Raw genomic sequence first — 106,626 nt, 5'->3', positions numbered from 1 at the left:
TCGGTCTCTTGTTTGCCATTCGTGGTCCTCCGTTTCCTAAACATAACGGTGGACCAGTTCAGTGGGGGAGGCTCAGAGTCGTCAGGCTGTGTTTGGCAACAAACTTGTCGTGCTTGGCAACACTATCCCGCGAGATGCCAAAAACTTGAGCCCCCGCATCACCAAAGGCCTGAAGTTGTTCCGAGAAACCGATGGATTCCTTGGTGCAGCCCGGCGTATCATCGCGGGGGTAGAAAAACAGAACGACGGCACCGCCGCGCAGGTCCGATAGGGTCACTTCGCCGCCGCCGTCGCGGGGTAATGTGAAATCAGGGGCGATGTCTGTTACGTCGGGCATTGGAAACTCCGCTAAAGGATTTTAAGTGCTGCCCGGCATAATAGGGCGACGCGAGCGGGTTGAAAGACTTGGATAAAAAATTGGCTCAGCACGAAGACGCAAGTGGCGACCGGCCCGAGACGCCTGTCCGCCGCCGGTCACGCCGTCGTATCGCCGCGCGCTGGAGCATCGGAACCTTGTTTTTAATGTGCCTGCTGGTCGGAGCGGGCTGGTTCTTTTTGATCGGAAAACAGCTGCACGCGCCGGAATGGGTCACACAGAAAGTAGAAGCGCGTCTGGAACGCAGCCTTGGCGGTCTTAAATTCACCTTTGGGGACGCCAGCTTTATCGTAAACGAAAAGTGGCGCCCGCGTATCCGATTGACGGATGTGACCATCAGCGATGCGGCGGGGCGTCAGATCGTTCAGATTTCGGATTTGCGGACACGCCTGTCGATGCGTGAATTGCTGCGCGGCAAGATCAGACCGCGGCGGATCACTATGCTGGGTGCGCAGATTGCTTTGACCCGTGGTGAGGACGGTGCGCTGTCGCTGACAGTGGGGTCGGGCAGTGCCCCGGTGCAAAAGGCCCCGACGCTGGCACAGCTTATCGAGGAATCGGATGATGTGTTCCTGTCCCCGTTTCTGTCAGGTTTGCGGGCGGTCGATCTGGAATCGTTGACGCTGGACTATCAGGATCTGCGGCTGGGGCGGGCCTGGGTGTTTGACGGCGGGCATATCTCGATCATCCGGGACGGGAATGAAATGCGGCTGGCGACCGGGTTTTCGGTTCTGACCGGGCGCGATTACGCCAGCACGATCGAGGCGAACTATACCAGCGTGCTTGGTACCCCTCAGGCGAGTTTTGGGGTTTCGATCACCGATCTTCCCTCGGAAGACATTGCCACCCAGAGCGTTGCACTGGCATGGTTGCAGGTGCTCAATGCTCCGATTTCTGGCGCGTTAAGGGGCAGTGTAGATGGGCAGGCCGCGCTGGGTCCGCTTTTTGCGACATTGAACCTGGGCGAGGGCGTCCTGCAACCCAGGCCCGAGACGCGCCCGATCGGATTCGAATCCGCGCGCGCCTATTTTACCTATGATCCCGGGCGTCATGTTCTGGAATTCAACGAGGCTTCGGTCGTGTCCGATGTGGGTGCCGTGCAGGCCGAAGGCAAAGCCTATTTGAGCGGGGTCGAAAATGGTGTTCTTGAAAGCCTGACGTCACAGCTGACGCTGAACAGTATCGATATCTACCCCGGTGGTCTGTTCCCGGAATCGCTGGAAACGGCGCGGGCGGACTTGGATTTTCAACTCAAGCTTGCTCCGTTCGAACTGCAGCTGGGGCAGTTGACTATCACCGATGCCCTACACGAGTTGCACGCAACGGGCAGTTTGATCGGCCAGCCGGACGGTTGGGATGCCGCGTTTGATGCGCAATTGGACAAGATGGGGTCCGAGAACCTGTTGCGATACTGGCCCGAAAGACTGGCGCCGAACCCACGGAAATGGGTGTCGGAAAACCTGTACGAGGGGCAGTTTTCGGATGTGGAATTTTCACTGCGCTTGCATCCTGGAAGTAAGCCGGACCTCTATCTGGGCCTTGGGTTCGATGAGGCCAAGATCAGGTTTGCCAAGACCTTGCCGCTGATCCAGGACGGGCAGGGCCGGCTTAGCCTGTTGAAAGACCGCTTTACCGTCACGGCTGAAAAAGGGGTTGTCATCGCCGATCAAGGTGGCGCGGTGGATGCCTCGGGAACCTCGTTCATTATCCCGGATACAACTGCCAAGGGCGGAACGCCTGCGATTGCACGGATCGAGGCGCGCGGCAGCGTCGAGGCCGCCCTGTCGCTGCTGGACCGACCACCACTAAGCCTGATGAGCAAAGCCAACTTGCCGGTCGATCTGGCGGCTGGTGACGTAAGCTTGTCAGGCACCTTGTCATTGCCGCTGAAAAAGGGGCTTAAATTTCAGGACACCGAGTTCCATTACACCGGCGAAATCGACAATGTGCAAAGCGACAAGCTTGTACCTGGCTATTCGGTCAGCACCGATCGATTAAACCTGTCCGGCAATCAGACAGAGGTAGAGATCGACGGCTATGGCTTGTTCGGCCAGGTGCCGATGCAGGTTGCGTGGCGTCAGCCCATTGGCGGGGATGGGCCGCAACGCAGCGAACTGACGGGCCAGATCGAACTCTCGCCGTCGCTGATGAACGAGCTGAAGGTGCCGCTGCCGCCGGGCATGCTGACTGGAAAAGGCACAGCGGATATCACCGTTGGAATTGGCGCGGATGAACCGGTCACACTCTCTGCGACCTCGGACCTCGCCGGGGTCGGAATGGCGATTCCTGAACTTGGCTGGCGCAAAGGGACGGGGGCGACCGGAAAGATGACACTGGACGCCACGCTGGGTGAAAAGCCCAAAGTGGATGATCTGACGCTTGATGTCGCGGGGCTGCGCACTAAAGCCTCGATCTTCTTCCGGGACGGGGGTGCCTTTGACCGGATACGGTTCAGTTCGTTTGATCTGGGCAACTGGCTGGCGGTGCCGGCCGAACTGATCAACACCGGCGGTCCGGTTCCCAATATCGTCGTTCAGGGCGGTGTCATGAATCTGGGTCGCGCAACCTTCGGCGAGGGCGGTGGCGGAGGAGGGTCAGGCCCCGGTCCAAGGATCGATGTTCTGTTGGACCGCCTGCAGGTGACCGAAGACATTGCACTGACCGGGTTCCGGGGCGCGTTTCAAACCACAGGCGGGGTGAACGGCACCTTTACGGCCAATGTTAACGGCGGCACGGCGGTCAGCGGTCAGATGAGCCCGCGCGACAGCGGTAGCGCCGTGAACATAAAGTCGAAGGACGCAGGGGCCGTCCTACGGTCAGCTGGTGTTATCACCCAGGCGCGTGGCGGCAGTTTGGACTTGCAATTGGAACCGGTCAGCGCGCCGGGGAATTATGATGTGATCCTCAAGATACTAAACACACGCATTACCGATGCACCGGCAATGGCCGCACTGTTAGACGCGATCAGTCTTGTTGGTCTTTTGGACGAGATGACCGGGCAGGGAATTTTTTTCGCGACCATCGATAGCCGCATGCGGATCACTCCGACCGAAATCAAAGTCCTCAGTGGAAGCGCCGTTGGCCCGTCCATCGGCTTGTCCTTTGACGGCACGATCGACACGGTTGCGGGCATGCTAAACCTGCGTGGCGCAATTTCTCCGATCTATCTGGTGAACGCGATCGGAAGTGTGTTTACGAAAAAAGGCGAGGGGGTCATCGGGTTCAACTACAGCCTGACCGGGCCGCTTACGAAGCCAAAAGTTTCCGTAAACCCGCTGTCTGGCCTTGCGCCACTGTTCCTACGAAATTTACTGCGCGCACCGGCCCCGACTGTATCAGATGGCCCCAATGCGCTGCCGAGAAAGCCGGATGAACCCAAAAAGACCTTTGGTTCTCCGCCCCGGGACAATTGACCCGGATGGGCTGTTGCTGATTCCGATGCGGAATTGTATGGCGCGGCTATGAAACTCAGCGATTTTGACTTCCATCTGCCCGAAGACCGGATTGCCACACGTCCTGCCAGCCCGCGCTCATCCGCGCGCCTGTTGGTGGCCGATGGTGACGTGATCTCGGATGCGCATGTCTTTGATCTGCCCGACTGGCTGCAGCCCGGCGACCGTTTGGTGCTGAACGACACGCGCGTCATCCCTGCGCGCCTGAACGGACGGCGCCATCGCAACAGTGCACAAGGACCGGTGTCTGCCGCAATCGAGGCGACTTTGCTGGACCCGCAGGCTGATGGCACATGGGCGGCCCTGATCAAACCGCTGAAGAAAGTGAAGCTGGGCGAAGACATTCAGTTCTCGGATCATCTGAGCGCCACGCTGGAGCGGGTTGAGGACGGGCAAGCCTATCTGCGGTTCAATCTGTCGGGCGATGATTTTGATGCTGCGTTGGAACAGGCCGGTGCAATGCCTCTGCCGCCCTACATCGCCGCCAAGCGGCCTGCGGATGAGCAGGACAAGACGGATTACCAGACAATCTGGGCCCGCAATTCCGGTGCAGTTGCCGCCCCGACGGCGTCGCTGCATTTTGATGAGGCGTTGATGCGGGAGCTGGGCGCGCGCGGTGTCGCAGTCACTCATGTCACGCTGCATGTGGGCGCGGGAACGTTTCTGCCGGTCAAGGTTGAGGACGTGACGACCCACAAGATGCACGCTGAATGGGGCAATGTCAGCGCCGCCGCCGCGCAAGAAATCCGCGAGACCAAAGCCGCAGGGTGCAGGGTCATCCCGGTGGGCACAACGGCGTTACGGCTGATCGAAAGCGCCAGCCGGTCAGGCCAGATCGAACCATGGGAAGGTGAGACCGATATCTTCATTTACCCCGGCTTTCAGTTCCACGTGACCGACGCGTTGATGACCAATTTCCACCTGCCGAAATCCACCTTGTTGATGCTGGTGTCGGCCCTGATGGGGCAGGAGCGAATGCGGAAGGTGTACGCGCATGCGATTGAACAGAAATACCGGTTCTTCTCTTACGGCGATGCGTCGCTTTTGATCCCGTAAGGGACGTGTTGTCGGGATCGAATCTTTTCAATGTCGTAGACAAGCATGACCAAAGCCGTTTTTGATTGCAAAACGGTGTCACAGTCTAGGTCGGAATTTTTCGGAGGCCCCAATGATACAGGTCCTTTCCAGCGCATGGGCGCTATTGCTTGGTATGGGCCTGTTAATGGTCGGAAACGGCCTTCAGGGGACAATTCTGGGTGTCCGGGGCGAGATCGAGGGGTTTTCGACCCTTCAGATGTCATTCGTCATGTCGGCCTATTTCGTCGGTTTCCTTGGTGGATCACGCCTTGCACCCGAAATGATCCGGCGTGTCGGACATGTGCGTGTCTTCGCAGCGCTGGCATCGTTCATTTCTGCCGTGATGATCATGTACCCGTTGATGACCGACCCGGTTATCTGGATTCTGGGCCGTGTCGTGATCGGGTTCTGTTTCTCCGGAGTGTACGTCACTGCGGAAAGCTGGCTCAACAATGCTGCCAGCAACGAAAATCGCGGCCAGGCGCTGTCTCTTTACATGATCTTCCAGATGACAGGCATCATCAGCGCACAAGGATTGGTTCTGTTGGGCGACCCGGCCGGGTTCGACACCTTTGTAATCGCCTCCATTCTGGTTTCGGTCTCTTTTGCGCCCATTCTCTTGTCGATCTCACCGACACCTGCGTTTGACACAACCAAACCGATGACTTTGCGCGAATTGTTCGGATATTCGCCATTGGGCTGTGTTGGCATGTTTCTTCTGGGTGGCGTTTTCTCTGCACAGTTCGGGATGGCGTCGGTATACGGTGCCCGCGCGGGCCTGACACTGGTTGAGATTTCGACTTTTATTGCCGCATTCTATATCGGTGCCCTGGTCTTGCAGTATCCATTGGGATGGATGTCCGACCGCATGGATCGCCGTTTCCTAATCATGCTTGTTGCAGGGGTCGGCAGCTGCGCGGCAGTTGTGGGCTTGGTGTTCGGGGTGACGTTTCCGATCCTGCTGGGCGCGGCCTTTGTGATCGGCGGTATGTCGAACCCGCTTTACTCATTGCTGATCGCGCACGCGAATGACTTTCTGGAACACGAAGACATGGCCGCAGCGTCAGGGGGTCTCTTGTTTATCAACGGCATGGGGGCCATCGCGGGCCCGTTGATCACCGGTTGGCTCATGGGGGATGCGGTCTTTGGTCCTCCGGGCTTTTTCCTTTTCATCGCTATCCTGCTGGTCGTTATGGCCGGCTATGCGCTCTACCGTATGACCCAGCGCGCGGCGATCCCGGTCGACGAAACGGGCACCATGTCGCCGCTCTATCCAACGGCGTCTCCGGTTGTGATGGAATTGGCGCAGGAAGTGGCCATCGAGGCCGCAGAAGCCGAGCAGGAAACGCAAGATGTTGCCTAGAACACGAATTTATGTCGCAAGTGTTGCAATAATTTACTGTTACAATTCTGTAAAACACACTTAAATGAATTTAAGTCCCTTGGGGGGGAAACACGACGGAGTTAAGGGCATGGCAAGTCCTGAAGATGTACTGAGTTTTTGGTTAGATGAGGTTGGTCCCAAGGGTTGGTATCTGCAGGATGACGCATTGGATGCAGAAATCCGCGACAGGTTCCTGACCACATGGGAGGCTGCGAATGAAGGCAAGTTCTCTCTTTGGCTGACCTATCCCAGCGGTGCATTGGCGTACATCATCCTGATGGATCAGTTCCCACGCAACATGTTCCGAGGAAGCGCTGAGGCCTTCGCCTCAGACCGTGCAGCGTTGTCAGCAGCGAAATGCGCGGTGGACAAAGGGTGGGATATGAAGATCGACGAACCGGCCCGCCAGTTCTTCTATCTTCCATTGATGCATTCGGAAAACCTGTGTGACCAGGAACGCTGTGTGCGCCTGATGTGTCAAAACATGACCGATGGCGACGACGGCAATCTGTTGCACGCAAGGGCACATCGCGAAGTGATCCGCAAGTTCGGTCGGTTCCCATACCGCAACGACGCTCTCTCGCGGCCCATGACCGAGCACGAGGCCGCCTATGTCGACATGGGCGGATATGGCGCGACTGTGCGCGAGCTGCAGACAGCCGGCTAGGACGCCGGCACGCAGCCTCGGATTGCAATGATCCGGTCGGCAACAATGTCGGCCGAGTTTTCAATTGCAGTGTTGATTAACTGGTCCGGGGCCTCGGTCAACTCGGCTATTCTCGCCTGCGCAGCTTGCAGGTTATTCTCCAAACCATTTAGCTTTTCCAAAGCCTCAGACAGTTTTCGGGCGGTCGCGCTGTCGGCTGCCGTTCCGCTAAGCTGAAGGGATGACAGGTCGCTGCGTAATGCCGTCAGTTCACCGCGTATCCCTTGTACGTCTTCCTTCAGCGGCGCTACGATCTGGACCTTCTCAGCAAACTTGACGGTAATGTCGTCAACTGTAGAAGCCAGCTTCCACCCCAGAAACAGGCATAGTGCAATCAGGATAAGCGTCGCATTCAACAGTGCAAGCAACAGATCTTTAAGCGTTTTGGCCATGGTAAGCCTTTCGAATGACTTGGGTTTCACAAAGTCCGGGCAGGTCAGGTGCGTATCTTCTAGCCATAGGTTCGCGCGCGGTATAGGCTGAAAATTGCGCATTCCGCGCCGGTTTACCCTGCGTCCGTTTTGTCGCGGGAGCAATATGTTGATGCGTTCTTAAAATTAGTTTAATGGTAAACTAATTTCTGAATCGACCTGCGCCGAGAGGGAAACATGGCAGCACAATCTTTTGATCTGATCGTAATTGGCGCCGGTCCCGGTGGCTATGTGGCCGCTATCCGTGCCGCGCAACTGGGCCTGAAAACCGCCGTGGTCGAACGCGAGCATTTGGGCGGTATCTGCCTGAACTGGGGCTGTATCCCGACCAAGGCGCTGCTGCGAACCTCCGAAGTGTTCCATCTGATGGAGCGGGCCAAGGATTTCGGCCTGAGCGCTGACAAGATCGGTTTTGATCTGGATGCGGTCGTCAAGCGTTCGCGCGGCGTTGCGGCGCAGCTGTCGGGTGGCATTGGCCATCTGTTGAAAAAGAACAAAGTGACCGTTTTCATGGGTGCGGCCACGATCCCTGCTAAAGGCAAGGTCACCGTTAAAACCGACAAGGGCACCGAGGAACTGACCGCCAAGAACATCGTTCTGGCCACCGGTGCACGGGCGCGGGAACTGCCCGGATTGGAAGCGGATGGCGATCTGGTATGGACCTACAAGCACGCACTCCAGCCGCCGCGGATGCCAAAAAAGCTGTTGGTGATCGGGTCTGGCGCAATCGGAATCGAATTCGCCAGCTTCTATAATACGTTGGGCGCAGACACGACCGTGGTCGAGGTTATGGACCGGGTTCTGCCGGTCGAGGACGCAGAAATCAGCGCGCTGGCCAAGAAGGCCTTTACCAAACAGGGCATGACCATCATGGAAAAGGCGATGGTCAAGCAACTGGACCGCGCCAAGGGTAAGGTCACCGCGCATATTGAGGTTAAGGGCAAGGTTGAAAAGCACGACTTTGACACAGTGATCTCTGCCGTGGGGATTGTCGGTAACGTCGAAAATCTTGGGCTCGAGGCCTTGGGCGTTAAGATTGACCGTACCCATGTCGTCACGGATGAATTCTGCCGCACAGGTGTTGATGGCCTTTTTGCCATTGGTGACATCGCAGGCGCGCCCTGGCTGGCGCACAAAGCCAGCCATGAAGGTGTTATGGTCGCTGAATTGATTGCCGGTAAACACGCTCATCCAGTGAAACCCGAAAGCATCGCCGGCTGCACCTATTGTCAGCCTCAGGTCGCATCGGTGGGGTACACCGAAGCCAAGGCGAAAGAGCTTGGCTATGACATCAAGGTCGGCAAGTTCCCGTTCATTGGCAACGGCAAAGCCATCGCGCTGGGTGAACCCGAGGGCCTGATCAAAACGATTTTCGACGCCAAGACAGGTGAACTACTGGGCGCACACATGATCGGCGCGGAAGTTACTGAGTTGATTCAAGGCTACGTAGTGGGACGGCAATTGGAGACTACTGAGGAAGACCTGATGAACACTGTCTTCCCACACCCGACTCTGTCGGAAATGATGCACGAAAGCGTGTTGGATGCCTACGGGCGCGTGATCCACATGTAAGAATGGGGGCTCGGCCCCCGTCGCCCGTACCGGGCGAATCCCCCGGGATATATTTGGCCAGATGAAGCAAGGATCCTTCATTCATCTGGCCTTTAAATATCCCGGAGCGCGAGGCAGAGCCTCGTAAGTATCTTATGTATTCAATGCGTCCAGTATGCGCGCCCACGAGCGAATGCCCTTGTGGAAACTTTTCACGTCATACTTTTCGTTCGGTGAGTGGATGGCGTCGTCGTCATTGGCGTAGCCAACCAGCATCGAATCCAATCCCAGAACCGAATCAAAATAGCCAACCACCGGGATCGAACCGCCCATGCCGGTAAAGACAGCTTCGCGGTTCCATTCATCTGATAGTGCGCCGCGCGCGGCCTCGAATTCGGGGCGATCAAGGTTCATCACCGATGCCGGAGCCCCTTCGAGGTCGCTGTCCCAGACGACTTTTGCGTCGGGTGAAAGGCGGTCTTCGACGTGTTTGCGGATTTTGTCGCGCAGGCTGTCAGGGTTCATATCCCCAACCAAGCGGCAGGTGATCTTGCAGTGCGCTTCGGACGGGATCACGGTTTTCGATCCTGCACCGTTATAGCCGCCCCACAAACCGTTCACTTCCAGCGTTGGACGTGCCCATTGCTGTTCCAGTGTGGAATAGCCCTTTTCTCCATGCGGTTGCGAGTAACCGACAGAGTTCAGGTATTCCGCCTCATCAAACCCGCAATTTTCCCACTGGCGGAGCTGCTCAGCGGGCACTTCGTGTACACCTTCGTAAAACCCGTCAACGGCCACGCGGCCGGTTTCGTCGTCATAGAACGAGGCGACGATCTTCGACAGCTCACGCAGCGGATTCAGACCAGGGCCACCGTAATGACCGGAATGCAGATCGATGCGCGGACCGACGATGGTGAACTCATCCTTAAGCATGCCGCGCAGTTGCGAGGCGATGGATGGCACGCCGCGCGAAACCATTGAGGTGTCACAAACCAGCGCAAGATCGGCCTTCAATTCGTCCCTATTGGCTTCGAGGAACGGTACCAATGAAGGTGATCCGGATTCCTCTTCTCCTTCGAAGAAGAACGTGATGCGGCAGGGCAGGGTGCCGTGGATCGCCTTCCATGCGCGGCAGGCCTCAACAAAGGTCATCAACTGGCCCTTGTCATCCGACGAGCCGCGACCGCGGATCACCTGTCCGTTTTCGGTTTCTTCCAAGGCTGGGTCAAACGGGTCGCGGTTCCAAAGCTCCAGCGGATCAACGGGTTGCACGTCATAGTGACCGTAAAACAGAACGTGAGGGCCGTCGTTGTTCTCGCCCACATGGCCAACGACCATCGGGTGGCCGGGGGTTTCGCGTTTTTCGGCCGCAATGCCTATGCTTTGCAGGTCGGCGACCAGCCAGTCGGCGGCCTGATCGACCTGCTCTTTATAGGCTGGGTCGGTTGAGATCGACGGGATGCGCAGAAATTCCATCAATCGGTCGATGGACGTGGACAGATCGGTGTCGATCCTGCTCAGAACAGCGTCTAGCGACATGAGCTTCTCCTGAATGGCGTGAACTGCTGCGGAACCTAACAGCACCGGCGGCGCCGTCCAGTGCGTATCGGCAGGATTTGGGGTATACTATCGGAAACGGGACATGTGACTTTGGAACGCCTGCGTCGTTTCCTCGCGTCTGATGGCCGTAACTTTACTTGTCCCGTGGCAAGATCAGGGATAATTGATGCAAATCAATGTCGCGACTCCGACAATGCCGCTACTCAAGGCATTCAAGGGGAAGCAAACCGCAGAGACAGAATGTATGGTCATCTGGGGGAGTAACGGGTTCGGCAACCAGCAGGTCAATGCCGGGCACAGAAGGAGAAACCGGTGGACTATACTGCTCAGCTCGATTCAGCGATTGCCAGGCTGCATGACGAAGGTCGTTACCGGACCTTTATTGATATCGAACGCCAGAACGGTCATTTCCCGCATGCTGTACGGACGCGTCCGGACGGCTCGCAGCAGAATATCACGGTGTGGTGTGGAAACGACTATCTGGGTATGGGCCAGAACCCGGTTGTTCTGAATGCTATGCATGATGCCGTTGATGCTGCCGGTGCAGGTTCCGGCGGAACGCGCAACATTTCGGGCACCACTGTCTATCACAAGCAACTTGAAGCTGAGTTGGCGGATTTGCACGGCAAAGAAGCGGCGTTGCTGTTCACCAGCGCGTATATCGCCAATGACGCGACGCTCAGCACGTTGCCCAAGCTGTTCCCCGGCCTGATCATTTATTCTGACGCGCTGAACCATGCCTCGATGATTGAAGGCGTGCGCCGCAATGGCGGCGACAAGCGAATCTTCCGTCACAACGACGTCGCGCATCTGCGCGAGCTGCTTGAGGCCGACGATCCTGCGACACCCAAACTGATCGCTTTCGAGTCGGTCTATTCGATGGACGGCGATTTTGGCCCGATCGAAGAGATCTGCGACCTGGCCGAAGAATTTGGCGCGCTGACCTATATCGACGAGGTGCACGCGGTTGGCATGTACGGTCCCCGTGGTGGTGGCGTGACCGAACGTGATCGCTTGGCGCATCGTATCGACATCATCAACGGAACATTGGCCAAGGCCTATGGTGTGATGGGGGGCTATATCGCCGCCAGTGAGAAAATGTGTGACGCTGTGCGTTCTTACGCGCCGGGTTTCATCTTCACGACATCGTTGCCGCCGGCCGTTGCCGCAGGTGCTGCCGCATCTGTCGCCTATCTGAAGGGTGCGTCGGAATTGCGCGAGCAGCACCAGACTCAGGCCAAGGTGCTCAAGCTGCGACTGAAAGGGATGGGTCTGCCGCTGATTGATCACGGCAGCCACATTGTACCGGTGATCGTTGGCAATCCGGTGCACACCAAGATCCTTAGCGATAAGCTGTTGGATGACCATGGGATCTACGTCCAGCCCATCAACTTCCCGACTGTGCCGCGTGGTACGGAACGCCTGCGTTTTACCCCGTCACCGGTCCACGGACCGGGTGAAATGAACCGACTGATCCATGCGATGGACGAACTTTGGTCACATTGTGCGCTAAATCGCGCCGAACTTGCAGGATAACCTCACGCCAAAGTGTGCAATGCGTTTGTCGCGTGTTAAGCTTACGCTAACAAAAGAGACGCACGAATCGTTAGGTAGGCGATTCGCCGTTGGCGTGTAACACGCGCAAGGCAGAATGGGGCAGCAGGAATGATTGGGCGCAGATCGCAGCGCGATTCCGAAGAAGACACAGACGTCCGGCCAAAGGGCTTTGACGACTATGAGGTGCGGCTTGGCGACAGGATGCGCGGCGAACGCGCGACGATGGGCAAGTCTCTTCTGGATGTTCAGCGCGAACTGCGGATCAAGGCCAACTACATAGCTGCCATTGAAGACGCTGATCCTGATGCGTTTGACACACCCGGCTTCATCGCCGGGTATGTGCGTTCTTATGCGCGCTATCTGGGCATGAACCCGGATGATACTTTTGCCACCTTCTGCGCCGAGAGCGGCTTCGAAGTTGCCCATGGTATGTCAGCCGAGGCTTCGGTTGTGCGCAAACCATCTGGCGGGTTGCCCGCGCGGGGCCCGATGGGGCGCGATCCGTTCATTTCGCCAAATACCCCTTACATTCCAGGCAGGGAATCTCTGGTCAGCCAGATCGAACCCCGCGCCATTGGCTCGTCTCTGGTTCTGCTGGCGGTGATTGGCGGCATTGGCTATGGCGGCTGGGCGGTTCTGAACAAAATCCAACAGGTTCAGGTGAGCCCGGTTGAACAGGCTCCGGTGGTTCTGTCCGATCTCGACCCGTTGGATGCAGCCCGCGAACCGGTAGAAATTGCCGAAGCCGCAGATACCACCGCACCGACCCCTGAGGCGCTGGATCGCCTTTATCGCCCACAGGCGCTGGATGTTCCGGTTCTTGTGGCACGTGACGCTCCGATTGCTACGCTGGACCCGCGTACCGTGGGTACATTCCGTCCACCAGAGGCACCCCGGATTGAAGTGGCCGAGGTGCACACAGTTGAACGCCTCGCATTGCCGCAGGTGGTCGAGCAGGTTGATACCACGCTGAAAATTGTTGCCGTTGCACCATCTTGGATGCGTATTCGCGCCGCAGATGGAAGCGTCCTGTTCGAGGGTACGCTAGGAACAGTCGAGCAGGGCAACACATTCGAGATACCTCTGACCGAAGAACCGCCGCAGCTGCGCGCAGGGGCTTCGGGGTCCGTTTATTTCTCGATGAACGGTGAGCATTTCGGGCCTGTTGGCGCGCCGGGCACAGTGACCAAAGGTGTTCTGCTGTCCAAAGACGCGGTTGCCGAACGCTATGAGGTTGCCGATCTGGAAGCCGAACAGAATAGCGCCCTCAAACAATTGGTGGCCGAACTTCAGGCGGAAGTACCTGAAACGTCTGCTGAGTGATCTGGCCATTGCGGTGGCCGGGTAGGCGGACTATTTAAAGACGCAACTCAGGCAGCTCTGGACCCGTCCTCATGTCCCTTAATCATGTCCGCCCGTGGCGAAACATTTATCGCCGCAAATCCCGCCAGATCATGGTCGGGAATGTTCCGGTCGGGGGCGACACGCCCATTGCTGTTCAGACCATGACCAACACGCTGACAACAGACGTTGCTGGGACCGTTGCGCAGGTTCAAGCCGCCGCCGAAGCGGGCGCTGATATTGTGCGCGTGTCCGTCCCAGATGAGGCGTCATCGAAGGCGTTGAAAGAGATTGTGCGCGAAAGCCCGGTTCCCATCGTGGCCGACATCCACTTTCACTACCGTCGGGGCATCGAAGCTGCCGAAGCGGGGGCTGCATGTCTGCGCATCAATCCAGGCAATATCGGCGATGAAAAGCGTGTGAAGGAAGTCATCAACGCCGCGCGCGACCACAATTGCTCGATCCGGATCGGGGTAAACGCGGGCAGTCTGGAAAAGCACCTGCTTGAGAAATATGGCGAACCATGTCCCGAGGCGATGGTCGAAAGCGGGTTGGAGCATATTCGCATCCTGCAGGACAACGACTTTCACGAATTCAAGATCAGCGTGAAGGCCAGCGACGTCTTTCTGTCCGCAGCGGCCTATCAGGGCATTGCCGAGGCTACGGACGCGCCGATCCACCTAGGCATCACCGAGGCGGGCGGGCTGGTGTCTGGCACCATCAAATCGGCCATCGGGCTGGGTAATCTGCTGTGGATGGGTATTGGCGACACGATCCGTGTCAGCCTGTCCGCTGACCCGGTCGAAGAAGTAAAGGTGGGCTTCGAGATTCTGAAATCTCTGGGCCTGCGCCATCGCGGCGTGAACATCATCTCGTGCCCCTCCTGCGCGCGGCAGGGGTTCGACGTGATCAAAACAGTCGAGGCATTGGAACAGCGTTTGGAACACATCAAAACGCCGATGAGCCTGTCGATCATCGGCTGCGTAGTGAACGGCCCGGGTGAGGCGCTGATGACCGATGTAGGCTTCACCGGCGGCGGGGCCGGATCCGGTATGGTTTATCTGGCAGGTAAAGCCAGCCACAAGATGTCGAACGACCAGATGATTGATCACATCGTCGAAGAGGTCGAGAAGAAGGCGGCGGAACTGGACGCCGTGGCTGAGGCGGCGGAATAGTTGATGTCACTGACCCTTGGGTCACTTCAGGCGGCGGGCATTTGTTGCGTTGCGCAGTGAATACCGCCACCAAATTCGCCTAAAATATCGACGTTCAGTGCCACAACTTCGCGCCCCGGGTAATGTCGGGACAGGGCGTCGCGCGCGATGGTGTCGGTTTCTTTGTCACCGAATTGGGCCATGATGACCGCGCCATTGCAAACATAGTAGTTTGCATAGGACGCCACGAACTCTGGATCTTTGACCCGCCTTCTGACTGGTTCCGGAATAACCTCTACTTGTAAACCTTCCGCAACCAATCGGTCATGCGTGTCCAATGCCGCAAGGTGGAAGGGGTCCTGAAAATCAGGTTCGTCTGGAAGGTTGACCAGAACACGACCCGGTCCGGTAAGGCGTGCCAGACTGTCGATATGGTAGTCGGTAATGTCTTCGCCCCAAACACCCTCGGACCAAATCATGCGGTTTGCTCCGTAGGCGGCCAAAAGTTTGGCTTCGATCTCGTTACGGGACTGGCCAGGGTTGCGATTGTCATTCACCCATGAGCTTTCATGCGCAATGAGCAGGCCGTGCCCGTCTTGCTCAACACCTCCACCTTCACCGTTCAGGCCGGACGGAAGGAGCGGCAGGCCCAGTCGTTCAGCAACGCGACCAGCGACACGAGCGTCCTGTTTGTGTGCTTGCTTCTCACCCCAGCCATTGAACTGGATTTTGCGGATCGCCATGTCACCGGTGTCTGAAATCACAAAGATCGGTCCGGAATCCCGGCACCAAAGGTCCTCGGTTGGGACGTCCCACAATTCAACATCCGTTGAAAGTTTTTCACGCGCTGCCGAATGGTATTCGGCAGCGGCCAGCATCGTCACCGGTTCAAATGGCGATATCGCATTGGCAATATCGGCGATTGCTTGCTGCACCAGATCACGCAAGTGGGCATCTGGATACACATTGCTGCTTACCGGCCACTGCATGAAAGTGCGTTGGTGTGGTGTTTCTTCCGCGGGGACAAAATAGCCCAAGCCAGCTTGGGCAAAAGGTTGCTGTGTGACACTCATTAACCCAATCGCCCCGCCGGACAGCAGAACTTCCCTACGCTTCATTGTGAAAACCCCAATAGGCCGTTGGGTGAAGAGCACCTCAGCGAGAGATACTCTTTGTTCATCAACCCTGTTCTGCGCGCACACCGTCCGCAATCTGCTTCATCTGCTCCGCTGGCAGGAACCCACGCAGCATTTCGGTGCCCAGAACAAATGAAGGTGTTCCTGAAATCTGCATACGCTGCGCCAGCGCACGGGTCTTACCGATTTCATCCGTAACTTGTTCGCTGTCCATGGCCGCAATGATCGCATCGCTGTCCAGGCCGAGGCCATCCGAGATCCGGCGCAGGGAGACTTCGGAAGGCTCTCCACCGAATTCCATCAGCGCGTCATGGACCTGTTTGTAGGCGTCAGCGCCAGCCACATGTTTGGTTGCGACCGCAAAACGCGAAGACAGGACCGAGGCGTCGCCCAGGATCGGGAATTCCTTGATTACAAGGCGGATGTTGCCATCTTCGGCCAACAGGCTCGCGACCTCGGGCACGGCGCGGCGGCAATAGCCACAACGGTAATCCATGAACTCGACCAGAGTGATGTCGCCATCAGGGTTGCCGCCGACCCAGCTATAGCCGTCGTTGAACAACTCGTCTGCGTTGGCCGCGACCAGATCCTTATCTGCGGCGGCTTCGGCAACGGCGTTGCGCTGTTCAAGGATGTTGATCGCTTCGATGATCACTTCGGGGTTTTCCAGAAGGTACTGGCGCACCTGCTCACCGAACTGCTCGCGTTCAGCATCGCTCATGGTGCTCAGGTCCAGGGCCTGCGCGGGGCCGGTGATCAGGGAAAGCCCCAGAAGGGCGGGTGCAGCATGTCTGAGGATCATTTCCGGTTCCTTTTCTTTTTCTTAGCTCGTTCCGAGGCAATCAACACATCCTGTGCTCGTTGCCAACCAGGTGAACCTTCGGGCAATTGCCCGACGGCGCGTTTTGCGTGAATGCCTGCATCGACCAAGCGGCCTTGCAGGGCATAGCGTTCTGCGGTCACAGCCGAGGCCATGCCGTTATTTCCGACCTTGGCATAAGCCATTCCAAGATCCTGCATTAGTCGTGCATTGCGATAGTCCCGCGCGCGCGCCTTTTCAAGCACCTTCAGGGCGTCGGTCGTCTGCCCATCTGCCAGCAAGGCGCGCCCGTACCCCGCTAGAAGCAATGGATCATTCGGAGACATCTCAACAGCCTGTCCATAAGCTTTAATTGCATCGGTCAACTTCCTGTTTTCCAATAGAATCTGCCCTTTTAACTCATAAAAGAACGGATCATCGGGCCGGATTTCCAGCGCGCCGTCGATCGCTGTCCTTGCGCGGGCCAGATCGCGGTTTTGATGATGGGCGGCAGCTTCGCGCATCAGGCGTATGTCCTGCGCGCTTTCCTCTTTCAACCGGCGCAAGGTCCAGCCCGGCGAACGCAGGAAGGCCGATAGCTTGCCCTTGACCCGCGCGAACCAGTAGTCGGCGTTGGGGTTGGATGACGCATGATCGCTGAACTCGCCCACAAACGCTTCAGCGGCGCGCAGCCGTTCGCGGCTGGTGGGATGGGATCGCATATAGGGGTCTTGGTTGGCGGTGTTCAGCAACTCCTGACCTGCAAACTTTTGGTGAAGGGCAACCATCCCGCTGGGTGAGATCCCCGCCGCGCGCAGGTAGCTGGCAGAACTGCGGTCGGCCGATGCCTCTTCTGCGCGTGTGTGCCCGAGGAAACTGCGCAGGGCAGACGCGGATGTGCCGGCGGCGATTCCCGCTGCGGCCTCGCCACCACCTGCGGCTGCGGCAATCAGGGCCAGCGCAGTACCCAGCTGGGCTTTGCGTTGTGCGGCGCGCATGTTTTCAACCCGTCTGGCCAGATGGCCGTTGGCGATATGGGCCGCCTCATGCGCGATCACGGCCTGCAGCATCTCAGGGCTTTCGACGGTCAGGATTAGTCCGTAGTTTACGTATATCGCGTTGTAATCAATGACAAACGCGTTGAAGGTGCTGTCGTTGACGACCAGAATTTTCACCCGGTTTGTGTTTAGCCCAGCGGCCCGCAGAATGGGAAAGGCCAGTTCGCGCAACCCGTGCTCGATATCGGGGTCGCGGATCAGGCTTTGAGCGCTGGACTGAAACGCACTGCCCATCCATGTCACTGCAATCAGCAACAGGGCCGGGATTGACGCCAGCCTGGATAAGCGTTCAAAAGCCATGGCTGCAACATGGGAGATGGGCATGAGAAACTCAACCCGATCCGGGGTCGATCCCTTTATCGTGATGGATGTGATGGAGGCCGCGCGCCGCGCTGAAGAGGCCGGGCGGCACATCATCCATATGGAGGTCGGCCAGCCGGGGACGGGCGCGCCCAAGGGGGCCGTTCAGGCCTTGGCCAGAGAAATGGATCAAGGCCCGCTGGGCTACACCGTGGCTTTGGGTCTACCCGCGCTGCGGCAACGGATCGCAAGCCTGTACGGTGAGTGGTACAACGTCGATCTCAACCCCGACCGCGTCGTGGTTACACCAGGGTCGTCCGGCGGGTTTCTGCTGGCTTTCACTGCCCTGTTCGATAGCGGTGACCGCGTGGGTATCGGCGCGCCGGGCTATCCGTCTTACCGGCAGATTCTGAAAGCGTTAGGTCTGGTCCCTGTCGATCTGCCCACTGCACCTGAGAACCGGCTGCAACCCGTGCCATCCGATTTCGCAGGGCTCGACCTGCAGGGCCTGATGGTTGCGTCGCCTGCGAACCCCACGGGCACGATGCTGGATCACAGAGCCATGGGTTCGCTAATAGACGCCGCACAGGGGCAGGGCGCTTCGTTCATCAGCGATGAGATTTACCATGGGCTGGAATATGAGGCCAAGGCCGTCACCGCGCTGGAGCTGACTGATGACTGCTATGTGATCAACTCGTTTTCCAAGTATTTCTCGATGACTGGGTGGCGCGTTGGCTGGATGGTGGTTCCCGAAGATCAGGTGAGGGTGGTTGAACGGATTGCCCAGAACATGTTCATCTGTGCGCCGCACGCCAGCCAAGTGGCTGCGCTGGCGGCAATGGATTGCAACGATGAATTGCAGGCTAATCTGGATGTCTATCGCCGCAACCGCCAATTGATGCTGGAAGGGCTGCCCAAGGCCGGTTTCACCAATATCGCGCCGCCGGATGGGGCGTTTTATGTCTACGCCGACGTTTCGGACCTGACCGACGACAGCCGCGCCTTTGCAGCTGAAATTCTGGAAAAGGCCGGGGTAGCCGTCACGCCGGGGCTGGATTTCGACCTGCTGCGCGGTCATACGACGCTTCGGTTCTCGTACGCGCGCTCGACGGTGGACATCGAAGAGGGTCTGCAGCGACTGCACCGCTTTATGGCGGATTGCGGTGCGATTACGGAGCAGGCCTGAGCCGTTCACAACGGGCTCCGGATGCGATAGGGTGCCAGACAAACGATCTCGGGAAAACTTGAGGCCATGAGCAGGATCATTTACGCCATTGCGCTGTTTTGGGCGCTGTCGACGGCTGCAGTCGCGCATGACTTCAGCGCGCTTGCGCGCGTGTTGCCGGATGACAGTCGCATTGTGGACGAAGGTCGCGCAGGGGTGAGGGTCGATCTGGGCCTCAGCCAAGGCGTGCCTTACCGCGTGTTCACATTGCAAGATCCCTACCGCATGGTACTTGATTTTCAAGAGGTTGACTGGACCGGGCTTGACCGCGAAACACTTCTGCAGACCGATCGTATCAGCGGTGTTCAGTTCGGAGCATATGTTCCCGGCTGGTCTCGGATGGTTCTGGAGCTTGGCGCGCCTTTGGCCGTCGACCGCGCCGAGATGAAAATTGATGAAACGGCTGGAGGGGCGCAATTGTCGCTGCTTCTGCAAGGAACCGAATTCGATTCATTCGCTGCCGGTGCAGGGGCACCCCGTCAACAAGGTTGGGATCTGCCTGAACCCGCAGTAACCCCTGCCCAGCCGCGCCGCGGCGGGGCAGGCGCGTTGCGGGTCATGCTTGACCCCGGTCATGGCGGCATCGACCCGGGGGCCGAGGTCGACGGGTTGGAGGAAAAGACCCTGATGCTGACCTTCGCGCGCGAACTTCGCGAGCATTTGTTGCGGACCGGAGGGTTCGAAGTGGTGATGACGCGGGTTGATGACCAATTCGTCTCGCTCGAACGGCGCATCGCGCTGGCGCATAGAGCCGGTGCCGATGTGTTTATCTCACTGCATGCAGATATCCTGTCTGAAGGGCGGGCGCATGGTGCCGCAGTATATACTTTGTCAGACGAAGCATCAGATGTGGCCAGTGACAAGCTGGCGGAACGTCATGACCGCGGTGATCTGATCTCGGGGATTGATTTGAGCGGTGCGGATGACCAAGTGGCCGATATCCTGCTGGATATCGCTCGGCAGGAAACCAAGCCTCGAACTGATGCGTTGGCCCGTGCGCTGGCTGATGGCATGACACAGCAGGGCGGCCCGATGAACAGTAGGCCGATCCGCACGGCCTCCTTCTCGGTTCTCAAGGCAGCGGACATTCCTTCGGTTTTGGTCGAGCTTGGATTTCTCTCCAGCCCTCGGGACCTGCAGAATATCAGGAACCCGAAATGGCGCGTTGGAATGGCGCAGGGCATTGTCGATGGTCTGCAGAAGTGGCGGCAAGATGACCTGATCAAAAGATCCCTGATTGGTCAGTGACCCTGCGACGTAAACCGGCTATTATTGGCCATCGTGTTTTGACCCTGCGCCGGGCCATCACTATATAGGCGTCACCGCGAGTAAAAGGCAGTAACGTGATCCGTTTCATTCTTTCGATTTTCGGGGCGATCTTCAGCCTCGTGACATTGGGTATCTTCATGGCCGCGCTGGTCGTCGGCGCGATCTTCTGGATGTATGGGCGCGACCTGCCCAGCCATGAATCGTTGGCGCAGTACAAACCGCCCACGATCAGCCGAATCTATTCGGGCGAAGGCCAGTTGATCGACGAGTTCGCGCAGGAACGCCGTTTGTTCACGCCGTCCGAAGAGATTCCAGATCTGGTGAAGCAGGCGTTTATCTCGGCTGAGGACAAGAATTTCTACACCCACCAAGGTTACGATCCGCGCGGTATCATTGCCGCCGGTGTCGAGGCGGTGAAGTCCAAGGGCGAAACCGTTCGCGGTGCATCGACCATTACACAACAGGTGATGAAGAATTTCCTGCTGTCCGGCGACCGCCGCGCCGAGCGGAAAATCAAGGAAATCATCCTCGCCACCCGGCTTGAGGATACGCTGGACAAGGAACAGATCCTCGAACTTTACATGAACGAGATCTTTCTGGGTCAGAACTCCTATGGCGTGACCGCTGCTGCGCAGACCTATTTCAACAAGACTTTGCAGGGACTGGAGCCGCACGAGGCCGCAACTTTGGCCGCCATGCCCAAGGCACCGTCGGATTATCACCCGGTTCGGCAAAAGGACCGCCTGCTGGCGCGCCGCAACTACGTTTTGCGCGAGATGAACCAGAATGGGTATATCGATCAGGCGACCTATGAGGTCGAAGTCGAAATGCCCCTCCGATCGGTCCAGAACGGAGATTTCGAAAGCTTCCGTACGGCGTTGCCGCCGCGTGACTATTTCACCGACGAGATCCGCCGCCAACTGAGCGAGGATTTCGGCGAGGGCGAATTCTTTACTGGGGGTTTCGCGGTTCGCGCTTCGGTTGACGAGGAAATGCAGCTTGAGGCAGCCAAGGCCTTGCGCACCGCATTGCAGAAATACGACCGTTCACGTGGGAAGTGGCGTGGTACGGGCGAGGTGATCCCAGAAGAAAAACTGGCGGATGAGGCGCAATGGCGCGAAGCCTTGGCCATCATGGAAATTCCCCGCGACGTAGTGCTGCCGACCCAGTGGTATCCGGCCGTTGTACTGAATGTGGGTGAACAGCAATTGACCGTAGGGATCGAGGACGGTCCGGCAGACGGCATCGTCCCGCGTGCTGACATCAAATGGATGCAAGGTGATTTTGCGGCAAACTTCAAGCGCGGTGACGTCATTCTGGTCATGGCTGGAGAGGAAGGCCAGTGGTCCGCCCGTCAGGTACCGGAAGTGCAGGGCGGCTTTGTTGCGATGGACGTGAACTCGGGCCGTGTTCTGGCGATGCAGGGCGGGTTCTCGTATCAGGATTCGGTGTTCAACCGCGCCACACAGGCGCAGCGCCAGCCGGGTTCCAGCTTCAAACCCTTCGTCTATGCCGCCGCGCTGGACAGTGGCTATAGCCCTGCAACCATCGTTGTGGATGCCCCGATTGAGGTGAACACCCCCCAAGGTCTGTGGCGACCCAAGAACTCGTCGAACAAATTCTACGGCCCAACGCCGCTGCGCACGGGGATCGAACAGTCACGGAACCTGATGACCATTCGTCTGGCGCAAGAGGTGACCATGCCTGTTGTCGCTGGCTACGCGGAACGGTTTGGTGTCTATGACCGTATGGGCGCGTTCCTGGCGAACTCGCTGGGGTCGGAAGAAACCACGCTGTACAAGATGGTCGCCGCGTACGCGATGTTCGCAAATGGCGGGGAGCGGGTGGAACCCACTCTGGTTGACCGTATTCAGGATCGGTTCGGCAAGACGATCTATCGCCATGATGACCGTCAGTGCTTGGATTGTAACTCGGCCTGGCTTGAGCCGGACGAGTCGCCCACCATCGAGACCAATCGCTCTCAGGTCATGGATGCGATCACCGCCTATCAGTTGACGTCGATGATGAAAGGTGTGGTTGATCGCGGGACCGCGTCCAGTGTCGTCAATCTGCCGGTGCCTACTGCGGGTAAAACGGGTACGACGAACGAATCCAAGGATGCGTGGTTCATTGGCTTCACCTCGAACATCGTTGCTGGTTGCTATATCGGTTATGACCGCCCGCGTCCGATGGGGCGGGGGGCCTATGGGGGTACGTTGTGCGGGCCAGTGTTCCAGAGCTTCATGGAGAAAGCCGTCGAGAAATACGGCGGTGGTCCGTTTGATGTGCCCGAAGGCGGCCACTTCATCAAGATCGACCGCTTTAGTGGCGCGCGCCTGCCTGCCGATGCTTCCGGTGACTATGTCGTGGCCGAATATTTCCGCGATGGCGTCGACGGCTTTATCGACCGTGTCTACGACGGTGGCTTTGCGATGGGCTCCGACCTGCCTCTGTTCGAAGAGGCCAGCTCGGGCCGTCAGGTTACCACGTCGACCGGCAACACAATCACTGTTGGCCCCAACGCCAGCCAGGGTGATCTGCAGGGCGGCGGTCTTTACTGATCCGCTGCTTTCAGGAGAAGGTTCAACAGGTCTTCTTCCGGGTCATGTGTGACGGTGCCATCTGCGCGCCAGAAGATCGACAGAGCACATTTTGCGGCACCCCATTGGGCAAGTCGTCCTTTTTTTACCCGCATGGCGGTCGCGTATAGCGCCAGGCCAGTTTCAATCTGTTCAGGTCGGCGAACCCACTCTGGCATGCCTTTGGGGTGGCGCAGGGCATTGGCCAGCTCGAATGCCGGGTCGCCGATGTACCCCTTGGCGTCAAAGACCCGAGGCCCGGCAGGTGTTGCGATCACGTTGTCATGATGCAGGTCCCCGTGCAGCGGAACAACCGTATCCTGCGTGTCCAGAAGGTGACGGCCAATGCTGATCGCTTGCATCATGTCGTGCCGTAGTCGGATCGGGCAATCGTCCGAGAATTGACAGTCGAAAACTGGCGCGAAGACTTCCTGAAGCGGTTTCAGCCGGGTCGTGTCGATGGTCGACCTTTGGTGCAGTCGATCCGCTGCCGTCGCCAGACCGCGCACTGCTTCATCCGGGCGACCTGACCGTGCGATATCCCCAAGTGACGGTCCTTCAAGCCATTCCGTCAAAACGGCGTTGGGGGCCTCGGCCAGTATGTGCACAGCACCCCGGTCACGCCACAGGTGCATCAGGTGCGGGCCAGCTGTTTCATTGCCACGGTTTGGGCGGCGATAGATCTTGAGGGTGGCAGGCGTGTTGTCCAAAGTTCGGACCTTCCACACGTGTGCATGCCCGGTATTTGCGACGGGCTGTGCGTCTTCCAAATCCCATCTGGTCAGAAACTCGTTCAACGCGTTTTGCATTCCGTCTCGCCTGTCTTGTGGTGGCCCGCGCCTCTTGCTATCACGCAGGCCTGATTGAGCAAGTTGGGACAAGACCATGCGCGCCGAAACCCAGAACACCGTGGCGGAAATCGAAAAGTCGCTGGAGCTGCTGGCGCAGCGTATGGACTATGAGACCGCTCCTCATCGTCTTGAGGAATTCAATGCGCGGGTCGAAGATCCCAACCTGTGGGACAACCCTGAGAATGCGCAGAAACTGATGCGCGAGCGTCAGATGTTGGTGGACGCCATTGAAACCTATGAGTCGATCAAGACCGATCTGAGCGACAATATCGAGCTGATCGAACTTGGTGAGATGGAAGAGGATGAAGAGGTCGTCACCGACGCCGAAGACGCCATTCAGAAATTGGGGGCGAAGGCCGCCAAGAAGGAGCTTGAGGCGTTGCTGGATGGCGAGGCCGACGGCAATGACACGTTCCTTGAAATCAACTCGGGCGCCGGTGGCACCGAAAGCTGTGACTGGGCCTCGATGCTGGCGCGCATGTATGTCCGTTGGGCCGAGAAGAAGGGCTACACGGTAGAGCTGCAGTCCGAGACTGCGGGCGAAGAGGCGGGCATCAAATCCGCCGCCTACAAGATTTCGGGTCACAACGCCTATGGCTGGCTGAAATCCGAAAGCGGCGTGCATCGTCTGGTGCGCATTTCGCCATTTGACTCGGCGGCCAAGCGGCACACATCCTTCAGTTCGGTCTGGGTCTATCCGGTGGTCGACGACAATATCGAGATTGAGGTGAACCCGTCCGAAATTCGTATCGACACATATCGGTCTTCGGGCGCGGGTGGTCAGCACGTGAACACCACGGACTCGGCGGTTCGGATTACCCACATTCCGACCGGGATCGTCGTGACCAGTTCTGAGAAATCGCAACACCAGAACCGTGATATTGCCATGAAAGCCCTGAAATCGCGCCTGTACCAGCAGGAATTGGACCGTCGCAACGCGGACATTAACGCAGCACATGAGGCCAAAGGTGATGCGGGCTGGGGCAACCAGATCCGGTCTTATGTTTTGCAACCTTATCAGATGGTCAAGGATCTGCGCACCAACCATGAGACGTCTGACACCAAGGGTGTTCTGGATGGCGATCTGGATGGGTTCATGGCTGCCACCCTTGCGATGGATGTGGCGGGCAAGAGCCGCTCCGAGGCGCAAGGCGACGGCTGAGACGCCGCCAGGGGGCACTGCCCCCGTCTCCGCAGGCGGAGACTCCCCCGGGATGATTTTGGCCAGATGACGCGGATCTGTGCACTGCGGTGCGCAAGGTAAAAGATATATGTAAAACACGGGTTTAAATGGGGTTGCTGCCTCGCTAGGCTGATCGCGACTTGGTAACACTGAATGCGATGGATCCCGGATGGATTTAAGTCAGACAACCGCAACTGCCTTGTTGGCGGCGCTTTCGGCCCGGCGTCTCTTAGCCGCTGATCTGATGCGTGAAACCTTGGATCGCATTGCGGCGGTCAACCCGCCGCTGAATGCGATTGTTGCGCTGCGTGATGAAGAGGCGCTGATGGCCGAGGCGCGTGCGCTGGATGCGGGGTCAGTGACGGGCCCGTTGCATGGGTTGCCAATTGCGGTCAAAGATCTGGTGAATGTCGCCGGGGTGGTGTCGTCGCAGGGATCACCGCTGTATCGCGATCATGTACCCGAACAGGACGATCTGATAGCCGCACGAATGCGGGCGGCCGGCGCAATCCTGATCGGTAAAACAAATACGCCAGAGTTCGGTTTGGGCTCGCACACGTTCAATCCCGTTTATGGTGCCACGCGTAACCCGTATGATCACTCTAAGACATGCGGTGGATCATCGGGTGGGGCAGCGGTTGCGCTGGCCACCGGGATGGTGGCGCTGGCGGATGGCTCTGACATGATGGGCAGTCTGCGCAATCCCGCGGCCTGGAACAATGTCTATGGGTTTCGCCCAAGTTGGGGACGTGTGCCGCCTGAACCGGTGGGCGACATATTCCTTCACCAACTGTCCACGCTTGGCCCAATGGCACGAGCCCCGGAAGATCTGGGTGTGTTGTTGGACGTGATTTCAGGGCCGGACCCGCGGCATCCTGCAACCCCGCACAATGCTGCAGTGTCTCCTGTTCAGGCGGCCGATCTGGCCGGTATGCGGATTGGCTGGCTGGGCGACTGGGGTGGGGCGTTCCCGTTTGAGGATGGTATTTTGGACCTGTGCCGGGATGCGCTGTCCGTTTTCGTACAGCAGGGGGCGCAGGTTGAAGCTGTTGCGCCGCCCTTTGATGCCGAACGCATATTCGAAAGCTGGTCGACCTTACGATCCTGGAGCGTGGCGGCAAGTCTCGCCCCGCAGTCTGAACAGCGGGCGCAGTTGAAGGACACGGCGCAATGGGAGCTTGACCAGGGGCAAGCCTTGACGGCGATGCAGGTGCATCAGGCAAGTGTTGTACGATCGGATTGGTTCCGGCGCGCGGCTGAACTGTTCGAAGGATTTGATGCGTTGATCCTGCCGTCTACTCAAGTCTGGCCGTTTGAACTTGAGCTCCCGTATCCCACCGAGATTGCCGGTAAAAGCATGGATACCTATCACCGCTGGATGCAGGTCATGATTCCAGTCAGCTTGATTGGCTTGCCGTGTATGTCGGTGCCGGTAGGGTTTGGGGCAGGCGGGTTACCGATGGGCATGCAAGTCTTTGGCCCGCGCGGCGCGGATACGGATATATTGTCAATCGGAGCCGCGTATCACGACGCGACCGGGTGGCCACAAAACCGACCGGCTTGAGGAGAGCGCCGGAAACAGGAGGAGAAACAGAGCATGGAAAAACCCTTTGGGGTTCCGGATATGGGACCTGTGGATGCCGGAATGCTGCGCGAGGCGTTGCGCCATGCCTGGGCTGATTTTCGTCGGGCACCTGTTTTTGGCCTGTTGTTCGGTGGGTTCTATGTGTTGGCTGGCTTGGCCATGGCGTGGGTCACGGTGCAGACGCAGACGTCATTCTGGCTGGTGCTGGCCACCATAGGGTTCCCATTGCTCGGCCCTTTTGCGGCAGTAGGGTTGTATGAGGTGTCACACCGGTTGGAACAGGGTGAACCTTTGGATTTCAAAGAGGTTTTCGGCGTTGTCCTCCAGCAGAGCCGTCGTCAATTGCCATCCATCTGCGCGATTATCGTGGTGATTTTCCTGTTCTGGTTTTTCTTGGGTCATATGATCTTTGCGTTGTTCATGGGGCTGTCGACCATGACCAACGTCTCCAGTTCGCTAGAGGTCTTTATGACACCCAATGGCCTGACTATGCTGGCCGTCGGCAGCATCGTGGGGGCCATTTTCGCCCTTATTCTATACATGATCACCGTCCTTTCGATCCCGATGTTGCTGGATAGAGAACTGGACTTCGTGACTGCGATGATCGCCAGTTTCAGCTATGTTCGGTCGAACCCGAAGATCATGCTGGGGTGGGGTGTGTTCGTGGCTGTCGTGACATTTTTGGCCATGATCCCGTGGTTTTTGGGATTATTGATCGTCTTGCCTTTGCTGGGGCATGCCAGTTGGCACCTGTATCGTCTGATCACTCTGGCAGGAGCCGGGAAAGACGCTTGAAGAGCCTATGCAGCGCTTTGCTTGAGCCGTTTGGCAGCGCGCGCCGCAGGAAGGGCGGCCTTTGCCTGATTGCCCAAATAGTTCAGCGAAATCCGGCGCATTGTGGTCGCCTGAGCGTTGGTCTTGGACAGGCAAATTGCAATGCCACGCCATCGCTCGGAGTTTTCTTCAGCGCCGCGCGTTACAAGGTAGATACGGCTGTTTTGGGCTGCGCGGCTGGACATAAGGATAAAAATCTGCCGTCCGGCGCAAGCCGCGATGCCTTGTACTTCACGTCTGGTGGTGTCGGCCGGTATCCCCTCATTTTCGGGCTCATAGCTGCGCACCAGCGTGCATTGCGGCAAACGGCGCGTGTGGATCAGCCGGTGTCTGGTCATGGGAGATCCGTCCAGTCCCGTTTCCGTCGCATAATAAAAGCCCGCCGGCAGCAGGTTTTCGGTCAGCGTTGAGGGGCCGGATCCCAGGAATTCAGTCAGGGCCGAAGCAGCCGGATGTTCCGGTGGCGTTTCAATTTCCTCCAGAGGCCGCAACAGGATACGGGCGTCGACCTCGAAAAACCGGCACATGCGATCCAGAACATCGGGGCGGGGAAAGCTCTCACCGGCCAGATATCTGTTGAATTGGGTCCTGTTGATGCCCAGCTGGCGGCACAGCTCGGACACGGACGAATATTGCCGCGACAATTGTCGCAGATTGTCGCCGAACATCCGGCGCAATTCATCAGGACTGCGGATACTCATGGTCATTTCTGTCCCAGGTTCCAGAGTGTCATTTCAAAAAGTGCGACGCACCCGACCTTTTTGGCCGTGCATGCATTCACAATCGTACTGGTGACCCCAGCTGGCGCATCCCAACACCACGCTACGCCCCCGAAGTTAACGTTGGGGCAGGCAAACGCAATAGGCTTTACGTCAATTTGTATGATCTTTTTGGGTAACCATGCTCATAAGCAACATACAGCAGTATTGTTTGAGCATGTCCTGGGACTGCGCCTCGCCCCGGTATCAAAAGGGGGGGGCGAGGCGAAAAAGTCAGTCGCCGCGCAGCAGGGCGGCCACGCCGGTGCGTGCAATCTCGACAAGGCCCAGCGGGCGCATCAGATCGGCAAAGGCGTCGATTTTGTCAGGGGCACCGGTGAGCTCGAAGATGAACGAATTCAACGTGCTATCGACAACGCTGGCGCGAAAGATATCGGCCAGACGCAGCGCCTCGACCCGCTTGTCGCCCGCGCCGACAACCTTGATGATCGCCAGTTCCCTCTCGACCGATGGGCCTTCGACAGTCAGGTCGTGAACATCGTGCACCGGAACGATACGGCCCAATTGGGCTTTGATCTGTTCGATCACCTGAGGGGTGCCGGTGGTGACGATGGTGATGCGGCTTAGGTGGCCAGTGTGATCCACCTCGGCGACGGTCAGACTTTCGATGTTGTAACCCCGGCCCGAGAACAACCCGATCACGCGAGCTAGCACACCCGGTTCGTTTTCGACCAAGACAGCAATCGTATGGCGTTCCTGCACGTCCGAAAACGTGGGGCGTAGGTTATAGGCGGAATGGCGCGTTGCACCTTTTTTGATATGTAGGGCAGACATTTATGTCCCTTTCATAATCCTGTGATGGTCGGGTGCCGGTGCACCCGACAAAATCTGTCGAATTGTGTCAGACCAGAACCGAACCTTTGGAATCGATTACGCCCTGTGTCTCGGCCTCGCCCAACAGCATTTCGTTATGTGCCTTGCCCGACGGGATCATGGGGAAGCAGTTCTCGTGCTTTTCCACCAGACAGTCAAAGATCACCGGACCGTCATAGTTGATCATCTCCATGATGGCGTCATCCAGATCGGCCGGATCGGAACACAGGATGCCCTTGGCCCCGAAGGCCTCGGCGAGTTTGACGAAATCGGGCAGGGCCTCGGACCAGGAATGTGAGTACCGCTCGCCATGCAGCAGTTCCTGCCACTGACGGACCATGCCAAGGCGTTCATTGTTCAGAATGAACTGTTTTACTGGCAGACGGTACTGCGCTGCGGTGCCCATTTCCTGCATGTTCATCAGCCACGAGGCCTCGCCCGCGACGTTGATGACCAGCGCGTCAGGGTGCGCCATCTGCACACCGATGGAGGCCGGGAAGCCATAGCCCATCGTGCCCAATCCGCCCGACGTCATCCAGCGGTTCGGATCTTCGAAGCCCAGATACTGCGCGGCCCACATCTGGTGCTGACCGACCTCGGTGGTGATGTAACGGTCGTGCTTTTTGGTCAGATCTTCCAGCCGTTCAAGCGCGTATTGCGGTTTGATCGTCTTTTCGCTGTTGGTGTAGGCCAGACAATTGACCTTGCGCCATTCGGTGATCTGATCCTGCCACTTGGCAACCGACGCCTCATCTGTCTTGCGGCCACGCGCTTTCCAAACCTTCAGGATGTCCTCCAGCACATGTGCAACATCACCAACAATCGGGATGTCCACGCGGATCACCTTGTTGATCGAGGAAGGGTCGATGTCGATATGGGCCTTTTTCGAGTTGGGCGAGAACGCGTCAATCCGCCCGGTGATCCGGTCATCGAACCGCGCACCGATGTTAATCATCAGGTCGCAGTCATGCATCGCCAGATTGGCCTCATACAGACCATGCATGCCCAGCATGCCCAGCCAGTTTTTGCCCGACGCCGGGTATGCGCCAAGGCCCATCAGGGTCGAGGTGATCGGGAAGCCGGTTGCATCGACCAGTTCGCGCAGCAACTGGCTGGCCGCTGTGCCGGAATTAATGACGCCGCCGCCGGTGTAAAAGACGGGCTTCTTGGCGGTCTCAATTGCGGCGACCAGTTCGGTGATCTCCTCCAAATCGCCCTTCACTATCGGTTGGTAGTGCGAGGTCGAGGGCTTTGGAGCGCTATAGTCACCGGTTGCGAACTGAACGTCCTTGGGGATATCGACAAGAACCGGACCAGGGCGACCCGAGGTGGCGACATGGAATGCCTCGTGCATCGTGTCGGACAGCGAGTCCGTGTCCTTGACCAGCCAGTTATGCTTGGTGCAGGGGCGGGTGATGCCGACGGTGTCCGCTTCCTGGAACGCGTCCGAGCCAATCATGAACGTCGGAACCTGTCCGGTCAAAACCACAATCGGGACCGAATCCAGCAGCGCATCCGTCAGGCCGGTCACGGCGTTTGTCGCGCCGGGGCCAGAGGTCACAAGGGCAACGCCGGGCTTGCCGGTCGAGCGAGCATAACCTTCGGCTGCGTGAACTGCGCCTTGTTCATGCCGCACCAGAATGTGACGAATATCGTTTTGCAGAAAAATCTCATCATAAATCGGTAGCACAGCACCGCCGGGGTATCCGAATACCGTGTCCACGCCCTGATCCTTGAGGGCCTGAACTACCATCTTTGCGCCGGTCATCTCACGTGTCATCTGCTTTGCTCCGTTCGCGACATGTGTCTTGCGTTTGACAAAAAAAAGCCCCCGAGATTTTCGGAGGCGCATGGGTTCGATTATGGTTTACCGTTACCGGCCCATGCGCGTGGTTCCTACGATTACGACTAGCGTTCTCATCGCCAGAGGCTCCTTCTTTGCGTGCAGGGACATTATGAGCCGGGGCAAGGGGCGTCAACAGGCTTTTGCACCAATTTTCTAACTCTGAGGGTGAATTTTGCGACATTTTATTGCGCAGATTGACGCATGCAGGGAATATTCAGGAAAGATACCCCCTTTCACCTCCAAATTTCTGCCTTGAGGGTAGTCAAAAAGCGGCATCGCTATGTCCGAAACAAGCATGATGAGTAGTTTTGACTGCGGCACGCTGAGAGTGACCGAACAAGGAAGGGAGGCGGAGGATGATCCATGATCTCGTTGATCTGGGGCGGTATCCGATCGATTGCCCGGACTCGCGCGCACATGAACGACTGATCGGTGATCTCCGCCGCGAGTTGGATCAGGACGGCTGCGCCGTTTTACCCGGTTTTATCCACCCCGAAGGTTTGGCGCAGCTATTGAAAGAGGCGGATGCCGTGGCCGACCGGGCGCACCGCTCTTTCAACCGCACCAACGCTTATTTCTCAAAGGACGATCCCCGGTTGGACCTGAATCACCCAATACGCAGATTCTATGACCGGTCGAACGCCTTCGTTCCGGCAGACAACTTTCCCAAATCGGGTCCACTGCGCCGAATCTATGAGTTCGAGGGCTTTTTGCCGTTCATACGCGATGGGCTGGATGAGCCGGAGGATCGGTTCTTTCGCTATGACGACCCGCTGGCGGATGTGATCGTCAACGTGGTCGAAGAAGGGCAGGGCTTTCCCTGGCATTTTGATACCAACAACTACACCGTGACACTGGCCATCCAGAATGGCGAGGTGGGTGGGGCCTTTGAATACGTGCCGAACTTGCGCAGCACCGAATACGAGAATTTCTCGTCCGTGGCTTCGGTGCTGGATGGAAACCGGGCACTGGTCAGGACGTTGGAGCTGCAGCCCGGAGACTTGCAGATCTTCAAGGGCAGATACGCCTTGCACCGGGTCGCCCCGGTCCAAGGGGCGCGTAGCCGGTATGTCGGTATCTTTTCCTTTGTCGAAGCCGAAGGTATGTGTGGTGGGATTGAACGTACCAGGCAGCTGTATGGGCGGGTTCTGCCGCATCATCACCAGCGAGTGGGATTGCGCAAGGATCAGTTGTTGGATTGACCGGCTGCAGGTTACAATCGAGAGCAGAGGCTACCGTCGGAGGGGCATATGCCGGAATTGCTACAGCTTACGCCTTTTGTTCTGTGCTCGTCACTGCAAAAGCAGATTGACTTCTATTGCGACCGGTTGGGATTTACCTGCGGTTTCAGGCAGGACAATTATGCCTTTCTGTCGAGTGGTAAGGTCGCCATCCGCTTACTTGAATGCCCGCCGCGCGATGATGGGCGTGCTTTAGGGGATGATCAGTCCTTCTATATCGATGTTGCAGGGATTGATGATCTGTATGAAACCCTCAGGGCAGGGTTGGCTGATTTACCAGAGGGGCGCGTGCGTCCGCCGTTTGATCAGCCGTATCAGCAACGCGAGTTTCACGTCCTGGATGAGGATGGAACACTGGTTTTTTTTGGTGAGGACATTCGGCCAAGGCCCTGAAATCAAAAGCTCCCGCCCGTCGTCGATGCGCCATTGGCGCACCTCCTCCGGTTGGGCCGGGCAGCGCGTTCCGCGCTGCGGGATCAAAAGCCGGGGCTTGTGCCCTGCAAAACGCCATGTTCAAGCGCGTAGCGGGTCAGGCCGGCGGTGGATGAAATCCCCAGTTTGCGCTTGATGTTCTTGCGGTGCGTTTCAACGGTTCTGACTGATATATCCAGCGCCGCGGCGACTTCCTTGTTGGATTTGCCCTGCGCCAGTTCCAACAGGATTGTCTGTTCACGCGTGGTCAGCGCCTCGCGGGCGCTATCGCCTTTGGGCTGAAGCGATCCGCTGGCCCCGGTGCACAGGTACTGCTCGCCGCGCATCACCGCGTCGATGGCCTGTTTGATCTCGTCCGTGGGAACGTCCTTGAGAACGTAACCGCTGGCGCCGTGGCTGAGCGCGGTCGAGATGTATTCGCGGCTGTCGTGCATGGATAGGATCAGGATGCGCGTCTGGGGCAGTCGTTCCAGAATGATCTCGGTCGCGCTGAGCCCACCAAGACCGGGCATGTTGAGGTCCATCAGGATCACGTCCGGTGCCAGATCGGCGGCCCGATCAACGGCCTCTTGTCCGCTGCTTAGCGTACCAACCACCTCGATCTCGTCATAGCTTTCAAGGATCGACTGAATCCCTTCGGCGACCATCGGGTGGTCGTCGACGATAAGAACCCGGATTGTCTGATCGCTCATGTACCGGCCTTTCGGTTAGGCGTTGCGTCTTCTTGCGGCGGCAGCATGTGGCTGAGGGGCAGGCTGACCTCAATCACCGTTCCGCTGCGTGGGGCGCGTGATGACAGAATGCGCAACGATCCGTCAAGCTGTTCGATCCGTTCCTGCATGTTGCGCAGGCCGATACCGGGGTTGGCCGGATCAGGAGTGGTGCGTAACCCACGGCCATTGTCGGTTATCCGCATTGTTGCGCCTTTCTTGTGGCCGCGCAGGTCGATTGTAACACGGGTCGCGCCGGAGTGGCGTTCAATATTGGTTAATGCCTCTTGGGCAATACGGTAGAGGGCGATCTTGCTATCCTGATCCAGCCGATTGCGGAACACCACGGTTGAGAATTCGGTCTCGATCCCGGTGCGTTCACAGAAATCGTCGGTCAGAGCCTTGAGGGCAGGGCCAAGGCCCAGATCGTCCAGAACGCCGGGCCGTAGATCTCGGCTGATGCGGCGGACTTCGGTAATGGCGGACCCAAGCGTATCGATCCCCTTGTCCAGCGGCTCGCGCGCACCGTCGTCATCACCGCGCGACAAACGGCGGCGCGCATTATCCAGGGTATAGCGCACGCCTACGAGTATCTGGCTGATGCCGTCATGAAGTTCGCGCGCCACGCGGCCACGCTCTTCTTCTTGCGCGTCGAAAACCCGCTGTGTCAGTTCCTTGAGTTTGGCATCTGCCAGACGGCGTTCGCGGACGTTCAGCAACATGCCCGAGGCGAAGACGACCAACACCGCAGCAAGAACAATTGCGCCAATATACGAGAACGTCCGTTGCACGCGGGCCTCGACCTCAGCCCGCGCGTTGGCGACTGTTGCGACGATATCGTCGATGAAAACTCCTGTGCCGACAGCCCACCGCCAATCTTGCAGGCCGACCACATAGGCGATCATTTGCGCCTCTTCGCCTGTCGAAGGTTTTTGCCACATGAAACTGTGCCAGCCCGCACCTTGACGGGCCAGGCTGATGAATTCGTCCACAACAGGGGTGCCGTCGCTATCGGTTAGCCCCTCCCAGTTCCGGTTGATGAATTCGGTCTGGCGCGGGCTGACGAGATTGTTGCCGTCATAGTCATAGACAAAAAAGAACCCGTCCTTGCCGTAGATCATCGCTGACAGGATTTGCGTCACAAGGTTCTGCGCAACCTTATCCTCTGTGGATGCCCGTCCGTAGATATAGGCAAACCCGTTTCGAGCCTGCGTGACATAGTTCTTAAGCTCTTCTTTCTTGGCTTCAATCAGTCGCCGCTCAAGCGCTTCAATTTCGCGTTCGGCGGTTGCCCGGGATTCCTGAACCACAAAGAAAGCAATCGCGGCCACTGCGACGACCAGAGGGATCGCCGCCACAAGCGACAATTTCTGGCCATAGGTCAGCGAGATCAGGTTCCGGAATCCCCTCATAGGCGAATCGATACGCAAGCAGGCAGGAAATTGCAAAATTTTTGGTGAATTGGCGCATATGAGAGGGCCGGCGCGCAGAATTATTTTGCATTTGTCACGGTTTGCACCCGGTAAAACACCAAAAACGCGATGCCCTACGTAGTACTAGGTATTCACATTCACATCTTGGTCATTAGGCTGACGCGCACTGAAAACGACTACGCCCGGCAATCGCTCGGGTTTTGAATATGTAGGGGAGGAACACTCATATGGATCGTCGTTCATTTCTGAAAACATCTGCTCTGGGCGGCTCGGCAGCTGCAGCCACCACACTGGCGGCACCGGCATATGCGCAGGGCAAGCGCACGCTGACCATGGTAACCTCGTGGGGTCGCGGCCTGGCGGGTGTTTTCGACAGCGCACAGCGTTGCGCCGACAGCATCACTGCGATGTCGGACGGCAACCTGACCGTTGACATCAAGGCTGCCGGTGAACTGGTTGGTGCGTTTGAAGTCTTTGACGCGGTTTCGTCGGGTCAGGCCGACATGTATCACGCGGCGGACTATTACTTTGTTGGCCAGCACCCGGGCTATGCCTTCTTCACCGCTGTTCCGTTCGGCATGACCGCTCAGGAAATGGTGAACTGGTACTATCAGGACGGCGGCATGGAGCTGCATGACGAGCTGGGCCAGATCTTTGGTCTGAAGTCGTTCCTGGCAGGTAACACCGGCGCGCAGGCGGGTGGCTGGTACTCGAAAGAGATCAACGGTCCAGAAGACTTCCAAGGTCTGAAATTCCGTATGCCCGGTCTGGGTGGCCAAGCTCTGGGTAAACTGGGCGCGTCCGTGCAGAACATTCCGGGTTCGGAAGTGTATCAGGCGCTGTCGTCCGGCGCGATCGACGGTACCGAGTGGATCGGTCCGTGGGCTGACGAAAAAGCCGGTTTCCAGGAAATCACCAAGGTTTACTACACCGCCGGTTTCCACGAGCCGAACGCAGGCCTGTCGCTGGCAACCAACCGCGACGTGTTCGACAGTCTGACACCTGCTCAGCAGAAGATCATCGAGATTGCCGCTGCCGAAGCACACCAGTGGAACCTGGCACAATTCCTGGCCAACAACGGTGCCGCTCTGCAGCGCCTGCAATCAGGCGGCGTCAAGGTCATGGAATTCCCGGACAGCGTTTGGGATGCGTTTGGTGCGGCCAGCCAGGAAGTGCTGGACGAAAACATGGGCGACGAGCTGTTCAAGAAAATCCACGACAGCGCCATGGCGTCGTCGGCCTCGTCGGCTGGATGGTTGGACCTGTCGTCGGGTGTTTACACCACGCAGCGTAACCGCGTCCGCGGCTAAACGTTTTCCAAACGTTCCATTGGTTTCCCCGCCTTCGCGGGGAAACCTTTCTCTGTTGCGTATGCGCGGACCCATCAAACCGCTATAATCAGCAGTGCAACTGATACGACCTGGGGACAACATGCAGGACGAAAACGGTATCTCGTTCTTCGGCGCCCTGTGGAACGGACTTGTGTGGTTCGTTCAAAACATTGCCGAAGCCTTCTATAATTTCGGATACGCCATAACGCATCCGCAACTCTGGCTGAACTGGTCGGACAATGAAGCCATCATGCGCTTTGTCTACTATGGCGGCTCGGTCGAGTTCTTCTTTGTGGTTTTCACCCTCTTTCTGGTTCTGACGGCCATCGGGCTGTACTACCGGAATTTCATGTGGGGGATGGTGCGGGGCCTGGAAGGGTTCGCCAACACCACCGGGCGCTTCTTTGCATGGGCCGGTTTGCTGATGGTCATTCAGCAAATCGTCATCGTATTCATGCAACGCGTGTTTACCCGCCCGGATATGTCCTTTGGTCTGGGTATCCCGTTTCAAATGGATATCAGCTGGTTTGCCGAAGAGCTGAAGCTTTACAACGCGATGGTCGTCTGCCTGTGTTGCACCTACACATTTGTGCAGGGCGGCCATGTCCGTGTTGATCTGATTTATGCCGGCATCAGCCACCGCGCCAAGCGTGTGGTGGACATGTTGGGCGCGCTTTTGTTCATGATGCCGATGGCCGTGCTGACGTGGATGTATGGCTGGTATTTCATGTGGCGGCACCTGATCGTACCGAAACCGTCGGCCAGTGACACGCTGGATCGTCTGGTGATGAAATCCCGTGCGCTGCGCTGGAACATCGAAACCATCGGGTTCAGCCCAAATGGGTTCAACGGATACTTCCTGTTCAAGATCCTGCTGATTGCATTTGCCGGAATGGTGTTCCTGCACGCAATCGCATTCCTGTACCGCTCGTATCTGGAATACGTCGAAGGACCGGACAGCGTTGGAAAATACCTCGACAAGGACAGCCTTGGCGAGGGTGAAGAAGCCTACGAAGGCGCACATTAGGGACGGAGACCCAGACTATGTTATTCGGACTTGATGGCGTCGAGATAGGCCTCATTATCGTATTCTTCTGCCTCTTTGGGGGCATCCTCTCCGGGTTCCCGGTGGCTTTTGCCATCGGTGGGGCCGGTATCATCTCATTCGGGATCATCGCCGCGCTGGACAGTGCCGGTCTGCTGATCCATCAGGCCATCGACACCGGCTCTACAGCCTATCGTGATCTGGTGAATACCGGGGTCAAACCGGATTCCGTATCCATATTCCGATACCCGGATCTACCAAGGGTAGGCGAGGCGGTCTTCCCCGCTGGTTGGGAAACCGCGCTGGATCGCAACGTGTCGTTTATCGTGAACCGCATGAACGAACGCGTTCTGGCGGGTCAGTCTATTGAGACCCTGCTGGCCGTTCTGATGTTCGTTCTGATGGGCATCACGCTGGAACGCTCAAAGATCGCGAACGATCTGCTGACAACAATGGCGCGGGTCTTTGGACCGCTGCCGGGTGGTCTGGCCGTGTCGATCGTGGTCGTAGGTGCATTCCTGGCGGCCTCAACCGGTATTGTTGGTGCGACCGTGGTAACCATGGGTCTGCTGGCGCTGCCGACCATGTTGCGCAACAACTACTCGCCTGAACTGGCGACGGGTGTGATTGCGGCATCGGGCACGTTGGGGCAGATCATTCCGCCATCCATCGTGATCGTTCTGTTGGGCACCTTGGCGGGTGATCTCTATTCAACTGCGCAGGAAACGCGCGCTCAGGACGCAGGCTGTACCGATGCGTTGACCTATCTGGGCGAACCGGCTGTGGTTTCGGTCGGGACGCTGTTCCAGGCCGCTTTGTTGCCCGGGATAATGCTGGCGTTGCTCTATGCGATTTATGCATTTTGCTATGCACTGCTGAACCCTGATAAGGCACCAGCGGTGCCGATGTCCGGCGGTAGTGGTGAGCCGATCACGCGCAGTGAAGGCCTGACTTGGTTGCTTGGCGCACCTGTTGCCCTGATCGTTGGCGCAGTCCTGCTGGGCAGCTCGGGGGTCATTGGTAGCCAGAATATCAACGTCTCGGCGTTTTCAGACATCGGTGCGGGCGCGTCGCTGCGCACCAATGTGTCCGAGCAGTGCAAAGTGTCGATGATCGAACTGCACGGGCAATCCGCCTGGGATCAGGCCGTATCCGAGCAGGAAACGATTGACGCCGCAGGTGGTGTCGCCAACGCCGAACGATTGAGCGAAGAGGCGCTGGTCGAAGCGCGCGAGGCCAAGATCGCCGCTGCGGCGCCGATTGGTACTGGTGTTGCGGTGATTGTGGTTCTGCTGGGTCTGACACTGGTCATGGGCCGCGGCATTGCGCCGTCCAAACCGACGCAGCCGTTGATTTTGGGCGCTATCGGTCTGCTGTTGATGTTGCTGGTTGATGTTCTGCTGATTGCACCAACAACGTCTTCGGGATTGACCTTCGTCCTTCTGGCTTTGCCCTTTGCCTTGGCAATGTACGGCTGCAAGGAGGCGGCAGCCCGGTGTGCCACGAATGATTTGATCCGGGTGGTTTTTCCGCCATTGGTTCTGATTATCGCGGTGCTAGGATCAATTCTGGGCGGTGTGACCAACCCGACACCAGCGGCCGCGTTGGGAGCGGGCGGAGCGATCATGCTGGCAGCCTATCGCAAGCTGCAGGATCAGGAGCGTTCCGGCAAGGTGATCATCTGGGCCACTTTTGCCGTGATCATTGCGCTGCTGATGGGCGTGAACTTTGATCTGCGCATCAATCAGAGCAATGTGAACTTTGAGACCTGGGTCGCCTTCATAATTGCTTACGGTGCTTATCTGTATGCCCTATTCGGTCTGTTGTTTGGGTGCTGGGTTCTGTTCACCAGCGGTGTTCTGACGCCGGTGGTGCGTGAGACGGCCAAGGTGACCTCGATGGTGTTCACCATCCTGATCGGATCGCAACTGCTGAACCTGGTGGTGATCTCGTTCGGGGGTGAGCACTATATTCAGCAGTTCCTGCGCAGCTTTGACAACGAGTTCACGGTCTTCCTGATCGTGATGCTGGTGCTGTTCATTCTGGGCTTCGTGCTGGACTTCCTCGAGATCATCTACATCGTGATCCCCATCGTGGGACCGGTGATTTATGGTGGCTCGTTCGATCCGAAATGGGTGACGATCATGGTGGCCGTGAACCTTCAGACGTCGTTCCTGACGCCGCCGTTTGGTTTTGCGCTGTTCTACCTCAGGGGGGTTGCGCCTAAAGAGGTCACAACAGGCCACATCTATCGTGGGATCATTCCGTTCGTGATCATTCAGGTGGTCGGGATTGCGATCCTGTGGTTCTTCCCGTCGATCGTAACCATCGTTCCGGATCTGATCCCGAATTGATCTCAAGATCTGAAGACAAATTGACAAGGAGGGCCGTATGGCCCTCCTTGCGCCTGTGTACCTAAAGCAAAGTGCTTTCAGAAAAGGAATTTCGTTTGTCCAAACCCGATTTTCAGGAGCGGTTGAGGCGCCTCGAAGAAAAACAGCATAAATCAGCGCCTCAAGTTGAACGTCCACCGGCAAGTGATAAGCGCGAAAGACTACAACGCGCACTTGAAGCAACCGACGCAGCAGGAATTTCCCGGGCGGAATCCTTTCCACCTTTTCATAAGTTCCTATTCAGGCTTGGGTTTACACCGAAACCGTTTTTTTACATGAGCTTTCTTTGGCTGATGATTATAGGTGGCGGCGTCGTTTTTCTGATATTTGGTTGTGTGCTGTACAGTGAAATTGGGGCGACAATAAAACGAGGGCCCGTAGCCGGCCTGTACAGGGTAGGTTGGCAAGGCGTCTACTTGATAACTGTGATTACAGCGATCGGGTTCTCTGTTTACCATAAAGTTCGTGCGAAAAAGGCAGGCTTGCCGCGCTGGCGTGATCTGTAATTGCTCATTTGAACTGGATCAGGTCCCAGCGATTGCCGAACGGGTCGCGCCAGACGGCGACGGTGCCATAGGGCTCATTGCGCGGGTCTTCTTCGAAATGGACGCCTGCTGTGACCATTGCGTTGTGGTCACGTTGGAAATCATCTGTTTGAAGGAAAAAGCCGACGCGCCCCCCGGTTTGGTTTCCAACGGCGGCGGTCTGGCTTGGGCCATCGGCCTTTGCCAGTAGCAGGGATGCGTCACCCGAACCCGGCGGGGCAACCCGGACCCAGCGTTTGCCGCCGCCGAGGTCAATATCCTGCAGCAGGGTGAAACTGAGTGTTTGGGTATAGAAGGCGATCGCGTCGTCGTAGTCCGGCACCACGAGGGTGACAGCGAATAAACTTTGGGTCATGGAGTGTCAGCCTTTGGTGGGGTGGCGGTCGGGCAGTTGGATGCTGGCAACCTGTTCCGCGATTGGCGCGGTGGACAAAGGGTGGCGGCTGGAATCCGTCAGTTCAGATGGGTTGTTTACGCTGATCCATTCGCCCTGGTAATAGGCCTCAAGCCCCGAGAAGCGCGCTTTGTAACCCATCTTAGGGCTGCCCGGCACCCAGTATCCAAGGTAGACATATGGCAACCCGGCTTCGCGCGCGATGTCGATGTGATCGAGGATCATATACGTGCCCAGCGAGTTCTGCGGTTGCTGGGGGGTGTAGAACGAGTAGACCATGCTGAGGCCGTCATCCAGGACATCTGTCAGGCTGACGCCGATCAGATCCCCGGATTTAGGGTCGGCATATTCCACGACCCGGCTGCGGATCGGGGTTTCTTCGATCATCGCGGCGAATTCGAAAACGTCCATATCGGCCATTCCACCATCCGCGTGGCGAGTGTCCAGATAGCGGCGGAAGAGTTCGTATTGCTCGTCCGTGGCCCAGGGTGAGTTCGCCCTGCGTTGCAGGTACGCATTGCGCTTCGCCGCGCGTTTTTGGCTTTTGCTTGGGCAGAAGGCCGTCACGTCGATCCGGGCCGACAGACAGGCTGCGCAATCGGAGCAGGACGGGCGGTACAGCACGTTTTGCGATCGGCGAAACCCTTGTTGGGACAATGAGTTATTCAGCTGATCCGCACCTTCCCCCTGAAGGGCAGTGAACAATTTACGCTCCATCCTGCCCTCAAGATAAGGGCAAGGCTGTGGGGCCGTCACATAGAATTGTGGCGCGATTGGCAGCGTGTGTCGCATGAACGTTCCGTGTTTCCTTGGACCGGATGATAACAACCGATCCTAAAACCGCCAAGTGATTCACGTCGTTGAATTTTTTACGCGCGCTGGTTGATCATGACAGTTCCAAGGAACGCATCAGTAAGTCCCTGGCCACGTGCGCTGGTCAGCATCATGATGACCGAGATGATTTGTATGACCGGAAAGGCCATGCTGACAAAATAACCGGCCGTGTGGGCCACCGCTTTGCCAAAATCCATCCGGGATCCGAATGAATCGCGCAGTTCGATCCCCATAAAGCGCATGCCTAGTGTGGCCGAGCCATTGGCGATGGTAATCACGCGGTAGACGAAACTGACGACGGCATAGATCAAGGCCAGAACGAAAAAGCCCAGACCAAAGGTCAGCAGGATGGCCACCGTACACAACAGCGAGATAAAGGCGATGTCGAAAAGCCAGGCGATAAAACGCTTGGTTGCGACAGACTGGTAAAACTCCGGCTGTCGGTCTGGGTCGGGCAGGTGGGTCATATTTTGATTTCCGGCTGAGAATTTAGGACACCCTGTCCCGAATGGCGGGACAGGGCAAGGTCGGCTTAGGCGCGTTCGCCGTTTTCAGCCTCATCGTTGTTTTCACGGGCGCGTTCGTCCATGAACTGGTCAAACTCGGCCTTGTCTTTGGCGTCGCGCAGGCGGCGCAGGAAGGACTCGAATTCCTGTTGTTCGCGCTCGAGCCGGGCCAGGGTGTCGGACTTGTAGGCGTCAAACGCGCTATTGCCGGATGGCTTCATCGCACTCATGTGGCTGTGCCAGGATTTGCGACGGCTGCAGGATTTGCTGAACATGCGTTTGCTCCAGATCATATAGGCAAGAAGCGCCAGGCCAACGGGCCAGAAAAAGATGAAACCAAGGACCATGGCGGCGATCCAGGCCCCTTTGCCCTTGTCATCCATCCAGGCTTCGGCACGAGAGAGCCACCCCGGATTTTGTGGGACGGCGTGGTCGGACAATGCGGTCATTTGGGTTCTCCGGGTTTGATGTAAATTACGTTCACATTGTCTAGATGGGGACTGAAGCGGGGGTTGCAAGGGGTCGATGTAAAAATGATTTACATTTTGGATTTTGCGACGGTTGACCTTGCTGCGGAACGGGCGCACTTTCCGCCTATGCAACATGTTGAAAATACGACACCTCCGACGCTGGATGAAATTCTAAACCTGGAAAAGCAGGTTTGGACCGCCCTGATGGAAGGCAATGCGGCTGCAGACCGGGCCTTGCTGAGCCCAGATTTTCTTGGGGTTTACCCGACGGGGTTTGCGAACCGGGATGATCATGTGGGGCAGTTTGCCGACGCGCCGACGATGGCGCGCTATGAACTAAGAGACACCCGGTTGCGCGTTTTGACCTCGGACATTGTTCTGCTGTCGTACCGGGCCGACTATCAGCGACCCAAGGCCGAGGGTTGGGAGGCAATGCTAATCTCGTCGCTTTGGGAAAGGCGGCATGACGTCTGGGTCAACAGTTTCAGTCAGGATACGCCCCTGGAGGGGAAATGACTGGGCCTCTTTCCATTCAGCGCCTGCCACGTGCATTCGACCAGTCGCTTGGCGATGATGCGCGCGCGGCGGTCAGCGGCATTACATCCGAACAGGGCGAGTTGATCGCTGGGGCAGCAGGGTCCAGCCCCTATCTGAAAAACTTGATCGATCACGAAAACGATTGGTTGGCCTCAGCGCTCCAACACCCCGATGACGCGCTGGCCGACGTTTTGCAGGCTGCGCGAATGCTACCGCCGGATCAGTTGAAACCGGGGCTGCGGCTGGCCAAGCGACGGATGGCGTTGCTAACCGCTCTGGCCGATCTGGCGGGCGCGTGGCCGTTGGAAAAGGTGACCGCGGCGCTAACCGATTTTGGCGCGTTGGCGGCGGATGTGGCGGCCAAGGCCGAGATCGCCAACCTGATCCGGCGCGGCAAACTGCCGGGGATGGGCCCGGACGATATCGAGACCGCCGCAGGGATGATTATTCTGGCGATGGGCAAGATGGGCGCATACGAGTTGAATTACAGCTCGGACATCGACTTGATCGTCCTGTTCGATGAGACGCGGTTTGATCCCGATGACTTCTACGAAGCGCGGCAGGGCATGGTGCGGGCGACACGCAATTTCTGCGCCACGCTCAGCGATAAGACGGCGGATGGGTATGTGTTCCGCACCGATCTGCGGTTGCGCCCGGATCCGGCTGTGACGCCGGTCTGTATGGCGGCCGAGGCAGCCGAGCGGTACTATGAAAGCTTGGGCCGGACATGGGAGCGCGCGGCCTATATCAAGGCGCGCCCTTGCGCGGGCGATATTGCGGCCGGACAACGGTTTCTGGATACGCTGCGCCCCTTTGTCTGGCGGCGACATCTGGACTTCGCCGCGATTCAGGACGCTCACGACATGCGCCTGCGCATACGTGAAAATAAGGGAACCGGCGGTGCTCTGACTATTCCGGGTCATGACATGAAACTGGGGCAGGGCGGTATTCGCGAGATCGAATTCTTTACCCAGACCCGCCAGTTGATCGCTGGGGGTCGCGACCCTGACCTGCGTGTGCGCGGTACGGTGCCCGGATTGGCGGCGCTTGCCGAAAAGGATTGGGTCCCGCAGGACGTGGCCGACAAGCTGACCGATCACTACCGCGCCCATCGTGAGGTCGAACACCGTATCCAGATGGTCCATGACGCTCAGACCCACAAGGTGCCGCAATCGCCGGACGGGATAGAACGCGTCGCTTGCCTGATGGGGATCGACGTCGACGAACTGACCCGTGACCTGACCCACAGGCTGACCGAAGTGCACGACCTGACCGAAGGCTTTTTTGCGCCCGGTTCCTCGAGGCGCGCGCCAATTGGCGAGGTGGATTTTGACCAGAACGTTCTGGCCCGCTGGACGACATATCCCGCACTGCGATCGCAACGCGGCGCGCGGATTTTCGAACGCCTCAAGCCCGAGTTGCTATCGCGTTTGGCAAAAACGGCGCAACCGGACGAGGCGCTGCGGGCGCTGGATGGTTTTCTGTCAGGCTTGCCCGCCGGCGTTCAGCTGTTTTCACTGTTTGAGGCCAACCCCCACCTGATCGACCTGCTGATTGATATTGTCGGGACATCCCACGCGCTTGCGGCGCATCTGTCGCGCAATGCATCGGTGTTTGATGCGGTGATCGGCGGGAGTTTCTTTAGCGACTGGCCGGGGCAGGCCACGCTGCAGGCGGATCTGGATCAGGCCCTTTCGGAGGAAGCGGATTACGAGAGCCAGTTGGATCTGGCCCGCCGCTGGTGCAAGGAATGGCACTTCCGCGTTGGCGTTCATCACCTGCGCGGGCTGATCGATGGTGAACAGGCGGGGCAGCAATACGCTCAGCTTGCCAGCGCTGTGATCGCTGCGATCCTACCGCGTGTGTCCGAACAGTTTGCCCGTAAACACGGTCCGGCCCCGGGGCGCGGTGCAACCGTGCTAGGCATGGGGTCACTTGGGGCTGGGCGGATCAACTCGCAATCCGATCTGGATATGATCGTGATCTATGACCCTCTGGATCAAGATATGTCCGAGGGACCGCGTCCATTAGCGACCCGCACCTATTATGCCCGGTTCACGCAGGCGCTGATTACGGCGCTGTCCGCGCCGATGTCACAGGGGCGATTGTATGAGGTAGATATGCGCTTGCGCCCGTCGGGCAATCAGGGGCCGGTGGCGACAAGTTGGGCCAGCTTTACCAACTATCAGCAGAACGAAGCGTGGGTTTGGGAACATCTCGCCCTGACACGGGCCCACGTGATCGCCGGAGACGAAGGTCTGGCCGAAGATATCGAGACGTTCCGCACAAACCTGCTGTCGCAACCGCGTGACCAGCAGAAGGCCCTGCGCGAAGTGGCCGAGATGCGCGCCCGCTTGGCCGCAGCCAAATCACCTGCGGGGATCTGGGACGCCAAAAACGGCCCCGGCCGGATGATGGATATCGAACTGATGGCCGAAACCGGGGCGCTGTTGTCAGGCGTCGTACAGCGCGATGTGCATTCTGGTTTGGATGGCGCCGTCGCTGCTGGTTTGCTGGACGTCGCTCAGGCGCAAACGCTGAAGGACTGCTACGACCTATGCTGGTCCGTACAATGCGCGGCGCGCTTGTTGTCCGGCAAGGTCATCGAAGCTGACAAGGTCGGCGAGGGCGGATCTGCCTTCCTGTGCCGCGCGACTGGATTTGAACAGGTTGAACAGCTGCAAAGCGCGCTGCAAGACAACTACAGCACGGCCGCCGAGATTATTGGCGGCGTGATCAGGGACGAAGATGATGGCGCAGAGTAAAGATCCAAATGATCACAAGGGGTTGATCCGCGAAGCGTACCGGATCGAAGGCATCACGTTGCCTGAATGCCGCAGCATCTTTCTGGACTGGGCTCTCAGCCTGCCTGCTGAACGGGACCAATCCCAGGCGTTGATCGACCTGCATGCCGCCTATTCCCAGCAGGACGCCGATCACCCGATGACGCAGGTTCTGGCAGAGGGATTACAAACTGCCCAAGCGCCCAAGCGCCGGGGCGGTTGGCGGTCCCGCGACCGCTAGGGCTTTTCCCCCGGGGTATTCGCGACTATGAGGGCTTCATGACCCAAACTGCCGATCACCCCCGTATCCGCCTGAAACCCAAAGCCAACGCACGTGGCCTGCGCCACGGTTTTCCGTGGGTGTATGCCAATGACATCGTGACGGACCGTCGGACACGAAAGATCCCAGCAGGGGCACTGGCAGTGCTTGAGGATGACAAACGCGCGCCCATCGCGCTGGTTGCGGTGAATCCTGACTCCAAAATCATGTGCCGCGTTCTGGACCGCGATCTGGACGGGCAACTGGACGCAGCTTGGTTCGAAACCCGCCTGCGCCGCGCGCTTGAGATGCGCGAACGCCTGTTCGACGCGCCCTATTATCGCCTGATCCACGCCGAAGCGGACGGCTTTCCCGGCGTCATTATCGACCGGTTCGGCGATGCCTGTGTGATCCAGCCCAATGCCGCGTGGGCCGAGGCGCATCTGGAAACTCTGACCGAGGCTCTGGTCACTGTCACCGGCGTGACAACCGTGCTCAAAAACGCCTCGGGGCGAACCCGAGGGCTGGAAGGTCTGGACGATGTGAACCTCACCCTGCGTGGCACTGCGCCCGATGCGCCGCTGCCGGTGCCGATGAACGGCGCGACCTACATGGCCGATCTGACCGGCGGTCAGAAAACCGGTCTATTCTATGACCAACGCCCGAACCATGCCTTCGCGGCGCGACTGGTCCAACCCGGCGCGCAGGTATTGGACGTCTTCAGCCACGTGGGTGGCTTCGGACTGGCCATGCTGGCCGGTGGCGCGGGGCAGGCGCTGTCTGTGGATGGATCTGCAGCCGCGCTGGATCTCGCGACCAAAGGGGCCGAGGCCTCTGGTTTTGCGGACACATTCCAAACCCGTCAAGGCGACGCCTTCGAGGTCCTGACCCAATTGGGTGAAGAGGGCGCACAGTTCGACGTCGTCATCTGTGATCCGCCAGCCTTTGCACCTTCCAGACAAGCGCTGGACGCGGGCCTGCGCGCCTATGAACGTGTGGCCCGCTTGGCGGCAGCTCTGGTCAAACCCGGCGGCTATCTGGGCCTGTGCTCGTGCTCGCACGCGGCTGATCTGGGGCGGTTCCGTGACGCGTCGTCTCGGGGGATTGGTCGGGCGGGGCGACAGGCGCAACTGATCCATACGGGATTTGCGGGACCCGACCATCCGCAACTGCCGCAACTGGCGGAAAGCGGCTATCTCAAAGCCGTGTTCTACCGGCTGTGAAGGCGGTTCTGGATACCTGCGTCATCTACCCCACGGTGATGCGAGAGATGTTGCTCGGCGCTGCCAAACTAGGCCATTTCACCCCCGTGTGGTCGGCGCGCATCCTCGAGGAATGGGCGCGCGCGGCCCGCAAGCTGGGCCCTACAGGCGAGGCTCAGGCTCGTGCTGAAATTGCACTGGCGCAAGCCAATTGGCCGAAAGCCGAGTTTCCTGCAGCAACCAATGTCGAACAGCGGCTCTGGCTGCCGGACAGCGCGGATATCCACGTTCTGGCAACGGCCGTTGCATCGTCGGCGGACGTGATCGTTACCGTCAACGCCAAAGACTTTCCCCGAAACATCCTGTCCGAGGAAGGGCTGGACCGCCGCGATCCGGACAGTCTGCTGCACGGATTCTGGCAATCCGATCCCGGGGGCATAAGCGACACAGCCAACCGTGTCCTGGCCGAGGCCAACCGCCTGTCGGGCGACCAATGGACCTTGCGCCCGTTGATGAAAAAAGCCCGTCTCCCACGTCTGGGCAAAGCGCTCTCTACGTAATCGGGATTCAGCTTCATCCGGCTAAAAATATCCCGGAGAGCGCGAGAGGCTGGCCTCTCGCTGCCTTTAAATCAGCCACGGGTCCAACGCTGCTCTAATGCCTCCAGGGCCGCGATCCGTTCGTCTGTTTTTGGATGGCTCATCAACCAGGCGGGCACAACGCCAGCACGCTGCTGCGTCAGGTCTTCCAGCTTGTGAAACAACGACTTCTGCGGCCCGATCCCGATCCCGGCTTTGGTCAGCAATGCGGCGGCATACTCATCAGCCTCATACTCATCACTGCGCGACAGGCGCGACGCCAACAGGTGTGTCAGCATATTGGCAATCCACGCGCCGATGAACGGGATAAAGCGGTTCAGCAGCATCATCAAAGCGGCCCGCAGCGCATTCTGCCCGGAAAAATCGATCATCCGGCGGCGCGCATGCCCCAGTGCCACATGACCCAATTCATGCGCGATGACGCTGGCCATTTCCTCGGCGGAAACCTCGCCACTGCGAAATTTGCGGTAGAATCCACGCGTGATGAAAATCCGCCCGTCAGGTGCTGCCAAACCGTTCACCGGGTCAATCTCATAGATGTAGACCGGCACCCGGTCGATCTCTAACGCTGCAGCCAGCCGGTCGGTCATGCGTTTCAGGGCTGGGTCGGCCAGCTCGGTGGATTTTGCATCCAGATCCTTATGTGTGCGCCAGACGGAAATCCGGTACATCACAAGGGCATAGGCAATGGCCAGCAGGATCGGGGTCAGACGTAGCATCTTACAAATATGGTTCCGGGCCGGGGATTAGGCAACCGCGCTTGAGCTTTTGTGCCATAAAGGTGAATGGGTCCAATTCTCGCCCATTTTCCCGCATAGCACGAATTCGATGCAAGGTTTTCAACAAGGTAGATTTTGTTATGAAGAGTTTCTGTTTGCGGATGTACATATTTTGCCTGCGATCATTGGGGATGTACGGCATTCTTGTGTCTGTAGCATCGGCCGGGGCGCTGGCCGTCGGCTTTTCTAAGGGGTTCCACATTGGACCGTTGGTTTTGTCCACATCGATTGCGTTAGCTATCAGTTTGGCGATGGCCATTTCGAAGCTGACGCCAAGTTGGCTGGCTGACCCCGCTGGAATGATCAAAGCCTTTGTCATTTTTGTGGGCTCGGGGCCGCTCGTTCTTCTATTCGGGATCGTCAGTATGACCGTAGTTCTGCCCATGGAACTAGACGCTTCACTGGGTAAATCGCCTTCTATTCTGATCGCCCTTCCCGCATGGGCTTTGGGGGTTGGTTTGGGCTGGACCGCCCTAATTTATGGAATTCTGCCAGTCAAAAGCCAGCCCGGTCCTTCACCGCTGCCCAGCGCAGTACCTCCGCCGCCACCGACTACAAGCGCTGATTTGCGAAGCCTACGTCAGTCCCGTATGAGTCGATGAGTACTGAAGAAACGCGCCCATTCATATCGGCTTAGTCGTCGTCTCGGCGGCTTGCGCGGCGCATTTTTACAATCAACATATCGTCACAGTGTGAAACACAGTAGCTGCCAGACTTGTCGCAGGGCAGGTTGCGCCATAACTTTGAAATTATGTGGTCATTTGCCGATATCCGCCCGGCCTATAGCAGGGCTGAACGTGTCAGTGATGGCGTTGTTCATGTCCTTGGCGTTGCAGCGGCAATTGTTGCCGTTCCGGTGCTGATCGCGTTGACTGCCCTATACCGGACCGAGCCTGCCGCGGTTCTTGGGGTCTCGGTCTACGGCTTCACGCTCATCCTGATGCTGTCGTTTTCGGCTTTGTACAACATGGTGCAATCAGACAGATGGGGTGAGCTGCTGCGCCGCCTCGATCACTCTGGGATTTACGTCAAGATTGCAGGCACTTACACGCCGTTCATCTTGCTTTCCGGTGCCCCAATGACTGGGCTCATGATCGGTCTTTGGTCATCTGCGACCCTTGGATCAATCCTGAAAATGATCGACCCGCACCGGTTCCGTTGGTTCGGTTTGGCGCTGTATGTGTTGATGGGATGGGCGTCCGTTTGGGCAGGTCAATCACTTCTCGCCGACTTGTCGCAACCAGTTGTGGCGCTGATGATCACCGGAGGCATCGTCTATACCGCGGGCATCGCCTTTTATCTTCTGGATTGGTTGCCGTTCCACAACACAATCTGGCATGTCTTCGTTCTGACAGGCAGCGTGTTGTTTTTCCTTGCGGTTTCGTTCCGTATTGCCTGGGCGCCGGTCCTGCAGATATGACGGTCAGCGGGTCAGTTCCCGCATCCCCTGTTCCAAACCGGCCAGCGTCATCGGCACCATGCGGTCCTCGAAAACCTCGCGGATCATGCCGATGGAATGGGTGTATTCCCAGTACTTTTCCGGAACCGGATTGATCCACAGGTTTGATGTCCACTGCTCGCGCGCACGTTGCAGCCAGACTTGACCGGCTTCTTTGTTCCAGTGCTCGTTCGCGCCACCGGGATAGGCAATCTCATAAGGGCTCATCGAGGCGTCGCCGACGAAGATGCACTTGTAGTCTGAACCATAGGTGCGCAGTACTTCGTGGGTCGGGGTCTGTTGATCCCATCGGCGGTGATTGTCACGCCAGACGCCTTCATACAGGCAGTTGTGAAAGTAGTAATATTCCAGATGCTTGAACTCGGTTCTTGCAGCGGAAAATAGCTCTTCGACAACTTTGATATGTGGATCCATCGAGCCGCCCACATCCAGAAACAGCAGCACTTTGACTGCGTTGTGACGCTCGGGGCGGGTTTTGACGTCCAGATAGCCATGTTCCGCGGTGGCGCGGATGGTGCCGTCCAGATCCAGTTCCTCGGCCGCACCTTCGCGGGCCCAACGACGCAGGCGTTTCAGCGCGACCTTGATATTGCGGGTGCCCAGTTCAACCGTGTCGTCCAGGTTCTTGAATTCGCGCTTGTCCCACACTTTTACGGCGCGCTGATGACGGCTTTCCTTCTGGCCGATCCGCACACCTTCGGGGTTATAGCCATAAGCCCCGAACGGCGACGTCCCGGCGGTGCCGATCCACTTGTTGCCACCCTGGTGGCGGCCTTCTTGATCCTTGAGACGCTCACGCAACGTCTCCATCAGTTTTTCAAAGCCGCCCATGGCCTCGATCTCGGCTTTTTCTTCGTCTGACAGGTGTTTCTCGGCCATCTTGGCCAGCCATTCGGCTGGGATATCGACAGCTTCGAGCACCTGATCAAAGCTGATCTCTTCCAGACCTTTGAAGCTGGCGGCAAAAGCTTGATCGAACTTGTCGATATTGCGTTCGTCCTTCACCATCGAAACGCGAGCGAGGTAATAGAACGCCTCGACATCATAGGTCGCCAGACCCTTTTTCATGCCTTCCAGAAAAGTCAGATACTCGCGCAGTGATACGGGAATGCCAGCTTTGCGGAGGTTTTCGAAAAAGGGCAGAAACATGCGTTAACCCACCAAACGAACCAGGATCAGGGAAAGCACCAGACCTACAATGGCAAATGCGATGCCGTAACCGGCCGCATATTGGGCAATATCCGCGCCGCTGCCATTGCGTTTGCGAGCCTTCATCGCGCCAAGGATCGCCCCTAACAACGCCATTCCCAAAACTACGACCATGCGTTACCCGCCTCTGTTGTTGGTGGACGGACCTTCGGCAACTTCCTGCATCAGCGACCGGACCACGACTTCCGAGCCAAAGCCGTATCGCGCCCATGCCAGACTGTCCAGTCTGACGGTACGTGCCTGTTTCGGACGTCCGGCCTGATTGAGCGCTTCGGATTTCAACAGTAACAGAGTTGCCAATTGAGAGGCGTTTTCAGCCCGCGACATGACAGCAATTGCCTTGTCCAATTCGGGCAGGATCTCTGGTCCTTTTCCCTGCGAAAGCGCGAAGGCTGCGGTTTGCGTGGTCACGTAAGCCTGATGGATTTCTGTTCCCGGAGCTGAGCGCAGAAATTGCATGGCAATTTCGTAGTGTCGGATTGCTTCTTGCGGATTGTCGAATTGCGCCATTCGGCCAAGAATATAATGCGGATATGCTCGCCGATGGTCGGTCCAGCCCTGTTCCTGCCCGATCTGAACCGCTCTTTCTGCGGCTTTCACCCGGTTGCGGGTGTTTGGCCTTGATCCAAGCGATTTTTGGACGGCGTTGATCCATTCGCGCGGCGTGTCCGAAACGGGTTGCGCGGGCAAAGTGTCGCCGCGTGGGTTCAGCCGGCTAAGGATGCCGGGCAGGACGGCCTGGACTTGTTCGCGTGTCATGCCGCTGTGCAGTTGGGGTGAGTAAGCCGTGCGCAGGATCAGCATGTCAAAGCCGGTCAGAATGGTGTGGATATTGTCGTCGTTGAACACAGAATCCGGCAGGTGGTACAGATCATTCAGCGGCCCCAGAGCCTGCGCCAGTTCCTCGTGCAGGCAGTCGCGTTTTTCCTGCGGGCTGACGTCATAGGGAATGAAAATGCCCAGCCGTTCACGGCTGCGCAGCGCGGTCCAACTGCTTTTGCGTTTGCGCCGGTCCTGTCGGTATTCCTCAAAGCTTGAGGCGTTGGGAACCACGAAACAGGCGGCTTGGGGCAGGATGCGTTGGATCTGCTCCTGGCTGACGGCCTCAATGGTGATATTGGCCTGGCCCTCCGTTATCTGGCGAATGTCGATCCCGGCCTCGCGTTGTAGACGCGTCAACAACCGGGTCAGATCGCGCTGCATTGACGGTGTGGGTGATCCAGTAAGCCGAACGGTGACGGGGCCCTCGAACCGGGTGAATACGGGCAGGGTGGCGCCGCCTTCGAGCGCGAAGTGCAAAGAAAGGAAATCGGCTGCAATATTAGCGTTCGACCTAGCGGGTGGTCTTGGTCGGGTTGACGTGAACGCTTTGGCGGGCGGCAGGTTTGCCTCGATCGCCTTAACGCGTGTTGGCGGTTCAGGGGTGGTGACCGCGGTGCATCCGGCGACGGCAAAGCCAAACAGGACCGCAGCGACCCTGATCATGGGCGTTGATACCGGATAAAGGGCGTTTGCTTGCCGATCCGGTCATAGAGCTTGCGCGCTGTGTGATTGAACTCTTGTGTCAGCCAATAGACAGAAGGCGCGCCTTGCCGGTCGGCCTCGTCATAGACTGCCTGTATCAAGGCGCGGCCAACGCCGGTTCCGCGCGCCTCGGGCCGGGCGAACAGGTCTTGCAGATAGCAAACGCTTTCCTCTTTCCACGCATGGCGGTGAAATAGGTAATGGGTCAGGCCAACAAGATGACCATCCGCTTCGGCCACGAAACAGGAAAAATCATTGGGATCATCCCCAAGCAGCCGTGCGAAGGTGCTGTCATATGTCTGCTCTGGCACGGTCGTTTCGTAGAACGCCAGATAGTCGCGCCACATCTCGGCCCATTCGGCGCGATCTTCGGGCTGCAGCGCCCGGATATTAAGGGTGTCAGACAAGCATTGGCTCCTATGTCGTCAGGCCGGACTGCCCGACGACGCCGGACGGCCTTTTGGCCAATGCTGACACCCGGCCCCCCGCAAGGCAAGCGGGGATCCCCAAGTGTTCAATATTCTCAGCGTTTGCTGCGTGCCATGAAGGCGAGACGTTCAAACAGGTGAACGTCCTGTTCGTTTTTCAGCAGCGCGCCGTGCAACTTGGGCAACGCATTGGCCCCGTCGCGTTTGAGATCCTCGGCGGTCAGGTCTTCGGCCAGCAACAGCTTGAGCCAGTCCAGCACTTCCGAGGTTGACGGTTTTTTCTTCAACCCCTGCGTTTCACGGATTTCGTAAAACTGGGTCAGCGCTGTGGTCAGCAATGCATCCTTGATGCCCGGGTGGTGCACGTCGACGATCCGGCGCATGGTCGCCTCATCCGGAAAGCGGATATAATGGAAGAAACAGCGCCGCAGGAACGCGTCGGGCAGTTCCTTTTCGTTATTCGACGTAATGATCACAATCGGTCGGATTTTGGCTTTGATGGTGTCCCCGGTTTCGTAGACGTGGAACTCCATCTTATCGAGCTCTTGCAGCAGGTCATTGGGAAATTCGATATCGGCCTTGTCGATCTCGTCGATCAGTAGCACGACTTTCTCATCAGATTCAAAGGCCTGCCACAGTTTGCCCTTGCGGATATAGTTCGACACGTCATGCACGCGCTCGTCGCCCAACTGGCTGTCGCGCAACCGGCTGACCGCGTCATATTCGTACAGGCCCTGCTGTGCGCGGGTGGTGGACTTGACGTTCCACTCGATCATCTTCAGCCCCAGCGCACCGGCAACCTGCTTGGCCAGTTCGGTCTTGCCGGTTCCGGGTTCACCCTTGACCAGCAGGGGGCGTTCCAGCGTAACGGCGGCATTCACTGCAATTGTCAGGTCATCGGTGGCAACATATTCGGCTGTACCTTGGAAACGTGCGGTCATGGGCCCCTCATTCAATATCGCGCGGCATGTGTCCTTGGGGTTATAGCGGGGTGAAAAATTTGACAAGACAGGTCGCTGCGTCGCGCAGGGCGAAATTGACGTGCGACTCCAATGCCTTTGGTTGATTCGGATGCCAACGTAGGGCGCGACAATTTTGGGAACGCCCCAAAAATGCCTGTCAATTTTCACAGAAAAACAAGGATTTGTTGTTTAAAGTCTCATATTTAGACGACCTGAAACAGCACGCAGCCGGGCTAAGTTTCCATAGTGACATTCCCCCCGCTGTCGGATAAACGCTCCGCAGAAGGGGATTGCCGCATGTCAGGTGAAGCAAAGGTGACCGGCGTTGCAGGCCACACCGAGGGAGCAAAAATGAAGCAGGAAGTATTTCTGCCAGAGGATTATCGTCCAGCCGAAGACGAACCATTCATGAACGACAAGCAGTTAGAGTATTTTCGTCGTAAGCTGCTGGATTGGAAAACTGAACTTTTGGCAGGCAGCCGCGATACGATCGAAGGGCTGCAGGACAACACTCGCAACATCCCGGACGTCGCAGACCGCGCAAGCGAGGAAACTGATCGTGCGCTGGAACTGCGGACACGTGATCGCCAGCGCAAGCTGGTGGCCAAGATTGACTCGGCCCTGCGTCGGATCGACGAAGGCGAATACGGATATTGCGAGAAGACGGGCGACCCGATTTCGCTGAAACGTCTTGATGCGCGCCCGATTGCGACGATGACGCTAGAGGCGCAGGAACGCCACGAGCGCCGCGAAAAGGTCCACCGCGACGATTGATCGCTGGAAAAATCAGAATTCTCAAACGCCGGGGTCTTTTGCTCCGGCGTTTTTGCTTTAAGCCAGTGATATGAATATCAACGGTCTGAAATTTGGCATCATCGGTGGTGGTATCGGTGGGATCGCCGCCGCTCTGGCGTTGCGGCAACGCGGCGCTCAGGTCGTGGTTTTTGAGCAGGCAGCCGAATTGACCGAGGTCGGCGCCGGCTTGCAGATCAGCGCCAACGGAATGGTCGTACTGCGTGCTCTGAACGTTGTCGGTGAAACGCCGGAGGGGGGCCAGCGGTCCCACGGAACGGTGTTGCGCGACTATCGGGCAGGGCGATCTGTCAGTGAGATACCGGCACCGGCCGCTGGACCGACCTACTACTACCATCGTGCTGACCTGCTGGGATTGCTGCACAAAGCAGCGCTTCGGGACGGTGTCGAGTTTCGACTGGGCGCACGAGTTGCGCAGGTGCGCAAACATCCCTCCGGATCCGAGATTATTCTGGAAGATGGTACAGACCGGCACGTTGATTGTGTGATTGCCGCCGACGGTGGGCGAAGCACGATCCGCGCAGACCTGAACGGGCCCGAAGCACCAAAATTCACCCATCAGGTGGCCTGGCGCGCGACGATTCCTTGGGCGCGTCGCGATCCCAAACCGCGCGCCGTTCTGACGATGGGGCCGGGCCGGCACGTTGTCACGTATCCTCTGCGCGATCACACTTTGATGAACGTTGTCGCGATCGAGGAACGATCCGATTGGCAGGAAGAAGGCTGGCGCCGACGCGGCGACCCCGAGGAACTGCGCGCTCGATTTTCCGACTTTGGCGGCGTGGTCGGGGAAATTCTGGGGCAGGTACGGGAACCCCACATCTGGGCGTTGTTTCTGCGACCCGTCGCAGAACGCTGGCAGAACGGGCGCATTGCATTGTTAGGGGATGCGGCTCACCCGACACTCCCCTTTATGGCGCAGGGTGCCTGTCTTGCGCTTGAAGATGCGTGGGTCCTGGCCCGATCTTTTGATGATCAATCCGGGATAGAGCAGGCGCTGTCCACCTATGAAACCCGCCGTCACCGAAGGGCGCAGCGCGTGGTGGCTGCGGCTGGTGCCAATGCCCGAAATTTCCACCTGCGCGGCCCGATGCGGTTGGCCGCACAGGCGGCTCTGATGGCGGTCGGGCCACGATTGTCTCGGAAATACGACTGGATATACAGCTACGACGCGACGGCCTGAGGTTTCACAGGTCCAAGTCGACCCAGACCGGGACATGGTCCGAGGGCTTTTCATGCCCGCGAATCTCGGCATCAATCCTGCAATCGCGCAACAGATCGGCGGCCTGCGGCGTAAGAAGAAAATGGTCGATACGGATCCCGTCATTCCGGTTCCAGGCACCGGCCTGGTAGTCCCAGAACGAATAATGCTCAGGACCTTGGGTGACGGCGCGGAACGCTTCCGTGAACCCCAGATTCAGGATCTTGAGAAACGCGGCGCGGCTTTCCGGCCGGAACAGAGCATCCTCGCGCCATGCATCTGGACGTTTTGCGTCTTCGGCCTGCGGGATGATGTTGTAATCCCCAGCCATTAGCGCGGGCTCTTCGCTCGTCAGCAAATCGCGCGCGCGGTCATATAGCCGCTCCATCCAGGACAGCTTGTATTCGTATTTCGGACCCGGCACCGGGTTACCGTTCGGCAAATACAGACCGCAGATCCGAAGGGCTTTTTTGCCAATGACGGTCGCCTCAATCCAACGGGCCTGTTCGTCCTCGTCGTCACCAGGAAGGCCCCGAGTCACATCTTCAAGTGGCAGCTTGGACAGGATCGCCACGCCGTTGAAGCTCTTTTGCCCGTGGGTTTCGACGTTGTAACCGCGCTCTTCAAATAGTTCGCGGGGAAAATTCTCGTCGATCGACTTGATCTCTTGCAGCAAAACGACGTCCGGCTGCGCGTCATCCAGCCAACGGGGCAGGGCTTCGGCTCGCGCTTTGATGCCGTTGATGTTGAACGTGGCGATTTTCATGCGCGATCCTCCGGCTGGCTGCCGGTTGATCTATCCCTCAACCGCGCGGGCAGGGCAAGGTCACATTGAAAATGAAGTGCCGCAGCCGCAGGAAGAGGTAGCGTTGGGGTTCTCGATCACAAACCGCGCGCCGATCAGTTCCTGCGTAAAATCGATCACCGCGTTTTCCAAAAACGGCAACGAAATCGCGTCGACGATCACTTTCTGGCCTTTGCCTTCCAGCACAAGGTCGTCTTCTTTCGGTTCGTCCAACGCGATTTCGTATTGAAATCCGGAACATCCGCCGCCTTCCACTGCGACGCGCAGGGCTTGTCCCTGATCGGCTGCACCGATCTCGGCGAGACGTTCAAAGGCGCGTTCTGTAACTGTGGGGGGCAGATTCATGCCAAACTCCAAAGGTTTATTTCCTTTACGCCTTACAATATAGAAAGTGCAAGGACAGGCGACAAGGACAAGGCCTTTGAACATAGCGGGTTTTGCCTCGAACCCAGGCCGCGCCAGGGGGCGGCTTGTGCCAGAGGAGGAAAGCAGTTTCCGGTCATGCTTTCAACGTGACAGGGACCGGATCATTCACGCCAGCGCGTTTCGGCGGCTTAAGCACAAGACACAAGTGTTTGTAGAGCACGAGGGCGACAGCTATCGCACGCGCCTGACCCATTCTATCGAAGTTGCACAGGTCGCGCGAACAATCGCCGGAGCTTTGGGCTTGAACGGCGAGCTGACCGAGGCCGTGGCGTTGGCGCATGATCTGGGACACACACCGTTCGGACATACGGGCGAAGATGCCCTACACGCGCTCATGGAGCCTTACGGCGGATTTGACCACAACGCACAGGCCATTCGCATCGTCACGAAGCTGGAACGCCACTATGCCGAGTTTGACGGATGCAACCTGACATGGGAGTGCCTAGAGGGGATCGCCAAGCATAACGGGCCGGTCACCGGTGATTTGCCGTGGGCGCTGGCCGAGTGCAACGCGGGTTTCGATCTTGAGCTGTACACTCATGCCAGTGCCGAAGCACAAGTTGCCGCCCTTTCGGATGACATAGCCTATAACAACCATGACCTGTTGGACGGGTTGAGGGCGGGTCTGTTCACGGATGATGAAATCGGGCAATTGCCTATCGTCGGTGACTGCTATGCCGAGGTGGATCGGAGATATCCGGGTTTGGATTCTTATCGGCGCCGGCATGAGGCGCTGCGCCGTGTTTTCGGCGTCATGGTTTCCGATGTGATTGTCACGTCGCGTGGGCTGATCACGAGTTCGGGCGCGGAGACCGTCGAGGAAATTCGCAATCTTGGTTATCCGGTGATCCAGTTCTCGGGCGGTTTGTGGGCGCAACTCAGGGAAATCCGCGCCTTTTTGTTCAAGCAGATGTACCGCGCGCCCAGCGTCATGGATGTGCGCGCCGAGGTTAGCAAAGTCGTGGAAGATCTGTTCCCAATCTACATGAACGATCCGAAACAGATGCCCGCGCGCTGGCATGAGGATATTGAGGCGGCCAGCGATGAAACAGCGCTGGCGCGGATTGTCTCGGACTACATTGCAGGCATGACCGACCGATTTGCCCTGCAGGATCATGCAAGGCTGGCTGGTACCTGATCACTCGACCCCGATATAGGCGATCGCCCAGACCTGTTGGCCGGACTGTTCGGCGGCCAGGTCAGGGTCATCGGTCGGGGGGAAGACGATCATAGTGGGGCCATAGCCGCCAACACCCATCGGTGAGCCGTCGGCATGGGTCGCGACGATGGGTTGATGGGCGGTGATGCTGTCCCAAGGAATTTCAGACTGATAGCCATCCATAGCCATTGGCTTGGCGGTTTTTCCTTCGGCCCCGGCCATGATCAACAGGTCCGACAGGCGTGGCCCGGAAAAGGCGATGTCTCTCTGATTGTCTTCGGGGCCGTAAGGAATAGTGATTTCAACCTGCTCCAGCCCGTCCAACATGGCCGCATCAAAGCCGGCGGCTCCGTCGTGCTGAACCTCCAAGTATCCCAGCAGACCGCCATCGTTTTCACCGCGGGTTGGCAGGTTGGTTTCCGTGACTGCTCCGCCAAGGGTCAAAAGTACATGGCCTTGCGGTTCAGGCATGTCGGCCCAAAGCGGCAGGGCAGAGGTCAGAACAAATGCGATGGGCAGGGCAAGGCGCATAGGGGTGTCTCCGGCTTGAATTTCCACCGACGTTAGCTGAGTCTACCGCTAATCCAAGCCCAAACTGATCGCTTCCATTGACCTTGCCGCTTTGCGTGGTAAACCGCCGGGCAAGCAAAAGGACATCCGAAATGAACCTGTTTTCCGAGATCCGCGGCCTCGTGCTGGACGCGCTGGCACAGATGCAGTCCGAAGGCGTATTGCCCGAGGGGCTGAGTTTTGACAACGTAGCGGTCGAACCGCCGCGTGATGCAGCGCATGGCGATATGGCAACCAACGCCGCGATGGTGCTGGCGAAACCGGCCAAGATGAAGCCGCGCGACATCGCTGACGTGTTGGCCGGAAAGCTGGCTGCTGATGATCGGATCACCAGCGCTGAGGTGGCCGGGCCGGGGTTCTTGAACCTGCGGCTTGCGCCGTCTGTGTGGCAGAGCGTTCTGGCCGCTGTGCTGGAAAAGGGCACGGATTATGGCCGTTCCAACATGGGGCATGGCCAGAAGGTCAACGTCGAGTATGTCTCGGCCAACCCCACAGGCCCGCTGCATGTGGGCCATACGCGTGGTGCCGTGTTCGGTGACGCGCTGGCAAGCTTGCTGGCGTATTCGGGCCATGACGTGACACGTGAATACTACATCAACGACGGGGGCGCGCAGGTAGATGTACTGGCGCGGTCCGCGTATGAGCGCTATCGCGAGGCCAACGGGCTGAGCCCCGAGATCGCCGAGGGGCTGTACCCCGGTGACTATCTGATCCCGATCGGTGAGGCGCTGAAAGAGAAATACGGCGACAGCCTGATCGACAAGCCGGAAAGCGACTGGCTGGAAGAGCTGCGCGAGTTTTCGACCGACGCAATGATGGATCTGATCCGCGCCGACCTGAAGGCGCTGGGTGTTGAGATGGATGTGTTCTTCTCGGAGAAATCCCTCTATGGCACAGGCCGGATTGAGGCTGCGCTTAAGTCCCTGACCGATAAGGGCTTGATCTACGAAGGCGTACTGGAACCACCCAAAGGCAAAAAGCCCGAGGATTGGGAGCCACGCGAGCAAACCCTGTTTAAATCGACCGAGCGTGGTGATGACGTCGACCGCCCGGTCAAGAAATCGGACGGTAGCTGGACCTATTTCGCCCCGGATATCGCCTATCACTATGACAAGGTGACCCGTGGCTTTGATGCGCTGATCGACGTGTTTGGTGCGGACCATGGCGGCTATGTCAAACGGATGAAAGCAGCTGTTTCGGCCCTGTCCGATGGCAAGGTTCCGTTGGATATCAAGCTGACGCAGCTGGTAAAGCTGTGGAAGAATGGCGAGCCGTTCAAGATGTCCAAGCGGGCAGGGAACTTTGTCACTCTGCGCGATGTGGTCGATCAAGTTGGCCCGGACGTGACCCGGTTCGTAATGCTGACCCGCAAGAACGACGCGCCGCTGGACTTCGATTTCGACAAGGTGCTGGAACAAAGCCGCGAGAACCCTGTGTTCTACGTGCAATACGCCCATGCACGTGTCATGAGCGTACTGCGCCGTGCCGCCGAGGCGGAAATCGCTACGGATGACGCGACCCTCAAGGGTGCTGATCTTGGCAAGATCGACCATGCCGCAGAGCTGACGGTGGCCAAAAAGCTGGCTGAATGGCCGCGTCTGATCGAAATTGCCGCACGCACCAATGAACCGCATCGGGTTGCCTTTTACCTGTATGAGCTGGCGGGTGACTTCCACGCGCTATGGAATAAGGGCAACGATGAAACGCAACTGCGATTCATTCAGGATGGCGATGTTGCCACAAGCCAATCAAAAATCGCATTGGCCCGGGCCGTTTCTGTTGTGATTTCAGCGGGCTTGGGTATTCTTGGCGTCACTCCGGCACAGGAGATGCGGTAACTAACACCGCCCGACGCGCCGGTACGAGGTAGGCAAGAAATGACCCGCGCGCCACTTTTTAAGGCGCAATCGGGCGGTGAGGCGGACATGGCAAGTTACGATTACTCGGGGCAGATGCGCCCCGAGGAGATGCATTACACGAATCAGCCGCATCCTGAGGATGGGTATGAGTATCCCGACGACTCCTATGGCTATGAACAGGCTCCGCGAGGGGCAGGGCTGGGCCGTATCGTCAACGTCATGGGTGCAGTAGCGTCGCTGGCATTGGTCGCCGGGATTGGCGTCTGGGGCTTCAAACTGGTGATGCGCGACGTTAGTGGCGTGCCTGTTGTTCGCGCCATCGAAGGGCCAATGCGCATTCAGCCGGAAAACCCCGGCGGCACCCCGGCCGATCACCAGGGTCTGGCCGTCAATGCCGTGGCAGCCGTTGGAACGGCAGCGCCGCCAGCAGATCGCTTGATCCTTGCGCCGCGCCCGGTTTCGCTGACAGACGAAGATACGCCTGTTGAACCGCTGAAGCCGACGCAGGCCGTGCATGTCGTCGAAGAAGAGATCTCGGATCAAGAGGCTGCGCAGCTGCGCCAGAATACAGTCGATGCCCTGGTTGCCGAATTGGCCGGTGGGGCGGCGAAAGCGAATGAACCGGCAGAGCAGGGCGTACAACTCGCCTCGTTGGCACTGCCCGAGGAAGAGCCGGCCATTGATCCTGCTGATCTGGCCGCACAATTACCGGACCCGGAACTGGCGGCACTGCCCGGTGTCCGCCGGTCCCTGCGTCCGTCCACGCGCCCAGCCCGAGCGACGCCAAGCGGGATTTCATCCAACAGCAGTACCGAAGCTGCGATCAACGCCGCTGTCAAAGCCGCCGTTGGCGTGGACGTGGATCCGAATACCCTTTCCAAAGGCACGCGCATGGCCCAGCTCGGTGCGTATGAAAGCTCGGATGTGGCCCGTGCGGAATGGGATCGCATGAATGGCCACTTTGGCGAGTATATGGCTGGAAAACAACGTGTTATCCAGAAGACCTCAAGTGGCGGTCGGACATTCTATCGTCTGCGTGTTCTTGGGTTTGATGACCTGAGCGACTCGCGTCAGTTCTGTGCCGCTCTGGTCGCACAAGGTGCAGACTGTATCCCGGTTGCCGTTCGGTGACATTCGGTGCTGCGATCACCGATGCCGAAGGGCTGCGCCTGACGTCAGAGGAAAAGAGACTATTCCAGCAGATGAACCCATTCGGGTTCATTTTGTTTGCGCGCAACATTGATACAGCTGAACAAGTTCGCGCCCTATGCGATGACTTTCGTGATGCCGTAGGGCGCAATTGCCTTATCACCATCGATCAGGAAGGTGGCCGTGTGCAGCGTCTGCGCGCGCCATTGGCACGCGAATGGATGCCGCCCCTGGATCATGTGGGCCGCGCAGGGGATCAGGCGGAACGCGCCATGTACCTGCGGTATCGACTGATCGCAAAAGAGCTATTCGAGCTTGGCATTGACAGCAACTGCGCCCCGATGGTCGATTTGGCGCGCGACGATACCCATGCGTTTTTGAAGAACCGCTGTTATGGCTCTGATCCCAAACGGGTTTCAGCTCTTGGGCGCGCGGTTGCCAAAGGCCATCTGGATGGGGGTGTGTTGCCAGTTCTCAAGCACATGCCGGGGCATGGATTGGCAACGCTGGACAGCCACCATGACCTGCCGCATGTGGACCTGACACAGGACCAGCTGGAGCAAGCGGATTTCGAACCGTTTCGGGCGCTGAACGATCTGCCGATGGGGATGACGGCGCATCTGGTTTACGATCGGATTGATCCGCAACCGGCCACAATTTCGTCTGCGATGATCGGGCTGATCCGCGACAATATCGGTTTTGACGGTCTGATCATGACTGACGATATCTCGATGAAAGCGCTGAGTGGCGCGCCCGAAGACATTGCGCGTCAGTCACTGGCCGCAGGGTGCGACGTGGTTCTGCACTGTAACGGAACGTTGGACGCGCGCGCCAAGGTGCTGGAAGCCGCCGGGGAAATGACCGCGCAGGCACAAAAGCGCGCGGAAAAGGCGTTGTCGATGCGACAGAAGCCTGTGGAACTTGACATCCAAGCGACTGAGGCTGAACTATCTGCCCTAATGGGCAGGCAGGTATATGAACGATAATCTCTTTAGCGAAGACCCGGCCTCGGTCGCGGATCGTCTTGCGGCAGAGGCGTTGATTGTTGATGTCGACGGGTTCGAAGGCCCGTTGGATGTATTGTTGACCCTGTCGCGAACCCAAAAGGTCGACCTTCGGAAAATCTCGGTTCTCGCGCTTGCGCAGCAGTATCTGTCCTTTGTGGAAAAGGCCCGCGCGCTGCGGATTGAACTGGCGGCAGACTATCTGGTCATGGCCGCATGGCTGGCCTTCCTCAAATCCCGGCTTTTGTTGCCACCGGACCCGGATGATGATGGTCCTTCGGGCGAAGAACTGGCCGCGCACCTGGCGTTCCAGTTGGAACGCCTGCAAGCCATGCGCGACTCAGCCGCGCGTCTCATGGCCCGTGATCAACTGGGGCGCGATTTCTTTAAACGCGGGCAGGGTGAGGATATCACCCGTATTCGCACCGTGACCTACTCTGCCACGCTGCTGGATCTGATGCAGGGATACGCCCGTATCCGAACTCGTGACGAGTTCCGCCCCTTTGTTATGGACCGCGATTCAGTTTTCACAATGGAACAGGCGCTAGAGCGGATGCGCCCGCTGATCGGGTTTGCCGGGGCTTGGACGGATATGGAATCCTATCTGCCCGAGGGCTGGGACGCTGACCCGGTGCGTCGCCGCTCGGCCACTGCAGCGACCTTTGCTGCCTCGCTTGAACTGGTGAAAGAAGGACATATGGAGATGAAGCAAACCGAGACGTTTGCTCCGATCCATTTGCGCAAAAGGACTGACACACGTGACTGACGAACCGCAAGACGAAGGCACCGGCACTCTGTTCGAAGCGCCACCCTTGGCGGAGCAGGAGCGCATGGTCGAGGCCGTGTTGTTCGCCAGTTCCGAACCGGTAACGATCGCCGATCTTGAGGCGCGGATGCCGCATGGCAGCGACGCGGCGCAAGCGGTTGAAATTCTGCAGAAACGGTATGAAGGCCGGGGTGTCCGTGTTGTCCGCGTGGGTGAGGCTTGGGCCATTCGAACCGCCCCCGATCTGGGCTTTCTGATGCAAAAGGAAACGGTTGAAACCCGCAAGTTGAGCCGAGCTGCCATCGAAACGCTGGCCATCGTCGCCTATCATCAGCCCTGCACCCGTGCCGAGATCGAAGAGATCCGGGGCGTCTCGGTTTCGCGCGGTACAATCGATCAACTGTTGGAAATGGAGTGGATCCGTTTGGGCCGTCGCCGGATGACACCCGGCCGTCCGGTCACCTTTGTTGTGACGCCACAGTTTCTGGACCATTTCGGGTTGGAAAACGCCCGCGATCTTCCGGGGCTCAAGGAATTGCGGGCTGCTGGGTTGCTGGAAAACCGGCCCCCCCCGGGCACGATGCCATTGGGCGAAGGGCGTGATGACAGCGAAGATGAGGACCAGACCGAGCTGTTCGAGGAAGAGTGATAACTTGGCCCTTTTGTTGCCGTTGGAATCACCTATGTTGAGGCCAAGCTGAGGAGTTGAGCAATGAATATGAATCGCATCATCGACATGATCATCCGCCAGATCATGCGGCGGGTCGTCAACAAAGGAATCGACAAGGGTTTTGATGTGGCGGGCCGGATGGGAAAGCCGAAACAAAGATCGGCTGTGCCTCATGACTCGGGCACAAATGACGACAGCAATCGTCAAGCCTAGCAGGTAAGCCCGGCGCAGCGCGTGAAGCGCATATGCGCCGGTTCAAGAAGTGTTAACCAATAGCCTTGAAGTGTTTGGACAGTTTCAGCCCCTGTCCCTGATAGTTTGACGCGATACCCGCACCGTAAAGCTGCGTGGGCATTTCGGCCATCTTCTCATAGACCAGCCTCCCGACGACCTGCCCATGTTCCAGAACAAAGGGGGCTTCGTGGCAGCGTACTTCCAGCACGCCCCGTGAACCCGCTCCGCCTGCTGCCGCGTGACCGAAGCCGGGATCAAAGAATCCGGCATAGTGCACCCGGAACTCGCCGACCATTGCAAGATAGGGAGCCATTTCAGCCGCATACATGGGCGGGATGTGGACTGCTTCGCGGCTGACCAGGATGTAGAATGCGCCGGGGTCAAGGATGATGCGACCGTCGGTGGTGCGTACCTCTTCCCAGTATTCCTGCGGATCATATTCGCCAATCCGGTCCAGATCGATCACACCGGTATGCGGCTTGGCCCGAAATCCGACCAGATCAGTGTCGGGCAATTGCAGGTCGACCGAGAACCCCAGCCCATCCTGAATGACTGCCGGTCCGTCGACCAGTGGCGAGTCGTTGTGCAGCGCGGTCAGTTCCGCATCACTGAGCACTGCCTGACCCTGACGAAAGCGAATCTGGTTCAGCCGCATGCCCGGTCTCACCAGAACCGAGAATGAGCGTGGACAGATCTCGGCAAAAAGCGGCCCGGTATAGCCTGCTGGTACGCGGTCAAACTCGGTGCCACCATCGGTGATTGTACGTGTCAGAAGATCCAACCGCCCTGTCGAGCTTTTGGCATTTGCCACCGCGCTGGTATCGGCGGGCAGGGCCAGTGATTCCATCAGCGGCACCAGATAGACGCAGCCTTTTTCCAGCACTGCGCCGTCGGTAATGTCGATGCGGTGCATCTCAAACTCGGCCAAACGATCTGCGACCGTGCGTCCTTCGCCCGAAAGGAATGAGGCGCGGACCCGGTAAGCAACTGTACCTAAACGTAAATCAAGGCTAGCGGGTTGGATTTGTGCCGGGATAACCTCGGGGCTTGCGGTGATCTCTCTGCGGCCGATCATTGCCTCGATCTGTTGGTTTGGGCATACACCTGTCATTCCGATCCCCTCTGTTGCCAGAGCGGGATCTGGCCTGTCTGCCATAAACGTCGGTGTGATTTGGTCGGGCTAGCAGGACTCGAACCTGCGACCTTCCGTCCCCCAGACGGACGCGCTACCAGGCTGCGCCATAGCCCGACGTTGAGGTGTTCATAAAGACTTTCCCGGCAGGGGCAAGAGGAAATCATCGCCTTTTTTCTTATCCTGCCGACCGGTTCTCAATTCGGTTGATGACAGCGCGCAAGTCCTTGGCGATAGGCGCGATCCGACGCAGGAGGTCGTCGTCAAAATCGGTCCGTTCCCACGCTTGTGTGGCGATTCCGCCTATCAAGGGGGCTTCATCCAGATACTCGGGCGCGGGCTGAGGTGGCTCTGCTTTTGATTGCTGGGGGGGCGTCTCAGCTTGAGGGGCTTGTTCAGCCGGCGCAGTCGTCTTGGCCATCGGGGCCGGTTCGCCCAGGTCCAGATCGATCTGATTGCTGGGCGTGGCAGGCTTGGCGGAAAAGGGCACGACAACAGTGTCGTCTGCCGGGGCGCTTTCAGGCGCAGCGGGCTCATCCAGGCTGGGCGACAGCGAGGACACATAGGCCACGCCTTGTTCGCGCAGGATGCGCTGGACACCTTTGATGGTGATCCCGTCCTCGTGCAGCAGTTTCTTGATACCGCCCAAAAGGCGCATATCGTTTGGCCGGTAATACCTGCGGCCACCCGCGCGTTTGACGGGTTTTACCTGGCTGAAACGGCTTTCCCAGAAGCGCAGGACATGAGCTTGAACGCCCAACCAGTCCGCAACTTCACTTATTGTGCGAAAGGCGTCGGGGGACTTGCTCATGACCGTTTCGTCCCGAATTTACTTGCGATTCCCTGCGGCGACGCGATCCTTCATCAGGTGCGACGGGCGGAACGTCAGGACGCGGCGAGGCTGAATTGGCACCTCTTCGCCGGTTTTTGGATTACGGCCGATGCGGGCGGTTTTGTCCCGAACACTGAACGTACCAAACGATGAAATCTTGACCTGTTCACCTTGGACCAGTGCGTCCGACATGTGGTTTAAGACGCTTTCGACAAGCTGCGCACTTTCATTACGTGAAAGGCCAACCTCGCGGAAAACAGCCTCGCTCAGATCCATTCGCGTCAGTGTTTTATCGCCCATACCATTTCCCCTGTTGATATAAGAGAATATGGTGATGGCAAATTCGCTGTCAATATCAATGAATTGCACGAGGCTGTGTAAGCCGTTTTGCGCCGGTTACCAGCGCAGAACCACCGCGCCCCAGGCCAGGCCGCCACCGATAGCCTCGGTCACGATCAGATCGCCGGTCTTGATCTGGCCCCGTTGTTTGCCCACTGACAGGGCCAGAGGAATCGATGCGGCAGACGTGTTGCCATGATCCTGGACCGTTACGACGACGTTATCCATCGGCAGGCCCATTTTCTTAGCAGTGCCCTGAATGATGCGGATGTTGGCCTGATGTGGCACGATCCAATCGACGTCCGCGTTGGTCAGACCGGCACGCCCCAGGGCGGTTTCTGCAGTTTTCGCCAGCTTTTCGACCGCGTGGCGGAACACCTGATTGCCCTGCATCCGCAGATGCCCAGTCGATTGGGTCGACACACCGCCGTCGACATAGAGCAAATCCTTGTAGCGTCCGTCAGAATTCAGGTCGGTCGAAAGAATGCCGCGATCCTGCGCGGTTCCTTCGCTGTCCTGCAGCTCAAGAATCAACGCGCCGGCACCGTCGCCAAACAGCACACAGGTGGATCGATCTGTCCAATCCATGATGCGCGAAAACGTCTCGGCGCCGATGACCAGCACACGTTTGGCCTGACCGGACACGATCAAAGCGTTGGCGTTGCTGAGGGCAAAGACAAAGCCAGCACAGACGGCTTGCACGTCAAACGCGAATCCATGGGTCATGCCCAGGCGCGCCTGCACCATCGTCGCGGCAGAAGGGAAAGTCAGGTCAGCCGTTGATGTCGCCAGAATGATGGCGTCGATATCCTCGGCCTTCAGGCCAGCATCGGCCAGGGCGGCCAAGGCAGCGTTGGTCGCCAGATCGGACGTGGTTTCGCCATCAGCAGCAAAGTGGCGGCGTTCGATTCCCGAGCGAGCTTTGATCCACTCGTCCGACGTATCTAGCGTCTTTTCAAATTCAGAGTTCGGAACGATGCGCTCTGGCAAATAGTGTCCGACACCTACAACAACTGAACGGCCTGCCATTTGGGGGTACTGCCTTTATTGTTATTCGCCCGCCTTTGGCGGTACGTGCGCGGCATCTTGTGCAAGCTGGGCTGTCGATGCAACCCGTGCCGCCAATTTTTCGGCAAAACCCGACTCGGCCAGGGTAAAGGCCAGTTTGATCGCCGCCGAAACTCCGGTGGCATCTGCGCCACCATGTGATTTGACCACGGTTCCGTTGAGGCCAAGGAAGACACCGCCATTCACGCGGCGTGGGTCGATGCGTTTCTTCAACCGTTGCAGCGAGGTGATGGCCAAAACCGATGCGAGCCGGGACAGGGGGGAATATTTGAAGGCCTCGCGCAACAGATCACCGATCAGGCTGGCCGTGCCTTCGCCGGTTTTGATCGCGACGTTTCCGGTAAAGCCATCGGTAACAATGACATCCGCCTTGTCGCCGGGAATGTCGCTGCCTTCCACGAAGCCTACGAAGTCAAAATTCGCCTGCTCTGCGAATTCCGTGATCATCGCGTGGGCTTCTTTCAGTTCGGCCCGACCTTTGTGTTCTTCGGTGCCGACATTCAGCAAACCGATCCGGGGCCGATCCAGCGCCATGCCGTTGCGGGCATAAGACGCCCCCATCAGCGCATATTGCAGCAGATCTTTGGCGTCGGCCCGCACATCGGCGCCGACATCCAGCATTACGTTGAACCCTTGCGGGTTGCGCGACGGCCACAGAATCGCAATTGCCGGGCGGTTCACACCTGGCAATTTGCGCAAACGCATCATCGACAGTGCCATCAGCGCGCCGGTATTGCCGCAGGAAACTGCGCCGTGGGCTTCGCCTTTGCGCACTGATTCCAGTGTCGACCACATTGACGTCTGCTTGCCGCTGCGGACGACCTGACTGGGCTTGTCCTCCATCGTGACTACGTCAGGGCAATCACGAAAAACGACGCGTCCCTGCAGGACACGCCGTTTGGCGACAAGTTTGCGCAGCTTTTGCTCGGGCCCGTGCAGAACGAAGGCGATATCGGGGTTCTTATTTGCCGATTTGGCAATGCCCGCAACAACAGTCGCGGGCCCCGAATCTCCGCCCATAGCGTCAACCGAGATGGTAATCCGTCCGGTTTGCGTGGGCTGTTCCGTCATGCCTTGGCCTACGAGTTATGAGGCTTAGGCCGCGTCTTCGTCCAGGTCGATTTCGTCGGCCTGAGCGACGACTTCACGGTCATCATAATGGCCGCAGGACGCGCAGACGTGGTGCGGGCGCTTCAGTTCGCCACAGTTTGCGCATTCGTTCGGGTTTGCAGCAACCAGAGCGTCATGTGCGCGGCGATTGTTGCGGCGCGACTTGGAAACTTTGTTCTGTTGGACAGCCATGGTCTCAACCTTTGTCTATTAAGGGTCAGCAGATTCGCTGCTGGCCGGGTTTCATTCTTCGTTTTTCTAGTGGTTTGACGCGCGTTTAGGGGACGGGCCCCGCAATGTCCAACCCAAATTCCGTTGAGCGCGCGAAAATACTGCGATTCTCGGCATGTTCAAGCGATTTTTCTGGAGGCCTGCTATGACAGGAAAACAGACCTATGTCACTCGTCTTTTTTCAAAGCATCGCGCAAATTCGCCAGTCCGGCAAAGGGCTTTGCGTCTTCGTCCGTCATCGCCTGTTTGCCCGGCTCAGTATAGCCGGCCTGTTCCAATTCTGCGCCGTCCTTCCGTGGGTATTGGGGCAGGGCAAGCGACAGCGCCTCAATCATCACCGATGCGGGGTCGATTTCCGCGCCCAGCGCTTCGGTCTCATCGCCTTCGGGGATTTCGAATTCAGGCTCGTCGGGGTTTTGCCGGTCTTTCAGATAGACCCGTGATACAGGAATATCGATGCGCGTGGTTACGGGTTCAAGCGTCACGACACAGGGTTGAATCACCGTCGCCCCCAGTTTTCCGGCAAGAATCCAATCGCGTTTACCTTGTGCCCTTACGTCACCCACAAAGCTGAGCTTGCGCAGGCCCAACAATCCCAGTTCGGTTTTGATCGCGTCCAGGCCCTTGCTATCGGGGCGCAGATCAAACGGCGTGGGCGCGTTTTGGGGCAGGTCGGCCACCCGCAGAGATGTATTAGTCGTCATTCGTGACCCTTTCGTGTGTTGAACCGGGGCTGCGGTTTATGTAATCGGATAGGGTCCGCAAGGTCCCAAGGCAAGAGGATGTAAATGTTGAAGGTTGTGAACAGGTTGAAACCGGCGTCCAAAAGGCTTGTCTTTGCGGCCTGTTTGGTTGCGGCTGGCGCTTGCACGCCAATCTTCAAGAATCACGGATACGTCCCGCCGGCTGACCAACTGGCTGAGATCAAAGTGGGCGTCGATACCCGCGACAGCGTTGTTGAAACAATCGGAGCGCCCACCTCTGCCGGGCTGGTGAAGGATTCGGGTTTTTACTATGTCCGCTCTCGCGTGCGCCACTACGGTCCGAAGCGCCCCGAAGTGGTGTCGCGCGAACTGGTTGCGATCAGCTTTGACCAGCGTGGTGTTGTGCGGAACATAGAACGTTTTGGTCTTGAGGATGGATATGTGGTGGTACTGGACCGCCGCGTGACCGAATCCAGCGTTCAGAACCGTGGCTTCCTGCGCCAGCTGCTGGGCAATATCGGCAACTTCAACCCTGCGAACATTCCGGGCGCGAATTAAGTCTGCACTGCCTCTTGCGACGGTCACAGGACAGTCACATGTTCTGTGGTAGAACCGTTGCAACATGAAGCAGGTCAGCAACCGCGGAGGATGCGACCATGGCATTATTGCTGGGCAAGGGCAGATACCGGGCTCGTTTGGCGCAGTCCCCTCAGGATGTGGCGGCGGCGCAGAAACTGCGAACTCTGGCATTCGGGACGGATCAGATTGACCGGGATGAATTTGATCCGGTCTGCGCGCATATCCTTGTTGAAGATTCGCGCTCCGATGGACGGCTGGTGTGTTGTTTCAGAATGCTGACAATGGAGCACGGGGCCGAGGTTGACAGCAGTTATTCTGCCCAGTTCTATGATCTGTCTGCACTCAAAGGGTTCGACGGCCGCATGGTCGAAATGGGCCGTTTCTGCATTCACCCGGAATGGACAGACCCTGATATCCTGCGGGTCGCCTGGGGGGCGATGACCAATTACGTGGACGAGAACAACGTCAAGATGTTGTTCGGCTGTTCATCCTTTGCAGGAACCGAAACGGTCGAGTATCTGGACGCTTTTGCCATGTTGAAGCAACGGCATTTGGCGCCAAAGCGTTGGTTGCCGCGGGTCAAGGCCCCCGATGTATTCAAGTTTGCTTCTCGCTTGCGGCGCAGGCCTGACGTTAAAAAGGCGATGTCGCGGATGCCTCCATTGTTGCGCACCTATCTGATGATGGGCGGCTGGGTCAGTGACCATGCGGTGGTGGATCGGCATATGAATACGCTGCATGTATTCACCGGGCTTGAGATCGGAGCGATCCCCCCGGCCCGTAAACGGTTGCTGCGCGCAGTGGTCCGCTAGATTGAGTATTTTCGAAAAGGTGAAACAGGGACGTTGACGCCTTGTGCCCACCGGTTTAGCTGGCGGCATGGCGAGAATTCCTTTGTTGCAGATGTCCGGCATATCCCTGACTTTCGGGGGCGATCCGGTGTTTTCGGGGCTGGACCTGGTGGTTCAGCCGGGCGACCGCGTGGCCTTGGTTGGGAGAAACGGGTCGGGAAAGTCGACCCTGATGAAAGTCATGGCAGGTCTGGTCGAGCCTGATCAGGGTGACATCGTGGTGCCGCCCGGAAAATCTGTTGGCTACATGGAGCAGGACCCCGGCATGGAAGGGTTCGCGACATTGGGCGATTACGCGTCCAGCGGATTGGAACCGGGTGAGCTGTACAAGGTCGAACGCGCGGGCGAGGGGCTGAAGTTCGATCCCTCCCGCCCGGTTGAAACCGCTTCGGGTGGCGAGCGTCGCCGGGCGGCATTGGCCAAGCTGATGGCCGAAGCGCCAGACCTGATGCTGCTGGACGAGCCGACGAACCATCTGGATATCGAAGCAATTGCCTGGCTCGAACGCGAACTGGGATCGACCCGAGCAGCCTTTGTTCTGATTTCACATGACCGTGCGTTTTTACGCGCGTTGACCCGCGCGACGTTGTGGATCGACCGCGGCATGGTACGGCGGCAGGAGCAAGGGTTCGAGGCTTTTGAAACCTGGCGCGACAAGATTTGGGAAGAAGAGGATCAGCAGCGTCACAAGCTGAATCGTCTGATCAAGTCCGAGGCCAAATGGGCTGTCGAAGGTATCAGTGCACGGCGCAAGCGAAATCAGGGCCGGGTGCGGGCTTTGCAGGCTTTGCGCGCTGAAAAGGCTGCGCAGATCAAGCGTCAGGGATCAGCGGCAATGTCGCTGGAAGGCGGACCAAAGTCTGGGCGAAAAGTGATTGAAGCCAAAGGGTTGTCCAAGTCTTTTGGCGCGCATCAGATCGTTAGAAACTTTGATCTTCTGGCACAACGTGGGGATCGCGTGGCTTTTGTCGGGCCCAACGGTGTGGGCAAGACGACGTTGCTTAAGATGTTGCTGGGTCAGGAACAGCCCGACGAGGGAACAGTGACGCTGGGCACCAACCTTGAGATTGCGGTGTTCGATCAGGCCCGCGCGCAGTTGGACCCCGAAATGACCCTGTGGGACAGCCTGACTGGGGACCCCGAAATGCGGGTATCAGGCAAAGCGGATCAAGTGATGGTTGGGGGCCAGCCCAAGCATGTGGTCGGCTACCTCAAGGAATTCCTGTTTGATGATGCGCAGGCAAGAGCGGCGGTTAAGTCATTGTCAGGTGGGGAAAAAGCGCGTTTGCTGTTGGCGAAACTGATGGCCAAATCCTCGAACCTGTTGGTGCTGGACGAACCGACCAACGATCTGGATGTCGAAACGCTGGACCTGTTGCAGGAACTGCTCGACGACTATGACGGCACCGTCCTGCTGGTCAGCCACGATCGGGATTTTCTGGACCGCGTTGCCACCACAACGATTGCGATGGAGGGCAATGGCCGCGCGACCGTTTATGCGGGCGGTTGGTCGGACTACATCGCGCAACGGGGTGACGTAGCGGAAAAGAAAGCTGAAAAAGCAAAGACTTCGAAGTCAAAGCAAAAGCAAGAGGCGCAGCCGAAATCAGGACTATCTTTCTCGGAAAAGCATCGGCTTGAGAAATTGCCTGCCGAGATTGCCCGCCTAGAGGCCGAAATCGGCAAGCTGGAAGAGCTTATGTCAGATCCTGAGCTGTTCACCCGTGAACCAGTCAAGTTCCAGAAGGCGACCGAGGCGCTGGTCGAACGGCAAGAGAAACTGGCCGCCGCAGAAGAAGAGTGGCTGGTGCTTGAGGAAAAGGCCGAGGGCGCTTAGGGGCGCGTCAACGGTTGGGCAGGGTTGCCGACAACCGCTTCTCCGGCCGCGACGTCTTTGGTCACAACGCTGCCTGCGCCAATAATGGCGTTGTCGCCGATGGTGACGCCGGGCATCACGATGGCACCTCCGCCAACCCAGACGTTTCGGCCAATGGTCACCGGTATCCCGATTTCCAAACCTTTTGCACGCTCAACGGGGTCTTTGGCGTGCTGCGCGCAATAGATCTGTGCGTGCGGGCCGAACATCGTGTCATCTCCGATCCGAACCTGTGCGGTGTCCAGAACGACGCAGCCGGCGTTGAAATAGACCCGGGCGCCGAGGTGTATGTTAAGCCCGTAGGCGCAATGAAACGGTGCCTCAAGTAAGCAATCCTGCCCGACGCGTGCGAACAACTCCCGCAGCTCGGGTGCCATGGCACCACGGGCATCAGGCGGGCAGGTGTTATGTGTGTGGACTGCGTGCCGGGCACGGGTGCGCAGCGCCTCAAGTTCCGTGTCCAGGCAGTTATACCACTGCCCGGACTGCATCTTTTCCCGCTCTGTCATGGGACAGGCTTAACGCATACGAAGGGCGCCGTCGATGCGGATGACTTCTCCGTTCAAGTAGCCCATCTCGACAATGAAACCCGCCAACCGCCCGTATTCGTTCGGATCGCCGAGGCGGGCAGGGTTGGGGACATCTGCCGCCAGTTGTTGTTGAACTTCCTCAGGCAGGCCCGCCAGCATCGGCGTCATGAAAATCCCCGGAGCGATGGTCATCACGCGAACGCCGGTTGAGGCCAGATCGCGCGCCATCGGCAGCGTCATGCCAACGACGCCGCCCTTCGAGGCCGCATAGGCCGCTTGTCCCTTTTGCCCGTCGAATGCTGCGATTGAGGCCGTGTTGATGATTACTCCGCGCGCGCCGTCCGGTTCGGGATCATTCTTTGCCATCTCGGCTGCGGCCAGGCGCGAAACGTTGAACGTACCCACCAGATTGATGTCGATTGTGCGCTGAAATGCGTCCAAAGGGTGGGGGCCATCCTTGCCGACGGTCTTGATCCCATATGCGATCCCGGCGCAGTTCACCGCAGCCGTAATGCGGCCCATCTTGCCCTTAGCGTGCTCGATGGCCGCCGCAACCGATTCTTCATCGGTTACATCTGTTTGTACGAAATGCCCGCCGATGTCCTCGGCGACCTTGGGGCCACGCTCGGCGTCGCGATCCAGGATCGTGACCTGCGCGCCTTGTTCGGCGAAGTACCGAGCCGTCGCCTCACCCAACCCCGACGCCCCGCCGGTGATAATTGTGGCTGAATTTGAAAGTTGCATTAGGCGACCTCTCAAGATTTTGACATTTTCCCGCCTCATTAAACTTTGCGGCTTGGGTAGATGTTGTATATTCACGACAAGAGATCGTCACAACTAGTGCCGTGATCATTGTAACGAGTTGTGGCGAGCCTTCATTAACGCATCTTTAGCGGGAACTTACCTGCGCTTCATTTGCGGCTCCCACAGTGTAACCGAAGACCCTGACGCACCTGGGTATTAAGGCGCAAGGAGCTAAGTGATGCGAATTAAACTGAAATCCACTGTTTCGGCATTGGTGGCCTCTCCATTCATAGGAGCTATGATAGTAACCACTGCGTATGCTGCGACGGATGTGTGCAATGCGAGAACTGCGCGGATAGCAGCCAACGCCGGCGACTATCAGACGCTTTGTGATTGTACGCACGTGACACCCAGTTTTTTGAAGCGGCTACAAACACGGTCAGATTTCGAATCAACACTAGCTTACACTGGCGAACAATGCCCGGGTTTGGCCGTATTGTTGACGGATTTAGAGACAGCTTCAGTCCGCGGAAATTCGGCACGAGGTGGCGAAGATCGGGACAGCGATCAAATTGCACAAGCTGACCCAAGCCCGCGCGGTGAGTCTGATTCTGGCGATACCAGCAGTAGTTCGACCGGAGGTACCAACAACGGTGGCGGAAGCAACAGCCCTGGCGGTGGCGGAAGCAACAGCCCTGGCGGTGGCGGAAGCAACAGCCCTGGCGATGGCGGAAGCAACAGCCCTGGCGGCGGTGGAAGCGACAGCCCTGGCGGCGGTGGCGGAAGCAACAGCCCAGGTGGCGGCAACGATGGCGGCGGCAATGATGGCGGCGGCAACGATGGTGGCGGCAACGATGGCGGCGGCAACGATGGCGGCGGCAATGATGGCGGCGGCAAGGGCGGCGACGGTAAAGGTGGCGGCAAAGACGGCAAAGGTAAAGGTGGCGGTAAGGGCGGCAGTAAAGGGAACAACGGTGGAGGCAACGGGCCGGAAGGCAATAGCCCGGGCCAGGGTAACAATGCCCACGATGATGAAAGGTGACGCGGTTCTTGCAAGGGCATCCCTAAGCTTAGCCGATACCTAAAACAAAAAACGGCCACCGCAAAGGGTGGCCGTTTCGTTTACTTCATGGTGAATGGCTCGCTAGCCCAGCTGAACCAACGCGTGGCGCTTCTTACCTGCGCTCAGCTTGATTGGTGACGACAGAGCACCCGCGTCGATCATCAACCCGGCATCCGTCAACGGCGCATCATCCAACTTGGCGCCGTTTTCCGCGATCAGCCGTTTGGCCTCTTTACCGGACTTCGCCAGACCCGATTTCACGATGACCTGCACGATGGACATGCCGTCACCCAGCTCATCCGCGCTGAGGGTCAGGGTCGGAAGATCGTCCCCGACACCGCCCTTTTCGAACACTTCACGGGCCGTGGCCTCTGCGTTGGCTGCAGCTTCGGCACCGTGCAGTAGGGCGGTGACCTCGTTAGCAAGGCGGATTTTGGCCTCGTTGATCTCTGATCCTTGCAGCGCGCCCAGTCGGTCACACTCATCCACCGGCATTTCGGTGTAAAGCTTCAGGAACCGGCCAACATCCGCGTCGGTCGTATTGCGCCAGAACTGCCAGAATTCGTACGGCGAGCGCATCTCGGCGTTCAGCCAGACCGCACCGTCCTGAGACTTGCCCATCTTCTTGCCGTCGCTGGTGGTCAGCAGGGGCGAAGTCAGGCCGTAGATCTCGTGATCCAGCACCCGACGCGTGAGGTCGATCCCGTTGACGATGTTGCCCCACTGATCCGAGCCGCCCATCTGCAGCACGCAGCCATAGCGGCGGTTCAGTTCGAGGAAGTCATAGGCCTGCAGGATCATGTAGTTGAACTCAAGGAAGCTCAACGATTGCTCGCGGTCCAGCCGGGATTTCACCGATTCAAAGGCCAGCATTCGATTGACCGAGAAATGCCGCCCGATATCGCGCAGGAAATCAAGGTAGTTCAGGCCATCCAGCCATTCGGCATTGTTCAGCATCAGCGCCTTGTTTTCGGCATCGCTGTCATAGTCGATATAGGCCGAGAACACCTTTTTGATGCCCGCAATGTTTTCGTCGATCTGTTCGGGACCCAGCAGCGGGCGTTCATCCGCCCGGAACGACGGGTCGCCCACCTTGGTGGTGCCGCCGCCCATCAGAGTAATTGGCTGGTGACCGGTTTTCTGGAACCACCGAAGCATCATGATCTGGATCAGGCTGCCCACATGCAACGACTTGGCCGTCGCATCAAAGCCGATATAGGCCGGTTTGCACCCACTGATCAGCGCTTCGTCAAGGCCCTGATAATCGGTGCAGTCGGCGAGAAAGCCGCGCTCGATCATCGTGGCGATGAAATCCGATTTGGGGTGGTAGGTCATATCGTGCCCTTTGGGTTTATGTTGCGGGGCACTGTATAGGCGGCGCGTCAGGCAAGGAAAAGCCACCATTTCCAAGAAAACGCGGGCTGTGTCAGCTTTTGACCGGGGGCAAGCGGAAGGCATAGAGCATTGCGATAATGTTCAACACCACAAGGACAACAATCGGTGTGATCGGATCATGCAAATGTGCGACTGCGCCAAGGATCGCAGCAAAGACAATTCCAACGAGGCCAGCGCTGACATCCCCTAGTGCAACCAGGTAGGGGCGCTCTTTTCCGACGCTCATCTGAATGAGGTACAGGTAGCGCCCATAGATCACCCCATTCCCGCCCAGCGATAGCAGCAGGATCACCAGACCGTAGACCCAGACGTTCTGAGCGTAGCCGAAGAATGTAAAGCTAAGCGCCATCAGGGCCGAAATTGTGGCGATCATGCACCCCAACCACATCACAGGTTTGACCGAGACGCGATTGCTGAGCCACCCCCACAAAAGCGAGCCGATCACCATTCCAAGGCTGGCCCCTATGACAAAATAGCTGAGCGAATGCTTGGTCCCCATATGCAGGGTCGCCGCATGGATCGTGTAGAAGGGCATCGCCAGCTCGACCGATACAAAGATCAGCCGCGCCGAAAGAAACTTGCGATACCAGGGATAGGCCATGCCGGTTTTGAATCCGGTCGCCAGCTCGGCCAAGGGCTTGGGTTTTTTCTTCGGCTCCGGCAAAGGGGCGCGTTGTTCATCCTCAAGCAATCGCACCCCCGCAAAGGCAACACCCGCGGCGAACATGGCGATCACACCGCACCACAGGACGACGATATGGCGCTGCATCGGCTGATCCCCGGACAGCAGGTCCCGCGTGACCAGAACGACGATGATGGCCAAAATGCCCGAGATGGTGGCCTGCGCGAACACCATCCTGTTCCGTTTCGCTTCGGGGACAGAGATGCCGTAGATCTGGCTGGTTCCAAGGCTGGTGATCCCCTGACACAAACCCAGGACCATCGCAGTGGTCAGGAACAGCAGCACGATCATCACGCTGGGCAGTTTTGTTGAAAACAGGGCCACCGCCGCCAATACTGCGGCCGTCAACAGGTTCGGTGCGTAAACGGCCAGTTTGGCGCGGGTCGCCCGATTGATGAAGGGCGAGACAAAGATTTCGGCAATCAGGCGCGATCCGGTGACAAAAGGCAGAAGCAACCCCGCAAAGAACGTTGGCGCACCCAAAGCCAGATATAGGAACGGCAGCACCAGATTGGGGTTGATCAGCTGCCCTCCGATCGTGGCCAGAGCGCCGGACCAGAAGATCAGGAAATAGTTCCGGCTTTCGGATGGTTGTTTCTGTGAGTATGTGTCTGACATATGCACCCAAAACCGATTTGTGTTCCTTATACCAAATTGTCGGGAAAAAGCGCGACACTCGTGTGATCTGGCTTGCCTTGGCTTCAGCGGTAGGGGCAGGTTAAACGGGCTGTGCCGATCAACCATGACGGTACAAACAGAATTCGGCAGGAGAAATCAAAGTGGGGCGGGCCATCAAACGAACAGGTGCGATCAGGGTTTTGGGCGCGATGTCTGGCACCTCGATGGACGGTGTGGATGCTGCGGTCGTCGAAACGGACGGGCACCGGATTATCGACTTTGGTCCAAGTGGGTATCGTGCTTACTCCGATCACGAGCGCGCGGTATTGCGCGCCGCTTTAGGGCAGTGGCACGGGCCTGACGTGGATGCCGCGGCAGAGCTTGTTACCCTGGCCCATGCCGAGGCGCTGTCTGAATTCGATGAGGTCGATCTGATCGGTGTGCACGGCCAAACTCTTGCGCATGAACCAAGTGGGCGCGGGACGTTGCAGGTGGGCGACGGGAAAGGGCTGGCTCAGGCATTGGGGGTGCCAGTCGTCTGGGATTTTCGCAGCGACGATGTGGCGATGGGCGGCGAAGGCGCCCCGTTGGCGCCGTTCTTTCACTTTGCCTGCGCCAAGTGGATCGAGGCAACCCAACCGCTGTGCTTTCTGAACCTCGGTGGTGTCGGGAACCTGACGTATGTGGACCCCAGTTACGATGGCCCCGAAGCCCCCGGCGCGTTGCTGGCTTTCGACACTGGTCCCGCGAATGCACCGGTCGACGATCTGATGCAGGCGCGTCTGGGCCTGCCGATGGATCGCGACGGAGCCGTCGCGCGCGGCGGAACCGTCGAGATGGGCGCACTCGAGCTGTTTTTGTCCGAGCCTTACTTTATACGCATGCCGCCAAAATCACTGGACCGGAACGACTTTTCCGAGATGATCAAACTGGTGCAGGAACTCAGCGATGCGGACGCGGTGGCCACGCTGACCGGCATGTGTGCCGCGGGCGTGGTGCAGGGGATGGAACATTGCCCCAAACCACCCTCGCGCATGTTGGTCACCGGCGGCGGGCGGCACAATCCAGTATTGATGGAGATGCTGCGCGTTGCATTGGACTGCCCGGTCGAACCAGTCGAGGCCGTGGGTCTGGACGGAGATATGCTTGAGGCGCAGGCCTTCGCCTATCTCGCGGCACGCGTCGCCCGCAGGCTGCCGACGTCGTGTCCGGGGACGACAGGTGTGAAAGCGCTGGTCGGCGGTGGGGTTGTGAGTTCGGTTGCGTAATGGGGCGGTGGGTTAAAAGCTAATTGCCCGGTTTCTGCTTTCGCGGACGAAGCGGTCCTTGATGGTCACAGACTGAACGTCGGCTTCTGGCACTGTTGCGTGTGCTCTTCCTACAGGGCAATTAAAAACTGGCGGTCCGTTTCGAGCAAACTAACAATGCCGGGCGAAATACTTATTCTGTCTTCTTCTTTCCGACAAGAATTGCATGTTCCCTGTCTATAACCTTTTCCCAATCGCCTTGCGCTTTCAGACCGGTCGAAGAGTCTCCCATTAGCGAAGTAACCATCAATCTTCCACGCGCTTTCGCTTCCTCTTTCGAGAACCCGGCCTGTTCAAACATCCAGGCGGCGAATTGGAACCGTTTGCCGATGGTTCTTTGATACGATTCTTTCACCTTCTCATCAGTATTCGCCCACACTGAGACAGCGTGATCCGGCAAGGCGGCGTCCTCTTCAATGACTTTTTTCATAAGAAGAAGAATGCGGTCTTCCGGGGGGCCGCCAAATGTCTTTGCCTTTGCGATCACTTTGTCAGTCAGTTCTTGCTCCCAATATCTGAGGACCTCATCCAAAAGCTCACTGACGTTTTTGAAATGCCAGTAAAAGCTGCCGCTTGTCAGGTTCAGTCGCTTTGCCATTGGCACGACCTTTATCGCGGAAACGCCGCCCTCATTGAGTACTTTGTAGGCCAGCAATATCCAGTCTTCTTTGGTCGCGGCGTTTTTGGGTGAGTTTCGAGTTATAGATTCTGACATTCAGATTACAGCATTCTTTATTTGACATAGAGTAGTCTATGGATCTACCGTAGAGATGTCTATGGTGAACGAGAGGTTCACGAATTCGTGTTCTCTTAAGAGGCTTCGCTTTGAAAAGGGGGGATCAATGAATAACTTAATGAAAACCGCAGCCAGTACATTGATGGCCTTAGGCATGACACTGGCTGGCACAGCCACGGCGCAAAACGCCTTGCCGACGGGTCGGAGTGCCACTGAAATCGAAAACGGTGTTTATCCCGCTTCTTACTTTCCCAACACAGAAATCCTCGGAGAGGATGAGATGCGAATTACGGCACTGGGTACGGGGATGCCAAATCAAACCAAGGCTGCAGTTTCTATTTCGTTCTATGTGGAACTTGGGAATGGTGACGTCTTTCTGTTTGATGTGGGAACGGGCGCAACGGGCAACCTGTTCTCGCTGCGCCCGGACTTTGCAAAGGTCGACAAGGTCTTTTTCAGCCATTTGCATGTTGACCACGTTGGAGATTTCATGGGCCTCCACGTTGGGGGGTGGCTTTCAGGCAGATATACCCCGCTCCGCATCTTCGGCCCGTCCGGATCAGAAGATGAACTGGGCACCAAAGCCTATGTTGATGGCATGTCCAAGGCTTACGCCTGGGACTTGGCCACGCGAACGGGCGCGCTGCCGGACGATGGCGCAAAGCTTGATGTCACTGAATTCGACTACATGCAGGAAAACGAAATTGTTTATCAGGAGAACGATGTCACGATCCGGTCCTGGCCAGCGATCCACAGCCTTGATGGTTCCGTGAGCTACTCACTGGAATGGAATGGGCTAAAATACGTCTTTGGTGGCGATACTTACCCAAACAAATGGTATGTCGAATATGCCAAAGGGGCGGACATCGCTTCTCACGAGGCTTTTCTACCACCGGATGCGCTGGCCCCGTATTTTGGCTGGGACATGAAACAGGCGACCTATGTAGCTACGCGCGTTCATACCGAACCTGCGGCTTTTGGCAAAGTGATGTCCGCAGTCGAACCGCGCATGGCGCTGGGGTATCACTCTGTTCTTTCACCCGAAAACTATCAGGCGATTTTGGAAGGCGTCCGTTCGACTTACGATGGGCCTCTGACGCTGGCGCGAGATCTACAGGTGATCAACGTAACCAAGGGCCAGATCGTTGTTCGGGAAGCGAGTGTTGATGACTATGCGTTGCCACCAGCTGTAAGCGACGAGTACATCAATGCCCCGCGCTCAAAAGAAAAAGAGCCGTCCGACAAAGTCAAAGCGGGAAAATGGGAGGGTTACACACCACCGCCAATGCCGGATAATTAACGTTCAGGGGTGAACAAAATTCCGATTTGGCAGTATCTGTACCGACTATTCCTGATGCTGAGCCTGATGGCTTCAGTTGCACAGGCCGTTTCGGCGGATGTCGTTCTGACTAACGGATCAGAAGTCGCCCCCAATATCGCTGTCCTTCATGTCAATGATGATGGGGTCTACGTCGACCTTGAGATCTACGTCGAAGATATTCCGTTGTTTGCTGATATGTTGCCAATTGGTTGGTCATCAGATTTCGTCGGGGGGGAGCCGGAGGCTGAACAAGATTTCAATCAGGGTTCTACGCAGGCTGTAAGTCGGGCGCTGTCGATTGTTGGCAGGGACAAACAGCCGCTAAACGCTGAAATCAGAAAGTTAGAATACCGAACGCGCATCGACCGGGCCTCGCCGCTTGCAGGTCAGCGCGACCCATTCTCGGGTCAAATTTTTCCCAGCCCGCCAAAAGATCCGCGTGTCCTGTTCGTCGAAGTGTTCTTTCCGTTTCAAAACTCAGTTCCCAAGGAGCTGACTATAGTGCCTCCATCGTGGGATGGTGTACCACTGGCGACTATCGGGATGCAGGTTTTTGACCGAGAGGTTCCGGTCACGGATTTCAGCTTCTTGTCAAAGCAGGCAGAGTTAAAGATTTCTTGGCCTGACCCTTGGGAAACCCGATTTTCCGCAGAAAGCCTGAATCGAAAAGCCCAGGACGGAACATCAACATTTCTTTATATCGAACCTCGTGAAGTTCGGCATGAGACGCTGATCCGCTTGCGTGAACTGGCGCCTTGGATCGGTGAAACTTTCGACGTAGGGCAGACACTTTCGCCACAACTTAGCGCCTTGATCGTAAACCAGGCAGCGCCCTTCCTGGCTTCTCGTAACCCGGTGACAATTGATGGCAAATCAGTGCAACCGTCAAACGCAACAGCAAAGCTCCTGGAGCTAACATCGCAAGGTTTTCAGGTTGTCGAGCCTGGAAAGGAAGTGTCCGTGAACAATGCGTTTATCGGAGCTATCCTGTCTTTCTCATCGGCAGAACTTCCCGAACAGGTGACAGTCACATGGGATATGTTTGACGAGGAAATTACCCGCGTCGCGACCATTTCAAACGATATCGCCGGGCCGTTCTTTGGGGCTGTGACACCAGCGGACCCTCAGTTTCAGTGGCAGAACCACTTGCTCCAATACGAAAAAGCATCTGTTACTCAGATTCCAGTTGAGCCGCAGATACAGCAGAACCCGGCAATCGCTTTAATCACCGGAGTTATCAGTGCCGTCTCACTTGGTTTCTTCCTCATGTGCAGGGGCAAAGTTGCAAAGCGCGCCAGTTGCGCAACCATGATTGCCGCTGCTTCGGCGACCGTCGTTTTTTCGGGACTTTTGCCGGATTTACCTTGGAAGAAGTCTGAACCCCCTGAGCTGCAGGCTGCGGAAGATATACTGCGCTCAATGGTCGAGAACTTGAGCACGGTGACTCTGGAAATTTCGCCTACCGCAAGAAAGTCAGAGCTGGCACACATTGTAACGGAAGCGTCTCTAGGTGACATCGCAACAGAGGTTGAACGTGGTCTCGCGATCCGAACGCCAGGAGGCAGTCTTGCTACGGTTACTGATATCAGCGACCTGAAATTGGAGCGCATTAACCCAACCCACACGCCGGGAGGATTTAGTGCCCTGACCAAATGGACAGTGAAAGCACAAGGCGGTCATTGGGGGCACGCCCACATACGCGCCGTTACATTTCGGGTGCTGGCGGAGGTCATACCTGAGTCAGGGCAATGGAAGCTGGATGGATTAACTGTAATCGAGGCTCGCGATCCAAATGCATAAGTGTTCAAGGCCAAAAGTTTTTGTTTTCGGCGCTCTGTTTGTCGGTGTGTTTTTGTCACTGACGCTGTCAGCCTCGGCGCATTTTTTGCTTAACCTCAACGTTCGAATTTCGCATGTCGAGCATTCCGAAGACGGTCTGCGTGTCTACATCCGTACGCCCATGCCCTATCTGGTTGCAGACAAGGTCGGTGACCAGGATGGTGATGCCTTGCCGAAAGCTGCACCATTCACGACCAATGCCTTGAGCGACGGTCAGTTAGTCCACTTTGTCGACTTGCAGGCTGCCATGAGCGATCCCAATGGGCTGGGGCAATTCGCCGAAGTTGGATTACATCTGTTGGTCGACAATCGGCGCTTGAGAGGAACAGTTGAGACCGTTCGCTTGCATCGCGTTGGAAATGAGCCTGGATTTGCAACTTTGGCCGAAGCTCAACTGGCCGTGGAAACCGAAACCGCCTTAGCGCCACCGCTTTATGTAGGTGACACGATTGTTGATCTCGTCCTGTATTATGAAACTATCGGCCCGGTGCAATCGTACAGCATTGCTAACGTGCTAGATCCCGGATTGCCGGATCAGGACCAAACGGCCAACCTCATTCTCGACTACGCGTCGGACACACCGCAGATAATCCGGTCTCGGGGCCTGATGACTGAACCATTGGTGGTTCAGCAAGAGGGGTATGGAGGATTCCTGAGTTTTGTCTGGGAAGGTATACGACATATCCTCGAAGGATTGGATCATGTTCTTTTTGTTGTGTGTTTGGTCATTGGAGCGCAGACACTCAGGGCGCTATTGCTGCGTGCAACCGGTTTTACCATTGGGCATAGCGTGACGCTGTCTCTGGGGTTCTTCGGGTTTGTGCCATCGGGCGCGTGGTTTGTTCCTGCCGTCGAAACTGGGATCGCGCTTTCTATCATATTTGCAGCCGTCGCAGCGTTTGTGGGTTTTAAGGACAATGCGCGCTCTGAAGTCACGATGGTGCTTCTGACAACGCTGATTGGCCTCTTGCACGGGCTTGGGTTTAGCTTTGTGTTGCACAAGATTTTGCAGGTTACATCCCCAAACATCTGGCAGAGCTTGCTTGCTTTCAATCTTGGCGTCGAGCTTGGCCAGGTCGCCATTATTCTTGCGCTCTGGCCTGCCTTAATAATGTGTCGGCGCGTGAACTCCAGTTTGTGGATGTCCTTACGAGTGGGCTTAGCCGGTGGATGTGCGGCTATCGCCTGCTTTTGGACCTTTCAGCGAGTTGCCGAGGTTTATTCCACGTTGGCTTAAGGTCATTGCGATGGTGCGTGCCGTGATGGTTTCCTGAGAGAAATGCGGACATTCGGCTGTTCCACAGCATAAGACAGATTGGGCTCTCCTGACACCTTCACCGCGATCTGCACCAAGGGCCGGTTTGGTATGGATCGACATTCGCTGCGCGTCGCATGAACAGGCAAGACGCGGACAAAGCCGACATCGCGCGGGTTCTAGAAAACTTCAGGCGGTTTGGCCAGAGGCCCCCAAGTTTCCGGGTCAGGTAAGCCGACACTTGACCATGCCTCCAATAATACCTTGGAATCTGCTGACCGTGTACGAGGCAAGTCATCCAAAATGTCGAACCAAGGCATTTTGCTTTCTATCCCGGAGTGGACCGATGGAGCGAAGTTTTCTGGGTTATCGAGGCTCGAAGTGTGCATAACCAAGTAAGCCGTTTCCCTCGGCTGAACGAGTTGGTAGGTCAGGCTTGCTCCGCATTTGGCGCAGAAGCCCCGTTTGGCTATTGGCGTAGTCGCGAAATACACGGGCTCTTCATCAAGAAATCGAACAGCAGAAACGGGAAAAGCCGTCCACGCATTGACCGCTGACCCAGAGAATTTTCTACAGCAGCTGCAATGGCAATACCCTGTACTGATCGCTGGTGCATTGACTTCGTACCGGACGGCTCCACAAATGCAGCCGCCCTTTACCATAGTCTTTGCCAATTCATCCTTGTCGAAATCCAGAAACCCGCCTTCTTCACCGTGCTTTGACTGGGTCATGTAAACATGGACTGAAGTATCCGTGCTTTTCAGTTTTTTGTGCCCGCAATCCGCAAGTGGAATGTCTACCTTACCATTTATTTGCGCCATCACTTCGCCGGAGACCGCTATTCCTCCTGGCTCGGCCATTGCTTCGAGCCGAGCGGCAATATTAACACCATCTCCCAATATATCTGCCCCATGTACAACGACATCACCAAGAGAGACCCCGATACGCAAGATGAGTGCATTTTCCGTGTTCGACTGACGGGCTTCGAGCGCAGACGCTTTTTGAATGCCAATTGCACAGTTGACCGCCTCAATAACGCTTGAGAACTCAGCCAAGAATCCGTCGCCAGTAGACTTGAAAACACGGCCTCGGTTCGCCTCAACTTGCATGCGGATGATTTCACGTTCCAGACGTACCAACTCGGCCAATGTTCCGCTCTCGTCGCGCGAAACCAGCCCCGCGAAACCAACAACATCCGTGGCCAGTATGGCCGCCAATTTGCGTTCCATCTCTATTCCTTAGAACTGTTATGTCTCTGCTGGTTTCTGTAAAGCTTAACATAAATCGCCATAGCCCGAGGGATGATCATTCAGACGTTTGTTTTGACTTTCAAAAAACTGCTCTGGGCTCAAAGTGGGCCTTCGCTGCGGTGAAGCGAATGTCGGCATTCTAGCTTCAGAAACTGATTGAGATCTGATCCCCTCGGCCTAGCCTTCGCACTTAGGCAGTGTTTGGCTCAGTACACTGGTGTTTTTTGCGTAATTCCGAAACATAATTGACAATTTTGGACGCTGTTTTACAAAATCGGTCATGACGCAGCCATTAGATCGCAAGCTAGACATAGTTGTTTTGGTGAGTTCGCATTTTAATGTTTCGGCGACAACGTCTTTCGTGGATCCATTCAGAGTAGCAAATTACCTGACAGGTTCGGCTCGATTTTCTTGGACCTATGTCTCAGACCCTGGTGGTCCAATTGAAACCAGCAGCGGCTTGGTCGTTGACACTGCCCCATTGGCGGAGGTGGTGGCGCGCAAGCCTTGGATGGTTCTGGTGAGTACAAGTTGGACACCTGAGCGTCACGGGACACCTCAGTTCAAGGTAGCCCTACAGAAATGGGAATCGAGTGGAGCAATCCTCGGTGGTTTGGATACCGGCGCAATTGTTCTTGCGACGGCTGGACTACTCAAAGGAAAGACCGCAACGGTTCACTATGAACACATCGACGCCTTTGCCGAAACGGCCCATGACACCACCGTGTCGGAGAACATGATTGTTATGGATGGAAAGATTTTCACTTGTTGCGGGGGTTCTGCAGCAACAGATCTGGGATTGCGGTTTATACATTCTGTCGCTGGTGAGAGTATCGCCAATGCATCTGCTCGATACCTTTTTCATCACAATGTGCGCGGAGAAGGCCAATCACAGAACCCCAAAGACGTAGAGCCGCTGGGGTACGTCACCTCTGGAGTGGTAAGGGACGCGATCGATTTGATGGAGGCGCACTTGGAAGCCACTTTGTCGATCCCTGAAATATCAGCGAGGTTGAAGATTTCGCAACGGCAACTTAGCCGATTGTTTCAGCAATATGTCCATAAGTCACCGATCGAGTATTACCGCGACATACGCCTTGATCGCGCGCGCGGATTAGTGACGCAAACTGAGCTTAAGTTCAGCGAGATTGCGGAAGCATCAGGGTTTAATGGACAGGTTCATTTCAGCCGGGCATACCGCAAACGATTTGGATTGACCCCCAGTGCGGATCGCATTGAAGGCCGCACCCCGTTCGAGTTTCGCGCTTGGCCAATGTTCAAGCCTGACATCAAGTCCGAAGGTGTTGGGTAGCTTTTTGCATCGCCGTAAGCATCTTGTCGCGTTGCGCTGATAACTCTTCGGTACTTTGCCCCTGTGTTTGATCCTTTATGCCGTCGACCAGTTTATTGATGACATCCTCATCAAGACGAGGGTCGCCCAGGTCGTCCCACCAGCCATTGAATGTGTCTTTGAAATGGTCACAGAAGGCCTGCAGGCCACCATTGCCTGCACCCAAGTGAAAAAGCGTTGTGGGACCCATCGCGGCCCATCGGAGTCCCGGACCAGCCCACATCGCTTTATCGATGTCTTCGACACTGGCGACACCTTCGACCGCCATATGAACGGCCTCGCGCCAAACTGCGGCTTGCAAACGGTTCGCGACATGCCCTGGCATGCCTTTCTTGATCCGGATCGTGATTTTACCAATGTCTTTGTAGAAAGCTTCTGTGCGGTCCAAAACATCTGAACCGGTGGAATCGTTGACGGTCAATTCGACCAGTGGGATGAGATGCGGTGGGTTAAATGGATGACCTAGGATCAATTTGCTAGGATCGCGCCATCCCTCTTGCAAAGCTTCGAGCGTCAGGCCGGAAGTTGAGCTTGAAACTATTGCGTTAGGGTTCAACTCTGGCTCAATCCCGGCATAGGTCGAATGCTTAATTGGCAGTCTTTCTGGCACGTTCTCCTGAACGAATTGTGCGCCCTGGACAGCCGCCTCGGCGGTTGAAACGAAAGTGATAGCGTCAGGTGCGGCCCTATCTGTGAGATTCAATTCGTCCAATGCCGGCCAGGCTTTTTCGATATAAGAGCGAACGGATGCTTCGGTATTCGGATCGGGGTCAAAGACCGTCACGCTACGGCCCGAGGCGAGAAACAAAGCTGCCCAGCTTGCCCCGATGACACCGGCTCCAAGAATGGCGGTTCTTTCAATTTCTGACATCATAAGAGTCCCGGATTAAGGGGGGAGGCCGCCGTCAGGCCACCGTCCACCGTGAACAACTGGCCGGTTGCAAAAGACGAGTCGTCAGAGGCCAGCCACACAGCCATCGCTGCAATATCGGCAGGTTTGCCAAAGCGTTTGACCGCGTGGCGAGCCAGCGCGTCGGATTTAGCTTTTTCCGGGTCATGAGCGAGGTCGAACGCTGCGTCCAGCATGCCCGTTTCAATCCACCCCGGGCAGATCGCATTGCAGCGCACCGCTGGTCCGTGGTCCACTGCGATAGAGCGTGTCAGCCCATGCACAAACGCCTTTGACGCATTGTAGAGCGCCATCGATGGGTCCGCGGCATTGCCCGAGATCGACCCGATGTTGATGATCGAGCCACCTTGCGACATTTCTGGAATGAAGGCGCGACAACAGTTAAAAACGCCTCGCGCATTTACGCCCATCACTAAGTCCCAATCCGCGTCTGTGCTTTCGGTCACTGTTTTTTCGACCTGAACACCGGCGTTGTTTACAAGGATATCAGTCCCACAGACTGTCCTAGCGATCTCTGCAACCGCGTCGGCTTCGGACACATCCAGCGTGTACCAAATTACGTTTTCCGGCAGATCATCGGGTTGAGGGCCACGCCCGCAGGTAGTGACAGCGGCCCCTTCAGCCACGAACGCCTCAACGATGCCCCGCCCAATGCCCTGCTTGCCGCCTGTGACAAAGGCACATTTTCCAGCCAACCGCATCAGTGTGCCACCATAACGTGACGGACTGCGGTGTAAGCATCCAGCGCATAGACCGACATATCGCTACCCGTACCGGACCCCTTCATAGCGGCCCATGGCATCTCGGGTGTCGCGACCCCATGCGTGTTTACCCACGTAAACCCATAGCGCAGCTTGGATGTCATTTGCATCGCGCGTCCAACATCTCGTGTCCAGACCGATGAGGCCAACCCGTAAGGCCCGTTGTTGGCAATCTTCAACGCCTCTTCTGCGTCAGAAAAACGGGAGACTGTTACAACAGGTCCAAACACCTCGTTGCAAGCTATCTCCGCAGTATTGTCCACGTCAGCGATGACTGTCGGCTGGTAGAAAAAGCCGTCTTCTTCGCCAGACGCCCCACCGGAAACGATTTCAGAGCTGCAGCGTGCGCGATCAACAAAACCCGCTACTCGATCCCGCTGAACTGCAGAGACAAGCGGGCCCATTTCCGTTCCTTCAGCTTTCGGTGCACCTGTCTGGATCTGGCCTACCTGATCGGCAATCGCAGCCACAAGTTTGTCGTAAACACTGTCTGCAACCATCACGCGGCATGGCTGTACGCAGTCCTGACCGGCATTGAAGTAGCTGCCATATCGGATCGTCTCGGCCACAGCATCGAGATCAGCATCATCAAAGACAATGACCGGCGCCTTGCCGCCCAATTCCAGATGAACGTGTTTAATTTTCTGGGAAGCAGCCCGCATTGCAGCCATGCCTGTCGCCGGAGAACCCGTAACACTGATCCCTTCCATCTGTGGGCTGTTCATCAGGGTATTTCCCACGCCGAGCCCGCGACCATGGATCACGTTTAGCACGCCTTTTGGCAGAACATCTTGTAACAATTCTGCAAGTCGCAGAGTAGATAGGGGCGTTATCTCGGACGGTTTCAACACAATGGAACATCCTGCCGCAATTGGTGCGGCAATCTTCCAGGACGCCATCATCAGCGGATAGTTCCAAGGCGCTATGGCCGCTACGGGACCAATTGGATCACGCCGGATCATCGAGGTATGACCCGCAACATATTCGCCAGCAGCAGATCCCATCATGGTTCGCGCAGCACCAGCGAAAAAGCGAAAGACATCAATCGTCAGCGGCATCTCGTCATCATGAGCGGATGGCCAAGGCTTTCCCACATCCAGGCTTTCAAGTTCTGCCAACTCCTGGCTGTTCGCCTCGATAACATCAGCTATGTGAAGCAACATCGCGGCTCGTTCTGCAGGGGGCGAGGTTGAAAAAGCTTCAAATGCCTCTGTCGAGCCGCGCACGGCCGCCTCGATCTGTGCATCGCTGGCCTCTTTTACTTCGCCTATAGTCTCGCCGGTTGCAGGGTTCAGGATGTGCAAGGCTTCTCCGGTACCTTCCACCATTTCACCGTTGATCAACATTTTGGTCTGCATATGCGTCTCCTTAGAACCCAACCTGATCGCCGCCCTTGAGTGCAAGCCGCACGCGCGCCTCAGCTGGGGTCGCGACCGTTAGGCCAAGGTTTTCAATAATTGATCGGATGCGCGTGACCTGCTCCGCGTTAGATCTGGCCAACTCACCTTTGCCGATGAACAGGCTGTCTTCGAGACCCACCCGAAGGTTTCCGCCGCGCAATGCGCTTTGGGTTGCAAAAGGCATTTGGTGACGGCCAGCGGCAAGGACAGACCATTCGTAGTTCTCTGCCCCGAACAGCTTGTCCGCTGTGTTGTGCATGTGGGTTAGATGGTCTGCATCCGCGCCAACTCCACCCAAGATGCCGAACACCATCTGAATGAAAAAAGGCGGTTTGATCAGGCCTTGATCCACGAACCATTTGACGTTGTAGAGATGGCCAAGATCATAGCATTCGAACTCGAACTTGGTGCCATGATCACCACCAAGTTTTTCAATGGCGTAACGAATTGTTTTGAAGGTGTTGGGAAAGATGAAGTCCTCTGTCATCTCCAGGAATGGCTGTTCCCATTCGTGCTGAAACTCGGTGTATTTCTGCAGCATCGGAAAGATGCCAAAGTTCATAGAACCCATGTTGAGAGATGCCATCTCTGGGCTAGTCGAAGTTGCGGCCAGCAGGCGCTCATCCATCGACATACCCAAACCGCCGCCGGTAGAGACATTCATCACCACATCAGTGGACTGTTTGATCACAGGCAGGAACTGCTGAAATAGCTCGGGTCGGGGGTCGGGTTTGCCGGTCTCTGGATGCCGTGCGTGCAAGTGAATGATCGACGCGCCGGCTTGTGCCGCTTCAATACTTGCTGTCGCGATCTCGGCAGGCGTAATCGGCAGATGTGGTGACATCGACGGCGTATGGATGCCTCCTGTGGGTGCGCAGGTGATGATGACGGATTTGGGCATCAGAGCTTCATCTGCTGCACTTGTGCAGACAGCCCCCCGTCCAGAACCCACAACTGGCCAGAGGCATACCGTGCTTCGTCGGAAGCAAGCCAGTTAACCAGGTTTGCAATGTCCTGTGGCGTCCCGTAGGTGCGCGTCGGATGAACATCGCGCACGGCCTGTTGCAGCGTTTCAATATTGCCGCCGGCGCCACCAGATCCATCTCCGTTGAAGAAGCTCTGCAGCATTGGGGTATCGATATAGCCGGGGCAGATGGCGTTTACGCGGATACCTTCGGGGCCATGATCGCAAGCCATTGCGCGGGTCAAAGCGTGTACTGCACCTTTGGTTGCGCAATAGGCCGCAAGGCCCGGATCAGCGATGAACCCATCGTAGGAGCCAAAATTGATGAGGCTTGCGCTATTCCCTGTCTTCGCCGCTTCGCGCATCAATGGGATGGCGTATTTCGAGGTCAGGAACGTGCCTGTAGAATTCACGGCAAAGCTTTGGTTCCATTCCTCCAGCGTGGTCTCTTCAACGGTTTTTTCGATCTCGATCCCGGCCGCGTTTACTAGGATGTCCAACTTTCCGTGTGTGGCGCGCACATGATCCATCGCCGCAACCGAGTCTGCCTCTTGAGTCACATCCAGCTTAACAAAATGACTGCCATCTTCGTCGTGCTGGTCTAACGATCCTTCCGGTGTGAGGTCTGCGGCAAATACTGTTGCCCCTTCTTTTAGGAACCGCGCGACAATTGCACGCCCGATGCCACCGCGCGCGCCGGTCACAAGGGCAATTTTTCCGTTCAGCATCATTGGCTTCAATCCTTCAAAGGCGGATAGCGGTAGCGACTAGCGGCCACCGTCCAATCCAAGTTGTTGCGGACATACTGCTGACTTGCATCAGATGGTGGGTTGTAATCCCATGACTCGCTGGCACCTGCTTCCATCGCGGCATGTAACGCGCGGCGTGATCTCTGCGTGGCGATAATCTTTTTTCGCAATTCACTACCGTCCCACCGTTCCGCGACTTCGGCTGCAAAGCGGGCTGCCGGGTCAGCATAGTCAGGGTCTGTGGCAACATTTTTTGTTTCCAGCGGGTCGGCGTTTAGATCGTAGAGCTGCGGCGGATCGCTGTCGCAATAAATGTATTTTAAAGGGCCGCGCCGGATCATGATTACGGGATAGCCCGTCATCTCGGCACAATACTCACCGATGGCTTCATCAACTGGGTCGTATTCGCCACGGGCCAAAGGCATTAGACTGCGGCCGTCGATCGGTTCTCCGATCATTGTCTCGTTACCGCCGCCAATATCGATAAAGGTCGGCAGCAAATCGACCAGCGACACTGCATTCTGCGTTGTCCCCACTGCAACGCCCGGCCCGGCCATGACCAGTGGAACGCGCGCAGAGTGTTCAAAGAAATTCATTTTATACCACAGCCCACGTTCTCCCAGCATGTCGCCGTGATCCGCAGTTACAAACACTATGGTATTGTCCAACTCGCCCGTCTCTTCGAGGGTCTGAATCAGCTCCCCGATCTTGCTGTCGAAGTAGCTGACATTGGCCAGATAAGCATGACGCGCGCGACGGATTTCTTCATCACTGAGCGGCACATATGATGCTTCGATCCCATCCATCAATCGACGCGAGAACGGGTCCTGATCCTCTGTCGCGGGTGTAAAGGACGGCATGTCGATCTCATCGTCCAAATAGAGATTCCACCATTCGGGCCTCGCAACGTAAGGATCATGCGGGTGAATGAAGCTTACCACCATCGCAAAGGGCGCATCGTTCCCACGTGCTTTGTCTCGGGCAACATCGAAGAGCCAGCGATTGGCGGCAAAGCCAACTTCATTGTCATAGTCGATCTGGAAGGTCGCATGGGCCAAACCGCTTTCCTTGACGGTTTGCATGTTATGATACCACTTATCGATCCGCTCATCAGGCGCTTCCCAATCCGGGGTCCATGCGAAATCTGCGGGGTAGATATCGGTTGTTACCCTGTCTTCGAACCCATGCATCTGATCTGGGCCAACGAAATGCATCTTGCCTGAAAGACAGGTCCGGTAGCCTAGCGATTTAAGGTAATGCGCAAATGTTGGCACCGAGGCTCTGAACTCGGATGCATTGTCGTAAGCTGCAATGCGGCTGATGTGCTGGCCCGACATAAAGGCAAACCGTGAAGGTGCACAGAGTGGAGAATTGCAGTAAGCCGCATCAAAGCGCATGCCGCGTGCGGCTAACGCATCAAGGTGGGGTGTCTTGGCAACCTTGTGCCCGTATGCCCCAGTGAAGTGTGGTGCCAATTGGTCCGCCATGATCACAAGGATGTTTGGCCGTGTCACGCAGCACCTTTTGCGTAAGCATCCAGGACTAGGCCATGGAAGTGATGTACGGCGTGCTCGGACTTGCCGGAACCATCCGGGTCATTGACGATCCGACCTTGGGTGAACGCAGGTGTGTTCATCCCGCGCTGCACACTTTCGACAAGGCTGATATCTTCGACCTGAAGAACTTCATCCAGATAACGAATTGCGTCCAACTCCATCGCGTCGGGTTCCGGCGTCTCAAGGAAGAAGTCGTAAGTTTCAAGCGTCCGATCTGGCCCAACGGGGATGATGTTCAACACGATCATGCTTGATCGCCCCGGATACCGCATCAGGCAGGTCGTCGGATAGAGCCACCAAACCGCATGGGTTTTCACGGTGGCATTCGACACGTCATATGCGGAATTCGGACTTGTGCCCGCGTCAGCCATATGGCTGGAGTAAATGCCGTAGGTCGTAACCTTGTAGGTATCCATATCCACGAGGTCACAAAAATCTTTGTGCGCTGTAGGACAGTGATAGCACTCTAGGAAGTTGTCCACGACGTTCTTCCAGTTGGATTTGATGTCATAGGTCAGACGATGGCCAAAAGTGAGTTGATCCACATCCGGTGCCCAATGGCGCACTTCGGTTTCCAAGTTGCCGGATTGTTCTGACAAAGAAGCTGCCATCGGATCCAAATTGACGAAAACAAAGCCGCAAAATTCCTCGACCTGCACTGCATCGAGACAAATCTCGTCTTTCCTGAAATCTTCGAGGTTTTCGGTATGTGGTGCGCGGGCCAATTGCCCGTCAAGTTTATAGACCCAAGCATGATAGGGGCACATGATCCGCGTTGTATTGCCTTCGCCCGACAGCAATTCATGCGCACGGTGTTTGCAGACATTATAAAAGGCACGAAGCTTACCCTCTTTGTCACGCACAACGGCAATGGGTTGGCCGGCAATATCCACTGTTACATAAGATCCCGGCTCACGTGTTTTCTCAACATGACATACCCATTGCCAAGTTTTGGAGAAGATGGCGCAAAGGTCTGCGTCAAACCACTTGCGCTCGGTGTAGGCAGCAGCCTGCAATGAGCTGGAGCGCGATGGATCAGCATGATAGCCAAAGAAAATTGTATCTGTATCAGTCATGATTGCGTCTCCGATGTTAGGTTAAATCTATTTCAAATTGGATTCGGAGCTATGTTTAATCAGCCGCCAGTTTGATTATTTTCGCCAAGTATTCGGCATTTGGGGACACCGTAGTAATCCATCAAGCATTGCATTTAGTTGATAAGCGAATGCTGGGTCCTTGCCTGCACCTGTTCAGCGGTCATTCGTGCACATTGCAGCAATCGGCAAAATGGGCTCAAAGCAGCCAATTCGTAACCAACTAGCTGAATGATTGCCGCTTAACACTGCGTACATAATCAATCGTAAACTCCGAGTATCCGTCCGAAGTCGATCTCAGATGTTCCCGTGTCCAATGATGCAACGCGGGCAACTGATGGAACGGCACATTCGGAAATGCGTGGTGCTCTGCGTGGAAGGGCATATTCCAGGCCACAAAACGCACGATCCGGTTGGTGAACGTGGTGCGCGAGTTCTCGAGCATGTTGGCGACTGGCGGACACAGGCCGTGTTCCGCCAGTAGATAGAGGGGCAGGAATGGCTGCCCCAGCAGAACCGGTAAAATCCAAAGCCAGAAGAGCAGCGGCGACAGGAGCAGGCTTAGGGCTGCGGCCGCGTAGAGTATCAACAGCAGACGTGCCTCAGCCCGCATGGCGGTGTGTTGGCGCGCAGGTAGGTACGGGGCGTCGATGCGACCAAAGGCGTTTTGGAACAGGACAAGTGCCATGCCTTTCCAGTAAGGCCAGCCAGACAGGTAGGTCAGCAGGCTCAGCCGGTCCTGCGGTCGTGGCTTACCGCCAAGCTCGGGGTCTTTCTTAGGGTGGTTCGTCCATTTGTGGTGCGCAAGGTGAAAATACCGAAACCACGTAAAGGGCAGGGCGATCGGGACTGAAACAAGATGCCCCACAGCGTCGTTCAGCCAGCCGGTCTTGAATGGGGTCTTATGGGTGCATTCATGGCTGAGCGTGAACAGAAACACCATCAAGACACCCTGTGGCAGGATCAGGAGCGGCCAGAGAGGGACCCGCCACGCGATACCCGCGCTGGTGGCGGACAGTAACACCAGATAGCCCAGAAGATGACGCAGACCTGCTGAGTCCGAGCGCCGTTGTAGCTGATCTTTGGCCGCGGGTGGCAGCGATGCTATGAGGGCGCGGTGATCCATGCATCATCCGCGCGCTATGTCGAACCCTGGCTCGGCCAATTCGAACCCGTCAAACTGGAACCCGGGCGAAACAGTGCAACTGACCAACGTATAGTCTCCGGTGGTGCGCGCCGCTTGCCAGTGGTTTTCGGGCACGATTAATTGCGGTGCGCCCTTTGAAAGGTCGGGGCCTAGGATGTGATCGGTGGCTGGACCGTCATTGGTTGCACTCAGCGACAGGATCAGCGGAGCACCAGAGTGGTAGAGCCAGATTTCGGTCGCGTCCACGCGGTGCCAGTGGCTGCTTTCACCAGCGGCCAACAGGAAGTAGATGCAGGTGCCGGTGGCGCGGCCCGCGTTATCCGCGCGCCAGGTTTCGCGAAACCAGCCACCTTCGGGGTGTTGTTCCAGTTTCAGGTGGTCGATGATCTCTAGTGCGGTCATGGGGCCTCTTGCCTTTTGCGATGATTATGCACGGGAAGGTGCGATCCGCTATGGTATTCGTCTACGCAAGGAATATGTTTGCCGCATGACCCTGACCATCCCGTTTGACAACAGCTACGCCCGCCTTCCCAACAGCTTTTATGCGCGGCAGGCACCTATACCTGTGCGTGCCCCACGCCTGATCGCATTCAACTCGGAATTGGCGAAGGTATTGAAGGTCACACCGGGGGAGGTAGAGGAGATGGCCGAAGCCTTCGCCGGCAACACGCTGCCCGAAGGCGCAGAGCCGATTGCGCAGCTTTACTCGGGACATCAGTTCGGCAACTACAACCCGCAGCTTGGCGACGGCCGCGCTGTACTGCTGGGCGAAACGATCGGGAAAGATGGTCTTCGTCGGGATATCCAGCTCAAAGGGTCCGGACCGACCCCGTTCAGCCGTCAGGGGGATGGCCGCGCTTGGCTGGGACCCGTGCTGCGGGAATACGTGGTGTCCGAGGCAATGCATGCGCTGGGCATCCCGACAACCCGTGCGCTGGCCGCTGTTGAGACCGGAGAGGTCGTTCTGCGCGAGGGGCCGATGCCCGGTGCGGTTCTGACCCGTGTGGCGAAAAGTCATCTGCGGGTCGGGACATTCCAGGTTTTCGCCGCACGTGGCCAACTGGACAGCCTGCGCCGCCTGACGGAATACGCCATTGATCGTCACTACCCGGATGCGGACGGTCCGATGGGCCTGTTGCGTGGAGTGGTTGAAACACAATCGCGGCTGATCGCGGCATGGATGAGCGTAGGATTTATCCATGGGGTGATGAACACCGACAATTGCTCAATCGCGGGCGAGACCATCGACTATGGACCTTGCGCCTTTATGGACAGCTATCATCCGAACACGGTCTACAGCTCGATTGACCGGATGGGGCGCTATGCTTTTTCCAACCAGCCCGACATTGCCATTTGGAACGTGGCACAACTGGCGACGGCACTGATTCAGCAGATGGAAGACAAGGACGCTGCCGTTGAAGAGGCGACCGAGATCGTACACGCCATGCCTGCGCAACTGCAGGAGAACTGGTTGAAGCGGTTCCGCGCCAAGATCGGTTTGGTGACCGAGGAAGAGGGCGATCTGGAGCTGATCTCGGACCTGCTGACACGCATGGCGCAGAATCAGGCGGATTTTACCAACACCTTCCGTGCGCTGGGCGATGATGCCGCACGTGATCAGTTCACCGATCCCACGGCGTACGACACCTGGTCCGAAGGGTGGAACGCGCGTCTGGGGCGTGAGCAGGACCCATCCGCCGTAGTGTCCGCCGCAAACCCGGCGTTCATTCCGCGCAATCACCGTGTTGAGCAGATGATCCAGTCTGCCGTTCAGGGCGACTATGCGCCGTTCCAAAGGCTGAACGCTGTGTTGGCGCGGCCTTATGAGGAACAGCCTGATGCGGATGATCTGAAGCGTCCGCCGACCGACAGCGAAGTGGTGCACGCCACGTTCTGTGGAACCTGAGGTTCGACCGCTCAGGCCTCATCACGATAGGGATTGATCTCATCCGGCCAGCGCCGCGCATATTGCGAGATCATCAGGTAGACATCCGCCCCGTCGATTGCCTTGCGCGCATCGCGGACCATGCGCAGGTTCAGGGTGTCGACGTCTTCGGCCGTGATCGCGCGCAGCGGGTTGTAGTAGACGGTGATCAGAATGGTCCGACCTTGCTTGGTTACGGACATGTCCCGCAATACGCCACCGTCCTCTGCGATTGCCGGGCGCAAGGCACGACGGGCAGCAGCAAGAAGTTCTGGGCTGGCGGTGGCGTTTGCCAACTCTCCCAGCCCGCCGCGGAAGTCGCGCAGATATGATCCGATGGCTAGGATGCACAGGAACAATACGATGATTGAGTCGCCGACGGGTGCGATCGCCGATAGGGCACCATCCCGGAACAGGTATATTGCACCAAGGCCAATTGCTGCAGCAGCGGTGAACAGGCCATCGAACAGTGCCGCCTTGGATTCCAACCGCAGGATTGCACTGGCCTTCCCGGTCTTCCGCCAAGTGAAATAGTGAAACGCCCATAACAGCACGCAGGTAAGGCCGATGGCAGCGAAGTAGATGAACATCGGCCCAAATATCAGCGGTTCAGGCATCATGCCGTTGTAGTAGCTGTAGATGTTTTTAGTCGCGTTCGAGATGGCGAACAGCACCAGTCCTAACAGAGACAGAGAGCGGAAGGTGGAAAAGATCGCCTCATCCGCTGCATAGCCAAAGGGGCGGCGTTTGTCGGGGCCTGCATCAATCTTCAGGCTAATACGGCGACCAAGGAATGCCGATCCAAAGCCGACCAGCGAATACAGGCCGTCCATCATGATCGCGTTGGAGTTCGACAGGATCCCGGCCAGTATACCCGCCGCGCCCATGAAAAGGTTGCCGCCCATGGCAATGATGAGCGCGCGCCCCTCAAGCTGTTTTCTACGTTCCGCGTTTGGCGTCGACATCTGGTAACGTCCTGATAGGGCAACAAACTCGGCAACAGATAAACACTCGAAAGGGATAGGCCAACAGTAGCTTTGAAGGTCAAAGCGGTTCGTTGCCTAGTCCCGCATGATTTCTAGCACTGCGGCACTGACAATCAGGATGGCGCCTAAAAGCTCGCGCAAACCGAACGGCTCGCCTGAGAACGCGGCGGCCGAGGCCAGGCCGACGACCACCTCGCTCATAAGCAGGATGCCGACGCGGGCAGGGGACAGTTTGGTTGCGGGCCAGATTGTCATGAACACCATGGGTAAGGTGTAGAAGGCCGATAGCAGCACGAACTGAAGGGTCCAAAGAAGATCCGCCTGCACAATTGTCGGCAACACAGGTTCGGGCAGGACCGTGAGGCTGACCAGAGAAAGGATCAGCGCGCCTGCGACAAAGGCAAAGACCTGACCCGAGGCTGAGATCTTGCTGGTTCGGTACAGCCCCAACGTACCCAGCGCCCAGCACATGCCAGAGGCCAACGCCATCCAGTCGCCGCTGTTTTGGGGCAGCGGAACACCGCCTGAGTCGCCTAACACGACGAACAGGCCACCGACTCCGCAAGTAAGACCTGCAAGCCGCCCCAGACTCAGGCGTTCGCCCAGGAACACGCGGCCCAGAATCGTGCCCCAGATCGGTGTGAGGTAGAACAAAAGGATCGACCGCACCACATCCGTATAGACAAGGCTGATGGAATAAAGACTGAAGGCCGCGCCGGTGAACATTCCGCTGAACACCAGATCGCGCCATTGCAGGGCCAGCGTCCCTCTCTCTTTCCAGATGAAGGGAACCAGGCCCAGCAGCGCAACGCTATACATCGCAATACCCGGCCAGGGCCCGGTCAGGCCCCGGTCAAAGAGAAACCGAACGGGGATCCAATAGAGACCCCACATCATGCCACCGATCACCAGAACGATGCTTGCCCAGGTGCGGTTGTTCGAGGGTGTGTTGCTGGAAACCACTTCAGGCCTCAATTGGACGCGTTCCACGGGGATAGAGTATCGGCACCCCGTTGATCAAGCGCAGCATTCCTGATCTCGCGATCTGCCGAATTTTCGGGCAAATGGTCAGGATAATCAGCGTTAATTTATCGACCTTAGAAAGACTGGGGTTGCACCCCGCAACCAGCATGGCACTTTGGGAGTCGACCATTTGATCGGAACCCTATGTCGCCTCATTCAATCCTGCGGATTGCAAGCTATAACATCCAGAAATGCGTGGGCTTGGATTTTCGCCGCCAACCGCAGCGCATCATGCAGGTCATTGAAGGCATGCAGGCTGATATTGTGGTGCTGCAAGAGGCCGACAAAAGGCTGCCGCCGCGACCCGCGGCCTTACCGCATTTCATGTTGGATGAAGCCGGTTGGCAGATTGTCGATCTGGGGGGCGCAGGCAGCTTGGGCTGGCACGGCAACGCCGTCATCTGGCGCGGAGACAAAATCGACGTGCGCAAGACCGGTCACCATGATTTGCCTGGGTTGGAACCCCGCGGTGCCGTGCGGGTAGAGTTCGATACCCAGATCGGGCCGCTTCGGGTGATGGGGATGCATCTGGGCCTTCTGCCCGCTTCTCGGCGGCAGCAGATTCACCAGCTCCGGCGCTGCGATGAGGATCTGGATCAGATGCCTACCGTATGGGCCGGAGATTTCAACGAGTGGTCGCGCCAGCCAGTGCTCGATCATCTTGCACCCGACATGCGATTTTTACCCCCGGTTCCCAGTTTCCCGGCTGCACAGCCTCTGGGCGCACTGGATCGGATCGCGCTGGGCGCTGGGCTTGAGGCCGTTGTGCATGGCGTCCACAAAGCGCGGCCTGCGCATATCGCATCAGATCACCTGCCGATCTGGGCTGATCTTCGCCGGGTCGCTTAGGCGCAATTCCCCTGTGGCGCCAGCGGCGCAGACGTATTAAGACAGAAACCCGAACTACTCTGAGGGTCACTATGTCCGACACGATCATCGCCCGTTGCGAAGCCAAAGGTTTGCGCATGACGGGTCAGCGCCGCACGATTGCTCAGGTGTTGCAGCAAAGCGATGACCATCCGGATGTAGAAGAGCTGTATGCGCGCGCCTCAAAAGTGGATTCGGGTATCTCGATTGCCACGGTCTATCGCACCGTAAAGCTGTTCGAAGAGGCAGGGATTCTGGAGCGGTTGGAATTCGGTGATGGACGCGCCCGCTATGAAGATGCCGAGAGAGACCACCACGACCACCTGATCGACATGCAGTCGGGGGAAGTGATCGAATTTGTCGACCCCGAGATCGAGGCCCTGCAGGAAAAGATCGCAGCCAAGCTTGGGTACAAGCTGAAAGGGCACCGGCTGGAACTGTACGGCGTGCCGCTGGAACAAGACTGATTCATCACGAAACGCGATTGGTTGCCGCACGGCAATTCATCAATCATGTCGCAATATGGCTTGCGACGTCGCGCATGTTCCGGTTTTGGTGACTCAAGGGCGCAGATTTGCCAGCCCATCCCAACGGACACGCGCATGAACAACGTACACGGCATCTTGCTGATCATCGGATCGATGGCGGCCTTCGCGCTTGAGGACATGTTCATCAAGCATCTGTCGGTCACTGTCCCTACGGGCCAGATCATGATCGCATTGGGGTTGGTATGTGGACTGGTCTTCGTCGCGATGTCGTTGGCCACGCGCAAACGCATCCTAGATCCGGTGGCGTGGCAAGGCCTGCCGCTGGCGCGGGCAGCGACAGAAGCGGTTGGTGCCCTGACCTTTGTCACTGCGTTGTCTCTGGTCGAGTTGTCTACGGTTGCCGCCGTATTTCAGGCCATGCCGCTGGCCGTGACCATGGGCGCCGCGCTGTTTCTGGGCGAGCAAGTCGGTTGGCGACGTTGGAGCGCCATCGGGATCGGCTTTATCGGTGTCCTGATGATTATTCGTCCGGGTCTGGAGGGGTTCCAGCCCGAGTCGCTGTTCGTGGTGGCGACCGTTATTGCGATCGCCGCACGTGATCTGATCACACGCAAGCTGGACGTCCGTGTGGCCTCGTCCGTTGTTGCCATGCAGGCGTATATCGCCGTTGCCCTTGCCGGGGTGGTTCTGATGGTATTTTTGGCTCAGCCCATTGTCCCGCTGCAGAACGCCCAGATTGGTCCGTATCTGGGGGCAATCGGCTTTGGCGTCCTGGGATATTACGGCATCGTGACGGCCATGCGGATCGGTGAGGCCTCGGCCCTGACACCTTTCCGGTACAGCCGGCTCGTGTTTTCCATCGCGGCAGGGATGTTGATGTTTGGCGAACGGCCTGATTTGATGACTGTGGCCGGTGCCGCGTTGATCCTCGGCTCTGGCATGTACACCTTTGTTCGCGAACGCAGGTTGGCGCGTGACATGGTGGTTGCAGCCTGACGGATCGTCGCACGTTGGCGCAAACACGTGGCTGTTAGCCCTAAACGCCCATGAATATGCCCGTTAGCGATAACATCGCTGGTTTACTTTTGGCCCGGTAATGTTATGAGGCATGCAACCAAATGCAGCCATAGGGACGGGCCTCATGAGCACCATCATCGACATCCACGCACGCGAAATCCTGGACAGCCGGGGCAACCCAACCGTCGAAGTGGACGTGATTCTGGAAGACGGCACCATGGGCCGTGCTGCTGTGCCTTCGGGTGCGTCAACCGGTGCGTATGAGGCGGTGGAAAAGCGTGACGGTGATAAATCCCGCTATATGGGCAAGGGTGTGCTTGAAGCTGTCGCCGCTGTGAACGGTGAGATCGCCGAAGAACTGGTCGGCTATGACGCGACCGAACAGGTGGCCATCGACGGTGCGATGATCGAACTGGACGGGACCGAGAACAAGAGCCGTCTGGGCGCTAACGCCATTTTGGGGGTCTCATTGGCCACGGCAAAGGCCGCAGCGGATTTCACGACGCAACCTTTGTACCGTTATGTCGGCGGCACCTCGGCCCGTGTATTGCCGGTTCCGATGATGAACATCATCAACGGTGGTGAGCATGCCGACAACCCGATCGACATTCAGGAATTCATGATCATGCCGACCTCGGCCGCGAATATCCGCGAAGCCGTGCGCATGGGCTCCGAGGTGTTCCACACGCTGAAACGTGAGTTGTCGGCGGCTGGTCTGGCCACCGGTGTTGGCGACGAGGGCGGCTTTGCCCCCAATATCGCATCGACCCGCGAAGCACTGGATTTCATCCTGCAGTCCATTGAAAAGGCAGGCTACAAGCCGGGTGAGGAAATCCATCTGGCGCTGGATTGCGCGGCGACCGAATACTTCAAAGATGGCAAATATGTCCTGTCGGGCGAGAACATCTCGCTGACGTCTGAGGAAAACGCCGAGTATCTGGCGGCTCTGGTCAAAGACTATCCGATCATATCGATCGAAGACGGTATGTCCGAGGATGACTGGGACGGCTGGAAAGCCCTGACCGACGCCATAGGCGATAAAGTCCAACTGGTGGGGGACGACCTGTTTGTAACCAACCCGGCGCGTCTGGCCGAAGGGATCGAGCGTGGCTGCGCCAACTCGATGCTGGTCAAGGTGAACCAGATCGGATCGTTGACCGAAACGCTGCGCGCCGTCGATATGGCGCACCGCGCAGGCTACACCAACGTCATGTCGCACCGCTCTGGCGAAACCGAAGACGCGACCATCGCCGATCTGGCGGTTGCGACCAACTGCGGTCAGATCAAAACCGGCTCTCTGGCGCGGTCGGACCGGTTGGCCAAGTATAATCAGCTGATCCGTATCGAGGAATCGCTGGGTGAAGTCGCGGAATACGCAGGCGCGTCAATCCTTCGCAACTGAGATCAATAATGCTAGACTGATCCTCGTGTTTTTCGAGGATCGTGTTTTGCTTAAAGTTATCGAAGCTGAAACGCCGGACCACTTTGATGAGGTTCGGCGTTTGTGTTGGGAATATCGCGACTTCCTGCTGACGTTGGACACCAAGTCCGTGCGCGTCGTAAAAACCTTTTATCCCCGCGACGTTTATGCCCGGCTGATGGACGAGATCGAAGTCGAACACGCCCCACCGGGCGGTGGTGTACGGCTGGTACTAAAGGATGGACATGCCGTTGGGTGCGGAATGTTCCGGACAATCGGGCCGGGCATTGCCGAAATTAAACGGGTGTTTGTAAATGACGCCGCCCGAGGGACAGGGGCAGGATATGCGGTCATGATGTCCTTGATTGAACAGTGCCGAAAACAGGGGTTCGACTGTATTCGCATGGATACGGGCAAACCATTGGAATCGGCAACGCGTCTGTACCTGTCGATGGGCTTTCAACTGCGCGACGCATATTCCGAGATTCCGGAGATCGCGAAAGACACATTATTGTTTTTTGAGATGCCTTTGTCCGATGCTCAGGCGGAAAACTCGCAAATCGAGTGATTTTTTTTCAAAGTCTTTCGTGTTGTTATCGCTTGTAAAAATCAAACTTGATAGAAATACGTCTACATAAATTCAATTTTGTGTGAACTTTTACCTATTTGTCCGATCCCGGTGTCTCGTAATGTGCCTGCATTACAGAAAGGGGAACGACATGACTGGTTCGAAAATCCTTCTCGTAGCTTCAGTGATCAGCACTGTATTTTTGGCGGCCTGTGCGGGGCCGGGTACTTATCCGATCACCGGGGAGGCGGTGTCCGCAAGTGACCCGGTTTTGGCAATGGAATCGCCGACCTACATGTATCGCGGTGAAGCCCGCTAGGGCTTTCATGGGGGGACGGGCGGCGACGCCCGTAAGTATCTGACCGATTTAGAGCTTTCGGCTCATCAAAACATAGCGATCGCGCGGTTTGAAGCCGGTGCGCAAGTACAGTTTATGCGCGGCCTCGTTTGTGCGATCGACTTCTAGGTGAAGGGCGGTCAGACCGGCCTCGGCCAGAGCCTTGGGCAGGTCAAGCAGCACTTCGGTGGCGATGCCACGGCCGCGCACGGCCGGGCGGATGTAGATTTCGTCTATGAAGCCGTCCATGCCGCCAAATTCGACCGACCAGCCGAAGGTCAGGATGACGTAGCCCAGCGGCGCGCGCCCTGGGCCGATCAGGTAGACGCAACCGTGGGGAATACCCTCTAGCAAGGGGGTGAGTGCATTGCGGGTCTGGTCCATGTCCTGCGCAATCCCGGCTTCGGTGTGGAACGCAGTCACCAGGCCCATCAGGCGGTCCAGATCTTCGGGGCGCGCAAGGCGAAGTGCGGCGCTCATAGCCGGGCCAGCCGTTCGGTCAGCAGGGCAAAGAAACCGTCAGCGTCGATTTCCCCAATGAACAATGCATTGGGCGGGTGGTCTGTCACGCGCCACCAATCAGCGACGGTCATACCCATCGTCAGTTCGGACTGCGTTTCGATCTGGACGTTGATGTGTCGGCCCGAGAACAGCTCCGGCCGGATCAGATAGGCGGTCACGCACGGGTCGTGCAGCGGCGCGCCTTCCGAGCCGTATTTCTCTATATCGAATCGTTCGAAGAAGTCCGTCATCTCGGCCACGGCATGCCCGACCTTACTGTCGAGCGCGCGGAAGGCGTCATTGCGATGTTTCGTGACCAGCGCATCATGGGTCACGTCTAGCGGCATAACGACGACATGAACGCCGGATTTAAACACGATATCAGCAGCTTCGGGGTCGACATAGATGTTGAACTCCGCTGCCGGGGTGATGTTGCCGACCTCAAAATACGCACCGCCCATCAGAACGATTTCCTGTACCCGATCAACAATATCAGGCGCTTTTTGAAAGGCGGATGCGATGTTCGTCAACGGGCCAAGCGGGCAAAGTGTGACGGTTCCCGGCTCGTGTGCGCGCAGGGTGTCGATGATGAAGTCGACCGCGTGCCCGTCAGCCAGCGGCATTTCCGGATCAGGCAGGACGGGACCGTCGAGGCCGGTCTTGCCGTGCACATGTTCTGCGGTGACCAGAGGGCGGTTTAGCGGGCGGTCACACCCGGCATAAACAGGAATATGCGTGTGGCCGGCCAGTTCACAGACGATCCGCGCATTCTTGGCCGTCAGTTCCAGCGGTACATTCCCCGCAACGGCGGTAATGCCCAGAACATCAATCTCTTCCGGGCTTGCCAATGCCAGCAAGATGGCGACTGCGTCGTCCTGCCCGGGATCGGTGTCGATGATGATCTTGCGCGGTGCCATGCTTTGCCTCCGGGGTATTGAAGCGCGGACACTCGCAAGTGTCACCACGCTTGTCCAGCGGTTTCAGACCTCGGTCGTCGCACCTACCGGCGGGAGTTTGCCATTGGCGCGGTGCTCTTCAATTTTGACCTCGTCCCACAGCGCATCCATTTCTTCGAGATCGCTTTGAGATGGTGTTTTCCCGCGCGCAGCCAGCCGCGCTTCTACTTGCTCGAACCGGCGGGTAAACTTGGCATTGGTGCGGCGCAGGGCGGCCTCGGGTTCGATCCCCAGATGGCGGCCCAGATTGACCATCACGAACAGAAGATCGCCGAATTCATCCTCCAGCGCGTCTGCGTCCTTAGCCTTGCGCGCTTCCTCCAGCTCTGCAGCCTCTTCCGTGATCTTGGCCAACACATGGCTGGCATCGGGCCAGTCGAACCCCACGCGGGCCGCGCGTTTCTGCAGTTTGTGCGCGCGCAACAGGGCAGGCAGGTTGGCCGCGACACCGTCCAGCGTCCCTTTCTGTTCCTTGCCGGCGCGCTCAGCCGCCTTGATGGTTTCCCAATCCACGGTCTGCTGGTCCGCTGATTTATCGCGGGATTCATCGCCAAATACATGCGGGTGA

The 106,626-nt window shown here is 57.5% G+C and carries 103 protein-coding genes, 1 tRNA gene and 1 pseudogene (1 of these 105 only partly in view); 51 read left to right on the top strand and 54 right to left on the bottom strand.

What is annotated here, in order from left to right:
- Positions 1–76: 76 nt before the first annotated feature.
- A pseudogene (locus tag AC2FI8_RS12330) lies at positions 77–337 on the bottom strand (peroxiredoxin); the annotation flags it as partial.
- Between the two features lie 80 nt (positions 338–417).
- Here AC2FI8_RS12330 and AC2FI8_RS12325 point away from each other — a divergent pair.
- The 4 genes from AC2FI8_RS12325 (at position 418) to AC2FI8_RS12310 (ending at position 6,956) form a co-directional block, all read left to right on the top strand.
- Entirely contained in the window at positions 418–3,789 is a 3,372-nt protein-coding gene (locus AC2FI8_RS12325) for a YhdP family protein (RefSeq protein ID WP_496779289.1), read from the top strand.
- Positions 3,790–3,837: 48 nt separating this feature from the next.
- Complete coding sequence (gene queA, locus AC2FI8_RS12320; RefSeq protein ID WP_496779288.1) at positions 3,838–4,884, top strand: tRNA preQ1(34) S-adenosylmethionine ribosyltransferase-isomerase QueA; 1,047 nt, start codon at positions 3,838–3,840, stop codon at positions 4,882–4,884.
- Positions 4,885–4,996: 112 nt separating this feature from the next.
- On the top strand, positions 4,997–6,268 hold the full coding sequence (locus AC2FI8_RS12315) for an MFS transporter (protein ID WP_058273985.1): 1,272 nt from the start codon (positions 4,997–4,999) through the stop codon (positions 6,266–6,268).
- 109 nt (positions 6,269–6,377) lie between these two features.
- Positions 6,378–6,956 (top strand): DUF924 family protein, encoded by a 579-nt coding sequence (locus AC2FI8_RS12310; RefSeq protein ID WP_496767000.1) that lies wholly within the window; start codon positions 6,378–6,380, stop codon positions 6,954–6,956.
- Here the strand turns inward: AC2FI8_RS12310 and AC2FI8_RS12305 are convergent.
- The gene (locus AC2FI8_RS12305; RefSeq protein WP_496767001.1) at positions 6,953–7,387 is read right to left on the bottom strand and encodes a hypothetical protein; all 435 of its coding nucleotides are present in this window, start codon (positions 7,385–7,387) and stop codon (positions 6,953–6,955) included. The genes AC2FI8_RS12310 and AC2FI8_RS12305 overlap by 4 nt on opposite strands.
- Positions 7,388–7,603: 216 nt before the next feature.
- Here AC2FI8_RS12305 and lpdA point away from each other — a divergent pair, with 216 nt between their 5' ends.
- Entirely contained in the window at positions 7,604–8,998 is a 1,395-nt protein-coding gene (gene lpdA, locus AC2FI8_RS12300; RefSeq protein WP_496779285.1) for a dihydrolipoyl dehydrogenase, read from the top strand.
- Positions 8,999–9,130: 132 nt separating this feature from the next.
- On the opposite strand, the gene AC2FI8_RS12295 is transcribed toward lpdA, so the two are convergent.
- Positions 9,131–10,516 carry a dipeptidase gene (locus AC2FI8_RS12295; protein WP_496779283.1) on the bottom strand — a complete coding sequence of 462 codons (1,386 nt, stop codon included), beginning with the start codon at positions 10,514–10,516 and terminating at the stop codon, positions 9,131–9,133.
- A gap of 333 nt (positions 10,517–10,849) precedes the next feature.
- Here AC2FI8_RS12295 and hemA point away from each other — a divergent pair, with 333 nt between their 5' ends.
- The 3 genes from hemA to ispG all read left to right on the top strand — a co-directional run bounded on the left by hemA (position 10,850) and on the right by ispG (position 14,610).
- On the top strand, positions 10,850–12,073 hold the full coding sequence (hemA, locus tag AC2FI8_RS12290; protein WP_496779281.1) for a 5-aminolevulinate synthase: 1,224 nt from the start codon (positions 10,850–10,852) through the stop codon (positions 12,071–12,073).
- A gap of 129 nt (positions 12,074–12,202) precedes the next feature.
- Entirely contained in the window at positions 12,203–13,417 is a 1,215-nt protein-coding gene (locus AC2FI8_RS12285) for a helix-turn-helix domain-containing protein (protein WP_496779279.1), read from the top strand.
- A 71-nt stretch (positions 13,418–13,488) separates the two neighbouring features.
- Positions 13,489–14,610 carry a flavodoxin-dependent (E)-4-hydroxy-3-methylbut-2-enyl-diphosphate synthase gene (ispG, locus tag AC2FI8_RS12280; RefSeq protein ID WP_496779277.1) on the top strand — a complete coding sequence of 374 codons (1,122 nt, stop codon included), beginning with the start codon at positions 13,489–13,491 and terminating at the stop codon, positions 14,608–14,610.
- Positions 14,611–14,636: 26 nt separating this feature from the next.
- Here ispG and AC2FI8_RS12275 read toward each other — a convergent pair whose 3' ends face one another.
- The 3 genes from AC2FI8_RS12275 to AC2FI8_RS12265 all read right to left on the bottom strand — a co-directional run bounded on the left by AC2FI8_RS12275 (position 14,637) and on the right by AC2FI8_RS12265 (position 17,906).
- Positions 14,637–15,707 (bottom strand): agmatine deiminase family protein, encoded by a 1,071-nt coding sequence (locus AC2FI8_RS12275; protein ID WP_496779275.1) that lies wholly within the window; start codon positions 15,705–15,707, stop codon positions 14,637–14,639.
- Positions 15,708–15,768: 61 nt separating this feature from the next.
- Positions 15,769–16,527 (bottom strand): DsbA family protein, encoded by a 759-nt coding sequence (locus AC2FI8_RS12270; protein WP_496779273.1) that lies wholly within the window; start codon positions 16,525–16,527, stop codon positions 15,769–15,771.
- A complete protein-coding gene (locus AC2FI8_RS12265) occupies positions 16,524–17,906 on the bottom strand; it encodes a M48 family metalloprotease (protein WP_496779271.1) in 1,383 nt (460 codons plus the stop codon). The genes AC2FI8_RS12270 and AC2FI8_RS12265 overlap by 4 nt, the downstream gene beginning before the upstream one ends.
- On the opposite strand from AC2FI8_RS12265, the gene AC2FI8_RS12260 reads away from it, so the two are divergent.
- The 3 genes from AC2FI8_RS12260 to AC2FI8_RS12250 all read left to right on the top strand — a co-directional run bounded on the left by AC2FI8_RS12260 (position 17,905) and on the right by AC2FI8_RS12250 (position 22,937).
- Complete coding sequence (locus tag AC2FI8_RS12260) at positions 17,905–19,068, top strand: pyridoxal phosphate-dependent aminotransferase (RefSeq protein WP_496779267.1); 1,164 nt, start codon at positions 17,905–17,907, stop codon at positions 19,066–19,068. The genes AC2FI8_RS12265 and AC2FI8_RS12260 overlap by 2 nt on opposite strands.
- Positions 19,069–19,134: 66 nt before the next feature.
- Positions 19,135–20,355, top strand: coding sequence for an N-acetylmuramoyl-L-alanine amidase (locus AC2FI8_RS12255; protein WP_496779265.1), 1,221 nt, complete (start codon positions 19,135–19,137; stop codon positions 20,353–20,355).
- A gap of 95 nt (positions 20,356–20,450) precedes the next feature.
- Positions 20,451–22,937 carry a penicillin-binding protein 1A gene (locus AC2FI8_RS12250; RefSeq protein WP_496767010.1) on the top strand — a complete coding sequence of 829 codons (2,487 nt, stop codon included), beginning with the start codon at positions 20,451–20,453 and terminating at the stop codon, positions 22,935–22,937.
- Here the strand turns inward: AC2FI8_RS12250 and AC2FI8_RS12245 are convergent.
- The gene (locus tag AC2FI8_RS12245; RefSeq protein ID WP_496779263.1) at positions 22,931–23,764 is read right to left on the bottom strand and encodes an aminoglycoside phosphotransferase family protein; all 834 of its coding nucleotides are present in this window, start codon (positions 23,762–23,764) and stop codon (positions 22,931–22,933) included. The genes AC2FI8_RS12250 and AC2FI8_RS12245 overlap by 7 nt on opposite strands.
- Positions 23,765–23,840: 76 nt before the next feature.
- Here AC2FI8_RS12245 and prfB point away from each other — a divergent pair, with 76 nt between their 5' ends.
- From prfB to AC2FI8_RS12230, 3 genes are all read left to right on the top strand, one after another.
- On the top strand, positions 23,841–24,968 hold the full coding sequence (gene prfB / locus AC2FI8_RS12240) for a peptide chain release factor 2 (protein WP_058277539.1): 1,128 nt from the start codon (positions 23,841–23,843) through the stop codon (positions 24,966–24,968).
- A 190-nt stretch (positions 24,969–25,158) separates the two neighbouring features.
- Positions 25,159–26,553, top strand: coding sequence for an amidase (locus tag AC2FI8_RS12235; protein WP_496779261.1), 1,395 nt, complete (start codon positions 25,159–25,161; stop codon positions 26,551–26,553).
- Positions 26,554–26,586: 33 nt separating this feature from the next.
- Positions 26,587–27,369: a DUF2189 domain-containing protein gene (locus AC2FI8_RS12230; protein ID WP_496779259.1), complete on the top strand. Its 783-nt coding sequence runs from the start codon at positions 26,587–26,589 to the stop codon at positions 27,367–27,369.
- 5 nt (positions 27,370–27,374) lie between these two features.
- On the opposite strand, the gene AC2FI8_RS12225 is transcribed toward AC2FI8_RS12230, so the two are convergent.
- From AC2FI8_RS12225 to AC2FI8_RS12215, 3 genes are all read right to left on the bottom strand, one after another.
- On the bottom strand, positions 27,375–28,109 hold the full coding sequence (locus AC2FI8_RS12225) for a helix-turn-helix domain-containing protein (RefSeq protein ID WP_496723309.1): 735 nt from the start codon (positions 28,107–28,109) through the stop codon (positions 27,375–27,377).
- A 291-nt stretch (positions 28,110–28,400) separates the two neighbouring features.
- The gene (ilvN, locus tag AC2FI8_RS12220) at positions 28,401–28,961 is read right to left on the bottom strand and encodes an acetolactate synthase small subunit (RefSeq protein WP_496767016.1); all 561 of its coding nucleotides are present in this window, start codon (positions 28,959–28,961) and stop codon (positions 28,401–28,403) included.
- 67 nt (positions 28,962–29,028) lie between these two features.
- On the bottom strand, positions 29,029–30,780 hold the full coding sequence (locus AC2FI8_RS12215; RefSeq protein ID WP_496779257.1) for an acetolactate synthase 3 large subunit: 1,752 nt from the start codon (positions 30,778–30,780) through the stop codon (positions 29,029–29,031).
- A 422-nt stretch (positions 30,781–31,202) separates the two neighbouring features.
- Here AC2FI8_RS12215 and AC2FI8_RS12210 point away from each other — a divergent pair, with 422 nt between their 5' ends.
- Positions 31,203–32,048 carry a HalD/BesD family halogenase gene (locus AC2FI8_RS12210; protein ID WP_496767018.1) on the top strand — a complete coding sequence of 282 codons (846 nt, stop codon included), beginning with the start codon at positions 31,203–31,205 and terminating at the stop codon, positions 32,046–32,048.
- A gap of 48 nt (positions 32,049–32,096) precedes the next feature.
- A complete protein-coding gene (locus tag AC2FI8_RS12205) occupies positions 32,097–32,480 on the top strand; it encodes a bleomycin resistance protein (protein WP_496779255.1) in 384 nt (127 codons plus the stop codon).
- 83 nt (positions 32,481–32,563) lie between these two features.
- On the opposite strand, the gene AC2FI8_RS12200 is transcribed toward AC2FI8_RS12205, so the two are convergent.
- Positions 32,564–33,211 carry a response regulator transcription factor gene (locus AC2FI8_RS12200; RefSeq protein ID WP_496767020.1) on the bottom strand — a complete coding sequence of 216 codons (648 nt, stop codon included), beginning with the start codon at positions 33,209–33,211 and terminating at the stop codon, positions 32,564–32,566.
- On the bottom strand, positions 33,208–34,641 hold the full coding sequence (locus AC2FI8_RS12195; RefSeq protein ID WP_496767021.1) for a cache domain-containing protein: 1,434 nt from the start codon (positions 34,639–34,641) through the stop codon (positions 33,208–33,210). The genes AC2FI8_RS12200 and AC2FI8_RS12195 overlap by 4 nt, the downstream gene beginning before the upstream one ends.
- 248 nt (positions 34,642–34,889) lie before the next feature.
- Between AC2FI8_RS12195 and AC2FI8_RS12190 the strand changes: the two genes are divergently transcribed.
- From AC2FI8_RS12190 to AC2FI8_RS12175, 4 genes are all read left to right on the top strand, one after another.
- Complete coding sequence (locus AC2FI8_RS12190) at positions 34,890–35,972, top strand: TRAP transporter substrate-binding protein (protein ID WP_109311369.1); 1,083 nt, start codon at positions 34,890–34,892, stop codon at positions 35,970–35,972.
- 121 nt (positions 35,973–36,093) lie between these two features.
- On the top strand, positions 36,094–37,020 hold the full coding sequence (locus tag AC2FI8_RS12185) for a TRAP transporter small permease subunit (protein WP_496779253.1): 927 nt from the start codon (positions 36,094–36,096) through the stop codon (positions 37,018–37,020).
- A gap of 17 nt (positions 37,021–37,037) precedes the next feature.
- Positions 37,038–39,392: a TRAP transporter large permease subunit gene (locus AC2FI8_RS12180; protein ID WP_496779251.1), complete on the top strand. Its 2,355-nt coding sequence runs from the start codon at positions 37,038–37,040 to the stop codon at positions 39,390–39,392.
- 95 nt (positions 39,393–39,487) lie between these two features.
- On the top strand, positions 39,488–39,937 hold the full coding sequence (locus tag AC2FI8_RS12175; protein ID WP_496779249.1) for a DUF6404 family protein: 450 nt from the start codon (positions 39,488–39,490) through the stop codon (positions 39,935–39,937).
- A gap of 4 nt (positions 39,938–39,941) precedes the next feature.
- On the opposite strand, the gene AC2FI8_RS12170 is transcribed toward AC2FI8_RS12175, so the two are convergent.
- The 4 genes from AC2FI8_RS12170 to AC2FI8_RS12155 all read right to left on the bottom strand — a co-directional run bounded on the left by AC2FI8_RS12170 (position 39,942) and on the right by AC2FI8_RS12155 (position 42,159).
- On the bottom strand, positions 39,942–40,331 hold the full coding sequence (locus AC2FI8_RS12170) for a VOC family protein (RefSeq protein WP_496779247.1): 390 nt from the start codon (positions 40,329–40,331) through the stop codon (positions 39,942–39,944).
- Between the two features lie 6 nt (positions 40,332–40,337).
- Complete coding sequence (locus AC2FI8_RS12165) at positions 40,338–41,162, bottom strand: arginyltransferase (protein ID WP_496779245.1); 825 nt, start codon at positions 41,160–41,162, stop codon at positions 40,338–40,340.
- Positions 41,163–41,239: 77 nt separating this feature from the next.
- On the bottom strand, positions 41,240–41,671 hold the full coding sequence (locus AC2FI8_RS12160) for an RDD family protein (protein WP_496738369.1): 432 nt from the start codon (positions 41,669–41,671) through the stop codon (positions 41,240–41,242).
- 65 nt (positions 41,672–41,736) lie between these two features.
- Entirely contained in the window at positions 41,737–42,159 is a 423-nt protein-coding gene (locus tag AC2FI8_RS12155; protein WP_108858373.1) for a DUF2852 domain-containing protein, read from the bottom strand.
- An 84-nt stretch (positions 42,160–42,243) separates the two neighbouring features.
- Between AC2FI8_RS12155 and AC2FI8_RS12150 the strand changes: the two genes are divergently transcribed.
- Genes AC2FI8_RS12150 through AC2FI8_RS12130 form a run of 5 tightly spaced genes read left to right on the top strand, consistent with a single transcriptional unit; the run spans position 42,244 to position 47,521 of the window.
- Positions 42,244–42,696, top strand: a complete 453-nt coding sequence (locus AC2FI8_RS12150; RefSeq protein WP_496779244.1) for a DUF4440 domain-containing protein — start codon at positions 42,244–42,246, stop codon at positions 42,694–42,696.
- Positions 42,693–45,482, top strand: a complete 2,790-nt coding sequence (locus tag AC2FI8_RS12145; protein WP_496779242.1) for a [protein-PII] uridylyltransferase family protein — start codon at positions 42,693–42,695, stop codon at positions 45,480–45,482. Before AC2FI8_RS12150 ends, AC2FI8_RS12145 begins: the two co-directional genes overlap by 4 nt.
- Positions 45,469–45,741: a hypothetical protein gene (locus AC2FI8_RS12140; RefSeq protein WP_496723285.1), complete on the top strand. Its 273-nt coding sequence runs from the start codon at positions 45,469–45,471 to the stop codon at positions 45,739–45,741. Before AC2FI8_RS12145 ends, AC2FI8_RS12140 begins: the two co-directional genes overlap by 14 nt.
- A 38-nt stretch (positions 45,742–45,779) precedes the next feature.
- Positions 45,780–46,982, top strand: a complete 1,203-nt coding sequence (locus tag AC2FI8_RS12135; protein ID WP_496738374.1) for an RSP_2647 family RNA methyltransferase — start codon at positions 45,780–45,782, stop codon at positions 46,980–46,982.
- The gene (locus AC2FI8_RS12130) at positions 46,979–47,521 is read left to right on the top strand and encodes an RSP_2648 family PIN domain-containing protein (RefSeq protein WP_496779240.1); all 543 of its coding nucleotides are present in this window, start codon (positions 46,979–46,981) and stop codon (positions 47,519–47,521) included. The genes AC2FI8_RS12135 and AC2FI8_RS12130 overlap by 4 nt, the downstream gene beginning before the upstream one ends.
- Before the next feature lie 71 nt (positions 47,522–47,592).
- Here the strand turns inward: AC2FI8_RS12130 and AC2FI8_RS12125 are convergent, their stop codons facing one another.
- Complete coding sequence (locus tag AC2FI8_RS12125; RefSeq protein WP_496723279.1) at positions 47,593–48,279, bottom strand: M48 family metallopeptidase; 687 nt, start codon at positions 48,277–48,279, stop codon at positions 47,593–47,595.
- A gap of 1 nt (position 48,280) precedes the next feature.
- Complete coding sequence (locus AC2FI8_RS12120; protein ID WP_496767030.1) at positions 48,281–48,658, bottom strand: hypothetical protein; 378 nt, start codon at positions 48,656–48,658, stop codon at positions 48,281–48,283.
- A gap of 432 nt (positions 48,659–49,090) precedes the next feature.
- Between AC2FI8_RS12120 and trhA the strand changes: the two genes are divergently transcribed.
- Complete coding sequence (trhA, locus tag AC2FI8_RS12115) at positions 49,091–49,759, top strand: PAQR family membrane homeostasis protein TrhA (RefSeq protein ID WP_496779295.1); 669 nt, start codon at positions 49,091–49,093, stop codon at positions 49,757–49,759.
- A 3-nt stretch (positions 49,760–49,762) separates the two neighbouring features.
- On the opposite strand, the gene AC2FI8_RS12110 is transcribed toward trhA, so the two are convergent.
- The 5 genes from AC2FI8_RS12110 to AC2FI8_RS12090 all read right to left on the bottom strand — a co-directional run bounded on the left by AC2FI8_RS12110 (position 49,763) and on the right by AC2FI8_RS12090 (position 53,900).
- Entirely contained in the window at positions 49,763–50,947 is a 1,185-nt protein-coding gene (locus tag AC2FI8_RS12110) for a vWA domain-containing protein (protein WP_058274514.1), read from the bottom strand.
- A gap of 3 nt (positions 50,948–50,950) precedes the next feature.
- The gene (locus tag AC2FI8_RS12105; RefSeq protein ID WP_186437468.1) at positions 50,951–51,121 is read right to left on the bottom strand and encodes a hypothetical protein; all 171 of its coding nucleotides are present in this window, start codon (positions 51,119–51,121) and stop codon (positions 50,951–50,953) included.
- A 3-nt stretch (positions 51,122–51,124) separates the two neighbouring features.
- Entirely contained in the window at positions 51,125–52,492 is a 1,368-nt protein-coding gene (locus AC2FI8_RS12100) for a DUF2927 domain-containing protein (protein WP_496779238.1), read from the bottom strand.
- Complete coding sequence (locus AC2FI8_RS12095) at positions 52,489–52,938, bottom strand: GNAT family N-acetyltransferase (protein WP_496735772.1); 450 nt, start codon at positions 52,936–52,938, stop codon at positions 52,489–52,491. The genes AC2FI8_RS12100 and AC2FI8_RS12095 overlap by 4 nt, the downstream gene beginning before the upstream one ends.
- A 116-nt stretch (positions 52,939–53,054) precedes the next feature.
- On the bottom strand, positions 53,055–53,900 hold the full coding sequence (locus AC2FI8_RS12090; RefSeq protein ID WP_496767036.1) for an AAA family ATPase: 846 nt from the start codon (positions 53,898–53,900) through the stop codon (positions 53,055–53,057).
- A gap of 372 nt (positions 53,901–54,272) precedes the next feature.
- On the opposite strand from AC2FI8_RS12090, the gene dksA reads away from it, so the two are divergent.
- Positions 54,273–54,695 (top strand): RNA polymerase-binding protein DksA, encoded by a 423-nt coding sequence (gene dksA, locus AC2FI8_RS12085; protein ID WP_058274529.1) that lies wholly within the window; start codon positions 54,273–54,275, stop codon positions 54,693–54,695.
- 70 nt (positions 54,696–54,765) lie between these two features.
- Positions 54,766–55,917: an FAD-dependent monooxygenase gene (locus AC2FI8_RS12080; RefSeq protein WP_496779236.1), complete on the top strand. Its 1,152-nt coding sequence runs from the start codon at positions 54,766–54,768 to the stop codon at positions 55,915–55,917.
- A 4-nt stretch (positions 55,918–55,921) separates the two neighbouring features.
- Here the strand turns inward: AC2FI8_RS12080 and xth are convergent, their stop codons facing one another.
- Both xth and AC2FI8_RS12070 read right to left on the bottom strand, forming a co-directional pair.
- The gene (gene xth, locus AC2FI8_RS12075) at positions 55,922–56,701 is read right to left on the bottom strand and encodes an exodeoxyribonuclease III (protein WP_496767038.1); all 780 of its coding nucleotides are present in this window, start codon (positions 56,699–56,701) and stop codon (positions 55,922–55,924) included.
- A 60-nt stretch (positions 56,702–56,761) separates the two neighbouring features.
- Positions 56,762–57,085: a HesB/IscA family protein gene (locus tag AC2FI8_RS12070; RefSeq protein ID WP_058277565.1), complete on the bottom strand. Its 324-nt coding sequence runs from the start codon at positions 57,083–57,085 to the stop codon at positions 56,762–56,764.
- A 76-nt stretch (positions 57,086–57,161) separates the two neighbouring features.
- On the opposite strand from AC2FI8_RS12070, the gene AC2FI8_RS12065 reads away from it, so the two are divergent.
- Positions 57,162–58,304, top strand: coding sequence for a deoxyguanosinetriphosphate triphosphohydrolase (locus tag AC2FI8_RS12065; protein ID WP_496779234.1), 1,143 nt, complete (start codon positions 57,162–57,164; stop codon positions 58,302–58,304).
- On the opposite strand, the gene AC2FI8_RS12060 is transcribed toward AC2FI8_RS12065, so the two are convergent.
- Positions 58,305–58,856, bottom strand: coding sequence for a putative pterin-binding protein (locus AC2FI8_RS12060; RefSeq protein ID WP_496779232.1), 552 nt, complete (start codon positions 58,854–58,856; stop codon positions 58,305–58,307).
- A 131-nt stretch (positions 58,857–58,987) separates the two neighbouring features.
- Between AC2FI8_RS12060 and argS the strand changes: the two genes are divergently transcribed.
- From argS to AC2FI8_RS12030, 6 genes are all read left to right on the top strand, one after another.
- The gene (gene argS / locus AC2FI8_RS12055) at positions 58,988–60,733 is read left to right on the top strand and encodes an arginine--tRNA ligase (protein ID WP_496779230.1); all 1,746 of its coding nucleotides are present in this window, start codon (positions 58,988–58,990) and stop codon (positions 60,731–60,733) included.
- Between the two features lie 39 nt (positions 60,734–60,772).
- Positions 60,773–61,885 carry an SPOR domain-containing protein gene (locus AC2FI8_RS12050; RefSeq protein ID WP_496767041.1) on the top strand — a complete coding sequence of 371 codons (1,113 nt, stop codon included), beginning with the start codon at positions 60,773–60,775 and terminating at the stop codon, positions 61,883–61,885.
- The gene (nagZ, locus tag AC2FI8_RS12045) at positions 61,882–62,889 is read left to right on the top strand and encodes a beta-N-acetylhexosaminidase (RefSeq protein WP_496738383.1); all 1,008 of its coding nucleotides are present in this window, start codon (positions 61,882–61,884) and stop codon (positions 62,887–62,889) included. Before AC2FI8_RS12050 ends, nagZ begins: the two co-directional genes overlap by 4 nt.
- Positions 62,879–63,673 (top strand): segregation and condensation protein A, encoded by a 795-nt coding sequence (locus tag AC2FI8_RS12040; protein ID WP_113789426.1) that lies wholly within the window; start codon positions 62,879–62,881, stop codon positions 63,671–63,673. Before nagZ ends, AC2FI8_RS12040 begins: the two co-directional genes overlap by 11 nt.
- Positions 63,666–64,322 carry an SMC-Scp complex subunit ScpB gene (gene scpB / locus AC2FI8_RS12035; protein WP_282151414.1) on the top strand — a complete coding sequence of 219 codons (657 nt, stop codon included), beginning with the start codon at positions 63,666–63,668 and terminating at the stop codon, positions 64,320–64,322. The genes AC2FI8_RS12040 and scpB overlap by 8 nt, the downstream gene beginning before the upstream one ends.
- Positions 64,323–64,385: 63 nt before the next feature.
- Positions 64,386–64,556 (top strand): hypothetical protein, encoded by a 171-nt coding sequence (locus AC2FI8_RS12030; RefSeq protein WP_158541293.1) that lies wholly within the window; start codon positions 64,386–64,388, stop codon positions 64,554–64,556.
- Between the two features lie 52 nt (positions 64,557–64,608).
- Here the strand turns inward: AC2FI8_RS12030 and AC2FI8_RS12025 are convergent, their stop codons facing one another.
- From AC2FI8_RS12025 to AC2FI8_RS11990, 8 genes are all read right to left on the bottom strand, one after another.
- Entirely contained in the window at positions 64,609–65,688 is a 1,080-nt protein-coding gene (locus AC2FI8_RS12025; protein WP_496779228.1) for a 2'-deoxycytidine 5'-triphosphate deaminase, read from the bottom strand.
- A 61-nt stretch (positions 65,689–65,749) separates the two neighbouring features.
- Positions 65,750–65,826, bottom strand: a tRNA-Pro gene (locus AC2FI8_RS12020).
- A gap of 61 nt (positions 65,827–65,887) precedes the next feature.
- Positions 65,888–66,520 carry a MerR family transcriptional regulator gene (locus tag AC2FI8_RS12015; RefSeq protein ID WP_496779226.1) on the bottom strand — a complete coding sequence of 211 codons (633 nt, stop codon included), beginning with the start codon at positions 66,518–66,520 and terminating at the stop codon, positions 65,888–65,890.
- Between the two features lie 18 nt (positions 66,521–66,538).
- Entirely contained in the window at positions 66,539–66,841 is a 303-nt protein-coding gene (ihfA, locus tag AC2FI8_RS12010) for an integration host factor subunit alpha (RefSeq protein ID WP_496723238.1), read from the bottom strand.
- A gap of 96 nt (positions 66,842–66,937) precedes the next feature.
- Positions 66,938–67,909 (bottom strand): beta-ketoacyl-ACP synthase III, encoded by a 972-nt coding sequence (locus AC2FI8_RS12005; RefSeq protein ID WP_109311337.1) that lies wholly within the window; start codon positions 67,907–67,909, stop codon positions 66,938–66,940.
- Positions 67,910–67,930: 21 nt separating this feature from the next.
- Complete coding sequence (gene plsX, locus AC2FI8_RS12000) at positions 67,931–69,019, bottom strand: phosphate acyltransferase PlsX (RefSeq protein WP_496723236.1); 1,089 nt, start codon at positions 69,017–69,019, stop codon at positions 67,931–67,933.
- A 24-nt stretch (positions 69,020–69,043) separates the two neighbouring features.
- Positions 69,044–69,250, bottom strand: coding sequence for a 50S ribosomal protein L32 (gene rpmF, locus AC2FI8_RS11995; protein ID WP_037316137.1), 207 nt, complete (start codon positions 69,248–69,250; stop codon positions 69,044–69,046).
- A 206-nt stretch (positions 69,251–69,456) separates the two neighbouring features.
- Positions 69,457–69,993: a YceD family protein gene (locus AC2FI8_RS11990; RefSeq protein ID WP_496779225.1), complete on the bottom strand. Its 537-nt coding sequence runs from the start codon at positions 69,991–69,993 to the stop codon at positions 69,457–69,459.
- A gap of 84 nt (positions 69,994–70,077) precedes the next feature.
- Between AC2FI8_RS11990 and AC2FI8_RS11985 the strand changes: the two genes are divergently transcribed.
- The 3 genes from AC2FI8_RS11985 (at position 70,078) to AC2FI8_RS11975 (ending at position 73,260) form a co-directional block, all read left to right on the top strand.
- The gene (locus tag AC2FI8_RS11985; protein ID WP_496723232.1) at positions 70,078–70,551 is read left to right on the top strand and encodes an outer membrane protein assembly factor BamE; all 474 of its coding nucleotides are present in this window, start codon (positions 70,078–70,080) and stop codon (positions 70,549–70,551) included.
- 98 nt (positions 70,552–70,649) lie between these two features.
- Complete coding sequence (locus AC2FI8_RS11980; RefSeq protein WP_496767046.1) at positions 70,650–71,384, top strand: GNAT family N-acetyltransferase; 735 nt, start codon at positions 70,650–70,652, stop codon at positions 71,382–71,384.
- Between the two features lie 67 nt (positions 71,385–71,451).
- A complete protein-coding gene (locus tag AC2FI8_RS11975) occupies positions 71,452–73,260 on the top strand; it encodes an ABC-F family ATP-binding cassette domain-containing protein (RefSeq protein ID WP_496779223.1) in 1,809 nt (602 codons plus the stop codon).
- On the opposite strand, the gene AC2FI8_RS11970 is transcribed toward AC2FI8_RS11975, so the two are convergent.
- Positions 73,257–73,808, bottom strand: coding sequence for a sugar O-acetyltransferase (locus tag AC2FI8_RS11970; protein ID WP_496779221.1), 552 nt, complete (start codon positions 73,806–73,808; stop codon positions 73,257–73,259). The genes AC2FI8_RS11975 and AC2FI8_RS11970 overlap by 4 nt on opposite strands.
- 9 nt (positions 73,809–73,817) lie before the next feature.
- A complete protein-coding gene (locus AC2FI8_RS11965; protein WP_496779219.1) occupies positions 73,818–74,573 on the bottom strand; it encodes a 3-hydroxyacyl-CoA dehydrogenase in 756 nt (251 codons plus the stop codon).
- A gap of 499 nt (positions 74,574–75,072) precedes the next feature.
- Here AC2FI8_RS11965 and AC2FI8_RS11960 point away from each other — a divergent pair, with 499 nt between their 5' ends.
- Entirely contained in the window at positions 75,073–75,615 is a 543-nt protein-coding gene (locus AC2FI8_RS11960; RefSeq protein ID WP_496779217.1) for a hypothetical protein, read from the top strand.
- 102 nt (positions 75,616–75,717) lie between these two features.
- On the opposite strand, the gene tyrS is transcribed toward AC2FI8_RS11960, so the two are convergent.
- Together tyrS and AC2FI8_RS11950 are read right to left on the bottom strand one after the other, a co-directional pair.
- Positions 75,718–76,971 carry a tyrosine--tRNA ligase gene (tyrS, locus tag AC2FI8_RS11955; RefSeq protein WP_113790252.1) on the bottom strand — a complete coding sequence of 418 codons (1,254 nt, stop codon included), beginning with the start codon at positions 76,969–76,971 and terminating at the stop codon, positions 75,718–75,720.
- 91 nt (positions 76,972–77,062) lie between these two features.
- Positions 77,063–78,331, bottom strand: coding sequence for an MFS transporter (locus tag AC2FI8_RS11950; RefSeq protein WP_496779215.1), 1,269 nt, complete (start codon positions 78,329–78,331; stop codon positions 77,063–77,065).
- A gap of 209 nt (positions 78,332–78,540) precedes the next feature.
- Here AC2FI8_RS11950 and AC2FI8_RS11945 point away from each other — a divergent pair, with 209 nt between their 5' ends.
- Positions 78,541–79,599, top strand: a complete 1,059-nt coding sequence (locus tag AC2FI8_RS11945) for an anhydro-N-acetylmuramic acid kinase (RefSeq protein WP_496779294.1) — start codon at positions 78,541–78,543, stop codon at positions 79,597–79,599.
- Positions 79,600–79,771: 172 nt separating this feature from the next.
- Here the strand turns inward: AC2FI8_RS11945 and AC2FI8_RS11940 are convergent, their stop codons facing one another.
- The gene (locus tag AC2FI8_RS11940) at positions 79,772–80,293 is read right to left on the bottom strand and encodes a TetR/AcrR family transcriptional regulator (RefSeq protein ID WP_496779213.1); all 522 of its coding nucleotides are present in this window, start codon (positions 80,291–80,293) and stop codon (positions 79,772–79,774) included.
- A 187-nt stretch (positions 80,294–80,480) separates the two neighbouring features.
- Here AC2FI8_RS11940 and gntH point away from each other — a divergent pair, with 187 nt between their 5' ends.
- The 3 genes from gntH (at position 80,481) to AC2FI8_RS11925 (ending at position 84,771) form a co-directional block, all read left to right on the top strand.
- The gene (gene gntH, locus AC2FI8_RS11935) at positions 80,481–81,674 is read left to right on the top strand and encodes a guanitoxin biosynthesis MBL fold metallo-hydrolase GntH (protein ID WP_496779211.1); all 1,194 of its coding nucleotides are present in this window, start codon (positions 80,481–80,483) and stop codon (positions 81,672–81,674) included.
- Between the two features lie 9 nt (positions 81,675–81,683).
- Positions 81,684–83,495: a hypothetical protein gene (locus tag AC2FI8_RS11930; RefSeq protein WP_496779209.1), complete on the top strand. Its 1,812-nt coding sequence runs from the start codon at positions 81,684–81,686 to the stop codon at positions 83,493–83,495.
- Positions 83,496–83,580: 85 nt separating this feature from the next.
- The gene (locus AC2FI8_RS11925; protein ID WP_496779207.1) at positions 83,581–84,771 is read left to right on the top strand and encodes a HupE/UreJ family protein; all 1,191 of its coding nucleotides are present in this window, start codon (positions 83,581–83,583) and stop codon (positions 84,769–84,771) included.
- Between the two features lie 197 nt (positions 84,772–84,968).
- On the opposite strand, the gene AC2FI8_RS11920 is transcribed toward AC2FI8_RS11925, so the two are convergent.
- On the bottom strand, positions 84,969–86,018 hold the full coding sequence (locus AC2FI8_RS11920) for a GFA family protein (protein ID WP_496764456.1): 1,050 nt from the start codon (positions 86,016–86,018) through the stop codon (positions 84,969–84,971).
- Positions 86,019–86,319: 301 nt separating this feature from the next.
- Between AC2FI8_RS11920 and AC2FI8_RS11915 the strand changes: the two genes are divergently transcribed.
- Complete coding sequence (locus AC2FI8_RS11915) at positions 86,320–87,351, top strand: GlxA family transcriptional regulator (RefSeq protein ID WP_496764458.1); 1,032 nt, start codon at positions 86,320–86,322, stop codon at positions 87,349–87,351.
- On the opposite strand, the gene AC2FI8_RS11910 is transcribed toward AC2FI8_RS11915, so the two are convergent.
- From AC2FI8_RS11910 to AC2FI8_RS11870, 9 genes are all read right to left on the bottom strand, one after another.
- Positions 87,329–88,261 (bottom strand): 3-hydroxyacyl-CoA dehydrogenase NAD-binding domain-containing protein, encoded by a 933-nt coding sequence (locus AC2FI8_RS11910; RefSeq protein WP_496779205.1) that lies wholly within the window; start codon positions 88,259–88,261, stop codon positions 87,329–87,331. The genes AC2FI8_RS11915 and AC2FI8_RS11910 overlap by 23 nt on opposite strands.
- A complete protein-coding gene (locus tag AC2FI8_RS11905; protein ID WP_496764463.1) occupies positions 88,261–89,001 on the bottom strand; it encodes an SDR family NAD(P)-dependent oxidoreductase in 741 nt (246 codons plus the stop codon). The genes AC2FI8_RS11910 and AC2FI8_RS11905 overlap by 1 nt, the downstream gene beginning before the upstream one ends.
- Positions 89,001–90,419, bottom strand: a complete 1,419-nt coding sequence (locus AC2FI8_RS11900; RefSeq protein ID WP_496779203.1) for a gamma-aminobutyraldehyde dehydrogenase — start codon at positions 90,417–90,419, stop codon at positions 89,001–89,003. Before AC2FI8_RS11900 ends, AC2FI8_RS11905 begins: the two co-directional genes overlap by 1 nt.
- A gap of 10 nt (positions 90,420–90,429) precedes the next feature.
- On the bottom strand, positions 90,430–91,362 hold the full coding sequence (kce, locus tag AC2FI8_RS11895) for a 3,5-dioxohexanoate:acetyl-CoA acetone transferase (RefSeq protein ID WP_480592599.1): 933 nt from the start codon (positions 91,360–91,362) through the stop codon (positions 90,430–90,432).
- Positions 91,362–92,156 (bottom strand): SDR family oxidoreductase, encoded by a 795-nt coding sequence (locus AC2FI8_RS11890; RefSeq protein WP_109312332.1) that lies wholly within the window; start codon positions 92,154–92,156, stop codon positions 91,362–91,364. Before AC2FI8_RS11890 ends, kce begins: the two co-directional genes overlap by 1 nt.
- A 5-nt stretch (positions 92,157–92,161) precedes the next feature.
- Complete coding sequence (gene betC / locus AC2FI8_RS11885) at positions 92,162–93,688, bottom strand: choline-sulfatase (RefSeq protein ID WP_496779201.1); 1,527 nt, start codon at positions 93,686–93,688, stop codon at positions 92,162–92,164.
- Complete coding sequence (locus AC2FI8_RS11880; RefSeq protein ID WP_496779199.1) at positions 93,685–94,806, bottom strand: aromatic ring-hydroxylating oxygenase subunit alpha; 1,122 nt, start codon at positions 94,804–94,806, stop codon at positions 93,685–93,687. Before AC2FI8_RS11880 ends, betC begins: the two co-directional genes overlap by 4 nt.
- Before the next feature lie 241 nt (positions 94,807–95,047).
- Positions 95,048–95,950, bottom strand: coding sequence for a fatty acid desaturase (locus AC2FI8_RS11875; RefSeq protein WP_496779197.1), 903 nt, complete (start codon positions 95,948–95,950; stop codon positions 95,048–95,050).
- Positions 95,951–95,953: 3 nt separating this feature from the next.
- Positions 95,954–96,373 (bottom strand): cupin domain-containing protein, encoded by a 420-nt coding sequence (locus AC2FI8_RS11870; RefSeq protein ID WP_496779195.1) that lies wholly within the window; start codon positions 96,371–96,373, stop codon positions 95,954–95,956.
- Between the two features lie 85 nt (positions 96,374–96,458).
- On the opposite strand from AC2FI8_RS11870, the gene AC2FI8_RS11865 reads away from it, so the two are divergent.
- On the top strand, positions 96,459–97,877 hold the full coding sequence (locus tag AC2FI8_RS11865) for a protein adenylyltransferase SelO (RefSeq protein WP_496779292.1): 1,419 nt from the start codon (positions 96,459–96,461) through the stop codon (positions 97,875–97,877).
- An 11-nt stretch (positions 97,878–97,888) separates the two neighbouring features.
- On the opposite strand, the gene AC2FI8_RS11860 is transcribed toward AC2FI8_RS11865, so the two are convergent.
- Together AC2FI8_RS11860 and AC2FI8_RS11855 are read right to left on the bottom strand one after the other, a co-directional pair.
- Positions 97,889–98,860 carry a cation efflux transmembrane domain-containing protein gene (locus AC2FI8_RS11860; RefSeq protein ID WP_496779193.1) on the bottom strand — a complete coding sequence of 324 codons (972 nt, stop codon included), beginning with the start codon at positions 98,858–98,860 and terminating at the stop codon, positions 97,889–97,891.
- 96 nt (positions 98,861–98,956) lie between these two features.
- Positions 98,957–99,844, bottom strand: a complete 888-nt coding sequence (locus AC2FI8_RS11855; protein ID WP_496779191.1) for a DMT family transporter — start codon at positions 99,842–99,844, stop codon at positions 98,957–98,959.
- A 204-nt stretch (positions 99,845–100,048) separates the two neighbouring features.
- On the opposite strand from AC2FI8_RS11855, the gene AC2FI8_RS11850 reads away from it, so the two are divergent.
- From AC2FI8_RS11850 to AC2FI8_RS11825, 6 genes are all read left to right on the top strand, one after another.
- The gene (locus AC2FI8_RS11850) at positions 100,049–100,753 is read left to right on the top strand and encodes an endonuclease/exonuclease/phosphatase family protein (protein WP_496779189.1); all 705 of its coding nucleotides are present in this window, start codon (positions 100,049–100,051) and stop codon (positions 100,751–100,753) included.
- Positions 100,754–100,824: 71 nt separating this feature from the next.
- On the top strand, positions 100,825–101,238 hold the full coding sequence (locus AC2FI8_RS11845; protein ID WP_496738406.1) for a Fur family transcriptional regulator: 414 nt from the start codon (positions 100,825–100,827) through the stop codon (positions 101,236–101,238).
- Positions 101,239–101,373: 135 nt separating this feature from the next.
- Positions 101,374–102,255, top strand: coding sequence for a DMT family transporter (locus AC2FI8_RS11840; protein WP_496779187.1), 882 nt, complete (start codon positions 101,374–101,376; stop codon positions 102,253–102,255).
- Between the two features lie 145 nt (positions 102,256–102,400).
- Positions 102,401–103,678: a phosphopyruvate hydratase gene (gene eno, locus AC2FI8_RS11835; protein WP_496723170.1), complete on the top strand. Its 1,278-nt coding sequence runs from the start codon at positions 102,401–102,403 to the stop codon at positions 103,676–103,678.
- Positions 103,679–103,724: 46 nt separating this feature from the next.
- Positions 103,725–104,264, top strand: a complete 540-nt coding sequence (locus AC2FI8_RS11830) for a GNAT family N-acetyltransferase (protein WP_496779185.1) — start codon at positions 103,725–103,727, stop codon at positions 104,262–104,264.
- Between the two features lie 151 nt (positions 104,265–104,415).
- Complete coding sequence (locus AC2FI8_RS11825; protein WP_199528541.1) at positions 104,416–104,583, top strand: hypothetical protein; 168 nt, start codon at positions 104,416–104,418, stop codon at positions 104,581–104,583.
- Positions 104,584–104,631: 48 nt separating this feature from the next.
- Here the strand turns inward: AC2FI8_RS11825 and AC2FI8_RS11820 are convergent, their stop codons facing one another.
- The 3 genes from AC2FI8_RS11820 to mazG form a co-directional block, all read right to left on the bottom strand.
- Complete coding sequence (locus AC2FI8_RS11820) at positions 104,632–105,081, bottom strand: GNAT family N-acetyltransferase (RefSeq protein ID WP_496779183.1); 450 nt, start codon at positions 105,079–105,081, stop codon at positions 104,632–104,634.
- Positions 105,078–106,019, bottom strand: coding sequence for a nucleoside hydrolase (locus AC2FI8_RS11815; protein ID WP_496779181.1), 942 nt, complete (start codon positions 106,017–106,019; stop codon positions 105,078–105,080). Before AC2FI8_RS11815 ends, AC2FI8_RS11820 begins: the two co-directional genes overlap by 4 nt.
- A 63-nt stretch (positions 106,020–106,082) precedes the next feature.
- Positions 106,083–106,626 carry the 3' portion of a nucleoside triphosphate pyrophosphohydrolase gene (mazG, locus tag AC2FI8_RS11810; protein WP_496779291.1) on the bottom strand. The gene runs 314 nt beyond the window's last position, so 544 of the gene's 858 nt are visible here — the last part of the coding sequence; its start codon lies off the right edge, out of view; the stop codon is at positions 106,083–106,085.

It is taken from the genome of Ruegeria sp. CDSB029 (assembly GCF_059611125.1).
The sequence above is the reverse complement of the archived record's forward strand: the minus strand, read 5'-3'. Positions and strand labels throughout refer to the sequence as shown.

Excerpts from the sequence above, each read along its gene's own strand:
- queA (WP_496779288.1), top strand. The coding sequence starts at position 3,838 with ATGAAACTCAGCGATTTTGACTTCCATCTGCCCGAAGACCGGATTGCC.
- AC2FI8_RS12315 (WP_058273985.1), top strand. The coding sequence starts at position 4,997 with ATGATACAGGTCCTTTCCAGCGCATGGGCGCTATTGCTTGGTATGGGC.
- AC2FI8_RS12310 (WP_496767000.1), top strand. The coding sequence starts at position 6,378 with ATGGCAAGTCCTGAAGATGTACTGAGTTTTTGGTTAGATGAGGTTGGT.
- AC2FI8_RS12305 (WP_496767001.1), bottom strand. The coding sequence starts at position 7,387 with ATGGCCAAAACGCTTAAAGATCTGTTGCTTGCACTGTTGAATGCGACG.
- lpdA (WP_496779285.1), top strand. The coding sequence starts at position 7,604 with ATGGCAGCACAATCTTTTGATCTGATCGTAATTGGCGCCGGTCCCGGT.
- AC2FI8_RS12295 (WP_496779283.1), bottom strand. The coding sequence starts at position 10,516 with ATGTCGCTAGACGCTGTTCTGAGCAGGATCGACACCGATCTGTCCACG.
- AC2FI8_RS12285 (WP_496779279.1), top strand. The coding sequence starts at position 12,203 with ATGATTGGGCGCAGATCGCAGCGCGATTCCGAAGAAGACACAGACGTC.
- ispG (WP_496779277.1), top strand. The coding sequence starts at position 13,489 with ATGTCCCTTAATCATGTCCGCCCGTGGCGAAACATTTATCGCCGCAAA.
- AC2FI8_RS12275 (WP_496779275.1), bottom strand. The coding sequence starts at position 15,707 with ATGAAGCGTAGGGAAGTTCTGCTGTCCGGCGGGGCGATTGGGTTAATG.
- AC2FI8_RS12270 (WP_496779273.1), bottom strand. The coding sequence starts at position 16,527 with ATGATCCTCAGACATGCTGCACCCGCCCTTCTGGGGCTTTCCCTGATC.
- AC2FI8_RS12260 (WP_496779267.1), top strand. The coding sequence starts at position 17,905 with ATGAGAAACTCAACCCGATCCGGGGTCGATCCCTTTATCGTGATGGAT.
- AC2FI8_RS12265 (WP_496779271.1), bottom strand. The coding sequence starts at position 17,906 with ATGCCCATCTCCCATGTTGCAGCCATGGCTTTTGAACGCTTATCCAGG.
- AC2FI8_RS12255 (WP_496779265.1), top strand. The coding sequence starts at position 19,135 with ATGAGCAGGATCATTTACGCCATTGCGCTGTTTTGGGCGCTGTCGACG.
- AC2FI8_RS12245 (WP_496779263.1), bottom strand. The coding sequence starts at position 23,764 with ATGCAAAACGCGTTGAACGAGTTTCTGACCAGATGGGATTTGGAAGAC.
- prfB (WP_058277539.1), top strand. The coding sequence starts at position 23,841 with ATGCGCGCCGAAACCCAGAACACCGTGGCGGAAATCGAAAAGTCGCTG.
- AC2FI8_RS12235 (WP_496779261.1), top strand. The coding sequence starts at position 25,159 with ATGGATTTAAGTCAGACAACCGCAACTGCCTTGTTGGCGGCGCTTTCG.
- AC2FI8_RS12230 (WP_496779259.1), top strand. The coding sequence starts at position 26,587 with ATGGAAAAACCCTTTGGGGTTCCGGATATGGGACCTGTGGATGCCGGA.
- AC2FI8_RS12225 (WP_496723309.1), bottom strand. The coding sequence starts at position 28,109 with ATGAGTATCCGCAGTCCTGATGAATTGCGCCGGATGTTCGGCGACAAT.
- ilvN (WP_496767016.1), bottom strand. The coding sequence starts at position 28,961 with ATGTCTGCCCTACATATCAAAAAAGGTGCAACGCGCCATTCCGCCTAT.
- AC2FI8_RS12215 (WP_496779257.1), bottom strand. The coding sequence starts at position 30,780 with ATGACACGTGAGATGACCGGCGCAAAGATGGTAGTTCAGGCCCTCAAG.
- AC2FI8_RS12210 (WP_496767018.1), top strand. The coding sequence starts at position 31,203 with ATGATCCATGATCTCGTTGATCTGGGGCGGTATCCGATCGATTGCCCG.
- AC2FI8_RS12205 (WP_496779255.1), top strand. The coding sequence starts at position 32,097 with ATGCCGGAATTGCTACAGCTTACGCCTTTTGTTCTGTGCTCGTCACTG.
- AC2FI8_RS12200 (WP_496767020.1), bottom strand. The coding sequence starts at position 33,211 with ATGAGCGATCAGACAATCCGGGTTCTTATCGTCGACGACCACCCGATG.
- AC2FI8_RS12195 (WP_496767021.1), bottom strand. The coding sequence starts at position 34,641 with ATGAGGGGATTCCGGAACCTGATCTCGCTGACCTATGGCCAGAAATTG.
- AC2FI8_RS12190 (WP_109311369.1), top strand. The coding sequence starts at position 34,890 with ATGGATCGTCGTTCATTTCTGAAAACATCTGCTCTGGGCGGCTCGGCA.
- AC2FI8_RS12185 (WP_496779253.1), top strand. The coding sequence starts at position 36,094 with ATGCAGGACGAAAACGGTATCTCGTTCTTCGGCGCCCTGTGGAACGGA.
- AC2FI8_RS12180 (WP_496779251.1), top strand. The coding sequence starts at position 37,038 with ATGTTATTCGGACTTGATGGCGTCGAGATAGGCCTCATTATCGTATTC.
- AC2FI8_RS12170 (WP_496779247.1), bottom strand. The coding sequence starts at position 40,331 with ATGACCCAAAGTTTATTCGCTGTCACCCTCGTGGTGCCGGACTACGAC.
- AC2FI8_RS12165 (WP_496779245.1), bottom strand. The coding sequence starts at position 41,162 with ATGCGACACACGCTGCCAATCGCGCCACAATTCTATGTGACGGCCCCA.
- AC2FI8_RS12160 (WP_496738369.1), bottom strand. The coding sequence starts at position 41,671 with ATGACCCACCTGCCCGACCCAGACCGACAGCCGGAGTTTTACCAGTCT.
- AC2FI8_RS12155 (WP_108858373.1), bottom strand. The coding sequence starts at position 42,159 with ATGACCGCATTGTCCGACCACGCCGTCCCACAAAATCCGGGGTGGCTC.
- AC2FI8_RS12150 (WP_496779244.1), top strand. The coding sequence starts at position 42,244 with ATGATTTACATTTTGGATTTTGCGACGGTTGACCTTGCTGCGGAACGG.
- AC2FI8_RS12145 (WP_496779242.1), top strand. The coding sequence starts at position 42,693 with ATGACTGGGCCTCTTTCCATTCAGCGCCTGCCACGTGCATTCGACCAG.
- AC2FI8_RS12140 (WP_496723285.1), top strand. The coding sequence starts at position 45,469 with ATGGCGCAGAGTAAAGATCCAAATGATCACAAGGGGTTGATCCGCGAA.
- AC2FI8_RS12135 (WP_496738374.1), top strand. The coding sequence starts at position 45,780 with ATGACCCAAACTGCCGATCACCCCCGTATCCGCCTGAAACCCAAAGCC.
- AC2FI8_RS12125 (WP_496723279.1), bottom strand. The coding sequence starts at position 48,279 with ATGCTACGTCTGACCCCGATCCTGCTGGCCATTGCCTATGCCCTTGTG.
- AC2FI8_RS12120 (WP_496767030.1), bottom strand. The coding sequence starts at position 48,658 with ATGACAAAGGCTTTGATCATTCCAGCGGGGTCAGCCAGCCAACTTGGC.
- trhA (WP_496779295.1), top strand. The coding sequence starts at position 49,091 with ATGTGGTCATTTGCCGATATCCGCCCGGCCTATAGCAGGGCTGAACGT.
- AC2FI8_RS12110 (WP_058274514.1), bottom strand. The coding sequence starts at position 50,947 with ATGTTTCTGCCCTTTTTCGAAAACCTCCGCAAAGCTGGCATTCCCGTA.
- AC2FI8_RS12105 (WP_186437468.1), bottom strand. The coding sequence starts at position 51,121 with ATGGTCGTAGTTTTGGGAATGGCGTTGTTAGGGGCGATCCTTGGCGCG.
- AC2FI8_RS12100 (WP_496779238.1), bottom strand. The coding sequence starts at position 52,492 with ATGATCAGGGTCGCTGCGGTCCTGTTTGGCTTTGCCGTCGCCGGATGC.
- AC2FI8_RS12090 (WP_496767036.1), bottom strand. The coding sequence starts at position 53,900 with ATGACCGCACGTTTCCAAGGTACAGCCGAATATGTTGCCACCGATGAC.
- dksA (WP_058274529.1), top strand. The coding sequence starts at position 54,273 with ATGAAGCAGGAAGTATTTCTGCCAGAGGATTATCGTCCAGCCGAAGAC.
- AC2FI8_RS12080 (WP_496779236.1), top strand. The coding sequence starts at position 54,766 with ATGAATATCAACGGTCTGAAATTTGGCATCATCGGTGGTGGTATCGGT.
- xth (WP_496767038.1), bottom strand. The coding sequence starts at position 56,701 with ATGAAAATCGCCACGTTCAACATCAACGGCATCAAAGCGCGAGCCGAA.
- AC2FI8_RS12070 (WP_058277565.1), bottom strand. The coding sequence starts at position 57,085 with ATGAATCTGCCCCCCACAGTTACAGAACGCGCCTTTGAACGTCTCGCC.
- AC2FI8_RS12060 (WP_496779232.1), bottom strand. The coding sequence starts at position 58,856 with ATGCGCCTTGCCCTGCCCATCGCATTTGTTCTGACCTCTGCCCTGCCG.
- argS (WP_496779230.1), top strand. The coding sequence starts at position 58,988 with ATGAACCTGTTTTCCGAGATCCGCGGCCTCGTGCTGGACGCGCTGGCA.
- AC2FI8_RS12050 (WP_496767041.1), top strand. The coding sequence starts at position 60,773 with ATGACCCGCGCGCCACTTTTTAAGGCGCAATCGGGCGGTGAGGCGGAC.
- AC2FI8_RS12040 (WP_113789426.1), top strand. The coding sequence starts at position 62,879 with ATGAACGATAATCTCTTTAGCGAAGACCCGGCCTCGGTCGCGGATCGT.
- AC2FI8_RS12030 (WP_158541293.1), top strand. The coding sequence starts at position 64,386 with ATGAATATGAATCGCATCATCGACATGATCATCCGCCAGATCATGCGG.
- AC2FI8_RS12025 (WP_496779228.1), bottom strand. The coding sequence starts at position 65,688 with ATGACAGGTGTATGCCCAAACCAACAGATCGAGGCAATGATCGGCCGC.
- AC2FI8_RS12015 (WP_496779226.1), bottom strand. The coding sequence starts at position 66,520 with ATGAGCAAGTCCCCCGACGCCTTTCGCACAATAAGTGAAGTTGCGGAC.
- ihfA (WP_496723238.1), bottom strand. The coding sequence starts at position 66,841 with ATGGGCGATAAAACACTGACGCGAATGGATCTGAGCGAGGCTGTTTTC.
- AC2FI8_RS12005 (WP_109311337.1), bottom strand. The coding sequence starts at position 67,909 with ATGGCAGGCCGTTCAGTTGTTGTAGGTGTCGGACACTATTTGCCAGAG.
- plsX (WP_496723236.1), bottom strand. The coding sequence starts at position 69,019 with ATGACGGAACAGCCCACGCAAACCGGACGGATTACCATCTCGGTTGAC.
- rpmF (WP_037316137.1), bottom strand. The coding sequence starts at position 69,250 with ATGGCTGTCCAACAGAACAAAGTTTCCAAGTCGCGCCGCAACAATCGC.
- AC2FI8_RS11990 (WP_496779225.1), bottom strand. The coding sequence starts at position 69,993 with ATGACGACTAATACATCTCTGCGGGTGGCCGACCTGCCCCAAAACGCG.
- AC2FI8_RS11985 (WP_496723232.1), top strand. The coding sequence starts at position 70,078 with ATGTTGAAGGTTGTGAACAGGTTGAAACCGGCGTCCAAAAGGCTTGTC.
- AC2FI8_RS11980 (WP_496767046.1), top strand. The coding sequence starts at position 70,650 with ATGGCATTATTGCTGGGCAAGGGCAGATACCGGGCTCGTTTGGCGCAG.
- AC2FI8_RS11975 (WP_496779223.1), top strand. The coding sequence starts at position 71,452 with ATGGCGAGAATTCCTTTGTTGCAGATGTCCGGCATATCCCTGACTTTC.
- AC2FI8_RS11970 (WP_496779221.1), bottom strand. The coding sequence starts at position 73,808 with ATGACAGAGCGGGAAAAGATGCAGTCCGGGCAGTGGTATAACTGCCTG.
- AC2FI8_RS11965 (WP_496779219.1), bottom strand. The coding sequence starts at position 74,573 with ATGCAACTTTCAAATTCAGCCACAATTATCACCGGCGGGGCGTCGGGG.
- tyrS (WP_113790252.1), bottom strand. The coding sequence starts at position 76,971 with ATGACCTACCACCCCAAATCGGATTTCATCGCCACGATGATCGAGCGC.
- AC2FI8_RS11950 (WP_496779215.1), bottom strand. The coding sequence starts at position 78,331 with ATGTCAGACACATACTCACAGAAACAACCATCCGAAAGCCGGAACTAT.
- AC2FI8_RS11945 (WP_496779294.1), top strand. The coding sequence starts at position 78,541 with ATGTCTGGCACCTCGATGGACGGTGTGGATGCTGCGGTCGTCGAAACG.
- gntH (WP_496779211.1), top strand. The coding sequence starts at position 80,481 with ATGAATAACTTAATGAAAACCGCAGCCAGTACATTGATGGCCTTAGGC.
- AC2FI8_RS11920 (WP_496764456.1), bottom strand. The coding sequence starts at position 86,018 with ATGGAACGCAAATTGGCGGCCATACTGGCCACGGATGTTGTTGGTTTC.
- AC2FI8_RS11915 (WP_496764458.1), top strand. The coding sequence starts at position 86,320 with ATGACGCAGCCATTAGATCGCAAGCTAGACATAGTTGTTTTGGTGAGT.
- AC2FI8_RS11910 (WP_496779205.1), bottom strand. The coding sequence starts at position 88,261 with ATGTCAGAAATTGAAAGAACCGCCATTCTTGGAGCCGGTGTCATCGGG.
- AC2FI8_RS11905 (WP_496764463.1), bottom strand. The coding sequence starts at position 89,001 with ATGCGGTTGGCTGGAAAATGTGCCTTTGTCACAGGCGGCAAGCAGGGC.
- AC2FI8_RS11900 (WP_496779203.1), bottom strand. The coding sequence starts at position 90,419 with ATGCAGACCAAAATGTTGATCAACGGTGAAATGGTGGAAGGTACCGGA.
- kce (WP_480592599.1), bottom strand. The coding sequence starts at position 91,362 with ATGCCCAAATCCGTCATCATCACCTGCGCACCCACAGGAGGCATCCAT.
- AC2FI8_RS11890 (WP_109312332.1), bottom strand. The coding sequence starts at position 92,156 with ATGATGCTGAACGGAAAAATTGCCCTTGTGACCGGCGCGCGCGGTGGC.
- AC2FI8_RS11880 (WP_496779199.1), bottom strand. The coding sequence starts at position 94,806 with ATGACTGATACAGATACAATTTTCTTTGGCTATCATGCTGATCCATCG.
- AC2FI8_RS11875 (WP_496779197.1), bottom strand. The coding sequence starts at position 95,950 with ATGGATCACCGCGCCCTCATAGCATCGCTGCCACCCGCGGCCAAAGAT.
- AC2FI8_RS11870 (WP_496779195.1), bottom strand. The coding sequence starts at position 96,373 with ATGACCGCACTAGAGATCATCGACCACCTGAAACTGGAACAACACCCC.
- AC2FI8_RS11865 (WP_496779292.1), top strand. The coding sequence starts at position 96,459 with ATGACCCTGACCATCCCGTTTGACAACAGCTACGCCCGCCTTCCCAAC.
- AC2FI8_RS11860 (WP_496779193.1), bottom strand. The coding sequence starts at position 98,860 with ATGTCGACGCCAAACGCGGAACGTAGAAAACAGCTTGAGGGGCGCGCG.
- AC2FI8_RS11850 (WP_496779189.1), top strand. The coding sequence starts at position 100,049 with ATGTCGCCTCATTCAATCCTGCGGATTGCAAGCTATAACATCCAGAAA.
- AC2FI8_RS11845 (WP_496738406.1), top strand. The coding sequence starts at position 100,825 with ATGTCCGACACGATCATCGCCCGTTGCGAAGCCAAAGGTTTGCGCATG.
- AC2FI8_RS11840 (WP_496779187.1), top strand. The coding sequence starts at position 101,374 with ATGAACAACGTACACGGCATCTTGCTGATCATCGGATCGATGGCGGCC.
- eno (WP_496723170.1), top strand. The coding sequence starts at position 102,401 with ATGAGCACCATCATCGACATCCACGCACGCGAAATCCTGGACAGCCGG.
- AC2FI8_RS11825 (WP_199528541.1), top strand. The coding sequence starts at position 104,416 with ATGACTGGTTCGAAAATCCTTCTCGTAGCTTCAGTGATCAGCACTGTA.
- AC2FI8_RS11820 (WP_496779183.1), bottom strand. The coding sequence starts at position 105,081 with ATGAGCGCCGCACTTCGCCTTGCGCGCCCCGAAGATCTGGACCGCCTG.
- AC2FI8_RS11815 (WP_496779181.1), bottom strand. The coding sequence starts at position 106,019 with ATGGCACCGCGCAAGATCATCATCGACACCGATCCCGGGCAGGACGAC.